The sequence below is a fragment of the Urechidicola sp. KH5 genome (genome assembly GCF_054661455.1).
In genome coordinates this window covers 1-115,343 of sequence record NZ_BAAFSW010000004.1, presented here as the reverse complement: position 1 = coordinate 115,343, position 115,343 = coordinate 1, and the positions used below count along the sequence as shown (strand labels likewise).

At 33.6% G+C, this 115,343-nt stretch carries 104 protein-coding genes and 1 pseudogene (1 of these 105 running past the window's edge); 58 read left to right on the top strand and 47 right to left on the bottom strand.

Annotated elements, in window-relative coordinates; all coding sequences use genetic code 11:
* From ACYQ5R_RS11535 to yidC, 5 genes are all read left to right on the top strand, one after another.
* Window positions 1-645, top strand: partial view of a hypothetical protein gene (locus ACYQ5R_RS11535; protein ID WP_460191106.1) — the 3' portion only. It extends 477 nt beyond the left edge of the window; 645 of the gene's 1,122 nt are visible here — the last part of the coding sequence; its start codon lies off the left edge, out of view; it ends in the stop codon at window positions 643-645.
* Between the two features lie 21 nt (window positions 646-666).
* Window positions 667-1,338, top strand: coding sequence for a DUF4377 domain-containing protein (locus ACYQ5R_RS11530; protein ID WP_460191105.1), 672 nt, complete (start codon window positions 667-669; stop codon window positions 1,336-1,338).
* A 70-nt stretch (window positions 1,339-1,408) separates the two neighbouring features.
* Window positions 1,409-1,828 (top strand): DoxX family protein, encoded by a 420-nt coding sequence (locus ACYQ5R_RS11525; protein ID WP_460191104.1) that lies wholly within the window; start codon window positions 1,409-1,411, stop codon window positions 1,826-1,828.
* A 110-nt stretch (window positions 1,829-1,938) separates the two neighbouring features.
* The gene (locus tag ACYQ5R_RS11520; protein ID WP_460191103.1) at window positions 1,939-3,558 is read left to right on the top strand and encodes a CTP synthase; all 1,620 of its coding nucleotides are present in this window, start codon (window positions 1,939-1,941) and stop codon (window positions 3,556-3,558) included.
* A 99-nt stretch (window positions 3,559-3,657) separates the two neighbouring features.
* Window positions 3,658-5,547 (top strand): membrane protein insertase YidC, encoded by a 1,890-nt coding sequence (gene yidC, locus ACYQ5R_RS11515; RefSeq protein ID WP_460191102.1) that lies wholly within the window; start codon window positions 3,658-3,660, stop codon window positions 5,545-5,547.
* 40 nt (window positions 5,548-5,587) lie between these two features.
* Here yidC and ACYQ5R_RS11510 read toward each other — a convergent pair.
* The 13 genes and pseudogenes from ACYQ5R_RS11510 to ACYQ5R_RS11450 all read right to left on the bottom strand — a co-directional run bounded on the left by ACYQ5R_RS11510 (window position 5,588) and on the right by ACYQ5R_RS11450 (window position 17,961).
* Window positions 5,588-5,926, bottom strand: a pseudogene (locus ACYQ5R_RS11510) (phage tail protein).
* A 165-nt stretch (window positions 5,927-6,091) separates the two neighbouring features.
* Complete coding sequence (locus ACYQ5R_RS11505) at window positions 6,092-7,042, bottom strand: glycosyltransferase family 2 protein (RefSeq protein WP_460191101.1); 951 nt, start codon at window positions 7,040-7,042, stop codon at window positions 6,092-6,094.
* Window positions 7,043-7,107: 65 nt separating this feature from the next.
* Complete coding sequence (locus ACYQ5R_RS11500) at window positions 7,108-7,692, bottom strand: phage tail protein (protein WP_460191100.1); 585 nt, start codon at window positions 7,690-7,692, stop codon at window positions 7,108-7,110.
* An 83-nt stretch (window positions 7,693-7,775) separates the two neighbouring features.
* Window positions 7,776-8,603, bottom strand: a complete 828-nt coding sequence (locus ACYQ5R_RS11495; protein ID WP_460191099.1) for a choice-of-anchor J domain-containing protein — start codon at window positions 8,601-8,603, stop codon at window positions 7,776-7,778.
* Window positions 8,604-8,754: 151 nt separating this feature from the next.
* The gene (locus ACYQ5R_RS11490; RefSeq protein WP_460191098.1) at window positions 8,755-9,600 is read right to left on the bottom strand and encodes a choice-of-anchor J domain-containing protein; all 846 of its coding nucleotides are present in this window, start codon (window positions 9,598-9,600) and stop codon (window positions 8,755-8,757) included.
* 1,013 nt (window positions 9,601-10,613) lie between these two features.
* The gene (locus ACYQ5R_RS11485; RefSeq protein ID WP_460191097.1) at window positions 10,614-11,426 is read right to left on the bottom strand and encodes an enoyl-ACP reductase FabI; all 813 of its coding nucleotides are present in this window, start codon (window positions 11,424-11,426) and stop codon (window positions 10,614-10,616) included.
* Between the two features lie 85 nt (window positions 11,427-11,511).
* Window positions 11,512-13,167, bottom strand: a complete 1,656-nt coding sequence (locus ACYQ5R_RS11480) for a DNA repair protein RecN (protein ID WP_460191096.1) — start codon at window positions 13,165-13,167, stop codon at window positions 11,512-11,514.
* 19 nt (window positions 13,168-13,186) lie between these two features.
* On the bottom strand, window positions 13,187-14,074 hold the full coding sequence (gene porD / locus ACYQ5R_RS11475; protein WP_460191095.1) for a type IX secretion system protein PorD: 888 nt from the start codon (window positions 14,072-14,074) through the stop codon (window positions 13,187-13,189).
* The gene (gene coaBC, locus ACYQ5R_RS11470; RefSeq protein WP_460191094.1) at window positions 14,075-15,280 is read right to left on the bottom strand and encodes a bifunctional phosphopantothenoylcysteine decarboxylase/phosphopantothenate--cysteine ligase CoaBC; all 1,206 of its coding nucleotides are present in this window, start codon (window positions 15,278-15,280) and stop codon (window positions 14,075-14,077) included.
* 5 nt (window positions 15,281-15,285) lie between these two features.
* Entirely contained in the window at window positions 15,286-15,606 is a 321-nt protein-coding gene (locus tag ACYQ5R_RS11465; RefSeq protein ID WP_460191093.1) for a DNA-directed RNA polymerase subunit omega, read from the bottom strand.
* 2 nt (window positions 15,607-15,608) lie between these two features.
* Window positions 15,609-16,430 (bottom strand): outer membrane protein assembly factor BamD, encoded by an 822-nt coding sequence (locus tag ACYQ5R_RS11460; protein ID WP_460191092.1) that lies wholly within the window; start codon window positions 16,428-16,430, stop codon window positions 15,609-15,611.
* A 146-nt stretch (window positions 16,431-16,576) separates the two neighbouring features.
* Window positions 16,577-17,452 (bottom strand): 4-hydroxy-tetrahydrodipicolinate synthase, encoded by an 876-nt coding sequence (gene dapA, locus ACYQ5R_RS11455; RefSeq protein WP_460191091.1) that lies wholly within the window; start codon window positions 17,450-17,452, stop codon window positions 16,577-16,579.
* Complete coding sequence (locus ACYQ5R_RS11450) at window positions 17,452-17,961, bottom strand: DUF6913 domain-containing protein (RefSeq protein WP_460191090.1); 510 nt, start codon at window positions 17,959-17,961, stop codon at window positions 17,452-17,454. The genes dapA and ACYQ5R_RS11450 overlap by 1 nt, the downstream gene beginning before the upstream one ends.
* Window positions 17,962-18,074: 113 nt before the next feature.
* On the opposite strand from ACYQ5R_RS11450, the gene ACYQ5R_RS11445 reads away from it, so the two are divergent.
* Both ACYQ5R_RS11445 and ACYQ5R_RS11440 read left to right on the top strand, forming a co-directional pair.
* A complete protein-coding gene (locus ACYQ5R_RS11445; protein WP_460191089.1) occupies window positions 18,075-18,458 on the top strand; it encodes a DoxX family membrane protein in 384 nt (127 codons plus the stop codon).
* Between the two features lie 62 nt (window positions 18,459-18,520).
* Window positions 18,521-18,736, top strand: a complete 216-nt coding sequence (locus tag ACYQ5R_RS11440; RefSeq protein WP_460191088.1) for a hypothetical protein — start codon at window positions 18,521-18,523, stop codon at window positions 18,734-18,736.
* Window positions 18,737-19,099: 363 nt separating this feature from the next.
* Here the strand turns inward: ACYQ5R_RS11440 and ACYQ5R_RS11435 are convergent, their stop codons facing one another.
* From ACYQ5R_RS11435 to ACYQ5R_RS11400, 8 genes are all read right to left on the bottom strand, one after another.
* Window positions 19,100-19,756, bottom strand: coding sequence for a lysoplasmalogenase (locus tag ACYQ5R_RS11435; RefSeq protein WP_460191087.1), 657 nt, complete (start codon window positions 19,754-19,756; stop codon window positions 19,100-19,102).
* 48 nt (window positions 19,757-19,804) lie between these two features.
* A complete protein-coding gene (ligA, locus tag ACYQ5R_RS11430; RefSeq protein WP_460191086.1) occupies window positions 19,805-21,802 on the bottom strand; it encodes an NAD-dependent DNA ligase LigA in 1,998 nt (665 codons plus the stop codon).
* A 41-nt stretch (window positions 21,803-21,843) separates the two neighbouring features.
* Window positions 21,844-22,425, bottom strand: coding sequence for a DinB family protein (locus ACYQ5R_RS11425; RefSeq protein ID WP_460191085.1), 582 nt, complete (start codon window positions 22,423-22,425; stop codon window positions 21,844-21,846).
* A gap of 4 nt (window positions 22,426-22,429) precedes the next feature.
* Window positions 22,430-24,019, bottom strand: a complete 1,590-nt coding sequence (locus tag ACYQ5R_RS11420) for an efflux transporter outer membrane subunit (RefSeq protein WP_460191084.1) — start codon at window positions 24,017-24,019, stop codon at window positions 22,430-22,432.
* A complete protein-coding gene (locus ACYQ5R_RS11415) occupies window positions 24,016-27,183 on the bottom strand; it encodes an efflux RND transporter permease subunit (RefSeq protein ID WP_460191083.1) in 3,168 nt (1,055 codons plus the stop codon). The genes ACYQ5R_RS11420 and ACYQ5R_RS11415 overlap by 4 nt, the downstream gene beginning before the upstream one ends.
* Window positions 27,184-27,185: 2 nt before the next feature.
* Window positions 27,186-28,334: an efflux RND transporter periplasmic adaptor subunit gene (locus ACYQ5R_RS11410; RefSeq protein WP_460191082.1), complete on the bottom strand. Its 1,149-nt coding sequence runs from the start codon at window positions 28,332-28,334 to the stop codon at window positions 27,186-27,188.
* Window positions 28,335-28,424: 90 nt separating this feature from the next.
* A complete protein-coding gene (locus ACYQ5R_RS11405; RefSeq protein WP_460191081.1) occupies window positions 28,425-29,867 on the bottom strand; it encodes a glyceraldehyde-3-phosphate dehydrogenase in 1,443 nt (480 codons plus the stop codon).
* A 122-nt stretch (window positions 29,868-29,989) separates the two neighbouring features.
* Entirely contained in the window at window positions 29,990-31,390 is a 1,401-nt protein-coding gene (locus ACYQ5R_RS11400; RefSeq protein WP_460191080.1) for a trypsin-like peptidase domain-containing protein, read from the bottom strand.
* A gap of 120 nt (window positions 31,391-31,510) precedes the next feature.
* Here ACYQ5R_RS11400 and dapF point away from each other — a divergent pair, with 120 nt between their 5' ends.
* The 4 genes from dapF to ACYQ5R_RS11380 all read left to right on the top strand — a co-directional run bounded on the left by dapF (window position 31,511) and on the right by ACYQ5R_RS11380 (window position 34,749).
* The gene (gene dapF, locus ACYQ5R_RS11395; RefSeq protein ID WP_460191079.1) at window positions 31,511-32,290 is read left to right on the top strand and encodes a diaminopimelate epimerase; all 780 of its coding nucleotides are present in this window, start codon (window positions 31,511-31,513) and stop codon (window positions 32,288-32,290) included.
* Entirely contained in the window at window positions 32,290-32,811 is a 522-nt protein-coding gene (locus ACYQ5R_RS11390) for a GNAT family N-acetyltransferase (RefSeq protein ID WP_460191078.1), read from the top strand. The genes dapF and ACYQ5R_RS11390 overlap by 1 nt, the downstream gene beginning before the upstream one ends.
* Window positions 32,804-33,835, top strand: coding sequence for an endolytic transglycosylase MltG (gene mltG, locus ACYQ5R_RS11385; protein ID WP_460191077.1), 1,032 nt, complete (start codon window positions 32,804-32,806; stop codon window positions 33,833-33,835). The genes ACYQ5R_RS11390 and mltG overlap by 8 nt, the downstream gene beginning before the upstream one ends.
* Window positions 33,836-34,122: 287 nt before the next feature.
* Complete coding sequence (locus tag ACYQ5R_RS11380; RefSeq protein ID WP_460191076.1) at window positions 34,123-34,749, top strand: peptidoglycan-binding protein LysM; 627 nt, start codon at window positions 34,123-34,125, stop codon at window positions 34,747-34,749.
* Between the two features lie 57 nt (window positions 34,750-34,806).
* On the opposite strand, the gene ACYQ5R_RS11375 is transcribed toward ACYQ5R_RS11380, so the two are convergent.
* From ACYQ5R_RS11375 to dnaA, 3 genes are read right to left on the bottom strand one after another with little or no spacing between them, the layout of a single operon-like run.
* Window positions 34,807-35,517, bottom strand: coding sequence for an SAM-dependent methyltransferase (locus ACYQ5R_RS11375; protein WP_460191075.1), 711 nt, complete (start codon window positions 35,515-35,517; stop codon window positions 34,807-34,809).
* On the bottom strand, window positions 35,517-35,969 hold the full coding sequence (locus tag ACYQ5R_RS11370; protein ID WP_460191074.1) for a low molecular weight protein-tyrosine-phosphatase: 453 nt from the start codon (window positions 35,967-35,969) through the stop codon (window positions 35,517-35,519). Before ACYQ5R_RS11370 ends, ACYQ5R_RS11375 begins: the two co-directional genes overlap by 1 nt.
* A gap of 12 nt (window positions 35,970-35,981) precedes the next feature.
* Window positions 35,982-37,409 carry a chromosomal replication initiator protein DnaA gene (dnaA, locus tag ACYQ5R_RS11365; protein ID WP_460191073.1) on the bottom strand — a complete coding sequence of 476 codons (1,428 nt, stop codon included), beginning with the start codon at window positions 37,407-37,409 and terminating at the stop codon, window positions 35,982-35,984.
* A 181-nt stretch (window positions 37,410-37,590) separates the two neighbouring features.
* Here dnaA and ACYQ5R_RS11360 point away from each other — a divergent pair, with 181 nt between their 5' ends.
* Window positions 37,591-37,998 carry an acyl-CoA thioesterase gene (locus ACYQ5R_RS11360; RefSeq protein ID WP_460191072.1) on the top strand — a complete coding sequence of 136 codons (408 nt, stop codon included), beginning with the start codon at window positions 37,591-37,593 and terminating at the stop codon, window positions 37,996-37,998.
* On the opposite strand, the gene ACYQ5R_RS11355 is transcribed toward ACYQ5R_RS11360, so the two are convergent.
* A complete protein-coding gene (locus ACYQ5R_RS11355; protein WP_460191318.1) occupies window positions 37,979-38,590 on the bottom strand; it encodes an IMPACT family protein in 612 nt (203 codons plus the stop codon). The genes ACYQ5R_RS11360 and ACYQ5R_RS11355 overlap by 20 nt on opposite strands.
* 80 nt (window positions 38,591-38,670) lie before the next feature.
* Between ACYQ5R_RS11355 and ACYQ5R_RS11350 the strand changes: the two genes are divergently transcribed.
* Complete coding sequence (locus ACYQ5R_RS11350) at window positions 38,671-39,714, top strand: isoaspartyl peptidase/L-asparaginase family protein (RefSeq protein WP_460191071.1); 1,044 nt, start codon at window positions 38,671-38,673, stop codon at window positions 39,712-39,714.
* Here ACYQ5R_RS11350 and ribD read toward each other — a convergent pair.
* The gene (gene ribD, locus ACYQ5R_RS11345) at window positions 39,711-40,766 is read right to left on the bottom strand and encodes a bifunctional diaminohydroxyphosphoribosylaminopyrimidine deaminase/5-amino-6-(5-phosphoribosylamino)uracil reductase RibD (protein WP_460191070.1); all 1,056 of its coding nucleotides are present in this window, start codon (window positions 40,764-40,766) and stop codon (window positions 39,711-39,713) included. The two genes, ACYQ5R_RS11350 and ribD, sit on opposite strands and share 4 nt — an antisense overlap.
* A gap of 21 nt (window positions 40,767-40,787) precedes the next feature.
* Here ribD and ACYQ5R_RS11340 point away from each other — a divergent pair, with 21 nt between their 5' ends.
* The 12 genes from ACYQ5R_RS11340 to ACYQ5R_RS11285 all read left to right on the top strand — a co-directional run bounded on the left by ACYQ5R_RS11340 (window position 40,788) and on the right by ACYQ5R_RS11285 (window position 52,360).
* Window positions 40,788-41,279, top strand: a complete 492-nt coding sequence (locus tag ACYQ5R_RS11340; RefSeq protein ID WP_460191069.1) for a GNAT family N-acetyltransferase — start codon at window positions 40,788-40,790, stop codon at window positions 41,277-41,279.
* Complete coding sequence (prmC, locus tag ACYQ5R_RS11335; RefSeq protein ID WP_460191068.1) at window positions 41,279-42,127, top strand: peptide chain release factor N(5)-glutamine methyltransferase; 849 nt, start codon at window positions 41,279-41,281, stop codon at window positions 42,125-42,127. Before ACYQ5R_RS11340 ends, prmC begins: the two co-directional genes overlap by 1 nt.
* 84 nt (window positions 42,128-42,211) lie before the next feature.
* Complete coding sequence (locus ACYQ5R_RS11330; protein WP_460191317.1) at window positions 42,212-42,712, top strand: TetR/AcrR family transcriptional regulator; 501 nt, start codon at window positions 42,212-42,214, stop codon at window positions 42,710-42,712.
* 675 nt (window positions 42,713-43,387) lie between these two features.
* Window positions 43,388-44,200, top strand: a complete 813-nt coding sequence (locus ACYQ5R_RS11325) for a mechanosensitive ion channel family protein (RefSeq protein WP_460191067.1) — start codon at window positions 43,388-43,390, stop codon at window positions 44,198-44,200.
* Between the two features lie 6 nt (window positions 44,201-44,206).
* Window positions 44,207-44,794, top strand: coding sequence for a GNAT family N-acetyltransferase (locus ACYQ5R_RS11320; RefSeq protein ID WP_460191066.1), 588 nt, complete (start codon window positions 44,207-44,209; stop codon window positions 44,792-44,794).
* Window positions 44,795-44,801: 7 nt separating this feature from the next.
* Window positions 44,802-45,869: a hypothetical protein gene (locus ACYQ5R_RS11315; protein ID WP_460191065.1), complete on the top strand. Its 1,068-nt coding sequence runs from the start codon at window positions 44,802-44,804 to the stop codon at window positions 45,867-45,869.
* Between the two features lie 149 nt (window positions 45,870-46,018).
* Window positions 46,019-46,693: a tRNA (guanosine(37)-N1)-methyltransferase TrmD gene (trmD, locus tag ACYQ5R_RS11310; RefSeq protein ID WP_460191064.1), complete on the top strand. Its 675-nt coding sequence runs from the start codon at window positions 46,019-46,021 to the stop codon at window positions 46,691-46,693.
* 205 nt (window positions 46,694-46,898) lie between these two features.
* Window positions 46,899-47,249: a 50S ribosomal protein L19 gene (rplS, locus tag ACYQ5R_RS11305; RefSeq protein ID WP_460191063.1), complete on the top strand. Its 351-nt coding sequence runs from the start codon at window positions 46,899-46,901 to the stop codon at window positions 47,247-47,249.
* 746 nt (window positions 47,250-47,995) lie between these two features.
* The gene (locus ACYQ5R_RS11300) at window positions 47,996-50,221 is read left to right on the top strand and encodes an NADP-dependent isocitrate dehydrogenase (RefSeq protein ID WP_460191062.1); all 2,226 of its coding nucleotides are present in this window, start codon (window positions 47,996-47,998) and stop codon (window positions 50,219-50,221) included.
* 61 nt (window positions 50,222-50,282) lie between these two features.
* Window positions 50,283-51,095: an N-acetylmuramic acid 6-phosphate etherase gene (gene murQ, locus ACYQ5R_RS11295; RefSeq protein WP_460191061.1), complete on the top strand. Its 813-nt coding sequence runs from the start codon at window positions 50,283-50,285 to the stop codon at window positions 51,093-51,095.
* Window positions 51,085-51,321 (top strand): DUF6095 family protein, encoded by a 237-nt coding sequence (locus tag ACYQ5R_RS11290; protein ID WP_460191060.1) that lies wholly within the window; start codon window positions 51,085-51,087, stop codon window positions 51,319-51,321. Before murQ ends, ACYQ5R_RS11290 begins: the two co-directional genes overlap by 11 nt.
* Window positions 51,308-52,360 (top strand): D-alanine--D-alanine ligase, encoded by a 1,053-nt coding sequence (locus ACYQ5R_RS11285; RefSeq protein ID WP_460191059.1) that lies wholly within the window; start codon window positions 51,308-51,310, stop codon window positions 52,358-52,360. Before ACYQ5R_RS11290 ends, ACYQ5R_RS11285 begins: the two co-directional genes overlap by 14 nt.
* On the opposite strand, the gene ACYQ5R_RS11280 is transcribed toward ACYQ5R_RS11285, so the two are convergent.
* Entirely contained in the window at window positions 52,349-52,846 is a 498-nt protein-coding gene (locus ACYQ5R_RS11280; protein ID WP_460191058.1) for a DinB family protein, read from the bottom strand. The two genes, ACYQ5R_RS11285 and ACYQ5R_RS11280, sit on opposite strands and share 12 nt — an antisense overlap.
* A 334-nt stretch (window positions 52,847-53,180) precedes the next feature.
* Here ACYQ5R_RS11280 and ACYQ5R_RS11275 point away from each other — a divergent pair, with 334 nt between their 5' ends.
* Window positions 53,181-57,185 carry an Ig-like domain-containing protein gene (locus ACYQ5R_RS11275; protein WP_460191057.1) on the top strand — a complete coding sequence of 1,335 codons (4,005 nt, stop codon included), beginning with the start codon at window positions 53,181-53,183 and terminating at the stop codon, window positions 57,183-57,185.
* Between the two features lie 2 nt (window positions 57,186-57,187).
* Here the strand turns inward: ACYQ5R_RS11275 and ACYQ5R_RS11270 are convergent, their stop codons facing one another.
* The 5 genes from ACYQ5R_RS11270 to ACYQ5R_RS11250 are packed head-to-tail and all read right to left on the bottom strand — an operon-like array spanning window position 57,188 to window position 63,822.
* Complete coding sequence (locus ACYQ5R_RS11270; protein WP_460191056.1) at window positions 57,188-58,645, bottom strand: lipopolysaccharide biosynthesis protein; 1,458 nt, start codon at window positions 58,643-58,645, stop codon at window positions 57,188-57,190.
* Window positions 58,645-59,901 (bottom strand): glycosyltransferase family 4 protein, encoded by a 1,257-nt coding sequence (locus tag ACYQ5R_RS11265; protein WP_460191055.1) that lies wholly within the window; start codon window positions 59,899-59,901, stop codon window positions 58,645-58,647. Before ACYQ5R_RS11265 ends, ACYQ5R_RS11270 begins: the two co-directional genes overlap by 1 nt.
* On the bottom strand, window positions 59,898-61,085 hold the full coding sequence (locus ACYQ5R_RS11260) for a glycosyltransferase family 4 protein (protein WP_460191054.1): 1,188 nt from the start codon (window positions 61,083-61,085) through the stop codon (window positions 59,898-59,900). The genes ACYQ5R_RS11265 and ACYQ5R_RS11260 overlap by 4 nt, the downstream gene beginning before the upstream one ends.
* Before the next feature lie 3 nt (window positions 61,086-61,088).
* Complete coding sequence (locus ACYQ5R_RS11255; RefSeq protein ID WP_460191053.1) at window positions 61,089-63,512, bottom strand: YfhO family protein; 2,424 nt, start codon at window positions 63,510-63,512, stop codon at window positions 61,089-61,091.
* Window positions 63,513-63,543: 31 nt separating this feature from the next.
* Window positions 63,544-63,822: a DUF4834 family protein gene (locus ACYQ5R_RS11250; protein ID WP_460191052.1), complete on the bottom strand. Its 279-nt coding sequence runs from the start codon at window positions 63,820-63,822 to the stop codon at window positions 63,544-63,546.
* A 92-nt stretch (window positions 63,823-63,914) separates the two neighbouring features.
* On the opposite strand from ACYQ5R_RS11250, the gene ACYQ5R_RS11245 reads away from it, so the two are divergent.
* The 7 genes from ACYQ5R_RS11245 to ACYQ5R_RS11215 are packed head-to-tail and all read left to right on the top strand — an operon-like array spanning window position 63,915 to window position 70,428.
* Window positions 63,915-64,850: a transporter gene (locus ACYQ5R_RS11245; protein WP_460191051.1), complete on the top strand. Its 936-nt coding sequence runs from the start codon at window positions 63,915-63,917 to the stop codon at window positions 64,848-64,850.
* A complete protein-coding gene (locus ACYQ5R_RS11240; protein ID WP_460191050.1) occupies window positions 64,847-65,965 on the top strand; it encodes a GNAT family N-acetyltransferase in 1,119 nt (372 codons plus the stop codon). The genes ACYQ5R_RS11245 and ACYQ5R_RS11240 overlap by 4 nt, the downstream gene beginning before the upstream one ends.
* A gap of 1 nt (window position 65,966) precedes the next feature.
* A complete protein-coding gene (locus tag ACYQ5R_RS11235; protein ID WP_460191049.1) occupies window positions 65,967-66,674 on the top strand; it encodes a 16S rRNA (uracil(1498)-N(3))-methyltransferase in 708 nt (235 codons plus the stop codon).
* Complete coding sequence (locus ACYQ5R_RS11230; RefSeq protein WP_460191048.1) at window positions 66,667-67,305, top strand: DUF4159 domain-containing protein; 639 nt, start codon at window positions 66,667-66,669, stop codon at window positions 67,303-67,305. The genes ACYQ5R_RS11235 and ACYQ5R_RS11230 overlap by 8 nt, the downstream gene beginning before the upstream one ends.
* A gap of 48 nt (window positions 67,306-67,353) precedes the next feature.
* Window positions 67,354-68,253, top strand: a complete 900-nt coding sequence (locus tag ACYQ5R_RS11225) for a bile acid:sodium symporter family protein (protein WP_460191047.1) — start codon at window positions 67,354-67,356, stop codon at window positions 68,251-68,253.
* On the top strand, window positions 68,254-69,264 hold the full coding sequence (locus tag ACYQ5R_RS11220; protein WP_460191046.1) for a lysophospholipid acyltransferase family protein: 1,011 nt from the start codon (window positions 68,254-68,256) through the stop codon (window positions 69,262-69,264). It begins immediately after the preceding gene.
* Window positions 69,265-69,318: 54 nt separating this feature from the next.
* A complete protein-coding gene (locus ACYQ5R_RS11215) occupies window positions 69,319-70,428 on the top strand; it encodes a hypothetical protein (RefSeq protein WP_460191045.1) in 1,110 nt (369 codons plus the stop codon).
* A gap of 311 nt (window positions 70,429-70,739) precedes the next feature.
* Here the strand turns inward: ACYQ5R_RS11215 and ACYQ5R_RS11210 are convergent, their stop codons facing one another.
* Entirely contained in the window at window positions 70,740-71,336 is a 597-nt protein-coding gene (locus ACYQ5R_RS11210; RefSeq protein WP_460191044.1) for a hypothetical protein, read from the bottom strand.
* A gap of 94 nt (window positions 71,337-71,430) precedes the next feature.
* Between ACYQ5R_RS11210 and ACYQ5R_RS11205 the strand changes: the two genes are divergently transcribed.
* Both ACYQ5R_RS11205 and ACYQ5R_RS11200 read left to right on the top strand, forming a co-directional pair.
* Window positions 71,431-74,553 (top strand): PVC-type heme-binding CxxCH protein, encoded by a 3,123-nt coding sequence (locus ACYQ5R_RS11205; protein WP_460191043.1) that lies wholly within the window; start codon window positions 71,431-71,433, stop codon window positions 74,551-74,553.
* 1 nt (window position 74,554) lies between these two features.
* The gene (locus ACYQ5R_RS11200) at window positions 74,555-75,475 is read left to right on the top strand and encodes a ThuA domain-containing protein (RefSeq protein ID WP_460191042.1); all 921 of its coding nucleotides are present in this window, start codon (window positions 74,555-74,557) and stop codon (window positions 75,473-75,475) included.
* Here the strand turns inward: ACYQ5R_RS11200 and ACYQ5R_RS11195 are convergent.
* From ACYQ5R_RS11195 to ACYQ5R_RS11185, 3 genes are read right to left on the bottom strand one after another with little or no spacing between them, the layout of a single operon-like run.
* On the bottom strand, window positions 75,472-78,384 hold the full coding sequence (locus ACYQ5R_RS11195; RefSeq protein ID WP_460191041.1) for a glycoside hydrolase family 3 N-terminal domain-containing protein: 2,913 nt from the start codon (window positions 78,382-78,384) through the stop codon (window positions 75,472-75,474). The genes ACYQ5R_RS11200 and ACYQ5R_RS11195 overlap by 4 nt on opposite strands.
* Window positions 78,385-78,392: 8 nt before the next feature.
* Window positions 78,393-78,890, bottom strand: a complete 498-nt coding sequence (locus ACYQ5R_RS11190; protein WP_460191040.1) for an ABC transporter ATPase — start codon at window positions 78,888-78,890, stop codon at window positions 78,393-78,395.
* A 10-nt stretch (window positions 78,891-78,900) separates the two neighbouring features.
* A complete protein-coding gene (locus ACYQ5R_RS11185) occupies window positions 78,901-79,680 on the bottom strand; it encodes an exonuclease domain-containing protein (RefSeq protein ID WP_460191039.1) in 780 nt (259 codons plus the stop codon).
* 180 nt (window positions 79,681-79,860) lie between these two features.
* Between ACYQ5R_RS11185 and ACYQ5R_RS11180 the strand changes: the two genes are divergently transcribed.
* On the top strand, window positions 79,861-80,367 hold the full coding sequence (locus ACYQ5R_RS11180) for a flavodoxin family protein (protein ID WP_460191038.1): 507 nt from the start codon (window positions 79,861-79,863) through the stop codon (window positions 80,365-80,367).
* 1 nt (window position 80,368) lies between these two features.
* Here the strand turns inward: ACYQ5R_RS11180 and ACYQ5R_RS11175 are convergent, their stop codons facing one another.
* From ACYQ5R_RS11175 to ACYQ5R_RS11165, 3 genes are read right to left on the bottom strand one after another with little or no spacing between them, the layout of a single operon-like run.
* Window positions 80,369-81,532, bottom strand: coding sequence for a sigma-54-dependent transcriptional regulator (locus ACYQ5R_RS11175; protein WP_460191037.1), 1,164 nt, complete (start codon window positions 81,530-81,532; stop codon window positions 80,369-80,371).
* Window positions 81,533-81,538: 6 nt separating this feature from the next.
* Window positions 81,539-82,846, bottom strand: coding sequence for an ABC transporter permease (locus ACYQ5R_RS11170; protein WP_460191036.1), 1,308 nt, complete (start codon window positions 82,844-82,846; stop codon window positions 81,539-81,541).
* Between the two features lies 1 nt (window position 82,847).
* Window positions 82,848-83,780 carry an ABC transporter ATP-binding protein gene (locus tag ACYQ5R_RS11165; protein ID WP_460191035.1) on the bottom strand — a complete coding sequence of 311 codons (933 nt, stop codon included), beginning with the start codon at window positions 83,778-83,780 and terminating at the stop codon, window positions 82,848-82,850.
* 111 nt (window positions 83,781-83,891) lie between these two features.
* Here ACYQ5R_RS11165 and ACYQ5R_RS11160 point away from each other — a divergent pair, with 111 nt between their 5' ends.
* From ACYQ5R_RS11160 to ACYQ5R_RS11125, 8 genes are all read left to right on the top strand, one after another.
* Window positions 83,892-84,326 carry a MarR family winged helix-turn-helix transcriptional regulator gene (locus tag ACYQ5R_RS11160; RefSeq protein WP_460191034.1) on the top strand — a complete coding sequence of 145 codons (435 nt, stop codon included), beginning with the start codon at window positions 83,892-83,894 and terminating at the stop codon, window positions 84,324-84,326.
* A 19-nt stretch (window positions 84,327-84,345) separates the two neighbouring features.
* Window positions 84,346-86,745: a 3-hydroxyacyl-CoA dehydrogenase/enoyl-CoA hydratase family protein gene (locus ACYQ5R_RS11155; protein WP_460191033.1), complete on the top strand. Its 2,400-nt coding sequence runs from the start codon at window positions 84,346-84,348 to the stop codon at window positions 86,743-86,745.
* Between the two features lie 4 nt (window positions 86,746-86,749).
* Window positions 86,750-87,934 (top strand): acetyl-CoA C-acyltransferase, encoded by a 1,185-nt coding sequence (locus ACYQ5R_RS11150; RefSeq protein ID WP_460191032.1) that lies wholly within the window; start codon window positions 86,750-86,752, stop codon window positions 87,932-87,934.
* A 23-nt stretch (window positions 87,935-87,957) separates the two neighbouring features.
* Window positions 87,958-89,745 carry an acyl-CoA dehydrogenase family protein gene (locus tag ACYQ5R_RS11145; protein ID WP_460191031.1) on the top strand — a complete coding sequence of 596 codons (1,788 nt, stop codon included), beginning with the start codon at window positions 87,958-87,960 and terminating at the stop codon, window positions 89,743-89,745.
* Window positions 89,746-89,823: 78 nt separating this feature from the next.
* Window positions 89,824-91,086 (top strand): DUF6265 family protein, encoded by a 1,263-nt coding sequence (locus ACYQ5R_RS11140; RefSeq protein WP_460191030.1) that lies wholly within the window; start codon window positions 89,824-89,826, stop codon window positions 91,084-91,086.
* A gap of 10 nt (window positions 91,087-91,096) precedes the next feature.
* On the top strand, window positions 91,097-94,285 hold the full coding sequence (locus ACYQ5R_RS11135) for a WD40/YVTN/BNR-like repeat-containing protein (RefSeq protein ID WP_460191029.1): 3,189 nt from the start codon (window positions 91,097-91,099) through the stop codon (window positions 94,283-94,285).
* 25 nt (window positions 94,286-94,310) lie between these two features.
* Window positions 94,311-94,943 carry a peptidylprolyl isomerase gene (locus ACYQ5R_RS11130; RefSeq protein ID WP_460191028.1) on the top strand — a complete coding sequence of 211 codons (633 nt, stop codon included), beginning with the start codon at window positions 94,311-94,313 and terminating at the stop codon, window positions 94,941-94,943.
* 447 nt (window positions 94,944-95,390) lie between these two features.
* A complete protein-coding gene (locus ACYQ5R_RS11125; protein WP_460191027.1) occupies window positions 95,391-95,741 on the top strand; it encodes a DUF6249 domain-containing protein in 351 nt (116 codons plus the stop codon).
* A 55-nt stretch (window positions 95,742-95,796) separates the two neighbouring features.
* On the opposite strand, the gene ACYQ5R_RS11120 is transcribed toward ACYQ5R_RS11125, so the two are convergent.
* Window positions 95,797-96,579 carry a S1/P1 nuclease gene (locus ACYQ5R_RS11120; RefSeq protein WP_460191026.1) on the bottom strand — a complete coding sequence of 261 codons (783 nt, stop codon included), beginning with the start codon at window positions 96,577-96,579 and terminating at the stop codon, window positions 95,797-95,799.
* 110 nt (window positions 96,580-96,689) lie between these two features.
* Here ACYQ5R_RS11120 and ACYQ5R_RS11115 point away from each other — a divergent pair, with 110 nt between their 5' ends.
* The 9 genes from ACYQ5R_RS11115 (at window position 96,690) to ACYQ5R_RS11075 (ending at window position 101,744) form a co-directional block, all read left to right on the top strand.
* Window positions 96,690-97,550: an SPFH domain-containing protein gene (locus ACYQ5R_RS11115; protein ID WP_460191025.1), complete on the top strand. Its 861-nt coding sequence runs from the start codon at window positions 96,690-96,692 to the stop codon at window positions 97,548-97,550.
* A 4-nt stretch (window positions 97,551-97,554) separates the two neighbouring features.
* Complete coding sequence (locus ACYQ5R_RS11110) at window positions 97,555-97,716, top strand: hypothetical protein (RefSeq protein ID WP_460191024.1); 162 nt, start codon at window positions 97,555-97,557, stop codon at window positions 97,714-97,716.
* A gap of 132 nt (window positions 97,717-97,848) precedes the next feature.
* Entirely contained in the window at window positions 97,849-98,019 is a 171-nt protein-coding gene (locus tag ACYQ5R_RS11105; protein ID WP_460191023.1) for a hypothetical protein, read from the top strand.
* Entirely contained in the window at window positions 98,016-98,525 is a 510-nt protein-coding gene (locus ACYQ5R_RS11100) for a hypothetical protein (protein ID WP_460191022.1), read from the top strand. The genes ACYQ5R_RS11105 and ACYQ5R_RS11100 overlap by 4 nt, the downstream gene beginning before the upstream one ends.
* The gene (locus ACYQ5R_RS11095; protein WP_460191021.1) at window positions 98,515-98,697 is read left to right on the top strand and encodes a hypothetical protein; all 183 of its coding nucleotides are present in this window, start codon (window positions 98,515-98,517) and stop codon (window positions 98,695-98,697) included. The genes ACYQ5R_RS11100 and ACYQ5R_RS11095 overlap by 11 nt, the downstream gene beginning before the upstream one ends.
* 2 nt (window positions 98,698-98,699) lie before the next feature.
* Entirely contained in the window at window positions 98,700-98,867 is a 168-nt protein-coding gene (locus ACYQ5R_RS11090; protein WP_460191020.1) for a type II toxin-antitoxin system antitoxin, read from the top strand.
* Between the two features lie 99 nt (window positions 98,868-98,966).
* On the top strand, window positions 98,967-99,494 hold the full coding sequence (locus ACYQ5R_RS11085; protein WP_460191019.1) for a hypothetical protein: 528 nt from the start codon (window positions 98,967-98,969) through the stop codon (window positions 99,492-99,494).
* Between the two features lie 46 nt (window positions 99,495-99,540).
* Window positions 99,541-100,935 carry a DUF819 family protein gene (locus tag ACYQ5R_RS11080; protein ID WP_460191018.1) on the top strand — a complete coding sequence of 465 codons (1,395 nt, stop codon included), beginning with the start codon at window positions 99,541-99,543 and terminating at the stop codon, window positions 100,933-100,935.
* A 104-nt stretch (window positions 100,936-101,039) separates the two neighbouring features.
* Entirely contained in the window at window positions 101,040-101,744 is a 705-nt protein-coding gene (locus ACYQ5R_RS11075; RefSeq protein ID WP_460191017.1) for a DUF4369 domain-containing protein, read from the top strand.
* Window positions 101,745-101,747: 3 nt separating this feature from the next.
* Here the strand turns inward: ACYQ5R_RS11075 and ACYQ5R_RS11070 are convergent, their stop codons facing one another.
* Window positions 101,748-102,167, bottom strand: coding sequence for a DUF4442 domain-containing protein (locus ACYQ5R_RS11070; RefSeq protein ID WP_460191016.1), 420 nt, complete (start codon window positions 102,165-102,167; stop codon window positions 101,748-101,750).
* A 265-nt stretch (window positions 102,168-102,432) separates the two neighbouring features.
* Here ACYQ5R_RS11070 and ACYQ5R_RS11065 point away from each other — a divergent pair, with 265 nt between their 5' ends.
* From ACYQ5R_RS11065 to ACYQ5R_RS11050, 4 genes are all read left to right on the top strand, one after another.
* Window positions 102,433-102,864: a DUF4870 domain-containing protein gene (locus ACYQ5R_RS11065; protein ID WP_460191015.1), complete on the top strand. Its 432-nt coding sequence runs from the start codon at window positions 102,433-102,435 to the stop codon at window positions 102,862-102,864.
* Between the two features lie 23 nt (window positions 102,865-102,887).
* On the top strand, window positions 102,888-103,226 hold the full coding sequence (locus ACYQ5R_RS11060) for a PadR family transcriptional regulator (RefSeq protein WP_460191014.1): 339 nt from the start codon (window positions 102,888-102,890) through the stop codon (window positions 103,224-103,226).
* Window positions 103,223-104,959: a PspC domain-containing protein gene (locus ACYQ5R_RS11055; protein ID WP_460191013.1), complete on the top strand. Its 1,737-nt coding sequence runs from the start codon at window positions 103,223-103,225 to the stop codon at window positions 104,957-104,959. Before ACYQ5R_RS11060 ends, ACYQ5R_RS11055 begins: the two co-directional genes overlap by 4 nt.
* 93 nt (window positions 104,960-105,052) lie before the next feature.
* On the top strand, window positions 105,053-105,772 hold the full coding sequence (locus tag ACYQ5R_RS11050; protein WP_460191012.1) for a head GIN domain-containing protein: 720 nt from the start codon (window positions 105,053-105,055) through the stop codon (window positions 105,770-105,772).
* A gap of 161 nt (window positions 105,773-105,933) precedes the next feature.
* Here the strand turns inward: ACYQ5R_RS11050 and ACYQ5R_RS11045 are convergent, their stop codons facing one another.
* From ACYQ5R_RS11045 to ACYQ5R_RS11035, 3 genes are read right to left on the bottom strand one after another with little or no spacing between them, the layout of a single operon-like run.
* Window positions 105,934-108,447, bottom strand: coding sequence for a TonB-dependent receptor (locus ACYQ5R_RS11045; RefSeq protein WP_460191011.1), 2,514 nt, complete (start codon window positions 108,445-108,447; stop codon window positions 105,934-105,936).
* Window positions 108,440-109,354, bottom strand: coding sequence for a FecR family protein (locus ACYQ5R_RS11040; RefSeq protein ID WP_460191010.1), 915 nt, complete (start codon window positions 109,352-109,354; stop codon window positions 108,440-108,442). Before ACYQ5R_RS11040 ends, ACYQ5R_RS11045 begins: the two co-directional genes overlap by 8 nt.
* Before the next feature lie 52 nt (window positions 109,355-109,406).
* Window positions 109,407-109,928 (bottom strand): RNA polymerase sigma factor, encoded by a 522-nt coding sequence (locus ACYQ5R_RS11035; protein ID WP_460191009.1) that lies wholly within the window; start codon window positions 109,926-109,928, stop codon window positions 109,407-109,409.
* 112 nt (window positions 109,929-110,040) lie between these two features.
* Here ACYQ5R_RS11035 and ACYQ5R_RS11030 point away from each other — a divergent pair, with 112 nt between their 5' ends.
* Window positions 110,041-111,801: a hypothetical protein gene (locus ACYQ5R_RS11030; RefSeq protein WP_460191008.1), complete on the top strand. Its 1,761-nt coding sequence runs from the start codon at window positions 110,041-110,043 to the stop codon at window positions 111,799-111,801.
* Window positions 111,802-111,875: 74 nt separating this feature from the next.
* On the opposite strand, the gene ACYQ5R_RS11025 is transcribed toward ACYQ5R_RS11030, so the two are convergent.
* From ACYQ5R_RS11025 to ACYQ5R_RS11015, 3 genes are read right to left on the bottom strand one after another with little or no spacing between them, the layout of a single operon-like run.
* Complete coding sequence (locus tag ACYQ5R_RS11025; RefSeq protein WP_460191007.1) at window positions 111,876-112,745, bottom strand: sugar phosphate nucleotidyltransferase; 870 nt, start codon at window positions 112,743-112,745, stop codon at window positions 111,876-111,878.
* Entirely contained in the window at window positions 112,742-113,815 is a 1,074-nt protein-coding gene (locus ACYQ5R_RS11020; protein WP_460191006.1) for a mevalonate kinase family protein, read from the bottom strand. Before ACYQ5R_RS11020 ends, ACYQ5R_RS11025 begins: the two co-directional genes overlap by 4 nt.
* Before the next feature lies 1 nt (window position 113,816).
* Complete coding sequence (locus ACYQ5R_RS11015; protein ID WP_460191005.1) at window positions 113,817-115,184, bottom strand: Gfo/Idh/MocA family protein; 1,368 nt, start codon at window positions 115,182-115,184, stop codon at window positions 113,817-113,819.
* Window positions 115,185-115,343 lie beyond the last annotated feature (159 nt).

Sequence of the window (115,343 nt, the reverse complement as noted above, 5' to 3'; positions counted from 1 at the left end):
ATAGATAGCATAAAAAGGCTTGAACCAAACCACTCCCAAGATTTGTATAAAGAATCTGTAGCAAACGCATGGTACGCCTATAGAAATGTACCCGACAGTTTGGCAGGAACCAACGTTGGAACATTACCCCAAGTCTTATCTGATTTATCTACTAGGCTAACTGTAACGGGTGAACAGAGCTTATACCAAGTACAATGGGTCACAGAGTTAATGCTAAGAAAGTCTGAAATAGATTCAATTGACCTTGCAAGAATATCCGAAAATTTTAATGAATCAACAGATAATATGATAGCCATGTTAAAAGAAGGTGGTAACGAACTTCAAAAGGAATCAGCAATTTTTAGAAGAGACTTTAGACTGTTGATTGAAAATTTTAATCACAATCTAGATTCTTTAACCGTTTTTGCATCAGAAGAACTCGCCATTCTCAGAGATAGCTTATCAGCGGAAAGAGCTGCAATTATGAAAGATTTTGATACAACAGCTGACAAGGCAGTTAATACAGCAATGTCTGAGGCAAGAAAATTAATAGAAGATATTATGGGGTATCTCACATTTATATTGTTCTTGATATTATGTGTGCCATTTGTTATGGGACTCATCGTTGGAAGAATATTCGAACGAATAAAAAATAAATCAAAATAGCTAAAAAATATACTAGTAAATATGAAAAATTTCGCAATATTAATTTTGATGTTAACGTTGGTTTCTTGTCAAACGAAACAAAAAGATAACACACAAATTTTTTGGGTAAACAGTAGTAAAAAAGCATGCAGTGGAGTTGGTAAAATGTCTTGTTTACAAATTCAAAAATCGGACGAATTAGATTTTTCTAAAGAATGGGAACTTTTCTATACACCTATTAAGTCGTTTAATTACATTCCTGGAAAATTGTATAAGATTAAAGTAAAAGTGACTGAAATTAAAAATCCACCAGCTGATAGTAGTTCCTTACGATATGAGTTGATAGAAATACTAGAAGAAAAAGTAGATAAGAGGTTGGCTATAAATGATATTTGGGTAGCAGAAAAAATCTACGAACTTCCATTACAAAATGGTTATGAAGAAAGACCACGACTAGAAATAAACTCAGCTACAATGAAAGTTAATGGTACTGATGGCTGTAATAATATTAATGGTGGAATAACAGAAATGTCAGATGATCACATCATTTTTGGGCCATTATTACAAACAAAAAAAATGTGTGTAGATATGACCATACCAGATGCTTTTACAAAAGCATTAACTGAAGTAAATGGATACAAAAAAGTAAAAAATAGATTGCATCTCTTTAATAAAAATAATGACTTAGTTTTGACCTTTCAAAAAATAGATTAAAGAATTAATCGATGTAAATTACAGTTTAGAATAATTGTTTACATTTACCTCAACTTAATCCCAAAAATTCATGAATTTATTCAAATTTAACTACATCCCACTTAATAAAGATTTAGGTCTATTATTGGTCCGCATTGTGCTTGGCTTTATGATGATTTATGCACATGGTTGGGGCAAGCTTATTAATTTCGATACAAAGTTTCACACCTTTCCAGATGTAATTGGCATAGGTAGTGAAGCCAGCTATATATTGGTCACCTACTTCGAATGTATTGGTGCAGTTGCATTAATTTTGGGGTTATATGCACGTTTTCATGCATTAGGTCTTTTTATCGTTATGTTAGTGGGCTTTATTTTTGCGCATAACATGCAATTAGTAGGACAAGGAAATGGAGAAAAAGCACTTATTTACGGTATAGGATTTTTACTTATATTCTTAAATGGTGCTGGTAAATATTCTATCGATAGAAAAACAGGAGTTCGCTCTTAAAACACTTTAAATAAAATTGTTAAAAACCCTCTAAAAATTTTAATCGTTTTAGGGGGTTCTTTTTTTGCGAACCTCATAAGAGTTTGTACTTTTGCACAAACCTAAGCATAATGAAAAAAACAAAATACGTTTTTGTTACAGGGGGAGTTACTTCATCACTCGGAAAAGGAATTATAGCCGCATCTTTAGCGAAATTATTACAAAAAAGAGGGTACTCTGTTACCATCCAAAAATTAGACCCATACATTAACATTGATCCTGGTACGTTAAACCCTTACGAACATGGAGAATGCTTCGTTACTGATGATGGCGCTGAGACAGATTTAGACTTAGGTCACTATGAACGTTACTTAAATATTCCAACCTCTCAAGCCAACAATGTTACTACGGGTAGAATTTATCAGTCTGTAATTAACAAAGAACGTAGAGGTGATTATTTGGGTAAGACAGTTCAAATAATTCCACATATCACCGATGAAATTAAGCAACGTATTCAAATCTTAGGTAATACAGGTGATTACGATATTGTAATTACAGAAATTGGAGGTACTGTTGGTGATATTGAGTCGTTACCTTATGTTGAAGCTGTTCGACAATTGCTTTGGGAATTAGGAGACACTAATGCAATTGCTATTCACTTAACACTGGTACCCTATTTGGCAGCTGCTGGAGAATTAAAAACGAAACCAACACAACACTCTGTAAAAATGCTCATGCAAAGTGGTGTTAGTCCAGATATTTTGGTTTGTAGAAGCGAACACCCACTATCTGATGGCATTAAGCGTAAATTAGCTTTATTCTGCAATGTAGAAAAGGAGGCCATTATTGAGTCTTTAGATGCCGAAACAATTTATGATGTTCCTGATTTAATGTTAGAACAAAAGTTGGATGAAGTTGTTCTTAAAAAATTAAACCTCGAATTTGAAGGAAGACCTGAATTAACGGAATGGCATAACTTCTTGATTGGTCATAAAAATCCAAAACATACTGTAAATATTGGTTTAATCGGTAAGTATGTTGAATTACACGATGCTTATAAATCTATTTCAGAAGCCTTTATTCACGCTGGAGCTCATTCTGAAATTAAAGTAAAAATCCATTGGATTCATTCTGAAAAACTTGTTCCTAAAGACGTTCCTAACATTTTAAAAGATTTAGACGGAATTCTAGTAGCACCAGGATTTGGAGACAGAGGTATCGAAGGTAAAATAGAAGCCGTTAAATACGCTAGAGAAAATAAAGTGCCTTTCTTTGGCATTTGTTTAGGTATGCAAATGGCAGTTATTGAGTTTGCAAGAAATGTTCTAGGATTGATTGATGCTTTTTCAACTGAAATGAATCCGGACACTAAAAACCCTGTCATCAATTTAATGGAAGAGCAAAAATCTATTGTTGATATGGGTGGAACTATGCGTTTAGGTGCTTGGGATTGTAAATTAGCCGAAGGTTCTAAAACATATAGCATTTACAATCAAGAAATGATTAGCGAACGTCACCGCCATCGCTATGAATTCAATAATGAATATTTAGAGCAAGTAGAAGCTGCTGGTATGATTGCAACAGGTAAAAATCCTGACACTAATTTGGTGGAGGTTATTGAAATTCCTGAACATCCTTGGTTTGTTGGTGCTCAATATCACCCTGAATATAAAAGTACAGTTCTAAATCCTCATCCACTATTTGTTTCTTTTGTTAAAGCCTGTTTGGAATACCATTTGAACAATAAATAGTTATAGGTAAATAACACACATAATAACAAGAAATCACTACTTTTGTCGCGCTTTGAGCAATATTGACAAAGCCATTAATGACAAGATGACATTTAAACTATGGAACAAAAAAAATTTGATCTAAATTCACTAATCGGATTTGTTTTATTAGGTGCTATTGCACTTTGGTGGATGTACACCACTGCTCCCACTCCTGAAGAGCTAGAGCAACAAAAAGCCGAGAAAGTTCAAGACTCTATAAATGCAGCTAAAAAAGAACTAACTGATACTACAACCGTAACTTATCCAACAGAAGTTACAGATTCTGTAGCTTTAGAACAAGCTAAATCAGAGTTAGGTTCTTTTGCCGCTTCAGCAGCTGTAGATGCTGGAGGAACAACTATTATTGAAAATGATGTTTTAAAATTAGTTATTGCTAATAAGGGTGGACAGATTATAGATGCTCAATTAAAACAATACGATACCTACGATGGTAATCCTGTTAAACTAATTCAGAAAAACAATACATCTTTTAACATCAATTTCGGCACAACTGATAATCGTATTTTAAATACCAGCAATTTAAACTTTGAACCTACATTAACTAAAAATGGTTCTAGTCAAGTATTATCAATGAAATTGAAAGTTGATAATAGTAGGTATCTAGAATATAGATATGAGTTAAAAGAAGATTACATGCTGGACTTTGCAATTCGTTCGCAAGGATTGAGCAATGTAATTAACAGTAGTAATCAAATTAATTTAGATTGGCAACTTACGGGATACAGAAATGAAAAAAGTATGCGTTCTGAAAGCATGTATTCTTGGTTCTATTACAACCAAGATGGTGACGTTGATTATCTAAGTCAAGATGATAACGAGACTGAAGACGGTATTGAGTGGGTTTCTTTTAAACAGCACTTCTTTACATCAGCATTAATATCTGAAACACCATTGCAATCAGCAAATATAGTTTCTAAAAAGCTATATAAAGATGCTGATATTGACACAGTATTTACACATGCATACGGATTAAAAGCTCCTCTTGAGTTAAAGAGTGGTGAATTAAACTATGCTATGAATATGTATTATGGTCCTGCGGATTACAATTCATTAAAACAATACAAGAGCATCAAGTTTGATGAATCTGCAGATATGGGTTGGGGAATTTTTGGATGGATTAACAGACATGCATTTGTTCATATTTTTGCTTTCCTATCATCATTGACAAACAACTACGGATTGATCATTATTTTAATGACGATTGCTGTACGTATTATAATGTCACCTTTAGTATACAAATCATATTTATCAAGTGCTAAGATGAAAGTTATTCGTCCGGAAATGGAAGAAATCAACAAACGTTTACCTGGTAAAGAAAATGCCATGAAGCGTCAGCAAGAAGTAATGGCTATGCAACGAAAAGCTGGTGTAAACATGATGTCAGGTTGTATCCCTGCTTTACTACAAATGCCTGTATTCTTTGCATTGTTTAAGTTTTTCCCTTCAAATTTAGAATTACGTCAAAAGAGCTTTTTATGGGCAGATGATTTATCTTCTTATGATAAAATATTCGATTTAGGGTTTAACATTCCGTTCTACGGAAGCCACGTGAGTTTATTCCCAATCTTAGCATCTGTCGCAATTTTCTTCTATATGAGAATGAACCAGAGTCAGCAAATGAATATGCAAGCTCCTGCTCAAGAAGGAATGCCAGATATGCAAAAGATGATGAAGTGGATGATTTACTTCTCACCTGTAATGATGTTATTCTTCTTTAATCAATATGCGAGTAGTTTAAGTTTATACTATTTTGTTTCTAACTTACTAACGATTACAATTATGCTGGTGATTAAGAATTTTGTGATAGATGAGAAGAAGATTATCGCAAAAATTGAAGAAAACAGAAAGAAGCCAGAGAAAAAGAAAAGTGGTTTTAGAGCTCGATTAGATGAAGCTATGAAACAAGCAGCGGCTCAACAAGAAGCACAACGCAAGAACAAAAAATAAACTAAAAAGCCTTAAACAATGTTTAAGGCTTTTTTATTGATTAACTCCTAGACGGGAAATTACCCATCAAACAAATAATATAACGTACTGAATTTGTTGGCTGCTCATAAATAAGTGTTGTTCCTTCATCACTACTCTTATTGATATTTATTGTTTTATGACCTCCAGATTTATCACCTTGACGAACTTCTTTAAGTCTTGGATATGTAACAGTATGAACAGTCACTTTTCCTCTTAAATCAGAAAATCCAAAAGTTTTTCTACCGTCATCTTGATAGGTAGCACCTAAGAAAGAGAATAACACAACATTCTTAGAAATAGGTAATAATTAACCATCGCAGAATACCCAACCTCTCGTTGCAAAATTTCCTGTAAACATTCTAATTTCTCAAATAAAAGCTTCATGTGCATTGACTTTAATACTCGCAAATGATATAATTGCAAATAAAATAAGTACTATTTTTTCATAGTGTTTAATTTAAAGTTGATTTCTTTAAAAATACAACACAAAAAGATTATTAAAAATATGGTATACGCCTTATTATTATAATCTCCATTGCGATTTTAAAAAGCCCAATCCATATCCTAAAAACTGAGTGTAGGTAGTTACAATGGTGGTTAATGCGACCAGTAAACTTTTAGATCGTATTAAAGCGTCTATACAAATCAAACTAAAATATATAGTAAAAGGTAGTAGTAGTTGCCAAAATCCGAATATCGCACTAATAATAGCCACATCTAAACCCAAAATAAAAGCACTCGGAAACCAATAGGTCAATTTAGCCGAGTCAGGATACCTTCGGTTTAAGTTAGGTCTTGCAGTACCAAAATTAAAAGTTTGTCTATAAAAGGATTTAATAGAGGTTCTTCGCTTATGATAAACATAGGCATTAGAAATAAATTGAGTTTTGAATCCAGCTTCCCACATTCTAAAACTCAAATCAATATCTTCTCCAAACTTTAATTTTGAATATCCTTGAGTAACTTCAAATGCTTTTCTAGAAATACCCATATTAAAACTTCTAGGTTGAAATTTACCTAAACTCTTTTTCTTTCCTCGTATGCCACCTGTTGTAAATAAAGATGTCATAGAATAGTTAATCGCTTTTTGAAGTATTGAGAATGATATATGCGCTGAATCCGCCCCACCAAAACCATCTGTATAATTCTCCTCTAGTGCTTTATGTACATTACTTAAGTAATAATGAGGTACTAAAACATCAGAATCTAAAATTACAAAATAGTTTCCTTTTGCTTTTTGCATTCCAAAATTACGCGTATCTCCCGCCCCGGTATTCTCTTTTACAAAATAATTCAGTGGTAAATCCTGCTGATAACGCTCTACAACATGCTTACAAGCCTCGATAGAGCCATCTTCAACAATAATCAGTTCGTAATTACCATGGTATTTTAACTTGGTAAAACTATATAACAACTCCTCTATTTCTTGAGGTCTATTATAAACTGGAACGATTATGGAAAAATCAATTTTCACTATTACAAAAATAAAAAAATCCCATAGCTAAAGCTACGGGAATAGACTTAAACAACCCATTGAATTTAGTTTCTTGAAGGATAAATACCTTGTAAAGCTATGATATAGTTTACTGTTAAATAAGGTTGCATATTATTTACTTGTTGTCCACCACCAGTATTGCTAATCATGGCTTTATTCATGGTAGCATTTGGAGAGTAATTAGAATAAGCATCGTTACCCGTTTGTGTTGATCCTAAAAGTTTTCCTTTCGGTAAAGATGAATCTCCCTCTTCTGCCACCGCTCTTACATCGTGTGTATGAGAAGGTAAATTAGCAATCGTTAACATTACATTTTCCTGCCCTCCCTTTTGCCCTAATGTCTTGGTCATTAACCCAGGGCCAGTTCCGGAATGAATTGGAGCTCTACCTCTTAAATCTGGCAATGCAAAAGTGGTTCTACCATCTCCGCCATATGTGGTTCCTAAGATTGAAAACAATGCCGAATACTGGCTGATTGGTAATAACTGTCCATTACACAAAGCCCACCCTCTAGGGGCAAAATTGCCTGCAAACATTTTGATTTCTCCCAATAAAGGTTCTTGTGCTTGTACTTCATTTGTAAAAGAAGCTGCTAATAATAATGTGCAAATACATAGAATTTTTTTCATAACTGTTTGGTTCTGATTTTAAACTAAGATACTGAATTACCAATAAATATAAAAAAAGCTCATCTAATTGATGAGCTTATATTTTATTGTTTTACTATTCGATAGCTGCCAATGGTATCTCCTATTTGTACTTTAACAATATATATTCCTGTTGATAAGTTAGAAATATCAATATGCGTTTCTTTTGAAGTAGGTTGCTCATTCATTATTTGACGACCTAACAAATTAAATACCTGCACATTATTTATAGACTCTAAAGCCTTAACCGTAAACGTATTATTGGCAACTGTTGGATACACCTCAATGGACTTTGTAATTGCTGACCTATCTGCTGACAAAGTAGCACCTGAAATGGTTAGGTCATCTATAAATAATCTATGTGAAAAGTCTCCCGTGTAGCTAAAAGCAATGAATATTGCATCACCATCTAATACCCCTACTGTTTTTAAATCTACCATAAACTCCTTCCAAAAACCTTCATTGGCATCGGCATATAAATCGTTAATCTCTACAAAATCTGAAGGATTAGTAATTGGATCAGAAGAATTTTTAGAATAGTACACTGCACAATCTTCAGGAGGAGCACCAAAACCTTGAAAATCTTGCAAATGAAAAAAACTCAAATCGATACTTCCATTAACAATTACTTGAGGTGAAACAATCCAGGATGTCATTGTACCACCGGGGTAATCCACAGCCAAATGAGCCAAACTCATACCTCTAGAAGGATATGTATCTACTACAGACACATCTCCTCTTGTAAAATTATCATAAATAGGACTTCCTTCTGTATCAAATAAATTCCAACCAGAAGTAGAAAAATCATCCTCAAAATTCTCTGTATACTGCGCGTAAAATGTTTGTAAAGCAAGTAAGGTGAAAACCAAACTTAATAGGGTTGTCTTTTTCATGAGGTCAGCTTTATTTTTTGTTTAAAACTACACAATTATTTTTATCTATTCATAAATTTTATTGAATAAATATCAACCTAACCTTATAATTAACAAACTATTAGTAAATAAAAGCTTTTAAAAAAGTTGACTTCAGTATATCAATATCAAATTATTTTTTAATAATTTTATATGTCTCTGATTTCCCTCCAATCGCAAATTTCACTATATATACACCAGACGATAAACTAGTGAAATCCAATTGTGTTTGATTGGTATTTGACCTATTCACCAATACCTTTCGTCCTAAAGTATTGAAAACTTCAATAGTCTCTATATTCTCAGTTGTATTAATATGAACCAAGTGATTAGTTACGGTAGGAAATAATTCTACGGTATAACTCAATTCATTTTCTGCTGTATCTAAAACTACATTTGTTGTATTTGAAACAAAGAAATTATCTAAGTATACAACGTGAGACTCATTATCTGCATTATTAGCAAGTCCAATATAAATAGTTTGTCCTGCATAAGCCGATAAATCGATTGATAAGTTACGCCATTCGTATTCATCATCATCATATGTAACTGTAGAAAGTAAATCATATAAAAGAACAAAATCACCATCATCAGGGTCGTTAGATCCTGCTGAAATCATAACATCAAATGATTCTATACCATCTACAACATCAAATAAAAAGCCAAACAAATAATCAAAAGTCAAGTCAGATGAAGCAGTTACAGTAAAAGCTGGAGAAATAGCCCAAGAAGTAGAGGCCGCAGTAGACAAAGTGATTCCTCCATGATACAAAGCTTTTAAACCATAAAAAATTTCAATGTCTGACACTACTTGAAAACCTGGATCATTAATGTCGTTTATAACAAATGTCCATCCAACAGGTAAATCATCTCTATCTTCAGGAGTGTAAGCTTCAAAATCTTCTAAATAATCATCTTGTGCATACAATGTTTGGACAAATAGTATCAAAACAAGACTTAGTAGGATCGTCTTTTTCATGGGGATTTTTATATTTTAAAACATAAAGCTACATAAATATTTTTATCTAATGGCTTATTTTATTCGATTAAATTAGTGCAACTACATAATTAACAAGTATATACAATTAAAAAAAGAAGCTCATTGTTCATAATGAGCTTCTTAAAAATTAAATACAAATTGGTTTGTTTTCTAATTCTACGATAGCTACCTAATTACTCTCCAACTTTAACTTTTTGCTACATACATTCCTGTTATAAGTCATGAAATATTTATCAGCAAACTGCTACATTACCCCCTCCTAAATAGCCTTAGTATTACATCCTTTCCTACCAGGACTACCTTTAAAATCATCTCCAGAATTTATTATTGGATTAACGAATCTTTAGAAAGATCTACTTGACTTTCAATACCATAATCTGATGCAAAATTATGATTGCTATAAAAATAAGGTTCACTTTGCTAGAAATAGCATAACTGGAAGAAATCATGAAATAGGTCGATTGAGTTGTAATATGATATTCCTAATAATAAAATGAGATGTACCTCATATTTACTCTTACAATTGTTTGAACAATCCTTGGGTCATCTCCTTCAGTTTACATAAATGTCTAGCGAGTTAGTTATTGGATCTATTTCAAAATCTTCAATAATATGTGCATAAGTAAAAATACTTAGTACAAGGCATAGCAGTATGCTCAATCATGTAGATTTTCTCATAGCCAATTTACATTTTAGATAATTGATATTTAAAATATAAAATTTTACTCTCAAATTAATGAATCAATGATGAGTAATCAACAAAATATCACTCATTACGCAACGAATAGAATGTTGCCTATTGCATTTAAATATAGATTTCTACACTCCTCATTTACAGCTCAATACAGTCATCTGTATTTCGTAATAATTTCAGTTTTGTAACAAGAAATCATATAGAAGCATTTAAGTTTCTTATTGTAGAATTACTCAATGAACATTCTCGTAATAAAACTAACAAAAAATACCCTAACTTTTTATATTTAAAGTAGTTACTACTCTTTTGAAAACTGATCCATAACTTTGGTACTAATTCCCATATTTGAGAACCCTCCATCATGAAATAAATTCTGTAATGTTACTTTTTTCGTTAAATCAGAAAATAAAGAGATAGTGTAATCTGCACATTCTAATGCAGAGGCATTACCCAACGGAGACATCGTTTCTGCATAATTCAAGAAGGCATCAAAACCTTTAACACCACTACCAGCAGTTGTCATGGTTGGAGATTGAGAAATTGTATTAACACGAACTTTGTGATCTCTACCAAAGAAATAACCAAAACTTCTAGCAATAGATTCTAAATAGGCTTTATTGTCAGCCATATCGTTATAATCAGGGAATACCCGTTGCGCAGCCATATATGTCAGTGCAACAATTGAGCCCCATTCATTCATGGCATCTTTGTTATACAGTACATTCATTACTTTATGAAACGATAAAGCTGAAACATCCCAACCTTTTGAAGTAAAATCATATTTAGGATCGGTATAATGACGTCCTTTACGCACATTAACAGACATTCCGATAGAGTGTAAAACAAAATCAATTTTACCACCTAAAATTTCCATAGATTGCGAAATCAAATTCTCAATATCTTCCATAGAAGTTGCATCTGCAGGAATAACCTTAGAATTTGTTTTTTCTGCCAATTCATTAATAGCGCCCATTCGCATTGCAATTGGCGCGTTTGTTAAAACAAAAGTAGCTCCTTCTTCATGAGCGCGCTCAGCAACTTTCCATGCTATAGAATCTGAATTTAATGCTCCAAAAATAATTCCTCTTTTACCTTTTAATAAATTGTACATATCTAAAGTTATTTATATTGATTGGTTCTTAATTTTTGTTGCGCAAAGATACGCTTTTTTTAAAATGAGTACAGCCTTTTTAGAATTAACCTAAAAGTGATTTTGCATGAGAAATTGCAGACTCTGATAAATCTTTACCACCAAGCATCTCCGCAATTTCAACAACGCGTTCTTCTTGATTTAATTGCTGCAATTGTGTATGGATGATACCAGATTTATTTTCTTCTTTAAACACTTTATAATGCTGATTTCCTTTTGCCGCAATCTGAGGTAAATGCGTAATAGATACTACTTGCATTGTATTGCTCATGTTTTGCATAATACCGCCCATTTTATTTGCGACCTCTCCTGAAACACCTGTGTCAATTTCATCAAAAATAATGGTAGGTAAATTAATATGTTCTGCTAAAATTGCCTTTACAACAAGCATTATTCTAGACAATTCTCCTCCAGATGCTTGTTTTTTTAAACTGCCAAAGCTTACGCCTTTATTGGCTGAAAACAATAATGATAATTTGTCTTTACCATTACTTTCAAAATTCTCAATAAGGTCTAATTCAATATTGAATCGAACATTTTCCATCCCTAATTCTGCCAACTGATTTTCTAGCTGTTCAATTAACAATGGAATAACTCCTTTTCTATTTTTATGAATTTTAGTAGCCAAAGTATTTAAATCTGTACTAATTTTTTGAATTTGAGCTTCTTTTTCTTCAATAAATTGCTGTGCATGTTCGCCTTTGTACACAGTTTCTAACAGTGTTTTATGAATCTCTGATAGTTCTTCAATACTAGAAACCTGGTGCTTTTTATATAAATCAAGTAATAGTTGTAATCGATTGTTTAAAACCGACAACCTTTCTGGGTCGTTTACAACTGATTCAAAAGCTCTTTCTACTTCATCAAGAATGTCCTTAAACTCAATTTTAATACTCTCTGTTCTTTCTGACAATTGTTGATATTGTCTCCCTAAATCACCAATCTCGTGAAGCCTTAAATTTAGGGTATATAAAGTGCTAGAAATACCATAAGATTCATTTTCGGCCAACTCAATAACTTCTGAAAGCTTTTCTTTAACAACCTCAACATTATTTAGAATTGCAAGTTCTTCTTCAATCTCTTTCTGCTCACCAACTTTAAAATTAGCCTCATCTAATTCTTTTAATAAAAACTGATGATATTCGAATTGCTGCTGTATTGTTTTTTGCTCATTTTTAAGAACATCTAATTCTTTCTTAACTTCTTTTAGCCGAAGTAAGCCTCTTTTATACGAAGCAACCAATTTGGTATTTTTTGCGAGCGTATCAAGAATGTAAAACTGGTAAGGTATTTCAGTTATAGTTAATGTTTGATACTGCGAATGCACATCAATTAATTGTTGCCCTACACTTTGTAAAACATTTATAGTAGTGGGAGTATCGTTAACAAAGGCTCTAGATTTACCAGATGGCAAAATTTCTCTTCTAATAATCGTTTGATGGTCATAGTCTAAATCGACTTCATCAAAAAATACATTCAAATTATACGCTTCTATATCAAACTGAGCCTCAATAATGCATTTCTTTTCTGTATTTTTAAGAGTAGAAGAATCTGCCCTTTTACCCAAAACCAAACCAAGAGCCCCCAATAGAATTGATTTTCCAGCACCTGTTTCTCCTGTAATAATGGATAATCCTTTATCAAAGGATACAGATAATTGATCAATAAGGGCATAATTGGTAATGGTTAAATGACTGAGCACAGTAACAAAAATTTATAGGTTACTTAATTTCGTTCCACTTAGAAGAGTTCTGAGCAGAAATTCTGTTTAAATCGTTCTTTAAATCTTCGGTATCAAAACGCGGACCTCCAGAATAGATATTTACAATTTCGTCTGCTTTAGCATTCATAAATACCCGTATAATATTTGCCGTTGGCCTACTATTATAAATAGGCGTAAATAATTGAATTGCTCTATGAATTGTGTTCTTTGCAGCAGTTTTATCTTCTAACATTTTATCTAATCCTTCACGATGATAAACGTACATTGCTTTGCGATAATTTAAAAATGCAGGTGCTAAGATATCGTTGATTAACTTATACCTTGTTTGCCCTCGGTCATTTGAATTCCACCCTACATAACCACTACTTTGTGCTTGGTTCACTACATTTTCTGCTTCACTATAAAATACGGCACCTCCCTCATTTTGAAACGTATCTCCATCAATACCCAAAATTGTATAAACATAGAATGCAATAATGGATGTTAAATTGTTATCAAATGTATTAGGATTATACTGAAAAGGTGCAAATTCTGTATATTGAAAACTTACATCATCGTCTTTAAAATTAAATACAGACGACAAATATGTAGAATTATAAACGGGTCTTACAGACTGAATTTGCAAATTTCCTCTAAACTCACTTGTAGAAGGAGCCTCTAAAATTGTTAATGTAAAAGCACATTTAATTTTTTCTTGGTTTAAAAATGCTCTATTGGTCCATTTCTTTTGATTGATAAACTCCGTAAGCTCTCTTTCTAAAGTTTCAAATAACTGCTTATTTGAATATGTAACGCTTTGAGCATTTACATCAACTGTTGCTTCAATCTCTTGAGCAAAAGAGGTAAATGATAAAAAGAAAATAAAAAGAAAACTTAAATAACGCATTTACAATCTAACTAGAATTTCATTTAATATGTCAGAAGCCACCTCTGCTTTTGATTTTAGACTAAATTCCGAAATTTTTTCCGATTTATCAATAATTGTAATCTTATTTGTATCATTCTTAAATCCTGCTCCTTTATCATTTAAAGAATTAAGTACAATCATATCTAAATTCTTACGCTTTAATTTACTCTTGGCATTTGTCAATTCATCGTTGGTTTCTAAAGCAAAACCTACCAAAAACTGATCTTTCTTAATTGTACCAGCCGATGCCAAAATATCTTGCGTTTTCTCCAAAGATATATCCATAGTTGCATCTGATTTTTTAATCTTTTGAGTAGCTATATTTATAGGTTTATAGTCAGCAACAGCGGCAGAAAAAATTCCAACATCTACTGTTTCAAAATACTTATGTACCTCATTGTACATATCATTTGCGCTAACAACATCTACTCGCTCAATCAAATTGTGAGAAATAGACTCAGCGGTTGGTCCTGTAATCAAAATTACCTCTGCTCCTATAGCAGCTGCAGCTTTTGCTAATTCAAACCCCATCTTACCAGATGAATGATTTCCAATAAAACGAACAGGATCTATTGCTTCGTATGTAGGACCTGCAGTAATAAGCACTTTCTTATCTTTTAGTGGTAATTTTAATAAAATATCTGCCTCAATAAATGAAATGATCTCCTCCGGTTCTGCCATTCGCCCCTCTCCTACCAATCCACTGGCAAGTTCCCCTGTTCCAGCTGGAATAATTGTATTTCCAAAGGATCTTAATTGCTCTAAATTTGCATTGGTAGATCCATGCTTATACATATCAAGATCCATTGCAGGAGCAATATAAACCGGACACTTTGCAGATAAATACGTTGCTAAAAGCAAATTATCGCAAGTACCATTTGCCATTTTAGACATGGTATTGGCAGTGGCTGGAGCAATTAACATATAATCAGCCCAAAGACCTAAATCAACATGATTATTCCAAAGTTCGTTTTCGTCTTCTTTACTGTAAAAAGTAGAATGTACAGGATTTTTAGATAAGGTAGACAGTGTTAAGGGTGTAACAAAGTCTTTTGAGGCAGGTGTCATTACAACCTGTACATTGGCACCTGCCTTAATAAAAATTCTAACAACATGTGCTGTTTTGTAAGCGGCAATACCTGCGGTAACACCGAGTAAAACATTTTTACCGCTTAAAACTGACATGGTTTTTATTTTGTCTCTTTGTTTCTGTAATAAGTACGGCTTTCTAACCACTCTTCTACAGCAATCGCAGTTGGCTTAGGTAAACGCTCGTAAAACTTAGAAACTTCAATTTGTTCTTTGTTTTCAAACACTTCTTCTAAGCTATCATTATGCGTAGCAAACTCATCTAACTTCTCAATCAACTCTCTCTTAAGTTCGCCATTAATTTGTGTAGCTCTTTGTGCCATAATCACAATTGCCTCATACAAATTCTCCGTTGGATTCTCTATTTCTTCTCTGTTGTAAGTAACCGTTGTTAATGGTGCTTCTGAATTTTTATAGTCCATTTTTATTTATTTTCAGGATTTGTAACTACCAAAGGAGCAAACTCGGCCAATGCTTCATTAACATCTTTCATTAATTTGTCTCCCTCTTTAAAATATGATGATTCTGGGTAATTTCTTTTTAATCTATCGTAAGCACTTTCTGCTGCTTTTAAACGTTCTTCCTTTTTAGAAAATACACTTTTTAAAGCTAAGTCGTGCGAAGCTTTAAACTTTAAGAACATGGCCTCTTCTCTAAAAGTTGTTCCTAAATAATCTGATATTAAATTATCAAACGCAGTAATAGCGGCTGTGTAATCTTCTATATGATAAAACTGCTTTGCAGTTTCAAACGCTTTTTTCTCTAATTTATAACGTAAATCTTTTACCAGCAAATTAGCTTCTTCAATTCTATTTGAATTTGGGTATGTATCGATATATTTTTGCAATGCAAGCAAAGCATCATTTGTTGCTGCTTGATCTAAACTATATACTGGAGAATCTAGGTAATAACTATGCGCTGCTAAGAAAGCTGCTTCCTCTCTTTTGGTACTCTTAGGATAGTTTTTGGTAAAACGATCAAAATAATAAGCAGATAAGCTATACTGTTTTGTTTGATAGTGCGCATCACTAATCATAAATTGAATACGCTCCATTTGAGGCTTACCTCTATACCCTGGTGTAATTTTATCAAACAAACTAATAGCCTTGTTGTACTTTTTAGCATCGTACATTTCTGCAGCCATTTTATACTGCTCTTCAATAGTTCCTTTATTAAGTACTTTACTATACTCACCACAAGAACTGATTAGCAATACAGTAATCAGCAACATTCCTATTCTCTTCATTTTTTGCATGGGGGCAAAATTAGTTATTTCTATTGGATTATTAAAATGATTTTTTGAAGCTCTCATTTAAAAACGAAAGTACGTTCTCTTCATAAAGAACGTACTTTTTTTGTGATAATTGTTTGTTAAATATACTTGCTAAAATCTTAATAAGAAATTACAAAATGCGCTATTTTTTTTTGTAATTCTGGAGTAGCTTTTACCAAAGGCAATCGCACTTGATCTTGACAAATTCCTTGCGTTTGCAGCATTGCTTTAATACCGGCAGGATTACCTTCTTCAAATATCAAATCAATACTTTCTTTGGCCTTATTATGCAAATCATAGGCAGCAGAAGCCTCTCCTTTTAGACCTAACCTAATCATGTCAGAAAAATCTTCAGGTAAACATTGAGCAATCACACTAATTACGCCCGAACCTCCAGCAAGAGTCATATCTAAGGCAATCATATCATCTCCTGAGATTACTAAAAAATCAGTTGGTTTATTGTCAATAATTGCTTTTGCTTGCTCTATATCTCCAGCAGCTTCCTTAATAGCAATAATATTATCAAAATCATTTGCCAAACGCAAAACGGTTTCTGGTTGAACGTTTTGTGCCGTTCTACCCGGTACATTGTACAAAATAATCGGTAAGGGACTCGCCTGAGAAATAGCTTTAAAATGCTGATAAATGCCCTCTTGAGTAGGTTTATTATAATATGGAGATACAGATAGTATTGCTGCATACGCACTTAAATCTTTTGATTTAAGAGTCTCAACAACAGCCATCGTATTATTACCTCCAACACCTAAAACCAATGGCAGTCTGCCATTGTTAACTTTAATAATTTTTTCTTGAACTTTGATTTGTTCTTCTATAGTAAGTGTTGCAGGTTCACCTGTAGTACCCAAAACAACTAAATACTCTATACCACTTGCAATTTGAATTTCTACCAATTTCTCTAATCCAATATAATCAATATTACCTTCTTGATTAAATGGAGTAACTAATGCCACACCTGTCCCAATAAATTCTTGCATTATATCTTATTTAAAATCTTTAAATATCGTTCTAATTCGTTTACAAAAATATTCAAATCTCCTGACTCTGTTGCTATTGTTAAATCATAAAAATTTGCCTTATTACTATCAACTCCAATTCTAAATTTTGAATTTGACTCTAGGGTTAACAAAAGAGCAACATCATTTGACAGTAAATTGATAACCAAATCAAAATCTTGATCTATTTCTTTTTTCAACTCTTCGGACTTTATGTTGCCAAATAAACCAATGTGCTCTAATGAGAATGTTAATTCTGTATTTGAATCAACCTGGTTTGAATCATTAAACAATAAAGTTGATATTCTCTTTAAAGGCCATGAAAATTTTTGGTTTAGTAACTCCCGTAAGGGCACATCACTTTTATCTTCTAAAATCAATAAAACTTTAGAGTTTTTATCAATTTTTAAATCGCTATTATTTTGTAAAGTTTCAAATTTCTTTACAATTTTCTTTTGAATTGATTTATGCTTTACCCCCTTGAATAGCATTGAAATTTTTGTTGAGAAGCAAAAATAAATAAAATTAAGAGTTAACCTACAAATTGGAATTCAATTGTAATATTCGCAAAGAAGTTCGTCTAAAAAACCAAATTAAACACAAAATGAACAAAAATATTATTCTAATTTTAAGATTAGTGGTTGCTGTTATTCTAATACAGACCCTGAGATATAAATTTACGGCGCATCCTGACAGTGTGTATATATTTGAAACAGTTGGATTAGAGCCTTTTGGTAGAATAGGTGTTGGAATTCTTGAATTAATTGCTGCTATTCTTCTTTTATTTGGTAGAACTGTTTGGTTAGGAGCCTTAATGAGTGCAGGAATGATGGCCGGAGCTATTGGACTACATATCAATAAATTAGGCGTTGAAATTCAAAATGATGGAGGGATACTATTTTATATGGCAATGGGAGTATTTATTTTTTCAATAGTAATTTTATTTAATTATCGTAAAAATATCCCTATTATTGGCTCCAAGTTTTAACTTGTCATTAAGAATTAATTAATTATATTTATAAATTATAAAACTCACAAACCTTACTCAGTATGGGAAGACCACCAACAAGACCAGCTAAATTAAAAGATGGATTTTATATTGAAGTTAGAAACAAAGGCGAAAAATCTGGAGGAATTAAAATTCGGAGAGATGATCGAGCATCTATGCTAGAAGCTGTTTCAGAATATAGACGTATAAAAGATATTACCATTTTAGGAGAGTCGAAAAATGACAAATGGTTAGAGGCACCAAAAGAGGCCGTATAGACTCCAGATAAATGAAGTTTATATTTAATATAATGGCACTTGTGGTTTTTACTTCAAGTGCCTTTTCTCAATGATTTAATTTGAAAATGAGTCATCTTGCAATTCATGTAGAATATTTAAATTTAAGTTTTGATTTTTAACTTTATAAATTGCAGCTTTAAGAAATAGAAACTCTTGAAGGAACATTACAAGCTGTCCGATAGTTTAAGTTAATCAATCATGCTTAACTTTATCTAATTCAAATTCAAGAATTGGTGGGGAGATAAAAATCAATCGAATAAACATGGTGCTCACATTTGGCAAATCTACATTCGAGATTTAGATGCCTTTTAGATGAAAATTAACAGTATTATCCAACAAAAACTACCTAGCTTCCTGATAGTTAACCATAAATTTACATATGGAGTATTGAGCTAGGATGTAAGTTATTATTATTATTTCATCAAATCCAACTTGCTTGTAATAAAATTTGTTAATTGCCAATAGAGAATCTGAAACTATAAATAATAATGACCCAACTACTAATACTCCTGCCAATGCAGTTTGACGCTTAACATAATGCAAAAAAGCTATATAACCAAAAATACAAATTACAGCTCCATAAACAAAAACCGGAACTTGCATTGCTCCCAACACATCTTTTAAATACCACATTAGAAATACATACAAACCTGTAAAAGGAATAAATGCAACAACTTTTTGGGCTATACTTGTATTTGAAATAAGCTTTTTAAATACACTTATATACAATAAATGTGCAATTAAAAATGACGAAAGTCCTAATATAAAATTAAGCTCCAAATCATACAGTAAAAAAACATCTCCGAGAAAAGAAAAGAATATTGCTCCTAGAAACAACTTGTTTGGTTTTGCAACCATGCTGCTATAGTAACCCATTAAGGATAGCATTATTAAAGGCTTAAATACAAATATTATGGTTTGATTCTCGAGAATCAAACCAATAACGTAACTCAAAGATATTATCGCAAACAGCAATAACAGTAGGGAACTCTTTTTCATTAAAAAGATTGGTTGGTTGTTGCAATATAAGGTTTTATACAATAATTGTCAAACCAACATTTCTAAAAAATCATCTTCGTCAATTATAGGCACCTTAAGTTTTTCAGCTTTCTCTTTTTTACTAGGACCCATATTGGCACCAGCTACGATATACGTGGTTTTTTTAGAAATACTACTAGACACTTTTCCTCCGTTCTCCTCTATCAGTTTTTTTAATTCGTTTCTACTTACTTTTACAAAAACTCCTGACACTACAAACACTTTACCTGCTAATACATCAGATTGATTCTCTGTTACGGATGCATCAATTTCTAATTGAACTCCATAAGATTTCAATCTGTCGATTAATTGAATATTACCTAGATCATTCCCAAAATCCACAATGCTTTCAGCAATTCTATCTCCAATTTCATCAACAGTAACTAATTCTTCAAATGAAGCAGTAAATAATGCATCTATAGATTTAAAATGTCGAGCTAATTTTTTAGCTACGGTTTCTCCAACAAATCGAACTCCAAGTGCGAATAATACCTTTTCAAAAGGAATTTGTTTAGAAGCCTCTATCCCTAATACTAAGTTTTGTGCAGATTTTTCAGCCATCCGCTCTAATGGTAGTACCTTTTCTACAGTAAGTTCATACAAGTCTGCATAATTCTGTATCAAGTTTTCTTTAAATAAAAGCTCAACTGTTTCACTACCTAAACCATCTATATTCATGGCCTTCCTACTTATATAATGTTGAATCCTTCCTGTAATTTGTGTTGGACAACCATAAGTATTGGGACAGTAATGCTTAGCATCACCCTCTGTTCTTACTAACTCGGTATCGCAATCTGGACAATGCGATGCATAAATTGTTGGAACACTATCAAAAGGTCGCTTTGACAAATCTACTCCAACCACTTTTGGTATAATTTCTCCACCTTTCTCTACATAAACTGTATCTCCCTCTCTTATGTCTAGCTTCTCAATTTGGTCAGCATTGTGCAATGAGGCTCTTTTTACAATAGTTCCAGCCAACTGAACTGGCTGTAAATTTGCTACCGGAGTTATGGCTCCAGTTCTACCCACTTGGTACGTTATCCTGTCGAGAACTGTACTTTCTTGCTCCGCTTTGAACTTATAAGCAATTGCCCACCTTGGCGCCTTAGATGTAAACCCAAGCTCTTCTTGAACATGCAATTCATTCACTTTAATTACAATACCATCGGTCTCATAAGGTAAATCATGCCTCTTAGAATCCCAGTATTCAATAAAACTCATGATTTCCTCTACATTATTACACACCTGAATTGCTTTCGGAATTTTAAAACCAACATTTCTTGCTGCATCTAATGTAGCTGCATGCGTTTTATAAGGAACAACTCCTACAACGTGATACAGCAAACAATCTAGAGGTCTATTTGCTACTTCGGCACTATCTTGTAATTTTAAACTACCACTAGCCGTATTTCTAGGATTTCTATATGGGTCTTCTCCCGCTGCAACTCTTTCCTCATTCATTTTATTGAAACCATCAATAGGTAAAATAATTTCGCCTCGAATTTCAAAATCTTGAACAAAATTTTCAACAACTAAGGGTATCGATTTTATGGTACGAATATTAGCCGTTACATTATCGCCTTGAAAACCATCACCTCTAGTTACGGCATTTACCAAAACGCCATTTTCATATCGCAGGTTTATAGATGCTCCATCGTACTTTAATTCACATGTATAACTTAAATCTGTAGTACCAGACAATTTATGAATTCGCTTTTCCCAATCTTCTACATCTTCTTTAGAGTATGAATTATCTAAAGAATACATTCGATTCTTATGCACTACCGTTTCAAAATTTTTGGTAATTGCTCCTCCTACTCTTTGTGTTGGAGAGTTTGGGTCAAAAAATTCTGGATGACTTTTCTCGAGCTCCTCTAGCTCCTTAAGCAGTTGATCAAACTCAAAATCTGAAATTGTAGGATTATCTTGCACATAATAATTGTGATTGTGCTGTCTTAAGTCTTTTCTTATAGACTCTATTTTATCTTTGATAGTAGTATTCATAAATTATTAAGGAGCTTCAAAGTTAGGTGGTTCACCAAAATCTACTCTCTCACTTGACCAGAAAAGAAACTTGGTTTTTTGCTCATGGGGTCTCCCGCTGCTCTTCGCATACTAACTAGCTGTCCACAATGCCAAACTGCATCTTCAATAGGACCATTTATATTGTTCCAAAAAGGGATCTCTCGACTCCCCTGATCCGAAGTAAAAACAATTGTATAATTCGCTAAATCATCAACCTTCATAAATATATCGCTGGCCGTTTTAATATTCTTCAAAATTGCCTCTCGCTTCTGTTCATAAGAATGCACTGGTTGTTCCACACTTCTATCATTAGGTTGTTGCAGCGCGCTATTCACAATGATTCTCGAAAGCCCCAATATATGGTTTATTGTTTCTTCATAAGTTCTTGCCTCTTCACTTGGCTTATAATTCAACGAACTTTCTTTAAGCTCTTCAGTGGCCCAATAAAACCGAAACCCCAATCCATCTAACATTCGTGCAACTACCGTACCCGCATTATAGCTATCATATGATTTATCAATTGTTCTATACGGTAAATTTTCCTGTCCCATAACACTCACAATTACAAAAGACATTACCAATGCCAAAGCATTCTTTTTCATCTTACTAGTTAATCTGACGGTTTTCTCTTTTTTGTTGACGTTCCATTTTACGTTGCGCCTTTTTCGCTTCTTTTCGCGCTTTTTCTTCTTCTTTCGTTAACACCAAATCTATAATTTGCCCATCGTAAAACAGCGAGTCTTTATCTATTTGAGAAATATCGACTCCCTGATCATCCGCGAGTTGTTGTGCATATTTATCAATTTCTGATTGGCTAATCCAACCACCGCCTAATGATTTATATAAATACACGTAAGCACTCAAAATTTTCTGATAATTCTCAGAGTATGCTAAACGTGCATCAAACTCTTGACGCTCATTTTCTATTACCTCTAAATAACTGGTAACACCTTGGTAATAACGCTCTCTAGATAGGTAACTTGCATTTCTTGCAGCTGAAGATCTTAAATCGTTTGCTTCTAATTCTTCTTTTAATGTAGACACAGATGCCAATGAATTTTCTACATCTAAAAAGGCATTTAACACTGTATTTTCATAGGAATAAAAAGTTTGTTTTGTGCGTTCACGTTCAATATCTACTCTACGTTTATTTTTACCAAACTCAAATAATGGCGCGGTAAGACTACCTCCAATATTCCAGCCTAAACCATTATCAAAAATTGAGCTTAACTCATCACTACCAGCTCCTAATAATCCTGTTAAGCTAATTGAAGGAAAACGCATAGCTTGCGCAACACCTATACGTGCATTTTGAGCTCTATATGATTGTGCGGCCTCCAATACATCTGGTCTTCTCATTAGTAACTCTGAAGGAATTCCGGTAGGAATATCTTCAGGAATTGGATAATCGTTCAAACTTTTCTCTACAGGGATTGAATCTGGCTTTCTACCCAACAATACACTTAAATTATGTTCTGTAAATGCAATTTGACGTTTAAAAAATGGCACAGAACCTTGGCTAATTGCTTTTTGAATTTCGGCTTGGTTTACATCAATAATATGTGTATATTCATTATCAAAACGCGCTTGAATTAATTCCAACGTTTCATCTCTCGATTCTAGCGTACTTTCAGATATTTGTAAACGAGCTCTATAATCTAATAATTGAAAATAATTAGTAGCTACTTCAGAAATCAAACTAATTTCTATTGCTCTTTTTGCATAAAAAGAAGCTACTAGTTCTGCCTTGGCGGCTTCAGTACTTCTTCTAAATTTACCCCAAAAATCTAACTCCCAGTTAACAGATGCTGCTGTACCAAAAGAAGTAATTGGGTCGTTTAATTGTAATCCTGAAATATAATCACCCCTTCCAGCATTGGCTGAGATTCCAAACTTAGGACCATAATCTGCTTTATTGAATCGAACATTCTCTCTGGCTTGCTCGACTCTGCTTGCGGCTATCAATAAATTCTTATTTGCTCGTAAGGCCTCTACAATTAGTGTATCTAAATACGGGTCATCAAAAATTTCCCACCATTTCAAATTTATAACACTATCTGTGTCATTAGAATATCTAAATGTAGCATTGTTTTGAGTTTCTGGCCTCACATAATCAGGGCCAACAGCACATGATTGTACAACTAAAAAAACAATCCCAACTAAAACCGTATTGTATAAGTTTAAATACTTTTTCATGATTCACTTGAATTTGAGGTTTCTAATGCTGCTAATTTTTCCCGTTTCTTTTCATAACCCGCTATTTTCCCAATTAGAATAAATAACATTGGATATAAGAAAACACCTAGGAAAGTAGCTAAGGTCATTCCTCCTAGAAGAGCCATACCCATAACCTTTCTTGCTTCTGCCCCCGAACCAACAGCAACAACCAGAGGGAATACCCCGAGAATAAATGAAAAGGCCGTCATTAATATCGGTCTAAATCTAGAGCGAGCTGCAGCTGCAGCTGCTTCAAATAGACTCTTTCCATCTTTAAACTCATCGTTTGCAAATTCTACAATAAGAATGGCATTTTTAGCCGCCATACCAATTAACATTACAAAGGATACTTGTGCGAAAATGTTATTCTCGAAAGTTGGACTAATCAATCTTCCTGCCCATAAAGCAAATAGCGCACCAAATATTGCAAATGGTGTTCCTAGTAAAATTGCAAATGGTAATGACCAACTCTCGTATTGAGCAGCAAGAATCAAGAATACAAATACCAAAGAAAAAGTTAAAATGGTTATTAAAGAACCAGATGCTTTTTCTTCTTGAAAAGACATTGCATTCCAAGAATACCCCATATCTGTTGGCAGCACTTCATTGGCTACTTCTTTTAAAGCCAAACGGGCATCATCCGAAGTATAGCCATCGGCAGGTACACCTGTAACCTCAACAGATCTAAACAAATTAAATCGAACTGTATAATCAGGTCCAGAAATAGGGTGGATACTTGCAATTGTTGATAGTGGCACCATTTCACCTTGATTATTCTTGATAAAGAATTTATTAATTTGAGATTCATCTACACGATATTCCGGTTCTGCTTGAATATAGGTTTTATACAATCTACCAAATCGGGTAAAATCATTTACATAAGAACCACCCATAAAGGCTCCAATAGTCGTATACAAATCGTTTAAGTTCACTCCCATTTTGAGTGCCTTTTCTTTATCAATATCCATATACCTTTGAGGCACTGTAGCTTGGAATGTTGTAAATGCAGAACCGATTTCAGGTCTTGCATTTGCTGCCTGAATAAATTTCATGGCGTTTTGAGATAGGTATTCTGGAGTATTACCCGTTCTATCTTGTAGCATTATACTAAACCCTGCTCCATTACCTAAACCAGGGATTGCAGGTGGACCAAAAGCGAAAGCCTGTGCATCTTTAATACCAAACATCAATTTTTTATTAACGTCGGCAATTACCTCTTCAGCGGTTCGTTCTCTTTTGTCCCAATCTTTTAAAGAAACAAACAAGAATCCTGTATTAGAAATCATGGCCCCAGATAAAATACTATATCCCGTTGCAGTGGTAATGTATTCTACTTCTGGTACATTTTCTAACACCACCTCTATTTGTTTTGTTACAACATCTGAACGTTGTAATGAAGCAGCATTCGGTAACTGAACGTTGACAAAGAAATACCCCATATCTTCTTCTGGAATAAATCCGCTTGGTACTAACTTTCCAAAGAATCCAGCTCCAATTGTAAGAATTACAATAAATATGACTCCGCGTTTAATTTTTCTTGAGACAATGTTAGTAAAACTCATGTACCCTTCCGTAGATCTGTCCATTCCTTTATTGAACTTTCCGAAGAACCAACCTAAAGGACCACCGTATGGTTTTGGCTCTTTTAACAGTAACGAACATAATGCTGGAGATAAAGACAAGGCATTTACAGAAGAAACCAATACAGAAACAACAATGGTAATTGCAAATTGCTGATAGAGGAGCCCTGTAATTCCTGCCATACCTGCTACAGGAATAAATACTGCTACTAATACCAAAGTAGTGGCAATAATTGGAGCAGTTACTTTTGCCATGGCATCCATAGTAGCCTCTTTAGCACTCATTCCCTTTTCAATATTAACCTGTACGGCTTCTACCACTACAATCGCATCATCTACCACAATACCAATTGCCAATACTAGTCCTAATAACGAAAGTACATTAATTGTAAAGCCTAACATCGGGAAAAATATAAATGCCCCGACCAGCGAAACTGGAATAGCTAAAGTTGGAATTAAAGTGGCTCTCCAATCTTGTATAAATAAGAATACCACCAAGATTACTAGGGCTAAAGCAATAAATAAGGTAATAACAATTTCTTTAATACCCGCTGTTATAGATTTTGTAGTATCTATAGAAACATCGTATTTTACAGATTCAGGAAAGTCTGCAGACATCTCTTCCATATTCTGGATTACCTGACTTGCCAATTCAACGCCGTTTGAACCTGGAGCCTGATAAAGCGCAATAATAGCCGCTGTTTCACCATTTAACCTGGCAAACATGTTATATAACTCTACACCTAAATTAACCGTTGCAACATCTTTAAGTTTAATTTGAGAACCATCTGGCTCCGTACGAACAACAATTTCTTCAAAAGCTTCTTCAGAATTAAACCTATCAGGAAGTCTAACCGTGTAGGTAAAATCTGTACCAGGAGGTGCAGGTTCTGCACCAAATTTACCTCCAGGAACAAGTTCATTCTGTTGATTGATAGCGTTTATAATTTCAGGTACAGTTAATTGCAACTGCGACAAGCGATCTGGTTTTACCCATATACGCATTGAATAATCAGAAGCTCCTAAAACATCTACACGACCAATACCTCTAATACGAGCAAGCTGGTCTTTAATATTAATCAAGGCATAATTACCTAAAAAATCTTGATCATATCTTCCATCGGATGTCAAGGTTACAAGCATTAATGTATTGGGTAATGCTTTCTGTGTTGTTACACCTAACTTAGTTACTGCAGGTGGAAGTTTTGCCGTTGCAGCAGAAACTTTATTCTGAGTAAGTACTGTATTCATGTCAGGATCTGTACCTACCTCAAAAGAAACCTGAATATTCATTGTTCCATCATTAGAGTTAGTTGATTTCATATAAATCATATTATCAACTCCATTGATTTGCTGTTCTAGAGGGGTCGCAACAGACTCTTCAACATTAATCGCATTTGCCCCTGTATATGAAGCATTAATCTGTACAATAGGTGGTGTTAAGTTTGGATATTGCTCAATTGGCAATCCAATCATTGAAACGGCTCCAACAATTACAATAACTATTGCAATTACCATTGCAACAATAGGTCTTCTTACAAAAAAATTACCTTTATCTGCCATAATTATTGCTTGTTAGATGATTGATCTGAACTAACTATCTGCGGCACAACTACCATACCAGTTCTAACTTTTTGAATGCCTTCAATAATTATCTTTTCCCCGGCTTCTAGACCAGATTTAACAATATATGAGCTTTCAAATTTCTCTCCTAACTCTATAGTTTTTGAAATGACTTTATTTTCAGAATCTACTACAAAAACTGAATACTGACCTTGCAATTCTGAAACACTACTTTGCGGAACAATAATCGCATCATTATCTTCTCTAACTTTTATTTTAATACGTGCAAATTGACCAGGTCTAATAAAATCCCTAGGATTAGGAAATGATGCTTGAATTAATATTGCACCTGTAGTAGGATTCACATTTCTATCTACAAAATCTACTTTACCATTGTGTTCATATAAACTACCATCTGCAAGAATTAATTGCACTTCAACATTACTCTCTGACCTGGACATTCTCTTTGTCTCATCTGAATTCATATATTCTCTAGAAACGCGAAGATACTCTAGCTCTGAAAGAAAAAATTGCACTCTAAAATCTGATAAATCAGAAACGGTATTAAGTATTACTGGATTTGGATCTCTACCAACAAATTCACCTTCTCTTGCTAAAGTTTTACCAATAACACCATCTATGGGTGCATGAATTCTACAATATCCCAAATTAATTTGAGCTAATTTTAAATTTGCTCTTGCTGCTTTTAATGAAGATTGTGCAGCATCTCTTGCCGCTCTAGCATTATCTAAATCTCTACCACTTACAGCATCTAATCTTGCTAAAGGTTCTATTCTTTGCAAGTCGTTTTCTTTGTTTACAAGGTGTGTCTCCGCTTCCGTAACTGCACTTTGCGCAGCAGCAACCTCTTGTTGAAATGGTGATGAATCTATTACGTATAGTAAATCTCCTCGCTTAACTCTTCCTCCTTCCTCAAAATGAATTTCCTCGAGATACCCCTCAACTCTCGCTCTAATTGGAATATCTTTTTCACCAAAAATTTCTCCAACAAATTCATAAAATATTGGAACTGTTTGTGGTTTAAGCTCAACAACATTTATGTTTTGGGGTGGAATTTGTGGTGGCTGTTTATCTTTTGAACAAGAAAGAAATAAAACAACTGCAAAAAACAAATAGTATGATCGTGACATGGCAAGAAAATTAAATGTAAGTTATATACCCTAAAAATAAAAAAAACCGAATAAGTGTATTCGGTTTTTTTAAAAGAATTTTAATAGATTCTAATAATAAGTATATCGCTTTACTTTTGAAATGTGTTTGGCCAAACGAATAACTTGATGACTGTACCCGTATTCGTTATCATACCAAACGTACAACACAACGTGTTTTCCTTTCTGAGCACTAATAGTAGCATTACTATCAAATATAGCTGGAGCAGGTGCTCCAACAATATCTGAAGACACTAACTCATTGTCTACAGAGTATTTAATTTGTTCCACAAGATTGCCTTCAAGTGCAAACTTCTTAATCGTATTATTTATTTTGGCTACGCTTGCTGATTTTTTCAACTCTAATTTTAAAATAACTAAAGACCCATTAGGAACAGGAACTCTAATGGCATTAGAAGTTAACTTACCTTCGAGCTGAGGCAATGCTTTTGCAACTGCCGCTCCAGCTCCAGTTTCTGTTATCACCATATTTAATGCAGCAGCTCTACCTCTGCGGTACTTACTATGCATATTATCAACTAAATTTTGATCATTGGTATAGGCATGTATAGTTTCTATATGCCCATTTTCAATACCAAAAACTTGGTCAACTACGCTTAATACAGGAGTGATTGCGTTTGTGGTACAAGAAGCTGCCGAAACAAGATTTGTTTTTTCAGGGTCTATATCACAATGGTTTACTCCATAAACAATATTTGGCACTCCTTTTCCAGGAGCAGTTAATAAAACTTTCGAAACACCATTTGCTTTAAGATGGCGGTTTAAAGCTTTATCATCCCTAAACACTCCGGTATTGTCAATAATTAAGGCATCATAAATACCGTAAGCCGTATAATCAATCTCCTCAGGAGTATTAGCAGAGATAATTTTAACGGTCGTACCATTTATTATCAGAGCTTCATTTTTTACATCAACTTGAACTGTACCTGAAAAATCGCCATGAATAGAATCATTTCGGAGTAATGAGGCTCTCTTTTCTAAAACAGTTTTATCTATTTTACCTCGAGTAACGATTGCTCTCAATCTAAGTTGTTGCCCTTTACCAGTTATACCCATAATCTCTCTAGCAACAAGTCTCCCAATTCTACCAAATCCGTATAGTACAACGTCTTTAGGACTTAAAGTCTTTGTTTTATCAACATCTTTTAGTTGTATACTTAAAAACTTGTAAATATTGTAGTTGTTAGTATCTTTTTGGAATTCATACACCAATTTCCCAATATCAATCTTAGCAGGAGGCAGTTTCAACAATTTTAAAGTCTTTACAATCTCTACTGCATCAAATATTGAAATTGGTTTTTCAACAAATTCAGTAGCGTATTCTAACAAGTTTAAAATTTCGCCAACGTTTCGATCAATAAGTTGATTTCTAAATAAAACTAATTCTATGGTGTCATCATACCATAAATCGCTTACAAGCTTTATAAATTCATTTGTAGATCTGCGAATTCTTGTTTGAAAAGCAAGTTCTTGCTCATAATTAGTTACAGCCATTTTTTTATAAAAGAGTTAATTTAATGGCAAATATATAAAAATCGAAAACGTTTTCGTAAATAATAAAAAGAAATAAAAAATCCGGCGATAAACACCGGATTCATATTTTAAAAAACAATCATTTATCTAAAAATATAACGTTCAACCACACCATCTTCATCCAATACCTCCAAAACTACACGTTGCTGTCTAATTGCGGTTCTAAGCGCCTCTTCCGCATCATCCGTAGAAGAGATGTCATACCCATTGATTCGTTTGATAACTTGCCCTTCTTGTAATCCCAAATCAGATAAGTCTTCATTTAAAATAGACATAATTTTAACTCCTCTTTTCACATCAAATCTTTGCGCCTCAGTTTTCGAAAGGTTTTTTAGGTTTAGTCCTAAACTACTACTGATTGTACTTTTATTTTCGGTTAAAGTAACTGGAACAACCATTTCATTACCATTTCTTAATACAGTAAACCTTACTTCATCGTTCGGTCTTTTAGATTTTAAAAAACCACTTAAATCTGCGAAGGTAGAAATGGTGACATTATTTGCTTTTACAATTATATCATCAACTCGAATTCCTGCCATAGCAGCACCACCACCATCAATTACATTTGTTATAATAACTCCTTCAGTATTTTCAACTCCAAAATCGGTATGATTTTGCCCATTCAACTCTCTGTAATTAATTCCAATAAATGCCTTTTGAACATTACCAAATTCCATTATATCTTCAATAACTTTCTTTGCGATATTTGAAGGAACCGCAAAAGAATATCCAATGTAAGAACCTGTTGTAGAAGTTATCATTGTGTTAATACCAACTAATTCTCCTCTAGTGTTTACTAAAGCCCCACCGCTGTTGCCTGAATTTACCACAGCGTCGGTTTGTATATAAGATTCTGTTTGGTCGTTGCCAAGTAAATCTCTTCCTTTCGCACTAATAATTCCAGCTGTAACAGTTGCCGTAAGATTGTATGGATTACCAACTGCCAAAACCCATTCGCCAACTTTTATATTATCTGAATCTGCAAAAGGAATATGAGGCAAATCATTGGCATCAACCTTTACCAATGCAATATCATTCGATGGGTCTGTACCAATCAATTCGGCTTGATATGCTTTCTTATTATTTAATGTGATTTCAATTTCAGTAGCACCATCAATCACATGATTGTTTGTTATAATATATCCGTCTGGAGATATTATCACACCGCTACCCATCCCTATCTGTACGCGCTCTCTACCTTGGCTTTTACCATAGAATAACTCCTCAATAGGATTATAGGCTGTATACACAGATTTGTTTTTTACGTGTACTACTGCACCCAATGCTTTATCGGCCGCTGAAGTAAATTCTCCAACCTCTGTTATTCCCAATGAAGTGGTATAATTCTTAGGAAATATCTGTTGTGGGATAGTCGATTGCTTTTGAACATTCTCCTGGCTATTTTCAAGCAATAGTTTATACGCACCTAAAGTAAAAACTCCTCCAAGCGCAGAAACCATAACCATAGTCATTATTTTTTTCATACTCAAACTTTAGATTTTAATTACTTAACATTCAAAACTATTACTTTATTGCTACTCAAAAAACCGATTAACGGAACTTTAACATTCAACCTAATTGTATTTAATTGTAACTTTGCAAGTATGAATATTCAGTTTTATAAATACCAAGGTACAGGTAACGATTTTGTGATGATTGATAACAGAAATGAAAAATTTCCTAAGGAGAATAAATCCCTTGTTGCTGCAATGTGTGATAGACGTTTTGGTGTAGGCGCTGACGGATTAATTTTATTAGACAATTCTGATTCTGCCGATTTTAAAATGGTGTATTTTAATGCTGATGGTTCAGAAAGTACTATGTGTGGCAATGGAGGCAGATGTTTGGTTGCATTTGCAAAACACATGGGGGTAATCGTCGCTGAAACCACTTTTGATGCTGTGGATGGTGTACATTTTGCTAGTATTGATAATGGTATTGTGAGTCTACAAATGATCGATGTAAATACGGTAGAAACTCATAAAAATCATTTCTTTTTAGATACCGGATCTCCACATCATGTTGAAATTGTAGAAAATTTAGCACAATATGATGTATTAACCAATGGCAAAAGAATTAGAGAAGGTAGCCCATATTTTGAAGTAGGTTCTAATGTAAATTTTGTGGAACTTTTAACAGAATCGAAAATTAAAGTAAGAACTTTTGAGCGTGGTGTTGAAAATGAAACTTTGAGTTGCGGTACAGGAGTTACTGCATCTGCTATTGCCTTGAATTATGCAAAAATTGTTTCTTCTAACTCAATAGATATAGAAGTTGAAGGAGGCGAACTTAATGTAAGTTTTAAATATGATAATGGTAACTATAGTAAAGTCTTTTTAAAAGGGCCCGCCACGTTTGTCTTTGAGGGTGAATTCAGTTATTAATGCAAACACTAAAAGGCAAACATATCATATTACGAGCGCTTGAACCAAGTGATTTAGATTTTCTTTTTGAGATTGAAAATAATCAAGATTTTTGGGAAATCAGTCATACCATTACACCGTATTCAAAGCATTTACTTAAACAATATATCAACAACGCTCATTTAGACATATATGAAGCAAAACAACTAAGATTAACTATTTGCCTTCAAAACAACACTCCTGTTGGATTTATAGATATTTTTGATTTTAATCCAATGCATCTTAGAGCTGGATTAGGTATTTTGATCAATGCTGAATTTCAAGGCAATGGTTACGCTAAAGAAGCAGTTCGATTGGCTCGTGATTATTGTTTTACTAATTTAAAACTGCATCAACTATACGTGAATATTTCTTCAAAAAACAACAAGAGTATTCAATTGTTTAACTCATTGGGATTTGAAATAATAGGCGCCAAAAAACAATGGAATTTAACTCAAAATGGTTTTGTTGATGAATTAATGCTACAACAGATAAATGAATAACAAAAAACTACTTTTAGGAGTTTCTATAATTACACTAATTATAGGAGTAATTGGAATTAATTATTATTTAAAAATATTCGGAGGTACTGTTACTGAAAATGTTGCCATATATATACCGAGTAATGCAACTTTTGAAGATGTTAAGCTCTTAATTAAACCACACATTAAAAAGGAATCAGCCTTTGATTGGGTTGCTCAGAAAAAAAAATACCCCAATCTTGTGAAAGGCGGTAAATACGATTTAACACAAGGCATGAATACAAATGACCTTGTGGATCTTTTAAGAAGTGGAAATCAATCTCCAATTAAAATTGCTTTCAACAATCAGCATAGAATTGAAACACTTGCTGGCAGAATCTCACAACAGATAGAAGCAGATTCCATTTCTTTATTAGCAGCAATAAAGGATGAAGCTTTTTTAAAAGAGAATGGATTTTCAGAGGCCACTGCCCTTGCAATGTATTTGCCTAACAGCTATCAACTTTATTGGAATACGAATGCAGAACAATTCAGAAATAAAATGTTATCTGAATACAGAAAATATTGGAATGGTAATAGACTTGAATTAGCCAAAAAACAAAATTTGTCTCCAATTCAAGTTTCAACTTTAGCTTCTATTGTTCATAAAGAAACTTCAACTATTTCTGAAAGACCTCGTGTTGCTGGTTTATATTTAAACAGGTATAAAAACAAATGGCCCCTACAAGCAGATCCCACAATAATTTTTGCCTTAAAAGAGAAAAAAGGTCAAGATATTGAAATAAAAAGAGTACTGTTAAAAGATTTAGAAATAAATTCAAAATACAATACCTACAAATATGTTGGCATACCACCGGGACCAATAGCAATGCCGGATATTAGTGCGATTGAGGCAGTATTAAAACCAGAAAACCACAATTATTTTTACATGTGTGCAGATATAGATAATTTTGGTAAACATGTCTTTGCACGTACTTTGGCTCAGCACAACAAAAATGCAGCTAAATACCAGCGTTGGCTGAACAAACAAGGGGTTAACCGTTAACTTTACTTATCTCGTGCTGTTTTAACCATTTGCAATAAAAAACCCTCCTTTTATAAACTTTATATTTCCATATATTTATTATTGAAGTTAGCGTATTTTGTAAATACCTACTTTTGATTTAGAATATTATTGGTTTAGTAATTTTTTTTCAAACATTAAATAATAGACCATAGCAAAACATAAAACGTTTTCGTATTCAACTATTTAATTGTACGCTTGCATAATTAAAAAGATGTCGTACTTTTGCACCCCGAAGTAGTTGTGGTTATAAAACCAAACAAAAAACAATGAAAAAAGAAACTATATTATTGGGGTTAGTGGTTATCTTTTTAATCTCGGTTAAATTTAAAGAGGCCGATTTTGATTTTGAACTAATTTCTGAAGAAAATTGTTACTTGCAAATTGTTGAAGCAACTGTTCCAACTGAAGAAGAGGCAGTTCACTATATTGAACCTCCATTTACAGGAAAATCATTTATCGGGTTTAGACAAGCTTTAGGATTTAAAGAATCTCGAAATAGGTATCATATTGTTAACAAATATGGATACCTAGGTAAATACCAATTTGGAAAATCTACTTTAAGACGATTAAAAGTGAGAAATGTAGAAAATTTCTTGCGCGATCCTGAACAACAAGAACAAGCCTTTGAGGCACTATGCTCACTTAATAAGTACATTTTAAGAAAAGATATTAAGCGTAGTGTTGGATCTAAGATTAACGGAATTCTAATAACAGAATCAGGCATCTTGGCTGCAGCTCACCTTAGTGGTGCAGGTAACGTTAAAAAATATTTACGTAGCGGCGGTGCAAACGATGTAAGTGATGCCTTTGGAACTTCAATTCAAAATTACATGATTTTATTCGCTGGATATGATGTTTCTGATATAGAAGCAAATCAGCATCCAGTAATTTAATCTATTTTTTTATGTTCTAGAAAACACTTAATTTAAGATTGTGAAAAAGTCTTATGCTTACCCCTCTTTCTGAATTATAAATATAGTAGGACGCTTATGTAAACTTAGCTGCTCTTTTTTCCAAGCTGTAGCTGTTTTAGTTTTAATAAATTCTGTTTCCAATGTTATATCAGAAGCTATACAAATATTAGTGGTGGGTTGTAAAGTCGATACCAGATCAGAAATCATTTTATCGTTCCTGTAAGGCGTCTCGATAAATATTTGAGCTTGATTATTCTCAAAAGAAATGCGCTCAAGATATTTTATTGCCTTTTTTCTTTCCTTTATATCTATTGGTAGATAACCGTGAAATGCGAATTGCTGTCCATTCAATCCAGAAGCCATCATAGCTAACAATATAGATGAAGGCCCTACTAGCGGCACAACTTTAATATTCTTTTTATGAGCGAGTTTTACTACCTCAGCCCCAGGATCTGCAATCGCAGGAACTCCTGCCTCTGATAATAATCCTACTGAAACTCCATCATCACAAACATCCAAATATGTTTGAATTTCTAATTGATCTGCATATTTGTCTATTGATTTAAGTACTAATGAAGGTTGTGATTTTTTTGGCGTAATTCTTTTAATAAATCTACGTGCTGTTTTCTGATTTTCAACAATAAAATAATCCAATTCCTCAATCATTTTTTTTACCGATAACGGCAGTACTTCTAAAGGTTCATTATCTCCTAAAGTAGTTGGAATCAAATAGAGTTTACCTTTCATTAAGATAGTTTTTTAACAATCACATCACATGCCTGATCAAGCATTTTATATACCGTCTCAAAACCATGTTGCCCCCCATAATAAGGATCGGGAACATCTAAATTTTCACCAGGAAAAACTTGATTCAATATAAGCGACACCTTTAATTTATCTGCCTCGCTTCGAGCTAATGCCACCACATCGGAGTAATTAGAATTATCCATCACATAAATAAAGTCAAATGCATCAAAATCATTTTCTGTAAATTTCCGGCATTGTTGCTGAGAAATATTTACTCCATACTTTTCTGCCACAGCAATCGAACGCTTATCAGGTGGGTTACCTACATGGTAACCAGCAGTTCCTGCTGAATCCACTTCGATGCCGTATGCAAATCCTTTTGACTTTAAAATTCCCTCTGCCAAAGGAGAGCGACAAATATTCCCCAAACACACCATCAACACCTTTGCCATAAATATTCTGTTTTAGTATGTCAACTTCTTAGTCAAGTCTTCAACATACTTTCTAAACTGTTTGTCCGTTTCGGTAAGATTGTCAACAGTTTTACAAGCATGCAATACAGTAGCATGATCACGCTTACCAATTTGCGACCCAATACTTGCTAAGGAAGCTTTAGTCATTCTTTTTGCAAAGTACATAGCTAATTGACGCGCCTGAACAATATGACGCTTTCTAGTTTTAGACTGCAATGTAGCCACATCCAAATCAAAGTAACTCGATACTACTTTTTGTATTTGGTTAATAGAAACTTCTCGTTTGGTATTCTTAACAAACTTATCTACAATTTGCTTCGCCAATGCTAAAGTAAATTCTTTTCTATTAAACGATGCCTGAGCAATCATAGATACTAAAACACCCTCCAATTCTCGAACATTCGATTTAATATTTTTTGCTATATAATCTACAATTTCTTCTGGCATATCCACACCGTCTCTATACAATTTGTTCTGAAGTATAGAAATTCTAGTTTCATAATCAGGAGATTGCAATTCTGCAGAAAGGCCCCACTTAAATCTTGATAACAAACGCTGTTCAAAATCTTGCATATCCACAGGTGCTTTATCAGATGTCAAAATAACCTGTTTTCCATTTTGATGTAAATGGTTAAATATATGGAAGAACACATCTTGAGTTCCTGTTTTACCTGAGAAAAACTGAACATCATCAACAATCAATACATCTATCATTTGATAGAAGTGAATAAAGTCGTTTCTAGTATTTGATTTAAACGAATCTATAAACTGCTGCATAAATCGCTCAGAAGAGATATACAATACAGTTTTCTCTGGGTATTTATCTTTAATCTCAACACCTATAGCATGAGCCAAATGTGTTTTACCTAAACCAACACCACCATAAATCATTAACGGATTAAATGATGTTCCACCAGGTTTATTAGCTACAGCCATACCAGCAGATCGCGCCAATCTATTTGAGTCACCTTCAACAAAGCTATCAAAATTATAGTTTGGATTTAGTTGAGATTCAATTTTTACTTTTTGAATACCTGGAATAACAAAAGGGTTTTTCAATTGACGTTTATTAATCTCTAACGGCACTGTTACTCCTTGCGCATTTATAGGATTTCTATTTGAACTTGGAAATTTTACTGTATGAGGTGTTGTACTACTGTAGGTATTCTCCATACGCACATCATAAATCAACTTTGCATCGTCTCCTAGCTCTCTCATTAATGCAACACGCAATAATTTTATATAATGCTCTTCTAGCCATTCATAAAAAAACTTACTCGGAACTTGAATGGTTAATGAATCTCCAGAAATTTTAATCGGCTTAATTGGCTCAAACCAAGTTTTGTACGCTTGAGGCTTAATATTGTCTTTAATAAAAGACAGACATTTATTCCAAACTGAAGAAGCAGTTTTCGTCATTCTTAATAGTTACGTTTTAGTTTGCGGATTATGTTGGTTGACTTAAAATTTTTGGGGGCGTAAATCCGGTAGTTTTAAGTGATACAAAAGTGTGAATAAAATTTAGTATAAAAAAATAAAATAGCTATTGTTTGGTAACTTTTTTATGCGTATAATAAGGCAATTAAAACTCAATCCCTACATGCGTTCGCATCAGCTTAAAATCCGCGTCAGATATGGAGAAACCGACCAAATGGGGTTTGTTTATTATGGTAATTACGCACAATTTTTTGAAATGGGAAGAGTGGAGTGGTTAAGACATCTAGGTGTTTCATATAAAGACATGGAAACCAGCGGTATTATGCTACCTGTTTTAAAGTTAGAAACTAACTATATAAAACCGGCGAAATACGATGAATTATTGACTCTTAAAACAACCCTAAAAAAATTACCAGGAGTAAAAATAGAATTCGATTATGAGTTATTTAATGAACATAACGAATTATTAACAACTGCATATACGAGTTTAGTGTTTATTGACATGAAAAAAAATAAACCAACAAGATGTCCAGATTATCTTTTAAAAAAGCTCAATCTACTTTTTTTATAGTCACACAGCGCAGATCTTCTATTTTTCTTAAGACTGAAGTAACTTCATTTTTTCTTACTGCTATTTCAAATTCGCAATTCATTTCCATTTTCTGCTTCTCTATTATTACATCGGCCCCCTTAATTATGCGCATTAACTTATTAAGGTCGGCATATTCAAATTGCAAGTTAAGAGTAATGTCAATAGTTCTCTCAACTATCTGCGCCTTTTCCAACGCTAGTTTAGTACCTTCTTTGTAGGCTTGTATCAAACCACCTACTCCCAATTTTGTCCCTCCAAAATAACGAACAACTACCGCCAAAACATTGGTTACATCATAAGCAACCAACTGCCCTAATATAGGCTGACCTGCACTATTGCTTGGTTCTCCATCATCATTTGCTCTAAAGGATATTTGTTCTTTTCCAATTCTATAAGCAAAACACCAATGCCTCGCCTTATGGTGCTCTGCTTTTAATTCGGCTAATTTTTCTTTTACCTGTTCTTCCATCGTCACAGGAAATAAATATCCAAAAAAACGACTTCCCCTATCTTTAAAAACGTCACCTTTTGTTGCAATCTCTATTGTATTGTATGTGTCTTTAGAATCGATTACTTGTTTTTTTTAGGTTGTCAAAGATATACATTCAAAAAATTTAAATTGAATATCTTTGATTCACATAAACAACAACCATGAGAAAATTTATCATTTCTATAATAAGCTTAACCTTAATAATAACATGCTCAAACCCCAATTCAAATATTGAAACTGAAAGCAAGAATAAATTTGCAATTGTAATTCATGGAGGCGCGGGCGGCATAAAACGTGAATATTTTACAGAAGAACAAGTTAAAGCCTATGAGATAAAACTAGAAGAAGCCTTGGATACTGGATACCAAATTCTTGATAAAGGAGGCGCTTCTATAGAAGCAATTCAGGCAGCTATAATTATTATGGAAGACTCACCTTTATTTAATGCAGGCAAAGGAGCCGTTTACAACAGTGACGCAAAGCAAGAAATGGATGCGGCAATTATGGATGGAGCAACCTTAAACGCAGGCACAATAGCAGGTGTAAACCATATTAAAAACCCAATTTTAGCAGCCAGAGTTGTTATGGACAGCTCTAAACACGTAATGCTATCTGGCGAAGGCGCTGTGATATTAGCAAAAAAATATGGAATTGAGATGGTGGATAGCAGCTATTTCTATACGGAGAAAAGGTTAAATCAACTTTTAAAAATTCAAGGTGTAGAAACAACCAAACTTGACCATACTACCTATTTAAAACATCACAACTTAATTGATGACCATAAATACGGAACTGTTGGCGCTGTTGCCATTGATAAAAACGGTAATATAGCCGCAGGTACTTCAACAGGTGGTATGACGAATAAAAAATATGGACGCATCGGAGATGTGCCAATTGTAGGTGCAGGAACCTATGCAAATAATCAAACTGCCGGAATATCTGCAACAGGAACTGGAGAATTTTTTATTAGGACTGTGGCAGCTCACGAAGTTTCTAACCTTATTAAATATAAAGAATATACTCCTAGCGAAGCCTTAAATGAAGTGCTTTTTAATCAAATCGGACCGCTAGGTGGCGAAGGAGGAATGATTTTGATAGACAGTAATGGCGAAGTGTTTTGGGATTTTAACTCAACTGGAATGTTTAGAGGATATAAAAAATCTGATGGTACACAAAAAATCGCCATTTTCGAAAAAGAAATTTAGTTGTTATTGCTGTAATAAACTAACACATCAGACCCTACATTCTCTGCACTAAAAGAATGATTCTGTATTCGCGGAGCGGGTACACCCTTTAAAAATCTTGAAATTCCAATAAATACACGTGCCTCATCCCATAAATTAGCATTAATAAAACTCTGAATGGTTTTAGCACCTCCTTCGATAAGAATCGATTGAATATCTTTCTCATATAAATACGTACAAACTTGTTCTGCCACCTCTTTAGAATAATCAATAACAGCTACCTCAACATTCGAATTTTCAATAGGAAAACCAATACGAGAACTTGTAAATACAATTGTTTTAATAGTGCCATCAAAAACATGAGCATTCTTCGGAATTCTAAGCGAATTGTCTAATACAATTCTTACAGGGTTCTCCCCTTGCCAAGATCTAACGTTTAATCTTGGATTATCCTTTAATACAGTATTGGTACCAACCATTATTGACTGCTCTTCACTTCTCCATTGATGTACTAATTGTTGAGAATATCTATTTGATATCCACGTAGGCTCAATAGGCTCACCCTCTTTTCTCAATCGGTCAATAAACCCGTCATTAGTTTGCGCCCATTTTAATACGATATAAGGTCGTTTCTTATTATGAAAAGTAAAAAACCGTTTGTTTATGGCCTCACATTCTTTTTCAAGAATTCCAGTAATCACCTCTACCCCATTATCCTTTAATCGTTCAATACCCTTACCACTAACTAAAGAATTATCATCTATAACCCCAATTACAACTTTAGGTATTTGGTGTTTTATAATATAATCAGAACATGGTGGAGTTTTCCCGAAATGACTACACGGCTCCAAACTCACATATAAAATAGCCTTTGTTAGTAGTTCCTTATTAGAAACTGAATCAATCGCATTCACCTCAGCATGCGGCCCACCATAAGGACTTGTAAAGCCTTCACCAACTATTTTATCGTCAACCACAATTACACATCCCACCATTGGATTTGGCCTTGTTGTACCCAATCCATTTTTAGCCAATTCTAAGCAACGAGATATATATTTTTCGTGTATCTTCACAAAACAAAAATAGGGCATAAATTGACGAATAACAACTACATAATTCGCGAGATAGAACCGAAAGACAATCAAGAGATTGCCAAAGTTATTAAAGAAGTTTTAATTGAGTTTGGAGTTCCAAAAGTAGGTACGGCATATGAAGATGCTGCGTTGGATTGCATGTATGAAACATATGATATTTCTAAAGCAACGTATTTCTTAGTTTTAGATAATAATAAGATTCTGGGCGGTGCAGGTATAATGCATTTGAAAGACAGTGATGAAAATATATGCGAGCTTCAAAAAATGTATTTTTCTAAAGCGTCAAGAGGCAAAGGTCTTGGAGCAAAAATGATGGAAACATGCTTAAAAAAGGCAAAAGAATTTGGATATGACCGATGCTATTTAGAGACCCTTCCATACATGAAAAATGCTCGAAAATTATATAAGAAAACTGGATTTACATCATTAGATAAACCCATGGGAAATACAGGGCATTACAGTTGCAATATGTGGATGATTAAAGACCTGTAATGACACTTTTTAATTTAAAACAGCGCTACTATAATGTACTTGAACGCCTTTACCCCAAAAGCGAAATTGATGGATTATTCTATATTTCTTTAAAAAATATCTTAAATAAAGATCGTATACATTTTGCATTGCATCAACATGATGACATCTCAACAGAAATAATAGAAACTTTTGAGACAGTTCTCAAAGATTTACAAAATGAAATCCCCATTCAATATATATTCGGTAAGACAGAGTTTTTTGGATTACCTTTCAAAGTAAACCAACATACGCTAATACCAAGACAAGAAACAGAAGAATTGGTAGCATGGATACTACGAGATTTAGAAACAGACCCCTTACTAGCTCCCACTATTTTAGATATTGGTACTGGTAGCGGATGTATTCCCATATCTCTTGCTAAAAACATACCAAATGGAAATATTAAAGCTATAGATATTTCTGAATCAGCATTAAAGGTAGCAAAGGAAAATGCCTTATTAAATAACGTTTCCATAAAATTTGAACTAAAGGATATTCTAACCAATAACTTGGATAGCACATACAATGTTATTATTAGTAACCCACCGTATGTTAGAGAATTAGAAAAAGAAGAAATTAAAAATAATGTTCTTGATTACGAACCACATTTAGCCTTATTTGTAAAAGACACAAACCCCCTATTGTTTTATGAACGCATAGCAGATTTAGCGTTAAAGCACCTATCAGAAAACGGAACGTTGTATTTTGAAATAAACCAATATTTGGGAAGTGAAACAAAAAACCTACTTATGAGTAAAGGGTATTCTTACGTAGAACTTCGAAAAGATCTTTTAGGCAACGATAGAATGCTTAAAGCAAAAAAATAACCTTTACACTTGTTAGTTTCAAATCTCATTTAATTTTGTGAGCGATTACTCACTTTTTATTGAATGACAACAAAGAAAGAATAAATATTAAATACTGCACTTGAATTATTTGGAAACAATGGAATCAATGTTACATCAACCAGCAAAATAGCTAAGACCGCTGGCGTGAGCGAAGGATTAATTTTCCGTCATTTCAAAAACAAACAAGGTTTACTTGATGCAATTATGGATGACGCAAAGGAGCGTACAGGTAAATTGTTTGGTCCCATTTTGATGGAAACAGAACCGAAAGAAGTTTTGAGAAAAGTGATAAAATTACCCCTCTCCATTAGCCAATATGAGTATAATTTTTGGAGACTACAGTTCAAATTAGAATGGGAAATTGAAGAATATAGTGGTGAAAAAATGCAACCATTATTAGACAAATTAACATGGGCTTTACACAGTTTAGATCATAAAAAACCAGCCATGGAGGCACAAGAAATGATGTATATCATGGAAGGAATATCTTCTGAAATATTGAAAGGAACTCACAATCTTAAAGAAACATTTGAAAAATACCAAATACTAAAATACAAGCAATAAAAAATTTACAATTACAATTTAGTGATTACTTACTTTTCTTAAGAAATTATGAAAAATATAGCATTAATAAAAGGAGCATCAAACGGAATAGTAAAAGTATTTGTCAAAATCCACAACTCCCTATGGCTAGAATAAAATATCGATTGCAAGGGATAAAGAAAATCTAAATAAAATAAATTAAAGCATTTACATAATATTACTATTAAGATAATTTAAAAGACTTGATAAAAGCGAATACAGTTGAAGAAATATTTGGTAGGTTAAAAATGCGAATATCCTTATTTATTATTCAAATAAAATACCAATTTAATATTGTACAAACGCGAATAATCAGAAAGTATTCGTAAACAAATAAAGTACAATTATAAAAGTTATCAATCTATTTCCAATTGCTCTGTAAATAGATTTCGCTAGAGAGGGAAGAGCAGAAATATGCGATCTTTTTATTAATGTTTTTCACTAAATAAAAGGCATGAAGTGTTAATAAAGTCATATAAGAAAATTAGATTATACAATAGCTAGTGCAATACCCAGTCAAAAATTCATATTGCACTATACCATTCAATTAAACAAATTGCTTTTAAAGCTCTGTAAATGAAATCATTTTATCTTTAAGTTGAGTTTATTTTATAAATTAAGTATTTTTGTTAGAAATAATTTCTAAAACCTAATACTATGGAAATCAACAAATGGTTAGATAGTGCGAATGAACTGGCAATGACCTACGCTCCTAAACTTATCGGGGCAATTTTAGTCGTAATAATTGGTAACTGGGTTATCAAATTTATTATGAGACAATTCATGAAAGTCCTAGATAAAGGAAATACTGATGATTCTTTGAAACCATTTTTGAAAGGCATTGTCGGAATGCTTTTAAAAGTTATGCTTGCAATTAGTGTACTGGGTATGCTTGGCATAGAAATGACCTCTTTTATTGCTATTCTTGGTGCTGCTGGTTTGGCTGTGGGTATGGCACTTTCAGGTACATTACAAAATTTTGCTGGTGGCGTAATGATTTTAATTTTCAAACCATTTAAACCTGGAGACTACATAGATGCTCAAGGTCATCAGGGTAGTGTTCATGAAATACAAATCTTTAATACTATTTTAAAAACACCAGATAACAAAACCATAATCATTCCGAATGGAGGTTTATCTACTTCTGCAATGGTAAATTATTCTGCTGAGTCTACCAGAAGGGTAGATTGGACATTTGGAGTTGCATATGGCGACGATGCTGATAAGGCAAGAAGCGTTATTTCTAAACTCTGTGAAGAAGATAATCGAATTTTAAAAGATCCTGAGTTATTTATTGGTCTCTCAGCATTGGCAGATAGCTCTGTGAATTTTGCAGTAAGGGCTTGGGTAAAATCTGAAGATTATTGGGGCGTATTTTTTGAAATGAATGAAAAAGTATACAAGACTTTTGACAAAGAAGGATTGAGCATACCATTTCCTCAAATGGATGTGCATGTTCACAAGGAATAATTTTTCATGAATACATGGCTCCAACCAGTTATTTTAAAAGGCACTAGTATAAAACTAGTGCCTTTAGATTTTTCGCATAAAGAAGGATTGCTAGCAGCAGCTTCTGATGGAGAATTATGGAACCTTTGGTACACCTCTGTACCCTCAAAAGAAACTGTAGACCGATATCTAGAAAATGCTTTAATTAATCATACGATGTTGCCTTTTGCCGTAATTGACAACAATTCAGGGAGCGTTATTGGATCAACCAGATATTGCAATGTAGAACCTAAAAATTTACGCTTAGAAATTGGCTATACTTGGTATGCCAAAAGTTACCAACGCACCAGTATAAACACGCAATGTAAATTAGCTCTACTTACTCATGCATTTGAAATATTAAACTGCAATGCTGTTGAGTTTAGAACGCATTATTTTAATGAAGCTTCAAGAAATGCCATTACTAGACTTGGCGCCAAACAGGATGGTGTATTAAGAAACCACAGAGTGGATGCTGATGGTTCACTAAGAGATACTGTAGTGTTTTCAATTATTAAAAGTGAGTGGCCTATAATTAAGAAACATTTAAAATTTAAACTTAGAACATTTAAATAATTACAACGTGCAGCTCTCCATTCAACTACAAAACACCATTGTAAGACTAAGTTTATTTTTAAACCTTATCATGTTGTTTACCAGTAGTCAACTCTGGATAAATACCAAATCGTTACCAATCTTTCCATTGATTGACGAGCAATGGCTGTTGCCTGTTACTTTAGAACTACCTTTTATTATTGCCTACGGCATGCTTCATGTGATTGCAATTATTAAACCCAAAAAAATATGGGTAGGTATCATAATATTGATGTATATACTGTTGGTTTTGAATGATCAGAATAGGCTAGTAATTTATCATTACCAAGTTATGCTCACCCTTTTCTTGTTTGTTTTAAACGCTCCTATTCACTTTTACAAAGTACTGTTTATTGGTATATATTTCTGGGGAGGCCTTCATAAATTTAACTCCTGTTTCTATGACTATTTTACAAATATTTACTTATTCGGAGCTCCAAAAATCCTTAAAATAATTATCGCCATTGGTATTCCTCTCATAGAAACTATATTTGCAATTGGATTAGCTTTTAATAAAACTAAAAAATATGCTTTCAAAGGATTATTTACAATGCATATAATAATCTTATTTTTAGTCTTTTTTAAATTTAAGAGTTATAACATCATACCTTGGAATATCATTAACTGTTTTATCTTGTTGTTTCTCTTTTATAAAGATCATAAGATTCAAGAAATCAAGGAAAAATCAAATAACACATTGGTTTTATTGCTCTTAGTTATAACTATGGTTTTTGGCCCTTTGTTGAATAAAGCAGAATTATGGGATGATTTTTTAGCGTTTAAAATGTACACCTATGATGTGAATCAGTTTTATTTTAATGTATCAGACAAAGTTAAAAACTATTTACCACAAGAAATTCAAGAAAATTATAGGATTGACCAAAATGGTAATACCATATTTTACCTCTATGATTGGTTTTATAAAATTAACAAAATACCCGTTTACCCTGAAGAAAGAAACATTATTTATATAGAAAACTATTTAACAGAGTTTCTTCCAACTGAAACAAAATTTAAAGAAGAACTGATTCTTAAAAATTATAGGTATTGTGAATAATATGTGATACCTATTTAAAATTGCAGTTGTTCTAATTAAATTCATAATTTCTTTATTATTGTTGGATAGAATCAATTAAAACAACTCATATCATATATAAGCACACTCTTAAACTTTGCCCCCTTTAAAAATCAGCGTATCTTTGTCGCATGCGTATAGACATTATTTCTGCGGCTCCAGGGTTGTTAGAGAGTCCGTTTCAACATTCTATTGTAAAAAGAGCCATCGATAAAGGGTTGGTTGAGATTTATATTCATGATTTACGTGATTATGCCATAAATAAATATGGTAAAATAGACGATTATCAATTTGGAGGTGGTGCAGGAATGGTATTAATGCTAGAACCTATAGATAAATGCATATCAAAGCTGCAGTCTGAACGTACTTATGACGAAGTTATTTATATGACACCAGATGCCCCTGTATTGAATCAAGCAACAGCTAATACCTTGTCGTTAAAACAAAACATCTTAATTCTTACAGGACATTACAAAGGAGTAGACCAGCGCGTTCGAGATACTTTTGTGACCAAAGAAATTTCTATAGGAGATTTTGTATTAAGTGGCGGAGAATTACCAGCAGCGGTTTTAAGTGATGCAATTATACGTTTAATTCCCGGAGTTATTGGCGATGAAACCTCTGCCCTTACCGATTCTTTTCAAGACGGATTATTATCCCCTCCAGTATATACACGTCCTGCAGATTACAAAGGCAACAAAGTTCCCGATATTCTATTATCAGGTAATTTTCCTAAAATTGATGCATGGCGAGCTGAACAAGCATTGGAACGTACAAAAAATATTAGACCAGACTTGTTAGATTAGACATTGAAGAATACACTAATTGTTAGGCTTTATGTTTTTACCTTAATCCATAAAAACGAACTCCAACACACTTAAATTCAGTAATAAAAAAAGTATTACTTCTTTTTGCATAACAAAACAAAATACCTAAATTTGCACTCGCAAAATCAACCTCTGACGAGAATCGTGAATGTTGGTTTTCTTAAACCATTTTAAATATAGAACAATGGCAGATTTAGTAAAATTCGTACAAAACGAGTTTGTAACAAAAAACGAATTTCCTGAATTTTCAGCGGGAGACACTATTACAGTGTATTACGAAATTAAAGAGGGAGACAAAAAACGTACACAGTTTTTTAAAGGTGTTGTAATTCAACGTAAAGGATCAGGTACTTCAGAAACATTTACTATCCGTAAAATGTCTGGCACTATTGGCGTTGAGCGTATTTTCCCTATCAATTTACCAGCAATTCAAAAAATTGAAGTAAACAAAAGAGGTAAAGTTAGAAGAGCACGTATTTTCTACTTTAGAGGTCTTACTGGTAAAAAAGCAAGAATTAAAGAGGTTAGACGCTAAGTCAAAAACCAAACCACATTAAAAACCCGATTTGTTTTCAAATTGGGTTTTTTCGTTATTAACAATTGTTGAAAACCGCAGTGTATACTTTGTTGAGAACTAGCTATTTATTTTTTTTGAAATTTCAAAATTGTCATACATATTTGTAGTATAAATAACATTGAATAGTATTCGAAGTTATTCTTAAATGTTCTTGAACATCCCTTTTGAAGGTTTAACAAAAACGTAAGTCGGCATAGTATTTAGCATACCAATGAAGACTTTGGAAACTGAAAAAGGTTTTAACGAAAATAAAGCGAGTAACGTCTTTTGAGAAGTTGCCAAAGGCTGAAATTTTGCGTTAAAGAAATTGAAAGGAAACCAAAGCTACTTTAAAAGCACTGCAGTGTACTCCGAAGTAGTTTTTAAGAATGGGTAAGGTTGTTAAAGAAAGTGGATAATTCAACTGGCAACAGAAGTATTAGCAATCACTGCTTTAATTTAGATATCAAAACTTAAAAGCGAACGTACCTAAAGTCTTTTAAAGGGTGTATTATTATAAGTAATCACATTGCTAAGGTAGAATTTCAGTAAAAAGCCATGTTAAAAGAGAAATCTTTTAGTATGGCTTTTGTTTTTTTAACAGCTTTTCATTTTTTGATGTATCGGTTTCTCATATCATCAAAAAATCAGCGAATTAATAGCAAAATCCCATCAAAAAATTGCCATTGTTTTACTAACTTTGCTCGCCTTAAAATTATTAGACAATGACAAGCAATAGAACTACGATAAACTATACAATTACAGATGAGGCTCCAGCATTAGCTACACACTCATGGTTACCAATTGTTAAAGCGTTTACAAACAAAGCAAATATTGCTATTGAAACAAAAAATATTTCATTAGCTGCTAGAATCCTAGCCAACTTTCCAGATAATTTAACTGTAGAACAACAGCACGAAGATGCCTTGGCTATTTTAGGTTCTTTGGCTAAAAAATCTGAAGCTAATATTATTAAGTTGCCAAATATTAGTGCTTCTTTACCGCAGTTAAAAGCGGCTATTGCAGAATTACAAGCTAAAGGATTTAACGTACCATCTTACCCTGATGGAGATTCTGATACTGATAAAGAAATTAAAGTGCGTTATGCTAAAGTTTTAGGAAGTGCTGTAAACCCTGTGTTACGTGAAGGTAATTCAGACCGTAGAGCGCCAAAACCAGTAAAAGAATACGCAAAGAAAAATCCACACAGCATGGGTTCTTGGAGTTCAGATTCTCAGTCGCATGTTGCAACAATGGGTGAAAACGACTTTGCATCTAACGAAAAATCTACAACTGTTGAAAATGCAACAACAGTTCAAATTATACACACTGCTACAGATGGCACAAAAACGGTTTTAAAACCTGAAGTGGCTTTATTAGATGGCGAAATTATTGATGCTACCGTAATGCGTAAAAATGCATTGGTAGCATTTATTGAAAAAGAAATTGCTGACGCCAAGGCAAATGGAATTTTATTTTCATTACATATGAAAGCCACTATGATGAAGGTTTCAGACCCAATCATCTTTGGTCATGTATTAAAAGTTTTCTTTAAAGATGTATTTTCACAATACGGTAATACTTTTGAAGAATTAGGGATAAACCCTAACAACGGATTAGGGAACCTATTAAGTGCCTTAAGTGCATTACCTGCTGATAAAGAAGCTGAAATTAAAGCTGCTATTCAGTCTGCAATTGATAATGGCCCTGACTTGGCAATGGTAAATTCAGATAAAGGCATTACTAACTTGCATGTACCAAGTGACGTTATTATTGATGCCTCTATGCCTGCAATGATTCGTAATTCTGGACAAATGTGGAACGCAGACGGTAAGTCTCAAGACACCAAAGCGGTGATACCAGATAGTTCATACGCTGGCATTTACCAAGCTACGATTGATTTCTGTAAAAAGCACGGAGCATTTGACCCTACAACTATGGGTTCTGTATCAAATGTTGGTTTAATGGCTCAAAAAGCAGAAGAGTATGGATCTCATGATAAAACTTTTGAAATCGCTACTGATGGTTTGGTGAGTGTTGTAGATGCGAATGGAGTAACATTATTAGAACACACTGTTGAAGCTGGCGATATTTGGAGAGCTTGTCAAACAAAAGATTTACCAATTCAAGATTGGGTGAAGCTTGCTGTAAATAGAGCGAGAGCAACAGGAACTCCTGCTATTTTCTGGTTAAATGAAGAAAGAGCTCATGATACAGAATTAATTAAAAAGGTAAATATTTATTTAACAAACCACGATACAACAGGATTAGACATCAGAATTATGGCTCCTATTGAAGCTACTGAATTTTCTCTTGAAAGAATTAAAGAAGGTTTAGATACTATTTCTGTAACTGGTAATGTATTGCGTGATTATAACACAGATTTATTCCCAATTTTAGAAGTAGGAACAAGTGCTAAAATGCTATCTATTGTACCTTTAATGAATGGTGGTGGCTTATTTGAAACTGGTGCTGGTGGATCTGCTCCAAAGCACGTGCAGCAATTTGTTGAAGAAAATCACTTACGTTGGGATTCTCTAGGAGAGTTCTTGGCATTAGCTGTTTCTTTAGAGCATGTAGCCGACACAACAAACAACAGTAAAGCAAAAGTACTTGCAACCGCCTTAGATGAAGCTACTATTTTATTATTAGACAATCAAAAATCGCCTTCTAGAAAAGTGAATGAGATTGATAACAGAGGAAGTCATTTTTATTTAGCATTGTATTGGGCAGAAGCATTAGCTGCTCAAAATGATGATGCAGAATTAAAAGCTGCTTTTGTTCCATTAGCAGAAAATCTAAAAGCAAACGAAACTGTTATTGCCAATGAATTAATTGATGTTCAAGGTGCTGCAGTTGAGTTAAGCGGATATTACCTGCCAAATGATGATAAAGCATCAAACGCAATGTGCCCGAGTGCAACATTAAACAACGCGATTGCCAACTTTTAAGCAATCTAAAATAAAGCCAGAAGCCTCAATGTCCATTGAGGCTTTTTTTTATCTTTGATTTATGAGCTTTACAAAAACCACTGAACAATCTTCAAATTATAACCAACTAGAAAGCATGTCTGTAGCTGAGTTAATTCAACATATGAATTCAGAAGATCAGACCGTTCCTATTGCTGTTTCCAATTGTCTACCTCAAATAGAAGCACTAATAAATATAGTATTAGATAAACTTAAAAACGGTGGCCGATTATTTTATATTGGTGCTGGAACAAGTGGTAGATTGGGAATTTTAGACGCATCTGAATGTCCTCCAACATTTGGCGTCTCTCATGAGTTGATACAGGGTTTGATTGCTGGTGGTGACACCGCTATTCGAAAAGCTGTTGAAAACGCCGAAGATTCTACAACTCAAGGCTGGATTGATTTAAAAGCTAAAAATATTAGCGATAAGGATGTTGTTGTTGGTATCGCGGCTTCAGGTACTACTCCATATGTAATTAGCACATTAGAAAAATGCAACCAAGAAGGTATAGCTACTGGTGGCATCACCATGAATGCAGGTAGTCCTTTAGCATTAACTCCAAAACATCCTATTGTTTGTGTCGTAGGTCCTGAGTTTGTTACAGGTAGTTCAAGAATGAAAGCTGGTACAGCTCAAAAGCTTATATTAAATATGATTTCTACTGCCACCATGATTCGATTAGGAAGAGTCAAAGGAAATAAAATGGTAGACATGCAACTTTCTAATGAGAAGTTAGTAAATAGAGGAACTCGCATGATAATGGAAGAATTACAAATTGACGAGACTTTGGCGAACCAATTATTACTGAAATACGGTAGTGTTAGAAATGCAATTAAAAACTATGGCGAGTAATAAAGAAATAATAGTAAGTGGCATAAAATATTTAGGCATCGCTTTGCCTTTTATGCTTATTGGCCCAATATTACTAACTATTGGATTTAGAGCCATGAATGATGGCAACTATCTTTTTCTAATTATTGGTATAGTTATTATTATTGCCGCGATCATTTTGGCTTTTAAAGGAGTTGCTGCTATATTAAACGGATTTTTCAATTCAGAGAAAGATGGCTCAGAATAGTCGTTTATACAAAATGTTGCATTGGGAGTTTTGGCCCTCCTATATGTTTTATATCCCTAACATTCCGTATGCATTTTATTTAGCCTTAAAAGCTAAAAGCCCCGTATTTTTTAGTGCCGTAAATCCTGGGATTCACAATTCAGGAAATGGATTTGAATCAAAATATGATACGATTCAAATGTTACCAGAATCACTGCGACCAATAACCTTACTAATAAAACAGAATACTCCTTTTGAAGAAATAATAGAACAACTCAAAATTCATTCATTAGAGTTTCCAATAATTGCTAAGCCCGATATAGGTTTTAGAGGATTATTGGTAAAAAAAATAGATTCATTGGAAGAGTTAAAATCACATTTAAACTCCTACCCTATTGATTTTATTTTACAAGAATTTGTTGACCTCCCCAACGAATGCGGCATTTTTTATTACCGCATACCAGATGAGCAAGAAGGCAAAATTACATCAATAACACTTAAAGAATTTTTAAGTGTAAAGGGTGATGGAATTCACACAATAAAAGAATTAATTGAGCAACATGAGAGAGCTGTATTATACTTACCACTATTAGAGGAATTGCACGGTAATCAACTCGGTTTAGTTTTAGAAAATAATTTGGATTTTGTATTAAATGAAATTGGTAATCACTCTAAAGGCACTCGATTTATAAATGGTAATCATTTAATAAATAAAAAATTAGAAAGCGCATTAGATGCATTAAACAAACAGATTGATGGATGGTATTATGGGCGCATTGATTTGAAGTTTGATTCATTCGACGATATACTAAATGGGAAAAACTATAAAATTCTAGAGATTAATGGAATTATTGCAGAGCCAACTCATATTTACGATGCTCAAGACTCTAGTTATTTTAAAGCCATTAAGGCAATAGCAAATCATTGGAAAACCATCTACAAGATTGCAGTAACAAACCATTTTGTTCTTCACTATCCATACACAAAAACAAAGGACTTTTTAAAAGAAATGAAGTCTTTAAAAAGATATACCAAAAACTTAAAAACCTTAGCTCGCTAGGGTTTCATTTTTTGGAGTTGTTGGATTAAACCCAAAGTCGGTGTCAGGTATTTCAATTCCTAACTGAGCTATGATATATCCTAAACTTGCGAAATGATGAATTGCATGACTATGTGCTTGAATTAACAAGCCTCCTAAAGTATAGGTTTGCTCCACCATACCAAGTCCCAAATCGTCTTTAACAGTAATAAATTGATCTAAATCAGCTGATTCCAATTCCCTTATCTTAACTAAAATATTTTGATAATAATCGATCCCAGCATCAGTATTCAATTCAACCATTTCATTCCGTTTTCTTGCCGTAAGGTCAACACATAATTTTGGATATCCTTCAAGAATACAGTCAAAAACATCCAAAATATGACGCATATGTTTTCCAATGCTTGAATAATAGGGTGCGACTGAAGTATTCGTGTATTGTTCATTAGAAATAGTGCTCAAAAGTTTAACTCCTCTATTGAGGTTCATTTCAATCGCTGAAATCATAAATCGGGTTTTGGGTTAGTAACTTATCACAATTAGAAACTGCAATTTTTTGTTTTTAAATATACTAATTATTTAAAGCTATTTTTTACACTTCAACATTTTTTTTAAACAATCATTGCATAAATCATTAAAACATTTTTCAAACATCCTATTTCTAGCTATGTTCATATTTACATTTAAAAACGAATATTATTTGCAATTTGAAATTAACTCACTGATATTTAAGGTTTAAATTACTAACTAATCAAAAATCAACTTGAGACAATTATACCTCCAATTCTTCGTTCAATTTTAAGTACATTTGTTATGCATCTTACTAATTCTTTTTCAATATATGGGGTATAAGAAAGCTTGGAATTTTTCATTAAATGTAATTTTATTCTTAGGTATTTGTAGCTATGCTCAATCGAATCTTCCTCCGGAAGTAGATGCAACCGGAGATCAACCATTTTGCCCAGGGACATCTATAAATATTGCTGAAACAATTAGTATTACAGATCCTGATGATACGGGAACAGAATCTATGTATATCCAGATTTCTGAAGGATATCAAGCTGGACAAGAAACATTAGTTCTAACTGGTTCTCATCCAAATATCAGTGCTTTGTGGGATGCTGGTACGGGAAAATTAGAGCTGACAAGTGTAACTGGCTTACCAGTGCCATACCCTGAATTTGAAGCTGCAATTGCAGCGGTTCAATACAACACCACAAACCTTAATGCCACAGGAGAGCGCCAATTTTCTATTACATGGGGGTCTGCAAATTATTTACCTTCTACTGAACATTTTTATGAATTTGTTCCTGATTTAGGCATTACGTGGACTGACGCTAGGGATGCAGCAGAATTAAGAACTTATTTTGGCTTACAAGGTTATTTAGCCACACTTACGTCTCAAGAAGAAGCAGATTTATCTGGTGAACAAGCTGAGGGAACTGGTTGGATTGGGGCTAGTGATGCTGCAGTTGAAGGCATATGGCGCTGGGTAACAGGGCCCGAAGCTGGATTGCATTTCTGGACAGGAGTTTTTGGTACAGGAAGTGTTGTACCAGGAGAATTTGAATTTTGGAATTCCAATGAACCAAATAATTTAGGTAATGAAGATTATGCACACATTACAGACCCTTCAGTAGGCAATCCAGATGGTTCTTGGAACGACCTAGCAAATACAGGATCTACAGACCCAAATAGTGCTTACCACCCGCAAGGATATATTGTTGAATATGGTGGAATGCCAGGGGATCCTGATATTAATATCTCAGCTAGTACAAGAATTTTTGTTCCTACAATTACAACAACAACTGTAGATGAAAGATGTGGAATTGGAAGTGTAACACTTGAAGCTACATCTGATGCAGGTGAAATTTTTTGGTTTGACTCTTCTAGTGGAGGTAATTTAGTATTTACAGGAAATACATTTAACACTCCTTCTTTAAACAATACAACCATTTATTATGTAGCGGCCGGTATAACAGGTTGTACAACAGGAGTAAGAACAGCTGTTCAGGCAACCATAAAAGAAATCCCCACAATTGATAGTACCGTGGCTGCTGTAATTTGTCACAATGGTACTGGAACCATAAATGCTACTCCTTCAACTGCAGCTACCGTAAATTGGTATGATGCGCCTAGTGGAGGAATACTTGTTGGAACAGGAAATTCTTTTACCTCACCTACTTTAACAGTAACAACATTTTATTATGCAGAAGCAGAATTAAACGGTTGTTTCAGTACAACTCGAACTGCTGTTGAAATTACAGTACTCTCACCTCCTGCTCCCACAGGAGATGCTCTTCAAAACTATTGTGATATTGAGAACGCGACTATAGCAGATTTAACTACTACAACAGGCATAAATATTGTTTGGTACGACGCTCCTACTGGAGGTACTGCCTATTTAGGCACCGAAGCATTGATAAATGGAAATTTATATTATGCTTCTCAAAATGATGGTACTTGTGAAAGTATTGATAGACTTACGGTAGAAGCTATGATATCAGAAACAGTAGTTGCTACTGTTATTACACCTTATGAATTGTGTGATGACACAACATCGGGAAGTGATACAGATGGTTTTTCTGTTTTTGATTTGACTAGTAAAGAATCAGAATTATTGAATGGTCAAGATCCTACATTATTTACAATACAATACTATACTGATGCTGGCTATACGAATGAAATTTTAACTCCTGCTAGTTTTCAAAATAGTATTATGGGAGGCCAACCTATTTTTGTAAGATTGACCAATAATAATGATAATAGTTGTTATACTGATACATCTTTTGATGTAGTTGTTTTTTCATTACCATCAACAAATACTCCTAATTTATACACTCAGTGTGACGATGCTTCAAACGATGGTATAGCAGCCTTTAATTTATCTTCAGATGATATTAAAGCTGAAATTGCCCCTAATTTCATGGTTGACAATTTAGATTTCACGTATTACAATTCTTTAGTTGATGCCGAAACCCCGGACAACGCAATCCCAAATCCTGAAAGCTATTCAAATCAAACTAGTTTTGTTAATGAGACCGTATGGATTAGAATTGAAAATACAAATGGATGTTATAGAGTAGAAACAATTGAATTAGAAGTTACTCCGTCTAGTGCTGATTTAGTGAACTACAATCCTGCACCATTGTTTCAATGCGATGACGGTGCGGATATTCGTGATGGAATTGCAACTTTTGATATGACTGCCATTCATGATGAAATTAGAGATGTAATTTTCTCAACAATTACTGTTACAGTTCATTTCTACGAAACCCAAATGGATGCTGAATTAGAAAACAATGAAATAGTAGATATCGCCAATCATCAAAATACAAATTCACAAAATGTACAAGACATATGGGTTAGAGTAAAAAGTGATTTAGGGAATACTTGTTTGGGACTAAAAGATTTTCAATCATTATTGAATGTTGAAGCATTACCCTTTGCGAATCCTGTGGTAACTGAAATGAAAGAATGTGATGATGACTTTGATGGACTCTTTTTGTTTGACACCTCAATGGTTGAATCAGAAATTTTGAATGGTCAAGACCCAACAACAGTTTCCATTACTTATTTTGATGCGGTAGGCAATCCATTATTAGATGCAAATGGAACACCTGTTAGCAGTCCATTTACTTCTTTCTACACTTCATCACAAACAATAACATATGTAGTAACTAACAATAATACCAATGATCCTGATGGACCTTGTTCTGATAGTAATACTGTAGAATTTACTGTAGATGTCTTACCAGTGGCAAACCCTCCAATAACCGTTTACATAGAATGTGATGATGAACCTGACCCTATTGATGGAATAACTGTTTTTGATACGAGTACCTTAGAATCAGAAATCTTAAATGGTCAAACAGGATTTAATATATTTTATTACGATGCAAATGGAGATCAGTTAGCTGACAGCAATGGTGCATTAATTTCTCAACCATTCCCTCCAACTTTTAGTACCTCTACTCAAACAATTACTGTTGTTGTTGAAAATCCTGCAAACACAAATTGTCCAGCAACAATAACTGTTGATTTTAAGGTAAATCCTAATCCTATTTTTGATTTGGTAGAAGAAGATATGGTATGTGAAAATCAATTACCACATTTTGTGTCAGTCGAAAATCCTGATCAAGCAGATTATTTATACCAGTGGTTTGATGCAAGCGGTAATCCAATAGCAGGACCAGATGGTACAAGTCAGGTACTTACAATTACAACAGCAGATGATATAACAGAAACTGGAGTATCTTATAGTGTAACTGTTACGAACCCTACAACACTATGTACTACTAGTAAATCAGTTCAATTATGGAAATCTTCGAATGCTACTATTACAGAAGAAGATATCATTAAGGTAGAATTCAGTAGTCCTGAAAATTCAATTGAAATTATAACTGACAATTTAGGAAGTGGTGATTACGAATTTTCTTTAGAGCACCCAACAGATTACAGGTCTTTTCAAGTTGAACCGTTATTTACGAATTTGGTAGGAGGCATTTATACTTTAATTGTTAACGACAAAAATGGATGTGGTCAAACAAGCTTAGAAATTGTTTTATTAGATTATCCTAAATTTTTAACTCCGAATAATGACGGAGCTAATGATACATGGAAATTAGTAGGAATCGAGTCGGCGTCTTTCACTGTTTCACAAATTAATATCTATGATAGATTTGGAAAGTTACTTGCTGTGGTAGATCCTTATGGAGATGGATGGGATGGCTACTATAATGGAGAAGCTTTACCAAGTACAGATTATTGGTTTAGTTTGCAGCTTACGGATTTACAAGGAAATATTAGAACGTACCGAGGTAATTTTAGTTTAATAAGAAGGTAACATTATAGTTTGATAAATTTATTGACCAAAGTTTGAACATCATTAGATATTTTAAGTCTAATAACCAATAGTGAATAGGTCACAGTTATCAGAACACTTTTTACCAATATATTTATTAGTGGTTGCCAAGATAATTCAACAAAATAAAAACCAACACCTACCAATACCATAATTAATAATAAAGCGATTGTTTTATTAGAAAATGGTTGCATTCTTAATTTAGACTGAATGTACAGAATCTTAATGGTGCTAAAAATTAGAACTGTAACCAAAGTAGCTAAAGACGCACCATCAATTCCAAATGCTCTTATAAAATAATGATTCAAAACAATAACCGAAATCGTCATTCCCACAGAGAGGTAGAAGAACATTCTGTAGTATTTTGAGTTGGTAAGAATAGCTCCATTTGTTCCCAACGCTAATTTGTATAATTCGGCCAAAGAAACCATTAATACAATCCAACCACCAACCGCATATTGTGGTTTGTTAATTATGCGATACATATCGGTTAGGTTCAAATTAATCAATAAGAACAATAATCCTCCTACCACCAATAAATTAATTGAACTTTGCTTGTACAATACAGATACCTTATCTAAAGCATTTTCATTTAAATCTTTAGCTGTTAAAGGATGTGTAATTTGATTCATTGCTCTATTAGGTATCGCCACAACAGAAGCAATAAATACACCTACCGCATAATAGGCAACTTCAGCAATAGCCTCAACTTGAGGTATCATAAATTTATCTATTTCTAACAGTATTGTACCTGCAGAGCCCGCCAAAATTAAATAAACTGAATATTGCAGTACCTCCTTAAATCTGGCCGGAAATTGAAACGAAAATTTAGGAGAATAAATATAAAATGCATACAGTTTCATAAGTAATGCTCTCAACACATAAACTACGGTAATCGCATAAACAAATTCATTCGGTGTTAACACATCATAATACAGCGCAATCAACAGAATAGCAGCACAACCTCTGGCAAACATCTCTCGTACAAAGTTTCCAAAAACAGAATTTAACTGCACTTTTGTCCATGCATAATACACTTCAAAATACCCCATACTAATGGCACAAATAAAAATAAGTACCGTATAATTTTTTATTAGTGGATTTTCTTTGGCGAGCCAATTCGAGATTTCTTCATAACACTGGACACCAAAAAAACCTAATGGAATAATCACAACAAGTGGAATAATTAAAGACCAAGTTAGCAACCTATCTCTATCTACTTTATCCGTATAAGAAGAAAAGTATTTTATAACAGAATGCTGCATACCGAAGACAAGTAATGGCATTAATATGTTGGCTGTAGACAAAATAAAAATGATGAGCCCATAATAAGATTCGTCCAGAAAATTAGTGTATAAAAATAAAGCGTTAACCCCACCTATAGTGAAACCTGCAATTAGGATTATAGTATTGATTAAGGACTGTTTAAAAACAATTCCCATTATAGACTTTTTAAAATTGTAGCCATTTGCTCGGTTAATACTTTTCTATGATACTGTTCTATTTGTTTAGGTTCTACCAATAAACTTTGACTTTTAAAGGCTTTGTAATAGTGTAAAAGTACAGTTTTTAATTGATCAATATCATTATAAGAAACAACGGTTCCGGTTTGGGTGTTATTAATAATTTTAGCGGCATCACCATTCTTTGGAGCAAAAGCTAAAATTGGTCTTTTTGAAGTGATATATTCAAATATTTTACCCGTTACAATTCCTTCTGAATCTTCAGTATTTGGTATACATAACAACAATATTTGCGCTTGCCTTTGCAGAGAAACAGCCTTATCATGAGAAACTGCAGCTTTCAACTTTAAGACTTTTTGCAAACCAAAAGATTGAATACTCTCTATTACTTCTTGCGATACCGTACCAGTAAGTTCAATTTGCAAATCTTCGTGATTTATATCCTTTGCAACAATTAAATCATTTAATGACTCCCATAAAATTACTGGATTGCTTTGATGAGGAAAAAGGCCAATGTGAGCAATACTAAACTTATAATTTCTAATCGGACCATCGTCTGCCAATTCTAAATCGAAACCATTGGTTACAACCTTAACTTTATTTGTTTGTGATTGAAATGCCTCTTTCATATGATTACTCACAACGACAACCTTATCTGCTTCTTGTAAAATTTGATTTTCGAGACTCTTAATTCGTTTGAGTGCTTTATCTCCTATTTGCAAATCTTTATTGTAGAATAATTTACTCATTGGATCTCTAAAATCGGCTATCCATTTCACACCAATTGCACGCTTCAATTTTAAACCAATAAGATGCGTACTATGTGGAGGTCCCGTAGATATTATTGCATCTACAGGGTTCTGATTCAGATAGTTCTTTAAAAATTTGACTGAAGGTTTAATCCAAAGTGCTCTTGCATCTGGTATAAAATAATTACCTCTGATATAAGTCATTATTTTCTTTAGAGGAGATTTGCTTTGCCCTATGGTAGCAGTTGCCACTTTCTTACTTTTTAAAAATGAATTAGGTTCTATTATTGACTGTTGAATAATTTCTATACCTTCAGGAATCTCTGCTTTTAAAGTAGCATCCATTAATTCATAAGAAGCATTATACGGGCAATACACAACAGGAGTTATTCCGAACTCCTGAAAATATTTAACAAACTTCAACCATCGCTGAACACCACTGCCGCCAGCAGGAGGCCAATAATATGTAATTATGAGAACTTTCAAGCTTTTAGATTCTGATATAAAGCTACTAAAGTTTCAGAAGTTTTCTCCCAACAAAATTCGTTTTCAATAAATGCTTTACCATTAACTCCCATTTCTTTGCGCAAAATCTCATTGTTATAAAGCGCGATAATCTTTGAAGCAAAGTCTTTTGAATTTTGTTCTTCATGCACCAAACCAGTATTGGTGCGTTCTATTAATTTAGCCTGGGCTATAGCATTACTTACCACTAATGGGCGTTCAAAACTCATATATTGAAACAGTTTATTTGCGTAGGCAACATCATGCTGAATATTTCTTTTTAAAGGAGAAATACAAACATCACTGGCCTTTATATAGCTAGGAAACAATGAAACATTTTGCCAACCTTCGAAACAAACTTCATCTTCCAAATTCAAATTTATTGCTTCAGCTTTCAACACATGATCTGTTGAGTTTTTCCCCACAATAATCAATTGGGCATTTGGTATAGTCTTCAATATTTCTGGCATTGCTGCTATTGCTGTCTGCAACCCTCTTCTTAAACCAGTATCACCTAAATATAAAAGAACGAACTTATCTTTAAACCTATCAATTATTTCATCATCAATAACAGCATTCTTATAAAAGGATTGCTGAACTGTATTGGGCACAAGCCTTATTTTTTCAGGAGAGATACTAGTTCTTTCCACAACCTCTTCTACAAATTCTTGCGAAACAGTAATTACATAATCTGCTGTCTTTATAAACTGCTCCTCTCTTCGCTTCCAAGCCATTGGATTTATAATATACTTTCCTGGAAACTTCTGCAAATGAGGATAAAGTTTCATTATTTCAGGCATGTTATCATGTAAATCTAAAACAATTGGTAACTTTTTTTTACTCACATTAAAAACAGCTTGGGCTATTCTAATATCGTGAATATGAATTGCCTCAATAGCATTAGATTTTAAAAAGTGATTAAGCCTAGGTTGTAAATACCAATGATAAAATGGCACGGTATAAGCAAGTGCCGATAACTTATAAATGAATTTATTCCATTTATAGCGCCTAACATTAAAACCTTTATAGTGCTCTTCTATTGGTTGATCTCCATAATTAAGACAAAACAAATACACATCATGGCCAGCATTTGATAATGCAACAGCTTCATTTTCCACCCTCGGATCAGGCGGAAATGTGTAATCCAATATCATCCCAATATTCATGAGTTATTCTTTTGAAGAACGATTTTCAAATACGCTCCAGCCCACAGGAATTAAAATCAATAATGCAAACGAAATTAAACTAATGGTACTACCAGTCTTTATTACCTGAGGCTCAAATTTAAACACTATTTTATGAGCGCCAGCTGGCACCTCAACACCTCGCAATACATAATTAACCTGGTAAATTTCCGTCAATTCTCCATCAATGTATGCATTCCAACCATAAGGATAATACACCTCTGAAAAAACTGCAAACTGTTTTAAATTAGAATTACTTTTATATTCTAATTGATTCGCTTTATAAGATGTTAGCGAAATAGTAGCTGTTGAATCAATTGCGTATTGATCAGAAAGTTCATTCTTAAATTTTTCTTGAAGTATTGCAGAATTTCGAGTATTCAAACTGTCTAATTGAGTAATCTCTTCATTAGCATTTTCAACAAATTGAAGGTTTCTCACAAACCAAGCATTTCCGTTGGCATTATTGTTTACTTCTAATTGTAATTGCCCTTGCTGATCTGCGCCAATAATATATTTGGTATTCAACATATTCAAAACTTCAGCATTTCCTTTGGCAATATGAAAATCATATAACTCTTGATACCTTCTAGGTTTTGCCGCATGATACCCTCCAATAGAATTATGAAAGTAAGATGTACCGCCATCAACCATTACATTTTTAGAGAAATTTGCAACACGATAATGCGATCTGTCTTTTAAAATCTCCTTATCAATCTCTGAAGCTACAAATGGTTTATTTACTTTTCTAGCCGATTTAAATTTAGAATCATTTACATATCGTTTATCAACTCCCGCTAAATCGTATACTACCAAAACGCCAACAGCCACAATTAATAATACTTCTTTTATCTTTTGTTTTAAATACAACCACATCAATGCTGCCACTAAAACAACCAGCGTTAAAGTTCTAACAGCATCTCCTCTCATCAATGATTTTCTATCGCTAATCAAAGCATCTAAATATCCAGGTAACTGCTCATCTATTTGCTCATCTATTGGGGTTCTAGTAAAACTAAAAAATTCTCCTGCACCAACAACCAACAACAAAGCAAATCCCCCAACTATATAAGTAGCAAATTTTAACGCTCTTAATTTTTTACTCTCATCAATATCTTTCGATAAAAATGCTTTAACTCCGAGAATTGCCATGAGTGGAATTGTTAATTCAGCAATAACTTGAATAGATGAAACGGCTCTAAACTTATTATATAAAGGCACATAATCAATAAAGAAATTAGTGATAAAACCAACGTGGTAACCCCAACTTAATACAATTGAAAACACTGTTGCTGCAACCAACCAAGTCTTATAAGGTCCCTTAACTAAAAAGATCGCTAAAACAAAAAAGAAAATAAATATTGCGCCAATATAAGCTGGAGCTGCAACTATTGGCTGCTCTCCCCAATACATTGATGACAACCTGAAAACATAGTTCACATCATTTGCACTCAACCCTTGGCGCATTGCATCTTGTAAAAAGCTCTGTAACGCACTATCTTCTAATTGTTCTTGGCTTGTACCTCCCATTAAACGAGGTACAAATAGATTTAACGTTTCTAATTGACCATAACTATATTCCGTTATATAATCGTAACTCAAACCGCTAGAGGCCTCCTTTTCTGAACCATCTGGGTTAATCGTCAATTCACTTTTACTTCTCGTACTTTCTTTTGCATATTCCTGAGTAGCCATTAAACTAGTGGCATTCGTACCTAGAGCAAGAATTACTGCAACAATAAGTATGGACATTTGCTTTACAAAAGGCTTAAATTCTTTTGATTTAATAACCTCAACAAGCTTCACTATACCTAATATTAATACTAAGAAAAATAAGTAATAAGTCATTTGTATATGGTTGGCGTGTAACTCTAATGCCATACCAAATGCAGTAAGTAAAAAACCTATTACATACTTATTTTGAAATACCAATAAAATACCAGACAGCACAAGCGGAAAGTATGCAATAGCATGTGCTTTGGCATTATGACCAACCCCTAAAATAATGATAAGATAGGTGGATAAACCAAATCCTAACGCCCCAAGTATTGCTAATTTCCAATCGACTTTCAAGGTCATTAAAAGCACAAAAAAGCTTATAAAATATAGAAATAAATAATCTGCAGGTCGTGGTAAAAATCGTAACAGCTTATCAACTTTCTTAATATAATCATGCGGATAATAAGCACTTACCGAATACGCGGGCATACCACCAAATGTAGCACTCGTCCAATAGGGCTCTTCATCATATTTTTCTCTATGGTCTTTTATCTCCTTAGAAGAACCAATAAATTGTGTGATATCGCTTTGTTGAATTTTTTTGCCTTCGAGAACAGGCGAAAAATAAGCCAAAGAGGCAATTATAAATACCAAAATGGCAACGCCAAATGGCATTAGCTTTTTTAACATTATTAAAAGTGTTTTATGTAATAATCAGGAGTTAATCCACTTCCTCATAATCTACGTATTCTCCAACAGAATCACTAGATGTCTTTTGAGTTCTTGGTTTTTTATCTATAACAGTTTCTCCTACTTTACTATTTTCTGTATAACCAGCTTGTTGTTGCTGTTGTTGTCTCACACGTTCTTCAAACTTAGTTGCTGCCCTCTTTAAAATAATCGGCCCAACATACTTTGCAATTATCTTAACTCCATAATAAACAATCACTAAAATTGCAATAGTTCGCAAAAAACTTGTGATTTCCGCCGTTTGCATCATCCCTAAAAATTTATTTCAAAAATAACAATTTGAATACAACTTAAAACGTTTGCATAGATAAAATCTTATCTTTGACCTATAAAATCAATTCCATGAAAAAGCTTTGGATACTAACCCTAATTCTTTGCACTTCCCTTCCCCATTTTGCACAGTATACCGATATTATTAATTCTAAAAGACCCGGAAATTCAGAAAGCCCCTATAGTGTTGGTACTGATGTTCTTCAAATAGAGGGTGGCGTGTTTTTTGGACAGAGTGACTCTGATGACACTTGGGCCATTGTAGATCCTGTAGGTATTTCAACATTTATTAGATATAGTAAATTTATGGAGCGTTTAGAAGTAAATGCCAATATTACTTATGCGTCAAGTAAGTTACAATTTAACAATATTTTTAAATCTTATAGAAATATCAGTGGAATTAGTGAATTAACGGTTGGAGCGAAATATTTAATTTATCAACAGGAATATGCTGATAAGTCCAAAGAAATTAGGAGTTGGAAGAAGAGAACTGAATTTGATAAGAAAAGACTTATTCCTTCAGTAGCTGCCTATGTTGGTTTGAATACAAACTTTCTGTCAGAAGGTTATAAAATGGAGAAAATAAGTCCTAAAGCGGCTATATTATTACAAAATGATTTTACCGATCGCACCGTAGTACTTACAAATTTAATTGCCGATTATATTGGTACAGAAAGAAGTGTTTATTCTTATATTATTACTTTAACTCACGCTTTAAATATGCAATGGAGTGTTTTTGTTGAGAATCAAGGAGATTTTTATGGATTTAAATCAGAATTCGAATTTGGAGCAGGCGCCGCTTACTTATATTCTCCAGACCTACAATTAGATGTGGCTTTAAGAGGTAATTTTAGTCAAGTAGATTCTGGTTTTACTGCTGGTTTAGGAGCCTCCTATAGATTCGATTGGCATGAAGACCAGATGATTGAAGTAGATGAAAATGGACAAAAAGCGAAGAAGAAAGAAGGTGGATTTTTTTCCAAATTATTTAAAAAGAAGAAAAAATGATCTCACTTAAAGAAATAACCTTTCAAAAAGGAATAAAAGATTTTGTAACCTTTCCTTTTAGATTATATAAAAACAATCAATATTGGGTTCCTCCAATAATTTCTGAAGAAATTTCAAATTTTGATCCGACCAAGAATCCTGTCTTTAAGCATGCTTCTGCACAATATTTTATCGCCTACAAAAACAATGAACCGGTTGGCAGAGTTGCTGCTATTATAAATAAAAAAGAAACCGAAGAGCAAGGGTTTAAAAAAATGCGATTTGGTTGGTTTGATGTTATTGACGATATAGAAGTAACACAGGTTTTAATTAATAAAGTTGCGGAAATTGGTAAAGCGAATAACCTTGAATTTATGGAAGGACCTGTAGGTTTTTCAAATTTAGACAAGGTTGGTGTTTTAACTGAAGGTTTTGATTATAGAGGAACTATGATTACCTGGTATAATCACCCATATTATAAAACCCATTTTAAACAATTAGGGTTTTACGTAGGGAAACAATATCGAGAACATATTACCTTATTTAAAAATGTACCTGTAGATAAGTTAAGTAGAATGAATAAAATGATTTCTTCACGCTATAATTTAACTACGCTAAACTTTACCAAAACGTCGCAAATCATGCCGCATGTTGATGAAATGTTTGATTTATTTAATGAATCTTATTCAGAACTTGCTTCATTTGTACCGATTTCTAATGATCAAAAAGCCTACTTCAAAAAGAAGTTTATTGGGTTTATCAATCCTGAGTTTATCAAATTTGTAGTAGATAAAGATCATAAAATAGTAGCATTTGCAATTACATTACCTTCATTCTCCAAAGCACTTCAAAAAGCCAAAGGAAAGTTGTGGCCTTTTGGGGTATTTCATCTTTTAAGAGCAAAGAAAAAAAACGAAGATGTTATTTTATACCTTATCGGAGTGCACCCGACCTATAGAAATAAAGGAGTAACTGCTCTGATTATGCATGCCTATGCCACCACCTACAAAGATTTTGGAATTAAAAGAATGATTCGAACTCCTGAATTAGAAGAAAATGAAACTGCGAGAAGAATCTGGAAAGATTATCAAGATTTAAACCATAAGAGAAGATGTACCTTTAAAAAGGATTTATAACATGCAACTTTTTTATTCAGCAGACATACAAACTAATGATACAAGTTTTGTTTTTGATAAAATTGAAAGCAGACACATTGTTCGAGTTCTAAGAAAAAAAACAGGAGACCTTCTACAAATCACGAATGGAAAAGGATTTTTATTTGAAGCAGAAATAAGCATAGCCAACGACAAAAATTGTGTAGTAAAAATTGTAAAACAAAAAGAAATTAAAAATCCTTGGAGTCATAAATTGCACATTGCCATTGCACCAACTAAGAACAACGATCGATTCGAGTGGTTTTTGGAAAAGGCAACAGAAATTGGCATAGATGAAATAACACCAATAATTTGTGACCACAGTGAGCGTAAAATTGTTAAAATGGAGCGTTTGGAGAAAGTGTTAGTTTCTGCAATGAAACAATCTTTAAAGTTTAGATTACCTCAATTAAATGAACCCAGAAAATTAAAAGAATTTCTAAAGGACGCTAATGCAGATTTAAAATGTATAGCGCATTGCGAACCTACAGATAAAAAGTCTTTAAAGAATGTACTTAATAAAAAGGAATCAATTCTTTTATTAATTGGTCCTGAAGGTGATTTTTCAACAGATGAAATAAATCTAGCAAAAAAAACTAATTTTATTCCTATAACTCTTGGTGAAAGCAGATTAAGAACAGAAACTGCTGGTATTGTAGCTACGCAAAGTGTGGCCTTTTTTAATGAATAGATTTTTCTACATATTCGTTTTATTTTTTACAATTGGGAATGCCCAAGAAGTAGCAATTTTAAAATATGACGGTGGTGGTGATTGGTACTCAAACCCTACAGCTGTTCCTAATCTCATTACATTTTGCAATCAAAATATTCAAACTAAAATTTCTAAAAAACCCTTTACGGTAGAAGCCAATAGCATTGAAATAATGCAATATCCAATTGTATTTATTACAGGACATGGCAATATATATCTTGATCCAGCTGCATCAGAGAATCTTCGAAATTATCTAGTTTCTGGAGGGTTTATTCATATCTCAGATAATTATGGCTTAGACCCTTATATCAGAAGAGAATTTAAGAAAGTATTTCCAGAGTTAGAATTTCAAGAAATTCCTTATAACCACCCTATTTACCATCAATCTTATCAATTTAAAAATGGAATTCCAAAAATTCATGAACACGACGGTAAAGCACCACAAGCCTTTGGATTGTTCTATGAAGGAAGACTTATTTGCTTTTATGACTTCGAAACAGATTTAAGCGATGGTTGGGAAGATGAGGCTGTGCACAACAATCCAGAATCTGTGCGTAATAAAGCTTTACAAATGGGTGCTAATATTATTCAATTCGCTTTTAGTGAGTAGCTTATAGTTTTAAAAAAATCCACTATCTTTCAATTTAAATTTAGTTGTATGACAAACGATATAGATGCGCTTAAAATAAATTTTGATGAAAACGGATTATGGATTTTAAATATAGCTTTGGCCATAATTATGTTTGGCGTGGCTATTGGCATCACAATCGAAGACTTTAGAAGACTTATTAAATTTCCTAGAATATTATTTACAGGAATTGTTTCGCAATTTATTCTATTTCCTGCCTTAACATTTTTGTTTGTTGTTGCTATTAAACCCAACCCTAGCATAGCCCTAGGTATGTTTATGGTCGCTGCTTGTCCCGGAGGTAATATTTCTAATTTTATGACACAGATGGCAAAAGGTAATGCCGCCTTATCTGTAAGTATGACAGCGTTTGCCACATTAATGTCTATAATATTAACGCCTTTAAACTTTCAAGTTTGGAGTAGCCTATATGAACCAACAGGAGAAATTTTAAAAACCGTAGAGTTAAACTGGTTTAAATTGGTAAAGCTAGTAATTCTAATATTAGGTATTCCACTAATATTAGGCATGTTATTCAGACATAAAAAACCTGAATTAGCAGTTAAGGTTATGAAACTTTTAAAACCATTTTCAATAATAGTTTTCTTAGTGCTAATTGTTTTGGCATTTTCAAAAAATATTGATGTCTTTATGAGTCATATCAAATTTGTGTTTTTAATTGTGGTTGCACACAATCTTATGGGGTATGTTCTTGGGTATTACTTTTCTAAATCCATGAGACTTAACAAAGCCAATCAACGCACTATTAGTATAGAAACAGGTATTCAAAATGCTGGCTTGGGGTTATTGTTAGTTTTTACTTTCTTTCCTGGTTTAGGTGGCATGAAACTATTAGTCGCTTTTTGGGCAGTATGGGATATACTTTCTGGCTTATTGCTGGCTACCTATTGGTCTCGTAAAAAAATATAAATGCAACGCATCTGGTATCTTTTTGTAAAAGTATATATAAAACTTGGCCTGTACGCTTACTATAAAAACATTTCTGTAGTTGGTACAGAGCACATACCAAAACAAGGTGCAGTACTTTTTGTTTGTAACCATCAAAATGCATTAATAGATCCGTTACTTCTTGCGACACATACTAAAAGAAGTTTACATTTCTTAACAAGAGCAGGAGTCTTTGGAAATGCCTTTTTGAATAAATTATTTTCAAGTTTGCAAATGCTTCCAATTTATAGGGTGCGCGATGGTTGGCAATCCTTGGCAAAAAATCAGGCAATCTTTGATAAATGTTATAACATTCTAGCGGAAGAAAAATCATTACTTATTTTTCCAGAGGGGAGTCACAACATTATAAGACGAGTTCGCCCGTTAAGCAAAGGGTTCACAAGAATTGTATTTGGCACTTTAGAAAAACATCCTGAATTACAACTTCAAATTGTCCCTGTCGGCATGAATTTTAGTTCGGTATCTGAACACCCGTCCAAGGTTGGAATTTATTTTGGGGCACCAATTTTAGCAAACAATTATTTAAATAAGTCCAATTTTGATGCAACAAAAGATTTAAAAGAAGAAGTGCATACAGCCATGTCTCTCTTAACAACCCATATTGAAGGCTCTCAAAAACACTACGATATTGTAATTGAATCTCTAACTTCAAAGGGAGTTGACTTCTCAAAACCGTTTACAAATTTTGAAATAGTCAAGATAAAGAAAAACTCAAAAAGCAAGTTTAACCTCATCCATTTATTATTTAAAATACTATTTGCCTTACCATGGTTTATTTGGAATAGAGTTCAATTAAAAATTTTAGAAATTGAATTTAAGAGCACCTTCAGATTTGCTTTAGGCATCACAATTTTCCCTATATGGATCTTATTGAGCTTTGTAGTAATCAATTCAATTATGGGTGTCATTCCAGCAACAATTGTTTCATTAATTTTTATTATAATCGGACTTTTAAATTCGAAAAGATCATAAACAAAAAGTCTTCATTTTTTCTTAAATTTGTGTAAATAGCAATAAAGATTAACGATGAAAAAGATTGTATTACTTCTTAGCCTAATAATTTTTAGCTCCATTGTATTTGCCCAAGACACAACAACGGTTACTGCTAAAAATAGCGATATAAGTGACAATCTAGATTTACAGGCAGTTGCAGCAGTATTTGGAGAATCGAAAGATTTAGAAGATTTCGAAAAAAAATTAAACGATCCAGAAACACAGCTTTCAAATTTAGATTTAAATGAAGACGGTGAAGTAGATTATATTCGAGTAGTTGACAATTCTAAGGGAAATACTAAAACCGTTACATTACAGGTTGTTATAGGTAAAGATCAATATCAAGATGTTGCCGTAATTGATGTTGTTAAAGACAAAAGTGGAGATACACAGATTCAAGTTGTAGGAGACGTTTATATGTATGGACCCAACTATATTATAGAACCTGTATACGTAGCTCCACCAGTTATTTTTACTTGGTTTTGGGTTAGTTACCGCTTTTGGGTGTCGCCCTATTATTGGGGGTTCTATCCTCCATATTATAGACCATGGAGACCTTACCCACCTCATATCTATCGTAGCAATGTGTCTGTAAATATCAACATAAACAGAAATAATTATAATTATGTAGATAGACGCAGAAGTAATGATGCCGTAAGAATTCAGGATAGTAATAGAAGAAATGATTACGCCAAAGCAAATAGAGATAAATCTTTTGAAAATAGAAATAAGGGCGTTTCTAATAGAGCTGATTTAGACAGAAAACGACCAAGTACAGGTAATCGTCCTTCAACTAGACCTAGTGCCGGAAATAATACAAGTAATAAACCTTCAACAAGACCAAGTACTTCAGATAAAAGCAGACCGAGCACACGACCAAATGCAAGGCCAAGTACAGGTAAAAAAGTGAACCCAAATTGGCAACCTTCTACTAGACAAAGAAGTCATACCACTCCATCTACGAGACCCGCTACAAGACCCTCAACGAGTCCGTCTAATAGGCCTTCAACTAGGCCTAAAACGAATCCTTCTAAAAATTCATCTCATACCAGACCACAGCCATCACAATCAAGAAATTACAATAGACCTACCCATACCAGACGGTCTACAACACCGAGAGTTGGAGGTAGACGAGGGTTTTAATATTTCAATTAATTCTGTTAAAATAAGTATTTAGAAAAATTTAAAGATCCTCATTAGAAAATTTAACCTATTTATTAGAATCCTTACATTTATTAGAACCTTTGAGAATAAAACTATAAATATACCAAAAGTACTATATCAGATACAGTATATTATCTCTATTCCAGGTCAAAGAGTAACGATTGTATAAGATGTTACAAGGGAAATAGATTATACTATGGATAAAAAAAGAAAGAGTGTTCTTTTAAAGTGTTTTCTCAGCCATTAAGCCATTACTTAAAAATGAATGTAGCAGTTAAACAGGCTTTTTATTAAGGTCTCCATTTAACCCATAAAACAACCACTAAACTCGTTGCAACAATGGAACCTCTTCCTCTAACATTTATGTATTCCCCAGCAGAAAAATCTATATTAGTTGTCGTTTCCGAATATTGTGCTGTCCCATTCGAAATATTAAAGCTATAGGCAGACGAGGTGGTAGTGCCTGATCTTAGTCTAATCTCGACCTCTTTATTAGCGCTAACATTTGAGGATGCTCTTGCAGTAATAGCTACAATGGTTCCATCAAAAGGCATTAAATAACCTGTATCATTTGCTCTAGAGCCACCCATATCTAGTCGTTCGTTATCTATATTTCCGTTTCTTCCATATTGCAAAGCAACACCTCCAGCTGTTAGCCACGCTGTTCTTCCCGCATCGTACATATACAATTGATCATCTATTACTGTTACTTGTCCTGTTGCCGTACCTACAGGGGCTACTTTGGGTTCAAGACCTAAAGAAGGCTCTGTGGCTGTAATACTTGCTATATCTAAATCTGCTTCCGGATTAATTTTACCTATTCCAACTTGAGCTTCAGTTGAAACAGAAAAACAAATAAAGAAAATAAGGGGGATTATTCTATTCATTTAAGTAATTTGAAGTTCCATAAAAATAAATAATTATAACATAAGTATAAAGAATATTATAATTTATATTTGTTAACAGTCTTAAACTACCCCTATGACCTTACTAAAAAAACTCTGTTCTTTTACTTTTTTATTAATTATTTTTTTTAGTTGTAAAAAAGAGAAACCACTAATCTCAGTTCAAAAAAATCAACACATTGCACTTATAGGAAATAACTTAGCTTCACGAATGACTAATTACGGTTATTTTGAAACAGAACTCCATTTAAAATTTCCAGACAGCTTATTGTATATAAGAAATATGGCAGATGGAGGGAATACTCCTGGTTTCAGGCCACACTCTGGAAGAAATACCCCTTGGGCTTTTGAAGGTGCAAAAAAATTCAATCCAGATGTTTCAAAAAAATCTAATAGTAAAGGATTTTTAGAATATCCTGACGAATGGTTGAGTAAGCATAAAACAGATGTTATTCTTGCTTTTTTTGGAGCTAATCAATCTTTTAAAGGAGATGAAAATATTGAACTATTTAAAGAAGAATTACAAACGTTTGTAGACCACACTTTAAAGCAAAATTACAACGGTTTAACACCACCACAATTAGTACTTATTTCACCTACCGCTTTTGAAGATATTTCTGCAGTTATTGATGTTCCAAATGGAATTGAAGAAAATGAAAATATAGCCAAATACACAAAAGCTATGAAAGAAATAGCTCAATTAAACAATATCTCTTTTGTAAATGTATTTGAAGCTTCTAAAAGTTGGTATGGCAAACAACCATCTACAATCGATGGTTTTCAACTTAATGACAGAGGTTACAAAAAATTAAGCTCCTTTTTAGCGAATATTCTTTGCGGGCAATCGAACGTTGATCGTACAAATGAAAAACAAATTAAAAAGGCTGTTAACGAAAAAAACTGGATGTGGTTAAATGACTATAAAATCCCGAATGGAGTTCACGTTTTTGGAAGAAGGTATGACCCATTCGGCCCAGAAAACTACCCCTTCGAATTAAAAAAGATTCGTGAAATGACAGCAATTCGCGATACTGCCATTTGGAGTGCAGCTAAAGGGATGGAATATGATATTAAATTAGCAGATACTAAAACATCAAAGCTTCCTATTGTTGAGTCCAATTATACGCCTGGTGATTATGGTCGTGGTGGAGAATATTTATACGGTCAAGATGCCATTGATAAATTTGAGGTTGCCGATGGCTATGAAGTTTCACTTTTTGCTTCAGAAAGAGAGTTTGAAGAATTGGCCAATCCTGTTCAGGTTTCTTTTGACAATAAAGGACGCCTGTGGGTTGCTGTAATGCCTTCTTATCCTCATTATAAACCTGGAGATTCAAAACCAAATGATAAAATCTTAATCATAGAAGATACAAACAATGACGGTAAAGGAGACAAATGCATTACATGGGCAGATAAATTGCATTTACCTATTGGTTTTGAATTAACTCCAGAAGGAGTTTATGTGAGTCAAGGCACCAATTTAATACTCTTAAAAGATACCGATGGAGATGACAAAGCCGATAGTAAAGAAGTTATTTTCTCTGGATTTGATGATCACGATACGCATCATGCCATTAGTGCATTTACTGCAGATCCATCTGGAGCCATCATCATGGCAGAAGGGGTGTTTCTGCACACAAATGTTGAAACAGCCTACGGACCAGTTAGAGCAGCCAATGGAGGGTTTTACAGATACACCCCATTGAGAAGACATCTAGAAAGAACCGCCCAAATGGGAATTCCAAACCCCTGGGGAATTGCATTTGACAAATGGGGTCAAGATTTTTATTTGACAACTTCTGGTCCTGCTTTGCATTGGATGCTACCAAGTGAAGTTGAGATGAATTACGCAATTCAAAACCCTAAGTCAAAAGATTTAATTCCTGAAGATAATAAAGTAAGACCTACTTCAGGATTAGAAATTGTATCGAGTAGACATTTTCCTGATGAAGTACAGGGCGATATTATTTTAGGAAATGCAATTGGATTTCTAGGAATCAAACAACACCAAATCACAGATGGTGGAACTGGGTATAACACCAAACACCGTCAAGATTTGATTTTTAGTAACGATGGAAATTTCAGACCTGTTGACCTGGAATTTGCTCCTGATGGAAGTTTGTATTTTATTGATTGGCACAACATGTTAATTGGGCACATGCAACACAATGCTCGCGATCCATATAGAGACCATGCACACGGTAGAGTATACAGAATTACGTATCCGAGTAAACCATTACTTCCAGTTATTGATTTTACCAAACTTACACTAGAAGAAACTTTAGAAACATTAAAACTTCCAGAAAATAGAACACGTTATAGAGCACGCAGAGTTTTGAGGGGTTATGATAAAAAAGAGTTACTTCCAGCTTTAAAAACTTGGATAATAAACCTTGATAAAAGCGATACAGAATATGAACATCAATTATTAGAAGCACTTTGGGTTAGTTGGGGAGTAAATAGTATTGACAAAAAATTGTTAAGCGAGTTACTAAATGCTAATGACTTTCGAGTTAGAGCAGCCGCCGTAAGAGCGATTAGACATAATACACATCAAATAGAGAATCATTTTGAGTTATTAAAAAAAGTGGCAAACGATTCTGAAGGCAGAGTGCGTTTAGAAGCAATTGTTGCCGCATCATATCTAGATGAATCAGCTGGATTAGAAATACTGGAAATTGCTCAAAATCATCCTATTGATAGTTGGATAAGACCGAGTTTAAATGCTGCCAAAAGGCACTTAACTGGAGTCAAAAAAGAAAACGAAGAAACATTTATATACCCGAAACATTTAACCAAAGAGCTTGAACCAATATTTAAGAAAGGTAAAGAGATTTATGAACGAGAAGGATTTTGTGGCACATGTCATCAACCTAACGGTAAAGGATTAGATGCATCTGGATTTCCTCCTTTAGCGTACAGCGATTGGGTTCTAGAAGATGATGAACGCCTGATAAAATTAACCCTAAAAGGATTACAAGGTCCAATTACAGTGTTGGGTAAAGAATATCCTGGTTTGGTGCCAATGACACCTTTTGAAGGGATGCTAAAAGACGATGAAGTAGCAGCTGTTTTAACCTACATTAGAAATGATTTTGGTAATAAAGGCTCAAAAATAACACCACAACAGGTAAAAGATATTCGTGCTAAAATAATGGATAAAAAGACATTTTACACAGTTAAAGAACTCAATCAATAAGATGAAAAATATAATTTATTTTATAGCTGTAATTTGCATGTTTTCTTGCACAGTTACTCCTGAAGAAAAACCACATATAGTGTTTGTAACTGGTGATGAAGAATATCGCTCTGAAGAATCAATGCCAATGTTGGCCGCTATAGCAGAAAGAGAATTGAATGCAAAAGTAACTGTCTGTTATGCACTTGATTCCTTAGGTTTTATCGATCCAAATAGGTCTGATCATATCGCTGGCTTAGAAGCTCTAAAAACCGCAGATGCCATGGTGCTATTTACTCGATTTAGAGCATTACCAACTAATGAATTAAAGTGCATAACTGATTTTGCAGAAAGTGGTAAACCAATGATTGGTTTTAGAACTAGTACTCATGCCTTTAGATACAAAGTTGATTCATTAAAATACATGAATCAGAAATGGCCAAAAGAAGTTTTCGGGCAACATTGGATTTCGCATCATGGGCATTATGATGATGGGGATAACCCGTTAACCAAAGTTGAAATAATAAATAGCAATCATCCGATAGCAAAAGGAGTTTCGAATTTTGAAGCCTACTCTTGGTTATACCATGTAGACGGTGGTAAACATAAATTATTTGGAGATAGCGCGCCTTTTATAAATGGAAAAGCAATTCGTTCAAAACACGAAGAAAACAATCGTTTAGACCGTTTTCCATTAACAAATCCTATCGCATGGACAAAAACATATACTGGATCTAGTGGCAAAACATCTAAAATATTTTTCACAACCTTAGGACATCCCTATGATTGGAAAAATGAAAACATGAGAAGACTAGCTCTCAACAGTTTATACTGGGCTTTAGATAAAGAAATTCCTGAAAATTTAAATGTAGATTTCGTTTCAGATTACAATCCGAACAATTCAGGATTTGGCAAAAAATATAAGCAAGGAATCAAGCCTTAATCTATAATGGCCTCCTGAACCAATCGTTGCACTTCTGTGCGTATATTTTCTTCTCCAAGTTTATTATTATCCATAGTAGGATATACGCGATTGGACAAAAACACATAAACAATTTCTGTTTCTGGGTCTGCCCAAGCAAATGTGCCTGTAAAACCACTGTGACCAAAACTTTTATCACTCATACAGCCGCACGTATTTTCTACATCAGGGTCCAACTGTGGCTTGTCAAATCCCAAACCTCTTCGAACCTTATCATCTAAAAAATGACGTTTGTTAAAAGTATCAATAGTTTCTGCTTTTAGCAATCGTTCTCCTCCATAGAATCCTCTCTGTAAATAAAACTGCATCATCTTAGCAACGTCATTAGAATTTCCGAACAAACCTGCATTACCATTTACACCGCTAAACATGGCAGCACCCATATCATGAACATATCCCTGAAGTGTATCCATTCTGTAATAATTATCTACCTCAGAAGGTACAATTCGTTCTTTTGGATACTTAGACAAAGGATTATACATCAATGTTGAAGCTCCGACTGGATTATAGAAATAGGCATAATTTAAAACATCCATTTCATTGCGATAGATCTTTTTAAAATACTGCTTAAATAAATAAAAGATAAGGCCGCTATACTTATAATTTTGTCTTTCTAACAAATCTGAATCTATAATTCGTTTATAAATAGTATCTGTATAAGAATCTTTTAAATACATGTCTTTCGCAACATGGATATTAAACTCTTTAGAAGGTTCTCTTCTATACAAAAAAGCATCAGGTAACATAGAAACACTATCCATAGTTTCTACATAATAAGGAATCCATGCTTGCATTCTACCATAATGCGATAACGCCTCTTTAAGTGTAATATCCTCTTTATTTGAGTCTCTTGTATAAGGCATAATCTCACCAAGGGTAGACTCTAGAGTATAGTCGCCTTCTTCGTAACCCTTCATTATTAATGGAAGGCCTCCTAAAATTTTTGTAACTGAAGCTAAATCGTAAAGATCGGTTAGTTTAACGGCTTTTTTTTTTGCATAGGTGTGATAACCATAAGCCTTATGATATACCACTTTGCCATGACGCGCCACCAATATCTGCCCACCAGGTGCCATTTCTTCATCTATTACTACCTTGAATACAGAATCTATTTTTTCTAGTTTTTCTGTACTCATATTTACAGATTCAGGAATATCGTATCCCAAGCGCAATAATTCACCAGAAAACAGTCCATCTCCTGCTTTAAAATGCTCATTAATACTAACTGGTATACGACCTTTAGCACTTAAAGCTCCAAACAACATTTGAGCGGCAATTTCTTGAGACGTATTACTATTTTGGTAAGAGAGTAAAAGCCCTTCTAAATGCTTAACTTCTTGGATTTGTAATAAGCTATATGGACTAGCAAAAACATTTAAGATTGTTTTATTTTTCTTCGCAATAGCTTCGATCCATTGCAATTCAAGATTTGAGAATTTAAAACTTTTCCAAGGATTAATATTGCTTTTGTGATAACCAAGAATTACCAAGTTAAAATCTTTTAACTGTTGCTGAATTTCTTGAATTGAATTACCAGAAACAACCTTAACATCTGCATACTTTTGTAATGTTTCTAAGTAGGTATCATTATCCGCATCTCCTAATTTAACATAGGCTATTTTTTGCTTATCTAATTCTTTAATAGGAAGAATTTCATCTTCATTTCGCAACAATGTTTGTGATGCCTCAACCAATCTTCTAAAAAGAACTTCGTCTTCTTTGGTATTTACATCCTGCAATAAGTTCTCAATTTTTATTGGCTCATATTGATGTAACCCAACCCAATATTTGGTTTTTAAGATTTTACGCACACTGTAATCCAATCGATCCATTGTCAATTCGCCAGTTTCTAATGCTTCTTTAAATCTTTTGAAAGAACCAGGTACATCTAAGGGAACATCCAGCAAATCATTTCCTGCCAAAATTGCTCCTAAATTTACATCTGCAGATGAAGCAAAGTTAGCCGAGGCTTTCATATTTAAGGCATCAGAAATTACAATGCCTTTAAAACCCATTTCTTCTTTCAATAACCCTGTTACAATATTTTTAGATAAAGAAGAAGGCAAATCAGCATTCGGTTCTAAACTTGGTATACCCAAATGCGCCACCATAACACCAGTTATTCCATCTTGAATTAAGGCTCTATAGGGTGCCAATTCAATAGAGTCTAATCGCTCTTTTGTAAAGTCTAATTGTGGTAAAGAATAATGCGAATCTGTTGCGGTATCACCATGCCCAGGGAAATGCTTAGCACTGGCAATTACTCTTTTGCTCTGCATACCTCTAGTAAAAGCTATAGCTTTCTCAGTCACATTTTCAGGATCTTCTCCAAAAGATCTATTCCCTATAATCGGATTTTTAGGATTTATATTCACATCAACTACAGGAGCAAAATTCATATGAATACCCATACGATTGCAATGTTCTCCCAATTGTTCTCCGAATGAAGTAATCAATTCATTTTCTTCTACTGCACCTAAAGTCATGTTCCATGGATATCTAAATGTCTTTTTCAATCGCATGTTCAAGCCCCATTCGCCATCTATACCAATTAACATAGGTACTTTTGACAATGCCTGGTATGTATTGGTAAGTTCAGCTTGCTTTATGGGTTGATCTTGAAAAAAGATCAGCGCTCCTAAATGGTATTTTTCAATAAGTTCGCTAATCTCTTTTTCATGAGAGTCGTCTCTATTTGAGTAAGCCGCAACCATAAACAATTGCCCTATTTTTTGATCGACACTCAAGGTTTCCATAATACTATCAACCCATTTTTCTTGAGCTTCAACATCTTCTGTTAATAGTGGATCTCGTTGTGCGAAAAGCATGTTCGTGTATAGAACAGCTACTATCAAAAGCAATTGTTTCATATATCTATTTATGATTTTACTGTATTAAAGAATCTATTATGCCAACTTTTACTTGCTGGAATTTGCCAATTAGATTCCAACTCTTGTTTACTATTTATTAAATTGTTGAACACAATGGTATCTGAAGAAATTTTACCTTCTTTTACAAATTGTTGAAATTGCAACATACTTAAAGTATTTACATTATCGCCAACCTTAAAAGCAATGGCCATTTTATTCATAAGGTCAACATTCAAAACCTGCTCTAACTCCTGCAATTTATGAACAGATGAATCAATTGAACAGCCAGAAACATTGTTATAACTTTCATCAACACCCAAAATAATAAATTGGTTATGCAAAATTTTAAAGGATGCCTTTAAAGGCTCGCCGTGACGTTTCCAATCATTTACAAATATCTCCAAGCTCTCTTCAATACTTCTAACCTCTTGTTCATTTAACTCCCTTGCTGCTTGGTAAACCCAAACGCGTGCATTATTAGGAAGCAAATCAAATGATACTAACATAAACAGTTTTTTAAAATAATTTATTATTCATAGTTCTTAATCGTATTTCTGTTAACACCTTTTTAGTGTATAACGGAAAATCTGCATTCTGAATCCAACCAAAATATCCTTGATCTTTTTCTAGTACGCTCAAAACTTTCTGACCTTTGTATTTCCCAAAGGTAAATATCTCATCTCCATCTTCGTCAAACATAATAAAACCAGCAAAATCTGCTCGTTTTTTGTGTGCTGAAAACTCGCTTAAAACTTTAATATCGTTTTCCAAATCGTCGTATTTTTCTAACTGAGCCAACAAAATTTCATACGTAGCATTGGTATCTGCTTCTGCAGAATGGGCATCTTCAAGTGTTTTACCACAATAAAATTGATATCCTGCACTTAAAGTTCTTTGTTCTTTCTTATGAAAAATAGTTTGTACATCTACAGCAACTCTATTTTTCATATCAAAATCCATGTCTGCTCTTAACATCTCTTCAGCTAACAACGGAATATCGAACCTATTTGAATTAAAACCAGCCAAATCGCACCCTTTAATCATTGCACTTACTTCTGGAGCTAACTCTTTAAATGTAGGTTCTGTAACAACATGTTCATTGGTTATACCATGAATATCCGAAGCTTCTTTTGGTATTTCAATTTCTGGATTCACAAGCCAAGTTTTGCTTTCTTTATTACCATTAGGCATAACTTTAAGAATAGAGATCTCAACTATACGGTCTTTTGCAATATTGATTCCAGTTGTTTCTAAATCAAAAAATACAATTGGTTTTTTGAGGTTTAATGTTGTCATAAATAGCTTTGAATTTTTGTAGTAAAAATACTCATAAAAAGTTCATTAGAGAGTTAAAATAACTCAAAAAATATTATTCAAAAATATCAACTACTCCTATCCTATTATTGAAAAATATGATGATAAAAATCGATATCAAAAAAATGATTTCACTCCCTTTACAAGCCAAACATAAACAGCATGCCAAAAACAATCATAATTCAAGCCAGCTCAAGAAGCAAAGGAGATTCATCTAAAATTACTCAGTTCTTACAATCTAAAATTGATTTTGATCTTTTAGATTTAAACACTCTAAAAATTGAACATTACGATTACAATTATTCAAATGAAAAGGACGATTTTCTTTCGACTGTAACTACCATTGCATCCAATTACGAAAATATAATTTTCATAACGCCAATTTACTGGTATACTATGAGTGGATTACTGAAGGTGTTTTTAGATCGTTTTTCTGATTTACTAAAAGTTCATAAAGATATAGGTCGTTCTTTTCGAGGTAAAACCGTAGGCTTAATCAGTGTAAATAATTCAGAAGCTTATTTGAAACATTTTGAAGAACCTATAGAATTATCTTGTCAATATTTGGGTATGAACTTCAAATCTTATGTGCACGCTCCTGTAATTGATAATCAAATAAATCCTACCTCTCAAATTGAGTTAATCGAATTTGGAAATTCATTTAAATAAGCTATTTACTAGCAAACAATTTTACATCATTAGAAGAAACCTCAACATCACCCAAAATAATCAATCGCTCTACAACATTTCTCAGTTCTCTAATATTACCAGTCCAATCATAAGCTTGAAGCAGAGAAATTGCTTCTAACGAAAAACCTTTTTTAACTGTACCCTGTTCTTCTGAAATTTTAGAACTAAAGAAATCAATCAATAAAGGAATATCTTCTCTTCGATCATTTAAAGCTGGAACCTTTATTAAAATAACCGCTAATCTATGGTATAAATCTTCTCTAAATTTACCATCAGCTATCTCTTTTTTAAGGTCTTTATTTGTTGCGGCTACAACTCGTACATTCACTTTAATGTCTTTATCGCTACCTACTCTACTTATTTTATTTTCTTGCAAAGCACGTAAAACTTTGGCCTGTGCAGACAAACTCATATCTCCTATCTCATCTAAAAAAATGGTTCCGCCATTTGCAGCCTCAAACTTTCCTGCTCTATCCTTATTGGCTCCAGTAAAAGACCCCTTTACATGCCCAAACAACTCGCTTTCAATTAATTCTGAAGGTATTGCAGCACAATTCACTTCAATCATTGGCGCTTTTGTTCGATCGCTTTTTTCATGCAACCAATGCGCAACCAACTCCTTACCAGTACCATTCGGACCTGTAATCAAAACCCTTGCATCGGTAGGTGCTACTTTTTCAACTATTTCCTTAATATGAGTAATAGCGTCACTATCACCAATCATTTCATATTTCTTAGAAACCTTCTTTTTTAAGCGTTTGTTTTCAACTACTAGTTCCTTTCTATCTAAGGCATTTCTTACCGTATTTAAAAGCCTATTTAAATCAGGTGGCTTAGAAATATAGTCAAACGCTCCAAGGCGCATTGTATTAACAGCTGTTTCCAAATCTCCATGACCAGAAATCATTACCACAGGAACTTCGGGTTTTATTTTTTTTATTTTTTCTAAAACCTCAACACCATCCATCTTCGGCATTTTTATATCACACAATACCAAATCAAAATCTTCTTTGTGTACTTTCTCAATTCCTTCTAAGCCATCTTCTGCCTCAGAAACCTGATATTCTTTACTCTCTTCAGAAATAATTTTTGATAAAACTCTTCTAATAGCCGCTTCATCTTCTATAATTAAAATCTTTGCCATACTTAATTAGTTTGATTGTTTAAGCCATTTATAAATATCTTTATAAGAAGGCTTGTTTCCATAAGATAGGATTCCGATTCTGTAAATCTTTGCTCCTATCCACACTATAGCAATAAAGGTGCCAATTAAAAATAGTAATGAAACAATAATTTGCCAGAGCGGAACACCAAAGGGCAATCGCATTAACATTACTATTGGCGAAGTGAATGGCACGATTGAAAATACCGTAGCAAATGTTCCGTGAGGTTCATTTATTACAGCTGCAAAACCTATATAAAATCCTAAAATTAAAGGAATCATTAAAGGAAACACGAATTGCTGTGTATCGGTTTCATTATCTACAGCCGCACCTATAGCCGCATAAATTGCACTGTATAATAAATAGCCAAGTATAAAAAATAATAAAAATGCAAAAAACAACGAAGCAATAGGCATTTGTAAAATTCCTTCATACACCAAAACCAAATCAGATTTAGGCATATCATTCGCAACTTCCATAGTTGCTGTAGGCGCTTCAAATGATGCTGGGGTGAAGTCTCCAAATATGCTATTGGTAATTACGCTTATAATTATTAATAAAATACCCCAGATAGAAAATTGCAATAAGGCGGCTAATGCTGTACCAATAATTTTACCCATCATCAATTCAAATGGTTTAACCGATGAAATAATGACCTCAATTATTCTACTTGTCTTTTCTTCGATAACACTGCGCATCACCATGGCTCCATATATAATTACAAACATCATAATTAGATACCCTCCGGCTAAACCAGTGGTTATTTTTATTCCTCTTAACAGTTTAGACGATATTTCTCCTTCAAAGGTAATGGTCTGAAGTGTTGCATTTAATTCAGCTTGCTCTAATTTAACTCTATCGATACCTAACTCGTCTAGTTTGAGTTCTTTACTCTTTGAAGATAAAAGCAACTCCATATCATTCAACAAACCTGTACCCGGAGTTGATGCAACATGTAACAAGGTATTGTTAGCAATTTTATAGGCATCTTTTGAATTAGGTAATTCCAATAAACCTGCATATTGCCCTTCTTTCGTTTTTTGTTTCGCAAAGTCAAGTCCTAAAGTCGTAACATTTTCAAATTGATATCCATTAATAACTAATAATTCATTTTCTGTAAAAAGAGAATAAGGGTCAAACAAAGCAATTTCCTTCACACTCTCTTGATTTACTTTTGTTATATAGCCAACCAACAATCCTACACCCACTACCAATAATGGACTCAATATGGTCATAACTAAAAAAGTCTTATTTCTAACTTTTGCAAGAAACTCTCTTCTAATAATATGTTTCAATTTATTTGTCACTGTTGCGTTCTATTGCTTTTAAAAATATTTCGTTGGCAGTCGGAATTATTTCATTAAATTTTCTAATGCTTCCCAATGCACTTATTTCATTAAGAAGTTCATTAGCACTCTGACTAGCATTTAGTTTAATTCGAAGTTGTAATTGTTGTTCTTCAATTTCATACTCTTGATGTAAAATATTGAAATGAGTTGCTAAAGCTCCCGTATCAATACGTTCTTGTTGCCAAATACTCACTTCAAATTCATTGGGTTTAAATTCGTTTTTAATGGCGCTGAGTTTTCCATCCAACACCTTGTTAGATCTATCTATTAAGGCAATATACTCACAGAGTTCCTCAACAGATTCCATTCTATGAGTAGAAAAGATGATTGTGGCTCCTTCTTGTTGTAATTGTAAAATCTCATCTTTTATTAAAGAGGCATTCACAGGGTCAAAACCACTAAATGGTTCATCAAAAATTAACAGTTTTGGCTTGTGCATTACAGTAACAATAAACTGTATTTTCTGTGCCATCCCTTTCGAAAGTTCATGCAATTTTTTATCCCACCAATGTCTTATTTCAAATTTTTCAAACCAATAATGCAACTGTTTTTTTGCTTCAAAAGAAGACATCCCTTTTAACTTTGCTAGATACAAAGCCTGCTCTCCCACCTTCATTCTATTATACAATCCTCGTTCTTCGGGAAGATAACCTATATGTTGAACATCGGAAGGCTGCAATGGTTCCCCATTAAAATAAATAGTTCCACTGTTGGGATAAATTATTTGATTAATAATTCTTATTAAAGAAGTTTTACCTGCACCATTAGGCCCAAGCAATCCATAAATACTTCCTTTTGGCACTTCTATAGATACATTGTTAAGTGCTCTATAGTCATAATAGGTTTTTACAATTTCATTAGCAATGAGAAGGGATTCCATTCAAATACAATTTCGTAAATCAAATATAATCAAACCCCCTATTTTGACAACAAAAAAATTATTTAACATTTTTATTATGCGTGCATAGTATTTATTTTATATATTTGAAACATGGATAAGGATAAATCGATAGATCATCATTTGAGAGCAACATGGCAAGCTGTAGCAAAATTGTATAACGAAGAGGCTACAAAACACGACAGCACTATGGCGATGGCTTTTGTTTTATTAAATATCGATTTCGAAAATGGAACACCCTCTACGTCATTAGGACCACAAATGGGAATGGAACCTACAAGCCTTTCAAGAATATTAAAATCTATGGAAGAAAAAGGGGCCATTTATAGAAAAAAAAATCCCGAAGACGGTAGAAGTGTACTGATAAAACTAACTGACTACGGAAAAGAAAAACGCGAGGTATCAAAAAAATCAGTAATTCGCTTTAATGAGGCGATTAGAACAGTGATTTCAGAAGAAAAAATCAATCACTTTTTTGAGGTTACCGAAGCAATTAACGAACTAATTAGTAAGAAAGCTATTTTTTAAATAGTAAAAAAACATACTGATGAAGAGACGCATTAAAAAAATAGCCATTATTGGATCTGGCATTATGGGATCTGGTATTGCATGTCATTTTGCAAATATTGGCGTTGAGGTATTATTATTAGACATTGTACCTAGAGAATTAAATGATAATGAAAAGAAGAAGGGCTTATCATTAAGCGATACTATTGTTAGAAACCGTATAGTAAATGATTCGCTAAAAGCTGCTCTAAAATCTAAACCTTCACCAATTTATAATCAAAAATTTGCCAGTAGAATAACCACTGGAAATCTTGAAGATGATTTGCAAAAAATTACTGATGTAGATTGGATCATGGAAGTAGTTGTAGAACGTTTGGATATCAAACAACAAGTATTTGAACAAATTGAGAAGTACAGAAAACCTGGAACGCTAATTACTTCGAATACTTCAGGTATTCCTATAAAATTTATGAATGAAGGAAGAAGTGACGATTTTCAACAACATTTCGCTGTAACACACTTTTTCAATCCACCGAGATATTTAAAATTATTTGAAGTTGTACCAGGGCCAAAATGCAAACAAGACGTTACCGATTTCTTGATGCAATTTGGTGAGAAATTCCTAGGAAAAACCTCTGTTTTAGCCAAAGACACACCTGCTTTTATCGGAAACAGAATTGGAATTTTTGGCATCATGAGTTTATTTCACCAAGTAAAAGAACTAGGATTAACTATTGAAGAAGTAGACAAACTTACTGGACCACTTATTGGTCGACCTAAATCTGCAACGTTTAGAACAGTAGACGTTGTTGGTTTAGATACGCTAGTTCATGTAGCAAATGGTTTGTTTGAGAATTGCCCAAATGATGAGGTGCATGAATTATTCAAACTACCAGATTTTATCCAAACTATGATGGATAATCAGTGGTTAGGTAGTAAAACAAAACAAGGGTTTTACAAGAAAGTGGTAAATGATGGTAAAAAAGAAATTTTATCATTGGACCTAAACACTTTAGAGTACCGCCCTAAGCAACGAGCCAAGTTTGCTACACTAGAATTAACGAAAAATGTAGATAAAGTTGTAGATCGTTTTAAAATATTGATAAAAGGAAAAGACAAGGCAGGAGAATTTTTTAGAAAAAACTTTGCCGCGCTTTTCGCTTATGTTCAAAATAGAATTCCTGAAATATCAGATGAATTGTATCGAATTGATGATGCCATGAAAGCTGGTTTTGGTTGGGAACACGGACCTTTTGAAATTTGGGATGCCATTGGCCTAGAAACTGGAACAGCCCTAATGGAAAAGGAAGGTTATGAAACCGCTGAATGGGTTAAATCGATGATTTCAGATGGTCATTCTTCTTTTTACAGTATAAAGGATGATGCTAAATACTATTATGATATACCATCAAAATCAGCAACTAAAATACCTGGTCAAGATGCGTTTATCATTTTAGACAATGTTCGAGAAGCTAAGACTATTTGGTCTAACAGTGGCGCTTTGATTCAACACCTTGGTGATGGAGTATTAAACGTAGAGTTTCAATCTAAAATGAACACCTTAGGTGGCGAAGTTTTAACCGCTATCAATAAAGGAATTGATTTAGCAGAAACAGAGTATGAAGCTGTGATCTTAGGAAATCAAGGACCAAACTTTTCTGTTGGTGCAAATTTAGCTATGGTATTTATGATGGCGGTTGAACAAGAATATGATGAATTAAATTTCTCAGTAAAGTATTTCCAAGATACGGTTATGCGTTTGCGTCATTCTAGTTGTCCAACAATTGTGGCGCCTCACGGTTATGCATTTGGTGGAGCATGTGAAATGTCTATGCATGCAGACAAAGTAGTTGCTGCCGCAGAAACATACATAGGGTTGGTAGAATTTGGTGTAGGGATTATACCGGGTGGTGCCGGTTCTAAAGAAATGGCATATAGAGCATCTCAGGGACTATTAAAGGATGATGTCAAATTAAACAAATTAAGAGACTACTTTATAAACGTAGCGATGGCAAAAGTTGCTACCTCAGCTTACGAGGCTTTCGATCTTGGATTCTTAAAACCGCACAAAGATATTGTAGTTGTTAATAAAGACCGTCAACTAGCTGTTGCCAAAAGGCATGCAGTTCAAATGCTTGAAGATGGTTACTTGCAGCCCACTCCTGATAAAGTACGTGTACTTGGCCAGCAAGCACTCGGTATGTTCTTAGTTGGAACTGATAGTTTAGAGAAAGGACACTTTGCTTCAGAACACGATAAGAAAATTGCAAATAAACTAGGTTATGTTATGGCCGGAGGAGATTTATCTGAACCATCAATGGTAACAGAACAGTATCTGCTCGATTTAGAGCGAGAAGCTTTTATGAGTTTATGCACAGAGCGTAAAACACTAGAGCGTATAGAGCATATGTTAAAAACAGGTAAACCTTTGAGAAATTAAGAAAATGAGAACAGCATATATAGTAACCGGATATAGAACGGCAGTAGGAAAAGCTCCAAAGGGTGTTTTTAGATTTAAAAGACCAGATGAGTTAGCAGCAGAAACAATTGAGCATCTTTTAAAAGATGTACCTCAACTAGATAAAACTCGTATTGATGATGTAATCGTTGGAAATGCAATGCCTGAAGCTGAGCAAGGATTAAATATGGGACGACTCATATCATTGATGGGATTAAAAATAGACGATGTTCCCGGTATGACAGTCAATAGATACTGTGCATCTGGACTAGAAACGATAAGTATAGCAGCTGCTAAAATTCAAAGCGGAATGGCAGATTGTATTATCGCAGGAGGTTCAGAAAGTATGAGTTATATCCCAATGGGAGGTTACCGTCCTGTACCAAATTATAAAACTGCTAAAGAAGGAAACGAAGACTATTATTGGGGAATGGGATTAACAGCAGAAGCAGTTGCGCAACAATATAAAGTTTCCCGAGAAGATCAAGATACTTTTGCATACAATTCACATCAGAAAGCATTAAAAGCACAAGCAGAAGGTTTATTTAATCAAGATATCGTGCCAGTAGACGTTGAGCATATATTTATTGATAACAGTGGAAAAAAAACTTCTAAGTCATACACAGTTGCAAAAGATGAAGGCCCAAGAGCTGATACGTCTATGCAAGCCTTAGGTCGATTGAGACCAGTTTTCGCTCAGGGAGGAAGTGTAACTGCTGGTAATGCTTCGCAAATGAGTGACGGTGCCGCTTTTGTTATGGTAATGAGTGAAGAAATGGTAAAAGAGCTAAACATTGAACCTGTTGCTAGAATGGTATCCTATGCTGCCATGGGGGTTGAACCAAGAATTATGGGTATTGGTCCTGTTGCCGCAATTCCAAAGGCATTAAAGCAAGCAGGATTAAAACAAGACGATATCGAATTGTTCGAATTAAATGAAGCCTTCGCCTCGCAATCGTTAGCTGTAATTCGAGAATTAGGATTGAATCCTGATATCGTAAATGTAAATGGAGGTGCTATCGCACTAGGACATCCGTTAGGATGTACTGGAGCAAAACTATCGGTACAGCTTTTTAATGAAATGCGTAGAAGAAAAAATAAATATGGTGTAGTAACCATGTGTGTTGGTACCGGACAAGGTGCTGCAGGTGTATATGAGTTATTAAAATAATTGAAAGACTAAAAATTAATATAATGATTAAAGGAGGAGAATATTTAGTAAAAGAAGTAACCGCAGAAGAAATATTTATAACAGAAGAGTTCACAGAAGAACAAAACATGATGAAAGAAGCGGTTGTTGAATTTATTGATCGCGAAGTTTGGCCACATAAAGAACGGTTTGAAAAGAAAGATTATGCTTTAACCGAGGAGGTAATGCGCAAAGCAGGTGAAATGGGCTTCTTAGGTGTTTCTATTCCTGAGGAATACGGGGGTATAGGTATGGGGTTTGTTTCTACGATGTTGGTAACAGATTATATGTCAGCCGCTACAGGATCAGTGGCTACAGCATACGGTGCGCATACAGGTATTGGTACTATGCCAATCTATTTATACGGTACAGAAGAGCAAAAACAAAAATACTTACCTGCTTTAACTTTAGGTGAAAAATTTGGTGCGTATTGCCTAACTGAACCTGGCGCAGGAAGTGATGCAAATTCTGGTAAAACAACTGCAGAATTAACCGAAGACGGTAAACATTATAAAATTAACGGTCAAAAAATGTGGATCTCAAATGCTGGATTCGCAGAAATTTTCATTGTTTTTGCCAGAATTGAAGATGATAAAAACATCACTGGATTTATTATAGAATATGATAAAAACAACCCTAACGGAATGACCCTAGGAGAGGAGGAAGATAAATTAGGTATTATTTCTTCTTCTACTCGACAAGTTTTCTTCAGCGACACATTGGTACCAGTTGAAAATATGTTATCCGAAAGAGGGAAAGGATTTAAGATTGCCTTAAACGCATTAAATGTTGGTCGTATAAAATTAGGTGCAGCATGTTTAGATGCTAGTAGACGTGTAACAACAGAGGCTATTAAATACGCAAATGAGCGTATTCAATTTAATACGCCTATCTCAAGTTTCGGAGCTATTCAAAAAAAGTTAGCAGATATGAGTACGCGAATTTTTGCTAGTGATGCGGCAAGTTATAGAGCTGCTAAAGACATTCAAAATATTATTGATGCTCATATTGCAAATGGAGTTTCACATCAAGAAGCAGAATTAAAAGCATTTCAAGAATATGCGATTGAGTGTGCTATGATTAAAGTGTATGCCTCAGAAACTTCTCAATTTGTAACTGATGAAGGAATTCAAATTTTTGGGGGTATGGGATTCTCAAAAGATACACCAATGGAGAGTGCCTGGAGAGATGCAAGAATCTCTAGAATATATGAAGGAACCAATGAAATTAATAGATTATTGACAGTTGGAATGCTTTTGAAAAAAGCAATGAAAGGAGAAATTGACTTACTAACCCCAGCGATGGAGGTTGGAAATAGTTTAATGGCTATTCCTTCTTTTGATGTACCTGATTATTCTGAACTACTATCTGAAGAAAAAGCTATGATAAATAATTTAAAAAAACTATTTTTGATGATAGCGGGTAAGGCAGTACAAACCTATGGCATGGACTTGGAAAAGCATCAACAATTAATTTTGTGCGCTTCTGAAATAATGATTGAGGTTTATATGGCAGAAAGTGCTATATTGAAAGCCGAAAAAATCGCAAATAAAACCTCTGAAAATCAAGCTCTTGAACAAATAAACATGGCGAAATTAAATTTATTTTATGCAATTGATAAAATAAATGGTGTTTGTAAGGAAGGAATTACGTATTTTGCCGAGGGAGATGAACGAAGAATGTTACTCATGGGCCTTAAAAGGTTCACAAAATATACGAACATGCCAAATGTAATTGAATTACGAAAAGGCATTGCTTCTAAACTTATTTCTAAGAACGCCTTTTGTTTTTAGAAACGTTGGTTAGTTTTTTTAAATCCCATTAGCGCTCGCTAATGGGATTTTTTCTATTTTTATAGAAACATATCCACTATGAAAAGATACTTCTCTATTGCTCTGTTTCTTTGCACTTATTTACTTTCAGCACAAGAAACGGATGTGTATTTATTTGATTTAACAATTAAAAACGAAGTCTATGAACTTTCAAATCCTATCAATATTTCTAACAATCCTGGATACGATAATCAACCTCAATTTATTGATAATTCAACTTTAGTTTATAGCAGTACTAGAGAAAATCAAACGGATATCGCCGTTTATAATGTAAAAACAAAAGAGCGTAGTTGGTTGTCAAGTACAAAAAGTTCTGAGTTCTCCCCTACCAAAATACCAAATCAAAATGCAGTTTCGGCTATAAAACAAGGCTTAGACAATAGTCAGAAACTTGTTTCTTACAGTTTAATGCATGCTGATGAAAACATAATTATTGACGATTTAGTTGTAGGATATCACACATGGATTAATGACTACATTGTTTACACAGCTATACTTGAAAACGATGGCTTAGCGCTTTACGAGACGAATACAAAAACGAATAAGCACACACAAATCATTTCTTCTATTGGCAGATCACTAAACCCTATAAAAAATGGAAAAGGACTATTCTACATAAATGCAACATCAAAACCAGCTACTATCAATCTATATGATTCTAGCACCAAGAGTGATACCGTAATAACTAAAGTAAAAGGACTAAGTCAAGATTTTACGGTCACTCCAAATAACACACTTCTAATGGCTGATGGTAGTATTTTGTATCAACGTCATTTTAAGAATGATACCAAATGGGTTAAATCGCAATTACTTTCTGAGTTTGGCATTAAAAATATTACAAGATTGGCCGTTAGTCCTGATGGAAAAAAAATAGCTGTGGTGGCCGAAAGTAATCCTATTAATGTAGTAATAGAAGATGTATCATGGATTCAAGGTAATTGGATTGGAGAGGCATTTGGTGGTGTTGTCGAAGAAAACTGGAGTGCCCCAATGGGAGACTCCATGATGGCGAGTTTTAAATTAGTTGTAAATGAAAAGGTTCAGTTTTATGAACTTGAAATCATCAGAGAATTTGGTAATTCGTTAGTCCTTCAATTAAAGCATTTTAACAAAGATCTAGCAGGATGGGAAACTAAATTAGAGACTATTGATTTTCCTATTTTAGAAATTCATCCTAATAAGGCGATTTTTGAAGGTATGACATTCGAATTAATCGATGAAAATCATATGAATGTTTCAGTAGACTTACACCAAAAAGACGGCAGCATTCAAACATATACCATCAAATACACTAAATCTTAATTCATTCGAAATGAAAAAAATTTATTTCTATATCACTTTGTTAAGTGTAATCGGGCTTTCAGCTCAAGAAATATCAATGGATCTATTAAAAAATATGGCCCCTCGCAATATTGGTCCTAGCGGAATGTCAGGAAGAATAACAGCCATTGATGTTGTAGAATCTAATACCGACATAATGTATGTTGGTACAGCCTCTGGTGGACTTTGGAAATCGAATTCCGGTGGCATAACTTGGGAACCAATTTTTGACAATGAGATTACGGCTTCTATAGGTGCTGTAGCAATTCAACAGTCTAATCCAAGTGTAATATGGGTTGGTACGGGAGAGGGGAATCCAAGAAATAGCTTAAATGGGGGCTACGGTATTTTTAAATCTATTGATGGCGGCAAGTCATGGAAATCAATGGGGCTTAAAAAAACACGTCATATTCATAGAGTGGTAATTGACCCTACTAATCCAAATATTGTTTATGCAGGTGCCATAGGATCTCCATGGGGTATTCATGAAGAAAGAGGGGTTTATAAAACTACAGATGGAGGTGTAACATGGAATAAAATACTTTACGCAAACCCAAAAACGGGTGTGGCAGATTTAATAATGGACCCAAAAAATCCAAACAAATTAATTGCTGCGATGTGGGAACATTATCGTGAACCTTGGTTTTTTAAATCTGGAGGAAAAGGTTCTGGATTGCACATAACATATGATGGCGGGGATACTTGGAAAAAAATGACTGAAGAAGATGGATTTCCAAAAGGCGAATTAGGTAGAATTGGTGTGGCTATAGCGCCGAGTGAACCAAATACAATTTATGCAATTGTTGAGGCCAAGAAAAATGCGCTTTATAAAAGTTCTGACGGTGGATCTAGATGGAAAATGGTAAATAACACCTCTAGTGGAAGAGGCTCAAAAGGAATTGGAAATCGTCCATTCTATTATTCAGAAATTTATGTTGATCCAACCAATGAAAATCGATTGTACTCTATATACACCTATGTTAATGTTAGTGAAGATGGAGGTAAAAGTTTTTCTTTGCTAATGCCTGCTTACAATGTAAACAACGGTGTTCACCCTGATCATCATGCTTGGTGGATTCATCCAACTAATGGAAAGTTTATGATTGATGGCAATGACGGTGGTCTAAATATAACAAAAGATGGCGGTAAAACTTGGCGCTTTATTGGCAATATTCCTGTGGCGCAATTCTATCATATTAATATAGATAATGAATATCCTTATAATGTTTATGGAGGTATGCAGGATAATGGTTCTTGGCGTGGTCCTGCACATGTATGGAAAGCACAAGGCATTCGCAACTCTTATTGGCAAGAAATAAGTTTTGGTGACGGTTTTGATGTTATTCCTGATCGAGATAATTCAAGATATGGTTGGTCTATGAGTCAACAAGGGTATGTTGTAAGATATGATCATAAAACTGGCAATAATTATAGTGTAAAACCAAATCACCCTGACCCAAATATAAAATTGCGTTTTAATTGGAATTCAGCCATTAATATTCATCCTCAAAACAATAGTACCATATATTTTGGTTCTCAGTTTGTTCATAAATCAACAGATAAAGGAGAAACTTGGACTATTATTTCTCCAGATTTAACATCAAATGACCCTGAAAAACAAATGCAACACGAAAGTGGAGGTTTAACCATGGATGCTACTGGTGCAGAAAACCATTGCTCTATTTTAGTAATAGAGCCCTCTCCTATTGAAAGTAATATGCTATGGGTTGGAACAGATGATGGCAAAGTGCATATTACACAAAACGAAGGTGGAAACTGGAAAGAAGTAACTAAAAATATAAAAGGCCTGCCAGAGGGTGCTTGGGTAACTCAAATAAAAGCTTCAAATAAAAATAAAGGCGAGGCGCTATTGGTTGCCAATGATTATAGAAGGTTTAATTATGAAGCTTATGTATTTCGAACAAAAAATTATGGTAAGTCTTGGGAACGTCTAGTTGATTCAGAGGATGTAGAAAGTTTTGCACTATCAATTATTGAAGATCCTATAGCATCAAATCTTATGTTTTTAGGAACAGATGACGGACTTTATATGACTTTAAATGCGGGGGAAACATGGCAAAAATGGACTGAAGGTTTCCCAACAGTTCCTGTAAAAGATTTAGTGATTCACCCAAGAGAACACGATTTAGTCATAGGTACTTTTGGAAGAGCTGCTTGGGTTATTGATGATATTAGGCCATTACGTGCACTCGCTGATAGTACATCAATTACAGATGAACCTCTAACGCTCTTCAAACCACCAACTGCTTATAAAGCAGCTTATCAACAGCCAACTGGCAGCAGGTTTGGGGCTGATGCAATGTATCAAGGAGAAAACAAAAAAAGTGGCGCACATTTTTCTTATTTCATTAATGTTCCAACTAAAGAAAATAAAACCTCCGAAGAAAAAGAAGCTAAAAGCAAATTGGATTCTATAACACTTGAAATATACAATAAAGACTTATTGATTCGAACCTTAAAACGTAAAGCTCCGAAAGAAAGTGGTATTCAAAAATTCACTTGGTATTTAGATGAAAAAGGAGGCGATCGCATGTCTAGAACTATTTCAAAACAAAATTCCGAATCAGGAGGCACGAAAGTAAAAGCAGGTTCCTACAAAGCCGTATTGACCTTTGGATCGCACACTTCTGAAACAACAATAGTAGTAAAAGAAGATCCAAGATTACAAAAAAACTCAGACGATATAGCCTCGGTTTATAATGCTTACAAACAAGTTGAATTATTACGACAAACAGGTGCGGATGCAGTTAAACAACTGGTGGAGAGCAAAACTATTGCTAATGACTTTACTAAAAAGTTAAAAGAAATTGACAAAGAAAAATTCAAAGAGCAAATCAACTCGTCAAAAGATATAATAAAACAAATAGATTCTATTTTAGCTCTATACATTGGCAAAGAAGATAAGCGTCAAGGTATTACTAAAGATCCGTACGTTAATGTAAATCAACGTATTTCAACTGCAATGAGTTATGTGTCTTCTAGACAACACGGTATCACAGCGACTGAAGAAATGCTAATAAAACAGGCCAAAGAGGCCTTAGAAAAAGTATTAATAACAACTAATGAGTTCTTTGAAAGTGATTGGCCAAGCTATCAAAAAAACATGGAGTCTTTAGATTTAAATCCGTTTAAAGAAATTAAACAATTTAAGTTAAAATAATAAAAACTCGCAGTATTTTTATTTTATGAAAAAACAACTCGTATTTACTTTATTCACTTTAATTCTAATAACAGCATGCAGCTCTAAATTATTTAAAGATAAATGGACGCAACAAGAGGCGCCTGCTTCTTTCAAGGCTCGATTTGAAACCACACAAGGTTCGTTTGACATTGTTGCTCAACGCTCTTTATCTCCTGAAGCTGTAGACAGATTGTATCAACTTATTAAAAATGAATTTTATACGGACGTTGTCTTTTTCAGAGTACTACCCAATTTTGTAATTCAATTTGGTATTCATGGTAATCCAGAAGTGAATAAAAAGTGGGAGGCTTATAAAATTCCGGATGAACCAGTTTTAGAAAGTAACGACTCATTAACTATATCATTTGCAAGAGGAGGTGTAGAATCCAGAACCACTCAGATTTTTGTGAATATGAAAAACAATAATCGGTTGGATGATCTAGATTATAACGGTGTTAAGGGCTTTCCTGTTGTTGCTAAGGTTACTGATGGAGCAGATACACTTTACAAGTTGTACTCAGATTACGGTGGCAAACCAGCCGACCAACAAGAAGAAATATACACAAAGGGGAACGCTTTTTTGAAAGAGAATTATCCAAAACTAGATTATATTATTAAGGCCTATATTGTAAAATAATACACCCTTTTTGAAGGAGATAATAGATTAAAAAACTAAGAATCATAAAATAATTTTCAATTTTTCTATCAATTTGAAGAACCTTTTTGGGGTTCATGTAAAAGTTGATTTAACAATAGCAAACCATACTTCTTAAGATAACAAGTACTCTTTCTTTCTATTCTATTTATACATAGCCATGATGCTACCAATAGCATATAAAATTGTAGATTTAGAATGAATTGAAATGGTGCTTCAAAATAATAAAGTACATTTAAAAGTAATGGAGAAGATGCATTCGATTGTGCATACTCCCGAAAAAATATAACACTCATTTGAAGGCAAACACATTGAATTTAAAGCGATTGCCATAAATAGGTGTTTTTTTTTACTTTTCTTGTAACCTATACTTCTATCCTATCGTCATAATAGCGAATCACAAATCATTAATCATTTAAAACAGACATTATGGGATCAGAAGTAATTGTATTACCAATAATTTTCGGAGTATTTTTTGGTATTGTTTATTTATATTTTTCTACAAGAAACAAAGAACGTATGGCCTTAATTGAAAAAGGTATTGGTGCAGAAATATTTAATCAAGGTAAGCGTCGTACAGCACCTATTTGGAAAGTATTATTATTAAATATTGCGGTATTATTAATGGGTATTGGTGTGGGAATATTTGTTGCTGCTATTTTACACGATATATTGGGGCTAGATCAAGATGTAGCCTACCCTGGCACCATTTTCTTAACAGCTGGTATTGGGTTATACGTAGGGTTTAACCTTACTAAAAAAATAGAAGACAACAACTAATAACTAAGCTTTATATATTTAAAACACTCTTTTAAAAAAGTAAAAGGGTGTTTTTTCATTTATAGATATCGTTTAGGACTTTTGCGAGTCGTAACCCTCCTATTTGCAATTGTTTTCTTGCTACTTCTAAATATTCATAAGAATATCTATATCTAAGATTTTCTCTAGATTCTGCAGATTCATAAACCTCTTTTGTCAACTGATGTACCTCATCTACCCATTCTATTACAGTGCCTTTTTGTATTGCTGCTATTTGCTGCTTAGTAAGTTGATCGGCGTTTTTAGCTAATTCTAAATATCCCATATTAAATCCATCCAACATATCACTATCCCAAACTCTGTGTAAATTAGAATCTTTATAAAACCATTGCACTTTAAATTCATTTCCACCTTTATCTTCTTTCAATCCAATGTGCATTGGTTGATGTAAATCTCCAATAAGATGCACCAACATTTTCAAGTGAAAAGCCTTATCCTCATCAGAAGTGTTCGGATCTAACATTACTTTTTTACATTTGGCAATACCAGTTACCAAATCACCTTTAGGATTCTTTTCTGCTTCGGCATAAGTCTGATCCATGTCCATATTAATGTAATGCCAAGTATAATAATCATTGTACTTTTTGTCTGATTTAATCTCATCAGCATAGGTAGACACAAATGCTAAACTTTTCCCTTTAAGTAATTTCTTAATTTGTTTTTTAGCCCTATTAGATAAATGCTCCTCCGCAATTTCACCCACTACTCTGTGCCCTGTTTGCCCCCACCTTGTAAAAGAAGTTAAAGGTAAAACGAGCAAAATCAAAAGTGTAACGAATAATATTCTAGTGCTCTTCATGACTGGTATTTTTAGCTAAAATAAAAATAAATTCATCTATTTATTTGGAAATAAATAAAATATTTTAATATATTTGTGATATCATTTTAATATCACTTTAACTACACACTATGGAACAAGAGAAAATTAGAACAGCAAGAAGTGGCTATGTAATGCTACTTATGTTATTTGTATTTATTGCTATGATTGTTTTTGGAGCAATTCAGCAAAATCCTTTTATGATTATCCCAGGAATTTTTGCATTTTTCATTACCCTATCTGGTTTTTTTATTGTTGCCCCAAACACCTCAAAAGTATTATTGCTTTTCGGTAAGTATAAGGGTACGGTAAAAGAAAACGGATTCTTTTGGGTAAACCCTTTCTACAGAAAGCGCAAAATTTCTTTGCGTGCGAGCAACTTTGATAGTGAACGAGTTAAGGTTAATGATAAACTTGGTAACCCGATTATGATAAGTACCATCTTGGTTTGGAAAGTAAAAGACACTTATAAAGCCGCATTTGATGTAGATAATTATGAAAACTTTGTGCGCGTGCAATCTGACGCTGCGGTAAGAAAATTAGCGAGTTTATACCCATATGACAACTTTGAAGACGAAGGTCATGCAGAAGAAATCACTTTACGCGCTTCAGTTAATGAGGTTAGCGATGCTCTCGAAGAAGAATTAGCTGAAAGACTATCTATGGCAGGTATTGAGGTGCTTGAAGCTCGAATTGGTTACTTAGCTTATGCACAAGAAATCGCCAATGCTATGTTAAAAAGACAGCAAGCTACCGCAATTATTGCTGCAAGACACAAAATTGTTGAAGGTGCTGTGAGCATGGTAGAGATGGCTTTAGATGAATTAAACAAAAAAGAAATTGTTGAATTAGACGAAGAACGTAAAGCTGCAATGGTAAGTAATTTAATGGTAATTCTTTGTTCAGACAAAGAAGCAGCTCCAGTTGTAAACGCCGGAACCTTAAGCCACTAAACAAATGACACAGTATAAAATTTTATCGAGAGGTATATTTAAAAAAGAAGCTTCTTTCCAGGACAAATTAAATGCCGAAGCTAGAAATGGTTGGAGAGTAATAAGTATTGGATACGAAGCTGGAGGCACCATAACAAAAGCTGTATTAGAAAAAACCACAAACTAAAATTGCAAAATTACTATGATATTTTTGATTTTAGAATTGTTGATGGCCATCGCCTCAATAATTCTCTGAGTAAATTGAATATGAAATAAGATTATAGTATTTTAATAAACCAAATCTAAAATATTAAATACTATGAAAGAATATAAGTTAATTAGACAGAAACCAACCACAATAAAAAAAGATGAAGATTTTGAAGCACTATTAAATAGTTATTCAAAAACTGGTTGGAATGTAATTAATGTTTTTAACCACAGAGGTATAATAAAAGCTGTCTTAGAAAGAGAAAAATCCGATACCCAATGAAAGTATTTATAGAAGAACAACGATTTAATAATAAAGGTATTTTAATATTAGCTATTACACCATTAATAGGTGCTATAATTCCTTTTGCTACTTCTGACGAAGGTTTCCCAGAAGTTAATTCAAGTAAATTTTGGGCAATGTTATTAATTCTAGTTGTTGGCTTTTTGGTATTTGGTCTTTTTAAGTTTATGAAACTGAAAACTAGAATAGACGAAAAAGGAATCAGTTACAGATTCCCTCCAAATCAATCTAAAAACAAATTGATTACCTGGAGCGAAATTGATACCATTGAAATTTTGGAAAAAAAAGGTAAAAAGCGATTAGCTAAATATGGATATGACAAATGCCTTTTTGGCAAAAAAGGAACAAGTATATATTTAGGAGGTACAACCGCATTAAGATTACAATTAAAAAATGGTAGGTTTTTATTATTAGGTACCCATAAAGAAGAAGACCTCAAAAGAACTATTGCCAATTACAATACAGAAATGAGTTATGATGGATAAAACGCATAATAAAGACGCTTTTGGAATTGCAATTGGCATTGCCATTGGTTCGGGAATCAGCACAACATTCGGTGTGGTATTTGACAATATTGCATTAGGAGTCGCATTAGGACCATCATTATGTATTAGTATAGGTACATTAATTATGATTACCATAAAGGAAAAAAAATAAGGATGGCGAAGAAAAAGGCATTTGCCCTTAGATTAAATGAAGAAATGCTCAAAGCCATAGAAAAATGGGCTGCAGATGAGTTTAGATCTACCAATGGCCAGATTGAGTGGATGCTAAATCAATGCCTAAAAGATGCCAACAGAGCCCCAAAGAAAAAATCTACGGAATAGGCCTCAACCAAAAATTTCATTATTATTTTTGAAGAAACCATTACAATTATTTTGAGTCGTCTTCAATTATTTTTCAGTTTCCTGCTAATTTTTCAAGTATTGCCTATTTGCGCACAACATGATGAAAATAATGTGCATATTACTGACAAACATGAAACAGAAGAGCACGAATTAAAAAGACACACCATATCTTTTGTGGTCAGTCATACCAATATAAATTCTGCTAGAGAAAATGCCAATGGCAGTAATTGGATTGCAACACCTTCATTTGGTTTGAATTATAATTTTAATATTTCCCATAAATGGGCTATTGGTCTACACAATGATATTATTGTAGAAAATATAGATCTTTCTCACACTCATGACAGTGGCGAACGTGTTATTCGTCAACGTCCAATTTCTATTGCAGCCATGGTAACCTATATGCCATTTAAACATTTAGCGTTTCTTGCAGGTGGTGGAATGGAGTTATCTAAACATGAAGATTTTCCAGTTGTTCGATTTGGTCTTGAAGCTCCTTTTCATTTAGGTAATAATTGGGAATTCTTAGGTGTTTTATCTACGGATATTGGGATTGATAGTTACGACAGTATAACTTTTGGTCTTGGGGTTGCCAAACTCTTTTAATTGACACCTCTTTTACTATATTTGCTCAAATTAAATCGGCCAATTTATGAGCATTACAGAAATCAATAATAATATTCCCGTATTTGCAGGAGACACAACCATCTTCGGTATTCTTTGTGTTATTCTTGCTGCAATATTTTACTCATCTCAACTTGAGTCTTTTAAAAAGTTCTACAGTGTAGTACCAGCATTATTATTGTGCTATTTTATTCCTTCTGTTTTTAGCTCATTAGGTCTTATTGCAGATAAATGGATTGATGTAGACTCAACAATTCAGCATTTAAATGCCATTTACGGAAATCTTGATGGGGTTCATAATTTAGACACGCTTAAAGCGTATATTGTCTCTAACAATATTGCTAGTTCAGAATATAATCAGTTTATTGGAGGTAGCAAGCTGTATTATGTCTCTTCTAGATTTTTATTACCTGCTTCATTAGTATTACTAACACTTAGTATAGATTTAAAAGGAGTATTTAAATTAGGTTCTAAAGCGCTGATCATGTTTTTAACTGCTACTATAGGCGTAATGATTGGTGGACCGATTGCTATCTTATTTTTCAAGTTTGTGGCACCAGACATTTTAGTTCAAGTAGAAGGTACAGAACTGTGGAAAGGTTTATCTACAGTCGCTGGTAGCTGGATTGGTGGAGGTGCCAATCAATTAGCCATGAAAGAACAATGGGAAGTAAGTGATAGTTTATTTAGTATTATGGCAGTTGTAGACGTATTAGTTGCAGAGGTTTGGATGGCTTTTCTTTTGATTGGTGTTGCCAAATCAGATAAAATAGATAAATGGCTGAAAGCAGATAATTCTAGCATTACTAATCTTAAAAATAAAATGGAAAAATTCTCTATAGAGACTGCTAGAATTCCATCATTTATTGATTTTATGATTTTACTAGGAGTCGCTTTTGGAGTTACAACTTTAGGTCATTTAGTTGGAGACAATCTTGGCGGATATATTACAAAAAATGTTTCTGCACTTGTAGATTTTGGCTTGGGTAGTTCATTTTTCTGGTTAATTATTACAGCCACAACTGTTGGAATATTTTTATCTTTTACCAAAATTAAATCTTATGAAGGAGCAGGTGCTTCTAAAATAGGCACAGTGTTTATCTATATACTAGTTGCTTCAATTGGAATGAAGATGAATCTAAATGCAATTATTGAAAACATCAGTCTTTTCGCAATTGGTCTTGTTTGGATGATCATTCATGTTGGATTACTTTTCTTAATTGCAAAAATTATTAAGGCACCATATTTCTTCTTAGCTGTAGGAAGTAAAGCAAATATTGGAGGGGCTGCCTCTGCACCCGTTGTTGCTGGCGCATTCCATCCATCACTTGCGCCTGTGGGTGTTTTATTGGCTGTTTTAGGATATGCCATTGGTACTTATGGCGCATTCGCATGTGCATTAATGATGAAAGCAGTAAGTTAATCTTTTGAAGAATACATAAATTTCTATTGGTATAAACTAATTAGAAGATTTCCATTTCTCAGAAAAAAATCGATATTTGTAGCCGTTAAAAAATGATACACAAAATGATTAAAAAATTTCTTTTCGCAATTGGTATTTGTGCAGTAGTTGTAGCATGTAGCCCAGAGAAAAAAGGTGCTATGGTAGTTGAAGGAACCATTAAAGGATTAAAGAAAGGAACTGTTTATTTACAAAAGTTTCAAGATACAACAATGGTAGTTGTAGATTCAATTTTTGTATCAGGAAAAGAAAATTATCGTTTAGCGTATGATTTAAAAGAACCACAATTGTTCTTTTTAAGTATTGATAAAAATGGCCAGCAGCAAATTGAATTTTTTGGCGAAGCTAGTACCATTAAAGTAAATACAAGATTAGATAAATTTGTGACTAAAGCTACTATTGAGGGTTCTTCGCACCAAGATTTACTAGATGAATATAAAGAAATGATAGATCAGTTTAGTGAAAAAAGACTTGATTTAATCAAACAATCTTTCGATGCAAGGACTGCAGATAATGATTCTTTAGCGGCTGTATTAGATAAGCGATCAGAATCTTTAGTTAAAAACAGGTACCGTTATACAGCGAGCTTTGCTATTAAAAATGGTGATAACGAGGTAGCACCTTACCTAGCATTAACTGAATTGTACGATGCACATATTAGCTTATTAGATACTGTAAATAATTCTTTATCAGAAAGAATCAAACAATCTAAATACGGTGTGCAACTTGAAAATTTCGTTAAAGATATTAGAGAAGCAGAGAAAGAATAATTTCTATTGTTTCAGTTTAATACTCCACTCGTAGGTAAATTCAGAAACAACTTCACCTGTCTCGTTAACTCCTTTTGAAGTTAAGCTAATTTTCTGCCCTTCACCAGACTTAATAGTTGCCGCTATCGCTTGGTTTATAGCATCAGCATCTTGACAATCAAATAAAATAACTCCAGTGGCTTTTTTATAGAAGGCTCCATTTTGGCCAGTTACCAACATTGAAATACGTTTACCAGATACAGCGATTGCTCTCATTACCAACATACCCGTTGTTAATTCAGAAGCCATACCCTGCACTGCCCAATACATAGATTTAAACGGATTTTGATTCATCCATTTGTGTTTCACTCGAACCACAACTATAGAATCATCTACACTTTTTACACGCACTCCAGCTAGATATGCCGAAGGTAATTTTGCCATTAAAAACCAATTTATTTTAGATGGAGTAAACTGCATATTGTCATTTTTTTACTCATACAAAGTACAACAAATTTCACAAAATCATTTTTTTTATTTTATTTTTTCTATTCTAAAAAATGGCTAAAGACTACATGTTTACAGTTAAAAATAGAATTAATACACTAAAATTCAAATGTTAAATTTTCGTTAACTATAGTACTTTGTATTGCATAATACCTTCTTTTAGATATATATTTGCATAGTAAATTAAAAGGTATAACATACAATGGAAACAAAAACTAACACAAACAATGCTTTCTTAATCCATATTTCGGCACTATCATCTATCGTATTTCCAATTATGGGAGTGGTATTGCCATTAGTTCTATGGCAGGTTAAAAAAGACCAAAGCGAGTTTTTAGATCGTCATGGTAAAGAAGCTGTAAACTTTAACATCAGCTATTTACTTTATACGTTCATCCTCGGATTAGCATTTATACCAATGTTTATTGTATCATTCTTTAGAAATATTAACAATATTGGTTATTGGGAAGACAACTTCTTTTTAGATCTACCTAACCTATTCGGATTTTTTGGAGGTATTTCTTTAATCGCTGTTTTGGGTATCGCATGGTTTGTACTTGTGCTACTTGCAGCAGTAAAAGCTAATCAAGGAGAATTTTATAAGTACCCGTTCACTATAAAATTCTTGAAATAATAATGTAAAAAAGATTACAACTTATGAAGATTGAAAATACAAAAGCACAGATGCGTAAAGGGGTACTTGAGTACTGCATCTTATCTATACTAAAAAATGGCGATGCCTATACATCAGAAATCTTAGGCCATTTAAAAGACGCCAAATTATTAGTAGTTGAAGGTACAGTTTACCCTTTACTAACGCGCTTAAAAAATGCTGGCTTACTCAGCTATCGTTGGGAAGAGTCTACATCTGGGCCACCACGTAAATATTATGGCCTAACAGAAACAGGAAAATTATTTTTAAAAGAATTAAATACAACTTGGGATGAGTTGGTATCAGCCGTACAAGTAGTAACATCAAAAAAATCAGCAAAATGAATAAAACTATCAACATAAATTTAGGTGGACTATTTTTTCACATAGATGAAAATGCCTATCACAAGCTTACCAAGTACCTAAATGCCATTAGAAAATCTTTGAGTGATGACCCTCAAGGTAAAGAAGAGATCATTAAAGATATCGAGTCGCGAATTAGTGAATTATTAGCTGAGCGTGTAGTAGATGAGCGTCAGGTGGTAAGCGAACAAGATATTGACGAAATTGTAGATATTATGGGGCAACCAGAAGACTACAATGTAGACGATGAAACTACATTCGACAAAGCTGGTTACAGACCAAAATCTAGCAGAGCTACTAAAAAACTTTTTAGAGATGGCGATGATAGATTCTTAGGAGGTGTTGCTGCCGGAACTGCACATTATGTAGGTATAGAACCTATCTGGTCGCGAATCTTATGGTTAATCTTTGCCTTCGGATTTGGATTCGGATTTATCGTATACCCTCTTTTATGGATTTTACTACCAGTGGCAAAAACAACTGCTGAAAAATTAGAAATGGAAGGAGAACGTGTAAACATAGACAATATCGAAAAAAAAATTCGTGAAGAGTTTAATACGGTATCCGAAAAAGTAAAAGAAGGTGCTAACGATATTAACGAAAAAATTCAAAACGCCGGCATCAAAAAAAAAGCTAAGTCAGGACTGCAAGAATTTCTAGATACCGTTGGCTCTGTTATTCTTACTTTACTTAAAGTTTTTGCAAAGTTCATTGGAATATTAATTGTATTTATCGCAGCTATTACACTAATTAGCCTGGTAATAGGGTTCTTCTCTTGGGGTAGTATTGAATACCTAGGAATAGATAATGAATTTATGAGAATTCATCCAAGATTTATAGACTCTACAATGCCTTATTGGTTATTAATAATCTGTGCTTTTATAGTAGTAGCAGTACCTTTTATAGTACTGTTTATGCTAGGATTAAAAATCTTATCTAATAATGCTAAGTCATTTGGCAAAGTAACAGGGTTAACCCTATTAGCACTTTGGATTCTATCTATATTAGGAATCATCTTTACAACCATAGATGTTTCTAGTAGATACAGTCATTCAGGTATAAATACTACCAAACATGAACTAGCAATAGAACCTACAGATACTTTAAATATTAGTATGTTAAAACTAGATGAAGATAACGTTGTTAGGTATGACGACCATCGCATTAACAAAGTATATTTTGATAGCGAAACTAAGAAAATGTTCTCTAGAAAAGTAAGTGTAGATATTCGATTAAGCGATCAAGAGTATGCTTATGTTAAGATTAGAAAATCTGCGAGAGGCAAAAACTTTGAAATAGCAAACGACAATGCATCTAAATTAGAGTATGAATTTAAACTGGATAATAAGAACTTAAAATTGAATAATTACTTTTTAAAAGATTATTTATCTCAAAGCATATTTGAAGAAGACGTAGATGTAATTATATATGTGCCAGAAGGTTATCATGTTTATTTAGACAGATCTACTAAATATTATTTAGACGATGTAGATAATGTACAAAACATTTACGATAGAAATATGGTAGACCATTATTATATTATGGGTAATGAAGATTTAGATTGTTTAGACTGCCCAGATAGCACAACCAAAGTATTAGAAGATGAACACATAAAACTAAAAATTGACGATAAAAGCTTTAATCTAAAAATCAACACTACTTCTGGAGAATCAACAGAAATTAGTTTAGATAAAAACGGCATGAAGATCTCGTAACAATTCATCCATAAAATGCGTCAATTGAGCAGCATATTTTGGCCAACCAAAAATCAATAATCGAATTTTACACAAACTAAAACAAACACTATTATGAAAACAACAACAAAAATTACAGCCTTTTTGGTACTTTTAATTAGTACAACATCTTGTATGTTCGACGGATTTGGCATTCAAGGTAACAGAAATGTAGTTACCGAAGATCGTAAAATATCTGCAGAATTTGAAGGAATTAAAACTAGCGAAGGTATTACCGTTTATCTAACCCAAGATTCAGAAGTCGACCTAACTGTTGAAGCAGACGAAAATATTATCGATTTATTAGTTACAGAAGTTAAAGACGATATTTTGGTAATTCACTTCGAGAAAAATGTTTCTAGAGCAAAAGCTAGAAACGTATACGTAAAAGCACCAAAAATCAACAGTCTTAAAGCAACTAGTGGCGCACACATTAAGTCAGAAAACACTATAGATGCCAAAAACTTGCGCATAAGTAGTACTAGTGGCGCTAGTATGAATATTGAGATTGAGGCAGAAAATGTAAACTGTAGCTCTTCTTCTGGAGCAGATATTAATGTAAAGGGAGCTGCAACTAATTTTGATGGAAGCGCTTCTAGTGGTAGCCACATTAATGCACGAAACTTAGAAACCGAAATTAGTGATGTAGGTGCCTCTAGTGGTGCTGGTATTCGCGTAAATGTATCAGAAGAATTAACAGCAAGCGCTTCTAGTGGTGGTAGCATTAGCTATGATGGAAGCCCGAAAGTTCTGAATAAATCTAAATCTTCTGGAGGAAGCATATCTGGACACTAACTAACCGCAGTGTTTAAAGACGGTTGTTTTACTAGTATTAAGTATTTTAAAAACCATGATTCTCTTTTAAAATAATCAACTACTAATTACAACCAATATAGCAGTGGTACCTTTTTGTTGTTAGGGTGCTACTGCTTTTTTTATAAAACATTTTGTTGAAATCAGAAGTTCACTCGAAGACTTACATTAGGAGTTAACCCTAAACTGTATTGATTTACTTGATCTATTGTACTGTCATCTGCACTTCTGTAGTAAGTATTGATTATATGCTCTTGATTCAACAAATTCCAAACAGAAACACCTACTATTCCATTTGCGCCTTTTCCTAAATTTAATCTGTATTGAGCAGATGTATCCCAACGCATATAAGGCTCTAAACGTTCACTGTTTGGCCTGTCAAATTGGACCTCATTATTCAAAAGGTTCACTTCATCAATTGGCACAGTATAAGGTTTACCATTGCGCCAAGTAATCCCTGTAGCCAATGTAAAGTTTTTATATTCGTAATTTAACCCACTCGATATACTATGGGTAATATCAAAGTTTGTAGGGAACTCAGTGGGAGAAAACGCTTCAAATTTATAGGTACTATCCGAAAAGCTATAACTCAACCATCCATTGAATTGCTGGTATCTTTTGTTTACGAGTAAATCAATACCATAAGCACTGTAATCTCCTACAGATTTTAAATATTGAAATTGATTTTGAAAACCCTGACTTTGACTTGTAATTCCAGTAACTTTCTTAAAATAAGGTTCTGCGCTGAGTAACCACCCCTTATTCTTATAATGTACACCCAAAGAAAGTTGCTTACTTTTTACAATTGGTATCGTATCATTATCAGATAAAATCCATCTTCGATTTTCAACACCTAAAAAGTCTTCTTGAAACTCAATTACCTGAGAGGTTGTTTGATTTTTAAATTCACCCAATAACTCTAAACTTAAAGTTTTATTAACTTTATGATTCACTTGCAATCTTGGCTCCAGAAAAAACGTGGCAAACTTCTCAATGTAATTTAAACGCAGGCCTCCATAAATATGAGTAGTAGATGATGGGTTTACATATTTTAAAGCACTCCATAGCCCATGAGTTCTAATCACTTCTTTTATACGTCTATAAAACAAAGGATTGTCTACATCTTGGATATTCGTTATCCCTGTTTCTGTGTAATCATAACCATTTAACCAATCTAATCCATCTTCCCATTTATATACTGTTTTCAGTTTAATCGCGTTTTCTTGTACTTCGTTTTCTTGCATCAAGCGCTGATTATTTAACAGATTTTGATTGGTAGAGAAAAGTTTGTATAGACTTGAATATACTTGAATATTGGAGCTAAACACCTCAGACCAGCTTCTATTATATAAAATAGAAAAAGCACTATTTTGCTGAGCTGCCTTACTTTCTTTTGACTCTGACTCCCCGCTTATAATTGCATTTTCTAAATATGCAAAATTATTGTCAAAATGCAAACCACTAACCTTTATAAAATCTTTATCACTTATTTGATAATTCCAAGAAGCATTAACATCGTAAAATGAAAATTCATCATTAGAAGTAATTACCAAATCATTTTCAGAGGTAATCTCCGTATTTTGAAATGCTTTATCAAAGTATTGTTTATAGGTTGGGGTTTTCCAAAGATTGTTAATTGATTTTCTACTACCAATCTCTAAAGATGATTTAGAGCCTAATGGCAAAACAACATAAGCATCCGCATTAATCATATTTATACCTACCCCAGCTTTAAAAGTATTTGAAACTCGATCAGAAGATTCCATTAGTATCGTCCCAGAAACGCCGTCACTTAAAAAGGCGTCAGAACCATTTTTTATCAATCTTGCCCTATAGGTTGTATGCGGATTAAAAGCAGATATCAATCCAAAAAAGTGACCAGATTGGTACATTTTTATACCGTCCCATTGCAATAATATTTCTGCATTTGCACCACCTCTGATGTTCATATTCGAAACACTTTCGTCAACACTCTGTATACCTGGTAAGGCTTGTATCGTTTGTAAAACGTCAGGTTCTATCAACCCAGGCAAAAGCTCAAAAGAATTATAAGAAATCTCATAATTTCCATTAACCTTCTTCTGAATACTTTTTGCAATGTAATTACGAATAAAAATTTCTGTAAGTCGCTCTACTTTAGGAATTAACACTATGGTTTTACAGTTGCCATCTCCAAAATAAGTGGCTGGATAATTAATCGATTTGTATCCCATATGATTAAAGGAAACAAAACTATTGGAAGTTAAACTTTCAATTTTAAAGTATCCTTTTTCATTAGTAACAATTATCCCATTTTTAGTTTCTACAACAACATTTTCTATTGGATTATTTGTTTCAATATCTACTAAATACCCACAAATCGTAAGACGTAATATTTTAGGTGCAATTACTACTTCTTTGGCACTTAAATATTTAAATTCAAGTGACGTATGATTCTGTAAAAAAGCAATAATAGCATCTGCCGAAGTCAATTCAGAAGGTAATTTTACAGTTACATCTATCACTTCCTGATCTGCATAAGAAAAACTATATCCAAAAGAGGATGATATAGTATGAATAATTTCAATTAGGGGTACCGGTTTTTGTTCTTGACTACTACTTTTTTGAAAATTAAAACATACTAAAAAAATTAATAGTATAAAGTGTTTTTTATTCAACCGGTTGTATCACAATTTTAGAAGCTTCCATTGTATATGTTAATCCAAAAGGCATTGTTATAGCGTTTAAAGCATCGCCAATATCAGAATGATTAAAGCTTCCTGTAAATAAAGCTTGCCTTTTATTTTTGGCAGCTTCATCAAAAGAAACAGTTACATCAAACTGACGTTCTAATTCGGCAATTACTTCGGCTAAAGATACACTTTTAAATGAACTTATACTATTAATCCATGTTGGAGCTAATAAATTTGTAATTTCAGATGTTACGAGACCATTTACAACCCGCACCGTTTTACTCTTGGTCAATTCAAAATGCTGATCTTGATAACCAACTTGAACTTTCCCTTCAAAACATTTTACTTCAAAATAATCTTTGCGTTGTTTTATATTAAATTCTGTACCAACTACAGTTACAATACCATCTGTAGTTGCAACATCAAAAGTAGCCCCTTTTGCTACTTTAAAATAAGCTTCACCATCAAGTTGAATTGCTCGTTGGTCTTCCCATTTTGATGGGTGATATGTAATACTCGTCTGGGCATTTAGTTGTACTTGAGAATTATCTGGAAGCATTACTATCGTTTTTTCACTGGCTAAAGTTTCAACTGTAGTAGCCCCTGAAAAATCAATAATTGCAAACGTTAAAAAACCAATCACAACCACTGCGGCAACCTTCATCCACTGATTCAGTCTTCTCATCTTTGCAGATGCCACTTTGTTTTCATCTAGTTGAGATTTTAATGCTTGATACCCTTTTTCTTTATTAAATTTAGGTGCCTTAAAATATTGTGCACCATGGTGTATTTGCATTAATGTATCATACTCATCTAATTGCTCAAAAAGCTTTTGCTCTTGAGTTGTTAACTCGTAATTCAACCATTTTTTTATTAACGTCTCTTTATCCATGATGTATTTGTTATCTATAAAACAATCTAATGTTTTAAATTCCTACCCCCCTTTAATCATTTTTTATTTCAAGTATATCTTTCATCTTTTTTAACGCACCGTACAAACGCTTTTCTACAGCTTTGGTAGATATATTTAATAAGTCAGCAATTTCTTTATGACGTTTCCCTTCTACTCGATTCATTAAAAATACTTCACGCTGCCCTTCTGTTAATTTAGAAAGTGCTTGTTGGTATTTCTTTAAGTACTCCTCTTGCTCTAAAATAAATTCTGGACTCTCATTTGTGTACGATTTTTGAGGTAGTTTAGTATAGTTTAGTTGTACCTTCTTGTGCTTTATTTCATTAAGTAAACTATTACTTGCTACAGTAAACAAAAAACTCTTAGCTTTAGCAACTGAAACTTTTGCACAATTATCCCATAGCCTAATGAATGCTTCTTGCACTTTGTCTTCTATGGGTAAACCATTTCCGAATTTATAGTATAAAAATTTCGCGAGCAGCTCTGCATACTTTTGATATAATGAAGAAAAAACATGCTCTTCGCAAACAGAATTTTGTAAGTCTTTGGGCATAGTTGAATTAGACGTTTTTTCAAATATAATTTTTTTTAATTTAGGGTAGGAATTTTTGCCTCTCAATTGTTCTAAATATAACATGGATGATGCAATTTTAAATTATCAAAAAATGAAATCAGTTTTTAAAACTTTAACCTTTATACCTTTTATAGCACTGCTATTCTGTTTTAATAGTTGTCAGGAAGAAGCGGTTGAAGTTTTACAAGAAGATCCAGATTCTTTATTAGAAGCGAACTCTACTATAGCTAATTTAATGTTTAGAACTTCTTTATTAGATGGTTCTTATGACAACATTCTAGATAACGCGAGTTCTATTGCTGTAAATCTTCCTGTTACCGTATTTGCTAATGGCCTAGAGATTATTGTTGATTCTGAGGAAGAATTTGAGGTTGTTGAATCAATTTTTGATGAGTTTGATGATGATAATGATAACTTAGAATTTTTATTTCCTATTACCATAAGAAATATTAATCACCAAGAGATTACAATTAACAATGTTAATGAATTAGAGGTATTAGTGGAAGATGGCAATGGAGAAAACCAACCTGATGAAGACATAGAGTGTGTTGATTTTGCGTACCCCCTAGTTTATTCTGTTTTTGATACAGGAAGTAATACGCCAACCACTGTTACCGTTTACAACGACGAAGACATGCATGCCTTTTTGCAAGAAATCGATGCAGATGATGTAATTAGTCTTAATTTCCCTATTCAGTTAATTTACACTGATGGCACAGATGTAACAGTTAACTCTATGTCGGAATTGGAGGAAGTGTTGGCAGGAGCTGTAAATTTTTGTGACGAAGATGATGACAATGATTATAGTGATGATGATTTTGATTTAGAAGAATTAAATGAACTCTTAACAACATGTCCTTGGGAAGTAAAAAGAGTAGTTCGAAACAATAACGATGAAACACCAGAATACCTTGAGTTCTTAATGCTCTTTAATGAGAATGGTACTGTAAAGGTACGTAAGAACAATGGATCCATTATTCAGGGTACTTGGGAAACTACATTTTTACGTAGCTCAGGCGTTGTATTAAATTTAAATCTTGATAACTTACCAGATTTCACCCTTGAATGGCAAGTTGCAGAGTTGGGTAACGAACGTATAAAACTCTACACCCCTAATGGGAATAAAATTATATTAAAAAAGAATTGCGATGCAATCGTAGATCATACGATCGACGATGTTTATGAAATCTTGCAAGAATGTTTATGGAGAATTCAAAGATTACATGTTAATGGGAATTCTGAAGGACAAAACTTTATAGCGACTCCATTAGAATTCTTAGACAATAATATGGTTAAAATGCGAGTTGAAGGATCAAATATTGAAGGTAATTATGATATTTATGTTAATAGCGAGAATAGAAAAATTCTTCAAATATTTATAGAAGATGATCCTCACTTAAGATTATTATGGGAAATTAGCATCATAGAGAATAACAAGCTTACCTTAATCAACGAGCAAAATGAGATGCTTTTATTTCAATACTGTCCAGGTGAAGACGAGCATCTAAATATAGTCAACGAAATCATAACAAGTGGAGGATATTGGAAAATCGCGTATTTAGAAGTAGATTCAGAAGATTTCACAAGCGATTACGAACACTTTAAATATAAATTCTACGATAGCGGTAAAGTAAGAGCAAATCCAACAGGCGCTTCAAATATATACGGATCTTGGTTAAGCTATAGATATAATGACGCTCCAATAGTAGGGCTAAACTTTGGGGAAGATAATGAAATGAGTGTTGTAAATGGTCGATGGGAAATAACAGAAACTGAAGAAGAAAGATTTGAATTAATAGACTTTAGCGCCGATGGAAATATTGAACGAAAAGTAGTCTTTGAAAAACGATAAAAAAATTTTAGTTGGTTAGTTAAAAAACTATTTCTGAGTTACATTAGAGGTAGTTTTTTTTATTTGCATAAATTCTAATTTGATAAATTAATTGTTGCTACATATTCTTTCAAAATAATAATATCATCTTTAGAAGTTAAATCAGGAACGTGGCCAAAATAAGGTACTCCTTCCACTTTACCTTTTCCAGATCTAATCATGGCCATAATTGCACTTGGCAATTCCTTTTCATTACGTTTCGGGTGCACTTCACAATCTCTAACAAATTCATAAAATTCAGCCCCATAAAAAGAAAATATATTCATACTTACTCTTAATTTTCCATATGAATCTCTGTAGCTATCCACTTCGAAAACCGTTGGTTTTTCTTTTATACCCATCAGTTCATTAGATTGATTAAATTGCATCAAAGCAAATCTCGCTATGCGATCAGCACTATATTTTAGCCCATCTCTATCATAACTTACGAGCGCATTGTTTGAATCCGAAGTTCTCATCAATTTAAGTGCTTCAATGCTATATAAATTATCACTATTACAAACAGTAAATGCTTTGGTTTTCAACTCGGGATATTGCTCCATAGCCTGCCACAAAGCATCAGCTGTACCAAAAGGTTTAACTCTGTCTTTAGGTATAAATTGAGTAGCGAAATGAATTGTTAATCCATTATAAATATTTCCAGAATTCTTTTCTCCATAAAAAGACTTAAACAAACTATTATCTTCTCCGGTAATTATGTAAATAGTTTTATAACCAGCTTTTTGAGCGTGATATAACAAATAATCCATTAATGGTCTTCCACTCCCATCAATAGATATCAATCCTTTACTTCTAGTATTTGCTTGAGCCACTTCTTCTGAACTCAAATTTCCTGAAGATTGTAATTGTTTTTTCATGCGAGAAGATGCTCCTCCTGCTAGTATTACTAAATTCGTATGTATCATAAAGTATGTACTCCTTTTTCAATTTTAATGGCATAAGCATCTGCTGCTCCTGCTGCTTTAATAGCCTTTATTACTGCATCAGTATTCATTGGCTTACATAAAGCCACAATACATCCACCACCTCCAGAACCAACTATTTTGGCACCTAACGCTCCTGCATTTTTTGCTCCATCTATCATGGCATCAATAATCGGTACTGTAATACCAAGATGCTCCTTCAATTCAAAATGATGTGCATCTATCAATTCTCCAATTCTATTTACATCTATAGAACCTTGTTGCATTAATTTAAACGCCTCTTGAGTTATCAAATGATTCTTAATGGCGGCATAAAATATTGGTTTTAATTCCTCTTCCAATAGAGGTTCGAATTTTTCATAATCTTCAAGAGTCGCCTTCTTTATATCAAAATTAGGATGTTTAGATTGTATTTGAGCTATACTTGTTTTGGCCATTGTACCTAATTGACCCAATACGCCTAAAGTCTCCTTAGGAACACCAGAAGCGCCTACAACCAATGTATGAATGTCATCATTCAAAAAAGTGTGTTTTCCGGTAACAGCATTTAAATGAACACAGCTTCCCAAACTTATAGCATACTGATCCATCAACCCACCAGGAGCATTAAATTCCAACACTTCCGCAGTATATGCAATTTTAGCAATAAATTCTGGCGAGACATTTTCAGAGCAACCAAAAGCTTCTAAAAGAAAAGCAATCCAAGCTACTAATACTGCAGACGAACTAGATAAACCAGCATTTACAGGTATATCGCCATACAGCGTAATATCATAACCTGTATTAGGAACATAATTATAGCGACTTAAAACCACCAATGCCGATGAAAAGTAATCTCTTTCGTTTTCTGTAACAACAACTTGATCTATATTAAAGGTTCTTGTTGAGTTTATATCTGGCATAGAAACTTTAATTTCTCTACGCTCCGTTTTAGTAGCTTCTAAAGTTATATATCTATCAATTGAACATGCTATTACGGGAAGACCCAAATAATCTTGATGATCCCCAAACAAACAAATTCTTCCGGGTGCTTTAATTATAATATCCGCCATCTTAGTAGGTATCTTTTATCCAATTATAAGGCTTTCTCTTAATCCACATACCACGAGTAAAATCAGGAAAGTTTTGTGGCTCACCATTATTCTCTATAGACAATTCAGAAAGTGGGGTTATCGCACTCCATGCCGCCGCATCATAGGCATCCATAGGTGGGGCTATATTCTCTTTTGCGCATTCAACAAAAGCATTGATAACGAAAAAGTCCATTCCGCCATGACCTGCGCCTTCAGCATGAGTTCCAAATTTTTGCCACAAGGGATGATCATATTTCTGCAACCATTCATCTGCAGCATCCCATTTATGAGGTTCTGATATTCCTTCTATATACATTCTATTTCCATCTACCTCCCATAATCCATTCGCTCCTTGAATGCGAAAACCTAAAGAATAAGGTCTTGGTAAATTACAATCATGAGTTACTATTATCGTTTCTCCATTTGTTGTTTCAATAGTAGAAGTAATTACGTCCCCTTGTTTAAACTTCACTTTAGCATTTGGGTGATTCGCACCACCATTTTTAACTATATAATTATGTAAGCCAATAGCTTTTGTAGCATTAGAAGTGATTGATGAGAATCGATTCCCCCTATTTATACCACACATAGCAGCTATAGGTCCAATACCATGTGTCGGATAAACATCTCCATTTCGAAATACAGAGTGATCTGTTCTCCATTTTGATTCAGATATTCCTTTCTCACCGAATTCTACGCCCCTTCCATATGCAGACTTTCCGTCATTCAATTTTACAAATCGTAAATCATGTTGATAACCACACCTAAAATGAACCAATTCTCCAAATACATTCTGACGTACCATATTCAAAACTGCCATCACATCTCTGCGATAGTTAACATTCTCTAGAATCATTAAATGAGCTCCAGTTTCTTCATGAACATTTACTAAGTCCCAACACTCTTCTAAAGTATTTGCCGCAGAAACTTCAACTCCTGTAAATTTTCCAGCTCGCATGCTATCTTTTGACATTCTAGTATGCCACAACCATGGCGTCGCAATAATCACTGCATCTACTTCCTCTAGATCTAGAAGGTTCTTATAATCTGTTTCATGTTTACCATACACCTTCGGTTGACGTAACCCTTTTTCATCAAAAATCTTTTTTACTATTTCAATTCGGATTTCATCAATATCACATACAGCACTTATTTCAACATCATCTCTATTCAGTAAATTCTTAACATGCCAAGTTCCTCTGAGTCCAACCCCTATTACCCCTACTTTAAGTTTATCCTTTCTTCTCAAATTAGTGCCATAAGATAAATGAGGTAAAACACTAATACCTGCAGTTGCAAGACCAGTTGTTTTAATAAAATTCCGTCTAGTTGATTTGTTTGATTGCATTTTGATTGTATTTACAAGCAAAATACAGAATATTGAAGATTAAGAGTAAATTTTACCCATAAAAAAACCTTCAACGTATTTGTTGAAGGTTTTAAAAAAGAAAGGCGATGACATACTCTCCCACCTAGTGGCAGTACCATCTGCGCTGGTAGACTTAAC

Coding starts and splice junctions, on each gene's coding strand:
- ACYQ5R_RS11150 (WP_460191032.1), top strand. CDS start 86,750: ATGAGAACAGCATATATAGTAACCGGATATAGAACGGCAGTAGGAAAA.
- dnaA (WP_460191073.1), bottom strand. CDS start 37,409: ATGACGAAAACTGCTTCTTCAGTTTGGAATAAATGTCTGTCTTTTATT.
- ACYQ5R_RS11020 (WP_460191006.1), bottom strand. CDS start 113,815: ATGGCGGATATTATAATTAAAGCACCCGGAAGAATTTGTTTGTTTGGG.
- ACYQ5R_RS11215 (WP_460191045.1), top strand. CDS start 69,319: ATGAAAAAGATTGTATTACTTCTTAGCCTAATAATTTTTAGCTCCATT.
- ACYQ5R_RS11055 (WP_460191013.1), top strand. CDS start 103,223: ATGAATAAAACTATCAACATAAATTTAGGTGGACTATTTTTTCACATA.
- ACYQ5R_RS11165 (WP_460191035.1), bottom strand. CDS start 83,780: ATGGAATCCCTTCTCATTGCTAATGAAATTGTAAAAACCTATTATGAC.
- ACYQ5R_RS11325 (WP_460191067.1), top strand. CDS start 43,388: ATGGAAATCAACAAATGGTTAGATAGTGCGAATGAACTGGCAATGACC.
- ACYQ5R_RS11495 (WP_460191099.1), bottom strand. CDS start 8,603: ATGAAAAAGACAACCCTATTAAGTTTGGTTTTCACCTTACTTGCTTTA.
- rplS (WP_460191063.1), top strand. CDS start 46,899: ATGGCAGATTTAGTAAAATTCGTACAAAACGAGTTTGTAACAAAAAAC.
- ACYQ5R_RS11230 (WP_460191048.1), top strand. CDS start 66,667: ATGAATAGATTTTTCTACATATTCGTTTTATTTTTTACAATTGGGAAT.
- ACYQ5R_RS11125 (WP_460191027.1), top strand. CDS start 95,391: ATGGGATCAGAAGTAATTGTATTACCAATAATTTTCGGAGTATTTTTT.
- ACYQ5R_RS11525 (WP_460191104.1), top strand. CDS start 1,409: ATGAATTTATTCAAATTTAACTACATCCCACTTAATAAAGATTTAGGT.
- ACYQ5R_RS11425 (WP_460191085.1), bottom strand. CDS start 22,425: ATGAAAAAGAATGCTTTGGCATTGGTAATGTCTTTTGTAATTGTGAGT.
- ACYQ5R_RS11445 (WP_460191089.1), top strand. CDS start 18,075: ATGAACAAAAATATTATTCTAATTTTAAGATTAGTGGTTGCTGTTATT.
- ACYQ5R_RS11465 (WP_460191093.1), bottom strand. CDS start 15,606: ATGGACTATAAAAATTCAGAAGCACCATTAACAACGGTTACTTACAAC.
- ACYQ5R_RS11095 (WP_460191021.1), top strand. CDS start 98,515: ATGATGGATAAAACGCATAATAAAGACGCTTTTGGAATTGCAATTGGC.
- ACYQ5R_RS11060 (WP_460191014.1), top strand. CDS start 102,888: ATGAAGATTGAAAATACAAAAGCACAGATGCGTAAAGGGGTACTTGAG.
- ACYQ5R_RS11225 (WP_460191047.1), top strand. CDS start 67,354: ATGACAAACGATATAGATGCGCTTAAAATAAATTTTGATGAAAACGGA.
- ACYQ5R_RS11245 (WP_460191051.1), top strand. CDS start 63,915: ATGAAAAAGCTTTGGATACTAACCCTAATTCTTTGCACTTCCCTTCCC.
- ACYQ5R_RS11035 (WP_460191009.1), bottom strand. CDS start 109,928: ATGCCCAAAGACTTACAAAATTCTGTTTGCGAAGAGCATGTTTTTTCT.
- ACYQ5R_RS11025 (WP_460191007.1), bottom strand. CDS start 112,745: ATGATACATACGAATTTAGTAATACTAGCAGGAGGAGCATCTTCTCGC.
- mltG (WP_460191077.1), top strand. CDS start 32,804: ATGAATAACAAAAAACTACTTTTAGGAGTTTCTATAATTACACTAATT.
- ACYQ5R_RS11240 (WP_460191050.1), top strand. CDS start 64,847: ATGATCTCACTTAAAGAAATAACCTTTCAAAAAGGAATAAAAGATTTT.
- ACYQ5R_RS11300 (WP_460191062.1), top strand. CDS start 47,996: ATGACAAGCAATAGAACTACGATAAACTATACAATTACAGATGAGGCT.
- ACYQ5R_RS11320 (WP_460191066.1), top strand. CDS start 44,207: ATGAATACATGGCTCCAACCAGTTATTTTAAAAGGCACTAGTATAAAA.
- ACYQ5R_RS11490 (WP_460191098.1), bottom strand. CDS start 9,600: ATGAAAAAGACGATCCTACTAAGTCTTGTTTTGATACTATTTGTCCAA.
- ACYQ5R_RS11415 (WP_460191083.1), bottom strand. CDS start 27,183: ATGGCAGATAAAGGTAATTTTTTTGTAAGAAGACCTATTGTTGCAATG.
- ACYQ5R_RS11145 (WP_460191031.1), top strand. CDS start 87,958: ATGATTAAAGGAGGAGAATATTTAGTAAAAGAAGTAACCGCAGAAGAA.
- ACYQ5R_RS11190 (WP_460191040.1), bottom strand. CDS start 78,890: ATGTTAGTATCATTTGATTTGCTTCCTAATAATGCACGCGTTTGGGTT.
- yidC (WP_460191102.1), top strand. CDS start 3,658: ATGGAACAAAAAAAATTTGATCTAAATTCACTAATCGGATTTGTTTTA.
- ACYQ5R_RS11280 (WP_460191058.1), bottom strand. CDS start 52,846: ATGATTTCAGCGATTGAAATGAACCTCAATAGAGGAGTTAAACTTTTG.
- ACYQ5R_RS11070 (WP_460191016.1), bottom strand. CDS start 102,167: ATGGCAAAATTACCTTCGGCATATCTAGCTGGAGTGCGTGTAAAAAGT.
- coaBC (WP_460191094.1), bottom strand. CDS start 15,280: ATGTCAGTTTTAAGCGGTAAAAATGTTTTACTCGGTGTTACCGCAGGT.
- trmD (WP_460191064.1), top strand. CDS start 46,019: ATGCGTATAGACATTATTTCTGCGGCTCCAGGGTTGTTAGAGAGTCCG.
- ACYQ5R_RS11250 (WP_460191052.1), bottom strand. CDS start 63,822: ATGATGCAAACGGCGGAAATCACAAGTTTTTTGCGAACTATTGCAATT.
- ACYQ5R_RS11205 (WP_460191043.1), top strand. CDS start 71,431: ATGACCTTACTAAAAAAACTCTGTTCTTTTACTTTTTTATTAATTATT.
- ACYQ5R_RS11090 (WP_460191020.1), top strand. CDS start 98,700: ATGGCGAAGAAAAAGGCATTTGCCCTTAGATTAAATGAAGAAATGCTC.
- ACYQ5R_RS11375 (WP_460191075.1), bottom strand. CDS start 35,517: ATGAAAGGTAAACTCTATTTGATTCCAACTACTTTAGGAGATAATGAA.
- ACYQ5R_RS11290 (WP_460191060.1), top strand. CDS start 51,085: ATGGCGAGTAATAAAGAAATAATAGTAAGTGGCATAAAATATTTAGGC.
- ACYQ5R_RS11210 (WP_460191044.1), bottom strand. CDS start 71,336: ATGAATAGAATAATCCCCCTTATTTTCTTTATTTGTTTTTCTGTTTCA.
- ACYQ5R_RS11410 (WP_460191082.1), bottom strand. CDS start 28,334: ATGTCACGATCATACTATTTGTTTTTTGCAGTTGTTTTATTTCTTTCT.
- ACYQ5R_RS11015 (WP_460191005.1), bottom strand. CDS start 115,184: ATGCAATCAAACAAATCAACTAGACGGAATTTTATTAAAACAACTGGT.
- ACYQ5R_RS11220 (WP_460191046.1), top strand. CDS start 68,254: ATGCAACGCATCTGGTATCTTTTTGTAAAAGTATATATAAAACTTGGC.
- ACYQ5R_RS11175 (WP_460191037.1), bottom strand. CDS start 81,532: ATGGCAAAGATTTTAATTATAGAAGATGAAGCGGCTATTAGAAGAGTT.
- ACYQ5R_RS11140 (WP_460191030.1), top strand. CDS start 89,824: ATGAAAAGATACTTCTCTATTGCTCTGTTTCTTTGCACTTATTTACTT.
- ACYQ5R_RS11450 (WP_460191090.1), bottom strand. CDS start 17,961: ATGCTATTCAAGGGGGTAAAGCATAAATCAATTCAAAAGAAAATTGTA.
- ACYQ5R_RS11360 (WP_460191072.1), top strand. CDS start 37,591: ATGCGTTCGCATCAGCTTAAAATCCGCGTCAGATATGGAGAAACCGAC.
- ACYQ5R_RS11030 (WP_460191008.1), top strand. CDS start 110,041: ATGAAATCAGTTTTTAAAACTTTAACCTTTATACCTTTTATAGCACTG.
- dapA (WP_460191091.1), bottom strand. CDS start 17,452: ATGCAAGAATTTATTGGGACAGGTGTGGCATTAGTTACTCCATTTAAT.
- ACYQ5R_RS11200 (WP_460191042.1), top strand. CDS start 74,555: ATGAAAAATATAATTTATTTTATAGCTGTAATTTGCATGTTTTCTTGC.
- ACYQ5R_RS11185 (WP_460191039.1), bottom strand. CDS start 79,680: ATGACAACATTAAACCTCAAAAAACCAATTGTATTTTTTGATTTAGAA.
- ACYQ5R_RS11520 (WP_460191103.1), top strand. CDS start 1,939: ATGAAAAAAACAAAATACGTTTTTGTTACAGGGGGAGTTACTTCATCA.
- ACYQ5R_RS11130 (WP_460191028.1), top strand. CDS start 94,311: ATGAAAAAACAACTCGTATTTACTTTATTCACTTTAATTCTAATAACA.
- ACYQ5R_RS11435 (WP_460191087.1), bottom strand. CDS start 19,756: ATGAAAAAGAGTTCCCTACTGTTATTGCTGTTTGCGATAATATCTTTG.
- ACYQ5R_RS11255 (WP_460191053.1), bottom strand. CDS start 63,512: ATGTTAAAAAAGCTAATGCCATTTGGCGTTGCCATTTTGGTATTTATA.
- dapF (WP_460191079.1), top strand. CDS start 31,511: ATGAATATTCAGTTTTATAAATACCAAGGTACAGGTAACGATTTTGTG.
- ACYQ5R_RS11420 (WP_460191084.1), bottom strand. CDS start 24,019: ATGAAAAAGTATTTAAACTTATACAATACGGTTTTAGTTGGGATTGTT.
- ACYQ5R_RS11105 (WP_460191023.1), top strand. CDS start 97,849: ATGAAAGAATATAAGTTAATTAGACAGAAACCAACCACAATAAAAAAA.
- ACYQ5R_RS11180 (WP_460191038.1), top strand. CDS start 79,861: ATGCCAAAAACAATCATAATTCAAGCCAGCTCAAGAAGCAAAGGAGAT.
- ACYQ5R_RS11530 (WP_460191105.1), top strand. CDS start 667: ATGAAAAATTTCGCAATATTAATTTTGATGTTAACGTTGGTTTCTTGT.
- ACYQ5R_RS11405 (WP_460191081.1), bottom strand. CDS start 29,867: ATGGCTGTAACTAATTATGAGCAAGAACTTGCTTTTCAAACAAGAATT.
- ACYQ5R_RS11195 (WP_460191041.1), bottom strand. CDS start 78,384: ATGAAACAATTGCTTTTGATAGTAGCTGTTCTATACACGAACATGCTT.
- ACYQ5R_RS11370 (WP_460191074.1), bottom strand. CDS start 35,969: ATGGCAAAGGTGTTGATGGTGTGTTTGGGGAATATTTGTCGCTCTCCT.
- ligA (WP_460191086.1), bottom strand. CDS start 21,802: ATGAATACTACTATCAAAGATAAAATAGAGTCTATAAGAAAAGACTTA.
- ACYQ5R_RS11275 (WP_460191057.1), top strand. CDS start 53,181: ATGGGGTATAAGAAAGCTTGGAATTTTTCATTAAATGTAATTTTATTC.
- ACYQ5R_RS11040 (WP_460191010.1), bottom strand. CDS start 109,354: ATGGATAAAGAGACGTTAATAAAAAAATGGTTGAATTACGAGTTAACA.
- murQ (WP_460191061.1), top strand. CDS start 50,283: ATGAGCTTTACAAAAACCACTGAACAATCTTCAAATTATAACCAACTA.
- ACYQ5R_RS11080 (WP_460191018.1), top strand. CDS start 99,541: ATGAGCATTACAGAAATCAATAATAATATTCCCGTATTTGCAGGAGAC.
- ACYQ5R_RS11235 (WP_460191049.1), top strand. CDS start 65,967: ATGCAACTTTTTTATTCAGCAGACATACAAACTAATGATACAAGTTTT.
- ACYQ5R_RS11100 (WP_460191022.1), top strand. CDS start 98,016: ATGAAAGTATTTATAGAAGAACAACGATTTAATAATAAAGGTATTTTA.
- ACYQ5R_RS11440 (WP_460191088.1), top strand. CDS start 18,521: ATGGGAAGACCACCAACAAGACCAGCTAAATTAAAAGATGGATTTTAT.
- ACYQ5R_RS11350 (WP_460191071.1), top strand. CDS start 38,671: ATGAGAAAATTTATCATTTCTATAATAAGCTTAACCTTAATAATAACA.
- ACYQ5R_RS11075 (WP_460191017.1), top strand. CDS start 101,040: ATGATTAAAAAATTTCTTTTCGCAATTGGTATTTGTGCAGTAGTTGTA.
- ACYQ5R_RS11110 (WP_460191024.1), top strand. CDS start 97,555: ATGACACAGTATAAAATTTTATCGAGAGGTATATTTAAAAAAGAAGCT.
- ACYQ5R_RS11160 (WP_460191034.1), top strand. CDS start 83,892: ATGGATAAGGATAAATCGATAGATCATCATTTGAGAGCAACATGGCAA.
- porD (WP_460191095.1), bottom strand. CDS start 14,074: ATGCGTTATTTAAGTTTTCTTTTTATTTTCTTTTTATCATTTACCTCT.
- ACYQ5R_RS11460 (WP_460191092.1), bottom strand. CDS start 16,430: ATGAAGAGAATAGGAATGTTGCTGATTACTGTATTGCTAATCAGTTCT.
- ACYQ5R_RS11390 (WP_460191078.1), top strand. CDS start 32,290: ATGCAAACACTAAAAGGCAAACATATCATATTACGAGCGCTTGAACCA.
- ACYQ5R_RS11065 (WP_460191015.1), top strand. CDS start 102,433: ATGGAAACAAAAACTAACACAAACAATGCTTTCTTAATCCATATTTCG.
- ACYQ5R_RS11380 (WP_460191076.1), top strand. CDS start 34,123: ATGAAAAAAGAAACTATATTATTGGGGTTAGTGGTTATCTTTTTAATC.
- ACYQ5R_RS11500 (WP_460191100.1), bottom strand. CDS start 7,692: ATGAAAAAAATTCTATGTATTTGCACATTATTATTAGCAGCTTCTTTT.
- ACYQ5R_RS11260 (WP_460191054.1), bottom strand. CDS start 61,085: ATGAATATTGGGATGATATTGGATTACACATTTCCGCCTGATCCGAGG.
- ACYQ5R_RS11285 (WP_460191059.1), top strand. CDS start 51,308: ATGGCTCAGAATAGTCGTTTATACAAAATGTTGCATTGGGAGTTTTGG.
- ACYQ5R_RS11050 (WP_460191012.1), top strand. CDS start 105,053: ATGAAAACAACAACAAAAATTACAGCCTTTTTGGTACTTTTAATTAGT.
- ACYQ5R_RS11270 (WP_460191056.1), bottom strand. CDS start 58,645: ATGGGAATTGTTTTTAAACAGTCCTTAATCAATACTATAATCCTAATT.
- ACYQ5R_RS11115 (WP_460191025.1), top strand. CDS start 96,690: ATGGAACAAGAGAAAATTAGAACAGCAAGAAGTGGCTATGTAATGCTA.
- ACYQ5R_RS11400 (WP_460191080.1), bottom strand. CDS start 31,390: ATGAAAAAAATAATGACTATGGTTATGGTTTCTGCGCTTGGAGGAGTT.
- ACYQ5R_RS11485 (WP_460191097.1), bottom strand. CDS start 11,426: ATGTACAATTTATTAAAAGGTAAAAGAGGAATTATTTTTGGAGCATTA.
- ACYQ5R_RS11155 (WP_460191033.1), top strand. CDS start 84,346: ATGAAGAGACGCATTAAAAAAATAGCCATTATTGGATCTGGCATTATG.
- prmC (WP_460191068.1), top strand. CDS start 41,279: ATGACACTTTTTAATTTAAAACAGCGCTACTATAATGTACTTGAACGC.
- ACYQ5R_RS11135 (WP_460191029.1), top strand. CDS start 91,097: ATGAAAAAAATTTATTTCTATATCACTTTGTTAAGTGTAATCGGGCTT.
- ACYQ5R_RS11120 (WP_460191026.1), bottom strand. CDS start 96,579: ATGAAGAGCACTAGAATATTATTCGTTACACTTTTGATTTTGCTCGTT.